The sequence below is a fragment of the Hanamia caeni genome, from assembly GCF_003721595.1.
Lineage (GTDB): Bacteria > Bacteroidota > Bacteroidia > Chitinophagales > Chitinophagaceae > Ginsengibacter > Ginsengibacter caeni.
This window is the reverse complement of record NZ_RJJR01000002.1, coordinates 173,015-288,357: the sequence shown is the minus strand read 5'-3', so window position 1 is coordinate 288,357 and position 115,343 is coordinate 173,015. Positions and strand designations below refer to the sequence as shown.

Annotated in this window: 103 protein-coding genes (2 of these 103 running past the window's edge); 58 read left to right on the top strand and 45 right to left on the bottom strand. The window is 38.1% G+C overall.

What is annotated here, in order from left to right; genetic code table 11:
- From EFY79_RS04400 to EFY79_RS04385, 4 genes are all read left to right on the top strand, one after another.
- Positions 1–1,351 carry the 3' portion of a GH92 family glycosyl hydrolase gene (locus EFY79_RS04400; RefSeq protein WP_123119474.1) on the top strand. 998 nt of this gene lie to the left of the window's left edge, so the window shows 1,351 of its 2,349 coding nt (coding positions 999–2,349); its start codon lies off the left edge, out of view; it ends in the stop codon at positions 1,349–1,351.
- 428 nt (positions 1,352–1,779) lie between these two features.
- Positions 1,780–4,425 (top strand): DUF7133 domain-containing protein, encoded by a 2,646-nt coding sequence (locus EFY79_RS04395; protein ID WP_123119473.1) that lies wholly within the window; start codon positions 1,780–1,782, stop codon positions 4,423–4,425.
- Positions 4,426–4,621: 196 nt separating this feature from the next.
- Complete coding sequence (locus tag EFY79_RS04390; RefSeq protein WP_123119472.1) at positions 4,622–5,329, top strand: hypothetical protein; 708 nt, start codon at positions 4,622–4,624, stop codon at positions 5,327–5,329.
- Positions 5,330–5,378: 49 nt separating this feature from the next.
- Positions 5,379–6,665, top strand: coding sequence for a PQQ-dependent sugar dehydrogenase (locus tag EFY79_RS04385; protein WP_123119471.1), 1,287 nt, complete (start codon positions 5,379–5,381; stop codon positions 6,663–6,665).
- Between the two features lie 85 nt (positions 6,666–6,750).
- Here EFY79_RS04385 and EFY79_RS04380 read toward each other — a convergent pair whose 3' ends face one another.
- The 8 genes from EFY79_RS04380 to alaS form a co-directional block, all read right to left on the bottom strand.
- A complete protein-coding gene (locus EFY79_RS04380) occupies positions 6,751–7,848 on the bottom strand; it encodes an MBL fold metallo-hydrolase (protein ID WP_123119470.1) in 1,098 nt (365 codons plus the stop codon).
- A gap of 259 nt (positions 7,849–8,107) precedes the next feature.
- Positions 8,108–9,448, bottom strand: coding sequence for a Gfo/Idh/MocA family protein (locus tag EFY79_RS04370; RefSeq protein ID WP_123119468.1), 1,341 nt, complete (start codon positions 9,446–9,448; stop codon positions 8,108–8,110).
- Positions 9,449–9,498: 50 nt separating this feature from the next.
- Positions 9,499–10,470, bottom strand: a complete 972-nt coding sequence (locus EFY79_RS04365; protein ID WP_123119467.1) for a formylglycine-generating enzyme family protein — start codon at positions 10,468–10,470, stop codon at positions 9,499–9,501.
- Positions 10,471–10,527: 57 nt separating this feature from the next.
- Complete coding sequence (locus tag EFY79_RS04360) at positions 10,528–11,547, bottom strand: FAD:protein FMN transferase (protein WP_123119466.1); 1,020 nt, start codon at positions 11,545–11,547, stop codon at positions 10,528–10,530.
- Positions 11,548–11,624: 77 nt separating this feature from the next.
- Positions 11,625–12,554, bottom strand: a complete 930-nt coding sequence (locus EFY79_RS04355; RefSeq protein WP_123119465.1) for a hydroxypyruvate isomerase family protein — start codon at positions 12,552–12,554, stop codon at positions 11,625–11,627.
- A 564-nt stretch (positions 12,555–13,118) separates the two neighbouring features.
- The gene (locus tag EFY79_RS04350; RefSeq protein ID WP_123119464.1) at positions 13,119–13,964 is read right to left on the bottom strand and encodes an NAD(P)-dependent oxidoreductase; all 846 of its coding nucleotides are present in this window, start codon (positions 13,962–13,964) and stop codon (positions 13,119–13,121) included.
- Between the two features lie 98 nt (positions 13,965–14,062).
- Entirely contained in the window at positions 14,063–15,025 is a 963-nt protein-coding gene (locus EFY79_RS04345; RefSeq protein ID WP_123119463.1) for a PDZ domain-containing protein, read from the bottom strand.
- Between the two features lie 125 nt (positions 15,026–15,150).
- On the bottom strand, positions 15,151–17,784 hold the full coding sequence (gene alaS, locus EFY79_RS04340) for an alanine--tRNA ligase (RefSeq protein ID WP_199727433.1): 2,634 nt from the start codon (positions 17,782–17,784) through the stop codon (positions 15,151–15,153).
- Positions 17,785–17,943: 159 nt separating this feature from the next.
- Here alaS and EFY79_RS04335 point away from each other — a divergent pair, with 159 nt between their 5' ends.
- Together EFY79_RS04335 and EFY79_RS04330 are read left to right on the top strand one after the other, a co-directional pair.
- On the top strand, positions 17,944–18,426 hold the full coding sequence (locus EFY79_RS04335; RefSeq protein ID WP_123119461.1) for a MerR family transcriptional regulator: 483 nt from the start codon (positions 17,944–17,946) through the stop codon (positions 18,424–18,426).
- A gap of 97 nt (positions 18,427–18,523) precedes the next feature.
- Positions 18,524–19,561 carry a 2-oxoacid:ferredoxin oxidoreductase subunit beta gene (locus tag EFY79_RS04330; RefSeq protein ID WP_123119460.1) on the top strand — a complete coding sequence of 346 codons (1,038 nt, stop codon included), beginning with the start codon at positions 18,524–18,526 and terminating at the stop codon, positions 19,559–19,561.
- Between the two features lie 4 nt (positions 19,562–19,565).
- Here EFY79_RS04330 and EFY79_RS04325 read toward each other — a convergent pair whose 3' ends face one another.
- Positions 19,566–19,811 (bottom strand): hypothetical protein, encoded by a 246-nt coding sequence (locus tag EFY79_RS04325; protein WP_123119459.1) that lies wholly within the window; start codon positions 19,809–19,811, stop codon positions 19,566–19,568.
- 13 nt (positions 19,812–19,824) lie between these two features.
- The gene (locus EFY79_RS21865; protein ID WP_262683607.1) at positions 19,825–19,950 is read right to left on the bottom strand and encodes a hypothetical protein; all 126 of its coding nucleotides are present in this window, start codon (positions 19,948–19,950) and stop codon (positions 19,825–19,827) included.
- A 116-nt stretch (positions 19,951–20,066) separates the two neighbouring features.
- Between EFY79_RS21865 and EFY79_RS04320 the strand changes: the two genes are divergently transcribed.
- Positions 20,067–21,185 carry a glycosyltransferase gene (locus EFY79_RS04320; protein WP_158605146.1) on the top strand — a complete coding sequence of 373 codons (1,119 nt, stop codon included), beginning with the start codon at positions 20,067–20,069 and terminating at the stop codon, positions 21,183–21,185.
- 59 nt (positions 21,186–21,244) lie between these two features.
- On the opposite strand, the gene EFY79_RS04315 is transcribed toward EFY79_RS04320, so the two are convergent.
- From EFY79_RS04315 to EFY79_RS04305, 3 genes are read right to left on the bottom strand one after another with little or no spacing between them, the layout of a single operon-like run.
- The gene (locus EFY79_RS04315) at positions 21,245–21,958 is read right to left on the bottom strand and encodes a phosphatidylserine decarboxylase family protein (RefSeq protein ID WP_123119457.1); all 714 of its coding nucleotides are present in this window, start codon (positions 21,956–21,958) and stop codon (positions 21,245–21,247) included.
- Between the two features lie 50 nt (positions 21,959–22,008).
- Positions 22,009–22,689 (bottom strand): phosphatidate cytidylyltransferase, encoded by a 681-nt coding sequence (locus tag EFY79_RS04310; RefSeq protein WP_123119456.1) that lies wholly within the window; start codon positions 22,687–22,689, stop codon positions 22,009–22,011.
- 16 nt (positions 22,690–22,705) lie between these two features.
- A complete protein-coding gene (locus tag EFY79_RS04305; protein ID WP_123119455.1) occupies positions 22,706–23,662 on the bottom strand; it encodes a CPBP family intramembrane glutamic endopeptidase in 957 nt (318 codons plus the stop codon).
- A gap of 121 nt (positions 23,663–23,783) precedes the next feature.
- On the opposite strand from EFY79_RS04305, the gene dusB reads away from it, so the two are divergent.
- Positions 23,784–24,821 carry a tRNA dihydrouridine synthase DusB gene (dusB, locus tag EFY79_RS04300; protein WP_123119454.1) on the top strand — a complete coding sequence of 346 codons (1,038 nt, stop codon included), beginning with the start codon at positions 23,784–23,786 and terminating at the stop codon, positions 24,819–24,821.
- Between the two features lie 39 nt (positions 24,822–24,860).
- On the opposite strand, the gene EFY79_RS04295 is transcribed toward dusB, so the two are convergent.
- The 4 genes from EFY79_RS04295 to EFY79_RS04280 all read right to left on the bottom strand — a co-directional run bounded on the left by EFY79_RS04295 (position 24,861) and on the right by EFY79_RS04280 (position 30,246).
- Positions 24,861–25,427: a glutathione peroxidase gene (locus tag EFY79_RS04295; RefSeq protein ID WP_123119453.1), complete on the bottom strand. Its 567-nt coding sequence runs from the start codon at positions 25,425–25,427 to the stop codon at positions 24,861–24,863.
- 94 nt (positions 25,428–25,521) lie between these two features.
- The gene (locus tag EFY79_RS04290) at positions 25,522–27,651 is read right to left on the bottom strand and encodes a discoidin domain-containing protein (RefSeq protein ID WP_148041848.1); all 2,130 of its coding nucleotides are present in this window, start codon (positions 27,649–27,651) and stop codon (positions 25,522–25,524) included.
- Between the two features lie 26 nt (positions 27,652–27,677).
- Positions 27,678–28,256 (bottom strand): methyltransferase domain-containing protein, encoded by a 579-nt coding sequence (locus tag EFY79_RS04285; RefSeq protein ID WP_123119451.1) that lies wholly within the window; start codon positions 28,254–28,256, stop codon positions 27,678–27,680.
- A gap of 64 nt (positions 28,257–28,320) precedes the next feature.
- Positions 28,321–30,246, bottom strand: a complete 1,926-nt coding sequence (locus EFY79_RS04280; protein ID WP_123119450.1) for an ABC-F family ATP-binding cassette domain-containing protein — start codon at positions 30,244–30,246, stop codon at positions 28,321–28,323.
- Between the two features lie 197 nt (positions 30,247–30,443).
- Between EFY79_RS04280 and rfbB the strand changes: the two genes are divergently transcribed.
- The 6 genes from rfbB (at position 30,444) to EFY79_RS04250 (ending at position 37,276) form a co-directional block, all read left to right on the top strand.
- Positions 30,444–31,496, top strand: a complete 1,053-nt coding sequence (rfbB, locus tag EFY79_RS04275; RefSeq protein ID WP_123119449.1) for a dTDP-glucose 4,6-dehydratase — start codon at positions 30,444–30,446, stop codon at positions 31,494–31,496.
- A gap of 139 nt (positions 31,497–31,635) precedes the next feature.
- Entirely contained in the window at positions 31,636–32,004 is a 369-nt protein-coding gene (locus EFY79_RS04270) for a four helix bundle protein (RefSeq protein ID WP_123119448.1), read from the top strand.
- 28 nt (positions 32,005–32,032) lie between these two features.
- Positions 32,033–32,893, top strand: coding sequence for a glucose-1-phosphate thymidylyltransferase RfbA (gene rfbA, locus EFY79_RS04265; protein ID WP_123119447.1), 861 nt, complete (start codon positions 32,033–32,035; stop codon positions 32,891–32,893).
- A gap of 9 nt (positions 32,894–32,902) precedes the next feature.
- Positions 32,903–33,475 (top strand): acyltransferase, encoded by a 573-nt coding sequence (locus EFY79_RS04260; protein WP_123119446.1) that lies wholly within the window; start codon positions 32,903–32,905, stop codon positions 33,473–33,475.
- A 96-nt stretch (positions 33,476–33,571) separates the two neighbouring features.
- Positions 33,572–34,471, top strand: coding sequence for a Gfo/Idh/MocA family protein (locus EFY79_RS04255; RefSeq protein ID WP_123119445.1), 900 nt, complete (start codon positions 33,572–33,574; stop codon positions 34,469–34,471).
- A 360-nt stretch (positions 34,472–34,831) separates the two neighbouring features.
- Complete coding sequence (locus tag EFY79_RS04250; RefSeq protein ID WP_123119444.1) at positions 34,832–37,276, top strand: SLBB domain-containing protein; 2,445 nt, start codon at positions 34,832–34,834, stop codon at positions 37,274–37,276.
- Between the two features lie 116 nt (positions 37,277–37,392).
- On the opposite strand, the gene EFY79_RS04245 is transcribed toward EFY79_RS04250, so the two are convergent.
- Positions 37,393–38,403, bottom strand: coding sequence for a class I SAM-dependent methyltransferase (locus tag EFY79_RS04245; RefSeq protein ID WP_158605145.1), 1,011 nt, complete (start codon positions 38,401–38,403; stop codon positions 37,393–37,395).
- Positions 38,404–38,615: 212 nt separating this feature from the next.
- Here EFY79_RS04245 and EFY79_RS04240 point away from each other — a divergent pair, with 212 nt between their 5' ends.
- Positions 38,616–40,115, top strand: coding sequence for a lipopolysaccharide biosynthesis protein (locus tag EFY79_RS04240; protein ID WP_123119442.1), 1,500 nt, complete (start codon positions 38,616–38,618; stop codon positions 40,113–40,115).
- Between the two features lie 58 nt (positions 40,116–40,173).
- Here EFY79_RS04240 and EFY79_RS04235 read toward each other — a convergent pair whose 3' ends face one another.
- Positions 40,174–41,067, bottom strand: coding sequence for a class I SAM-dependent methyltransferase (locus tag EFY79_RS04235; protein WP_123119441.1), 894 nt, complete (start codon positions 41,065–41,067; stop codon positions 40,174–40,176).
- A gap of 151 nt (positions 41,068–41,218) precedes the next feature.
- Between EFY79_RS04235 and EFY79_RS04230 the strand changes: the two genes are divergently transcribed.
- Together EFY79_RS04230 and EFY79_RS04225 are read left to right on the top strand one after the other, a co-directional pair.
- Complete coding sequence (locus EFY79_RS04230; RefSeq protein ID WP_123119440.1) at positions 41,219–42,256, top strand: Wzz/FepE/Etk N-terminal domain-containing protein; 1,038 nt, start codon at positions 41,219–41,221, stop codon at positions 42,254–42,256.
- 76 nt (positions 42,257–42,332) lie between these two features.
- Positions 42,333–43,406 (top strand): EpsG family protein, encoded by a 1,074-nt coding sequence (locus EFY79_RS04225; RefSeq protein ID WP_158605144.1) that lies wholly within the window; start codon positions 42,333–42,335, stop codon positions 43,404–43,406.
- 30 nt (positions 43,407–43,436) lie between these two features.
- On the opposite strand, the gene EFY79_RS04220 is transcribed toward EFY79_RS04225, so the two are convergent.
- The 4 genes from EFY79_RS04220 to EFY79_RS04205 form a co-directional block, all read right to left on the bottom strand.
- Positions 43,437–44,297, bottom strand: coding sequence for a glycosyltransferase family 2 protein (locus tag EFY79_RS04220; protein ID WP_123119438.1), 861 nt, complete (start codon positions 44,295–44,297; stop codon positions 43,437–43,439).
- Positions 44,298–44,307: 10 nt separating this feature from the next.
- Positions 44,308–45,030 (bottom strand): hypothetical protein, encoded by a 723-nt coding sequence (locus EFY79_RS04215; RefSeq protein WP_123119437.1) that lies wholly within the window; start codon positions 45,028–45,030, stop codon positions 44,308–44,310.
- 102 nt (positions 45,031–45,132) lie between these two features.
- The gene (locus tag EFY79_RS04210; RefSeq protein WP_123119436.1) at positions 45,133–46,554 is read right to left on the bottom strand and encodes a hypothetical protein; all 1,422 of its coding nucleotides are present in this window, start codon (positions 46,552–46,554) and stop codon (positions 45,133–45,135) included.
- A gap of 6 nt (positions 46,555–46,560) precedes the next feature.
- Entirely contained in the window at positions 46,561–47,607 is a 1,047-nt protein-coding gene (locus tag EFY79_RS04205; RefSeq protein ID WP_123119435.1) for a glycosyltransferase family protein, read from the bottom strand.
- 258 nt (positions 47,608–47,865) lie between these two features.
- On the opposite strand from EFY79_RS04205, the gene EFY79_RS04200 reads away from it, so the two are divergent.
- The 13 genes from EFY79_RS04200 to EFY79_RS04140 all read left to right on the top strand — a co-directional run bounded on the left by EFY79_RS04200 (position 47,866) and on the right by EFY79_RS04140 (position 62,193).
- On the top strand, positions 47,866–49,128 hold the full coding sequence (locus EFY79_RS04200; RefSeq protein WP_123119434.1) for a lipopolysaccharide biosynthesis protein: 1,263 nt from the start codon (positions 47,866–47,868) through the stop codon (positions 49,126–49,128).
- Between the two features lie 70 nt (positions 49,129–49,198).
- Entirely contained in the window at positions 49,199–50,269 is a 1,071-nt protein-coding gene (locus EFY79_RS04195; protein ID WP_123119433.1) for a glycosyltransferase, read from the top strand.
- A 14-nt stretch (positions 50,270–50,283) separates the two neighbouring features.
- Positions 50,284–51,531, top strand: a complete 1,248-nt coding sequence (locus tag EFY79_RS04190) for a glycosyltransferase (RefSeq protein ID WP_123119432.1) — start codon at positions 50,284–50,286, stop codon at positions 51,529–51,531.
- A gap of 220 nt (positions 51,532–51,751) precedes the next feature.
- Positions 51,752–52,546 carry a class I SAM-dependent methyltransferase gene (locus EFY79_RS04185; protein ID WP_123119431.1) on the top strand — a complete coding sequence of 265 codons (795 nt, stop codon included), beginning with the start codon at positions 51,752–51,754 and terminating at the stop codon, positions 52,544–52,546.
- A gap of 43 nt (positions 52,547–52,589) precedes the next feature.
- Positions 52,590–53,558: a polysaccharide deacetylase family protein gene (locus EFY79_RS04180; protein WP_123119430.1), complete on the top strand. Its 969-nt coding sequence runs from the start codon at positions 52,590–52,592 to the stop codon at positions 53,556–53,558.
- A 72-nt stretch (positions 53,559–53,630) separates the two neighbouring features.
- Positions 53,631–54,788, top strand: coding sequence for a UDP-galactopyranose mutase (gene glf, locus EFY79_RS04175; RefSeq protein ID WP_123119429.1), 1,158 nt, complete (start codon positions 53,631–53,633; stop codon positions 54,786–54,788).
- 81 nt (positions 54,789–54,869) lie between these two features.
- Positions 54,870–55,865 (top strand): glycosyltransferase family 2 protein, encoded by a 996-nt coding sequence (locus EFY79_RS04170; protein WP_123119428.1) that lies wholly within the window; start codon positions 54,870–54,872, stop codon positions 55,863–55,865.
- A 9-nt stretch (positions 55,866–55,874) separates the two neighbouring features.
- A complete protein-coding gene (locus EFY79_RS04165; protein WP_123119427.1) occupies positions 55,875–57,251 on the top strand; it encodes a hypothetical protein in 1,377 nt (458 codons plus the stop codon).
- 125 nt (positions 57,252–57,376) lie between these two features.
- A complete protein-coding gene (gene asnB / locus EFY79_RS04160; RefSeq protein ID WP_123119426.1) occupies positions 57,377–59,221 on the top strand; it encodes an asparagine synthase (glutamine-hydrolyzing) in 1,845 nt (614 codons plus the stop codon).
- Entirely contained in the window at positions 59,211–60,386 is a 1,176-nt protein-coding gene (locus EFY79_RS04155; RefSeq protein ID WP_158605143.1) for a glycosyltransferase family 4 protein, read from the top strand. Before asnB ends, EFY79_RS04155 begins: the two co-directional genes overlap by 11 nt.
- An 81-nt stretch (positions 60,387–60,467) precedes the next feature.
- Positions 60,468–61,019 (top strand): RNA polymerase sigma factor, encoded by a 552-nt coding sequence (locus EFY79_RS04150; RefSeq protein ID WP_123119424.1) that lies wholly within the window; start codon positions 60,468–60,470, stop codon positions 61,017–61,019.
- Positions 61,020–61,053: 34 nt separating this feature from the next.
- The gene (locus tag EFY79_RS04145) at positions 61,054–61,812 is read left to right on the top strand and encodes a hypothetical protein (protein WP_123119423.1); all 759 of its coding nucleotides are present in this window, start codon (positions 61,054–61,056) and stop codon (positions 61,810–61,812) included.
- A 12-nt stretch (positions 61,813–61,824) separates the two neighbouring features.
- Positions 61,825–62,193, top strand: coding sequence for a hypothetical protein (locus tag EFY79_RS04140; RefSeq protein WP_148041847.1), 369 nt, complete (start codon positions 61,825–61,827; stop codon positions 62,191–62,193).
- 127 nt (positions 62,194–62,320) lie between these two features.
- On the opposite strand, the gene EFY79_RS04135 is transcribed toward EFY79_RS04140, so the two are convergent.
- The 6 genes from EFY79_RS04135 to EFY79_RS04110 form a co-directional block, all read right to left on the bottom strand.
- Positions 62,321–63,034, bottom strand: coding sequence for a LolA family protein (locus EFY79_RS04135; RefSeq protein ID WP_123119421.1), 714 nt, complete (start codon positions 63,032–63,034; stop codon positions 62,321–62,323).
- Between the two features lie 83 nt (positions 63,035–63,117).
- A complete protein-coding gene (locus EFY79_RS04130; RefSeq protein WP_123119420.1) occupies positions 63,118–63,537 on the bottom strand; it encodes an HXXEE domain-containing protein in 420 nt (139 codons plus the stop codon).
- A 274-nt stretch (positions 63,538–63,811) separates the two neighbouring features.
- Positions 63,812–64,363 carry a DNA-3-methyladenine glycosylase I gene (locus EFY79_RS04125; RefSeq protein ID WP_233577916.1) on the bottom strand — a complete coding sequence of 184 codons (552 nt, stop codon included), beginning with the start codon at positions 64,361–64,363 and terminating at the stop codon, positions 63,812–63,814.
- Positions 64,364–64,764: 401 nt separating this feature from the next.
- On the bottom strand, positions 64,765–65,925 hold the full coding sequence (locus tag EFY79_RS04120) for a parallel beta-helix domain-containing protein (RefSeq protein WP_123119419.1): 1,161 nt from the start codon (positions 65,923–65,925) through the stop codon (positions 64,765–64,767).
- Positions 65,926–66,165: 240 nt separating this feature from the next.
- Positions 66,166–66,615, bottom strand: coding sequence for a hypothetical protein (locus EFY79_RS04115; protein WP_123119418.1), 450 nt, complete (start codon positions 66,613–66,615; stop codon positions 66,166–66,168).
- A 79-nt stretch (positions 66,616–66,694) separates the two neighbouring features.
- On the bottom strand, positions 66,695–67,183 hold the full coding sequence (locus EFY79_RS04110; RefSeq protein ID WP_123119417.1) for a hypothetical protein: 489 nt from the start codon (positions 67,181–67,183) through the stop codon (positions 66,695–66,697).
- A gap of 275 nt (positions 67,184–67,458) precedes the next feature.
- Between EFY79_RS04110 and EFY79_RS04105 the strand changes: the two genes are divergently transcribed.
- The 9 genes from EFY79_RS04105 (at position 67,459) to EFY79_RS04070 (ending at position 77,101) form a co-directional block, all read left to right on the top strand.
- Entirely contained in the window at positions 67,459–68,298 is an 840-nt protein-coding gene (locus tag EFY79_RS04105) for a helix-turn-helix domain-containing protein (protein ID WP_123119416.1), read from the top strand.
- Between the two features lie 175 nt (positions 68,299–68,473).
- The gene (locus EFY79_RS04100; protein ID WP_123119415.1) at positions 68,474–69,205 is read left to right on the top strand and encodes an esterase family protein; all 732 of its coding nucleotides are present in this window, start codon (positions 68,474–68,476) and stop codon (positions 69,203–69,205) included.
- 112 nt (positions 69,206–69,317) lie between these two features.
- A complete protein-coding gene (polA, locus tag EFY79_RS04095) occupies positions 69,318–72,140 on the top strand; it encodes a DNA polymerase I (RefSeq protein WP_123119414.1) in 2,823 nt (940 codons plus the stop codon).
- Positions 72,141–72,171: 31 nt separating this feature from the next.
- Entirely contained in the window at positions 72,172–72,372 is a 201-nt protein-coding gene (locus EFY79_RS04090) for a DUF2683 family protein (protein WP_123119413.1), read from the top strand.
- Positions 72,363–72,626, top strand: a complete 264-nt coding sequence (locus EFY79_RS04085) for a Txe/YoeB family addiction module toxin (RefSeq protein WP_123119412.1) — start codon at positions 72,363–72,365, stop codon at positions 72,624–72,626. The genes EFY79_RS04090 and EFY79_RS04085 overlap by 10 nt, the downstream gene beginning before the upstream one ends.
- Positions 72,616–72,750, top strand: a complete 135-nt coding sequence (locus EFY79_RS21860; RefSeq protein WP_262683586.1) for a hypothetical protein — start codon at positions 72,616–72,618, stop codon at positions 72,748–72,750. Before EFY79_RS04085 ends, EFY79_RS21860 begins: the two co-directional genes overlap by 11 nt.
- A 280-nt stretch (positions 72,751–73,030) precedes the next feature.
- The gene (gene lptB / locus EFY79_RS04080) at positions 73,031–73,792 is read left to right on the top strand and encodes an LPS export ABC transporter ATP-binding protein (protein WP_199727432.1); all 762 of its coding nucleotides are present in this window, start codon (positions 73,031–73,033) and stop codon (positions 73,790–73,792) included.
- 177 nt (positions 73,793–73,969) lie between these two features.
- Positions 73,970–75,487, top strand: coding sequence for a GH3 auxin-responsive promoter family protein (locus EFY79_RS04075; protein ID WP_123119411.1), 1,518 nt, complete (start codon positions 73,970–73,972; stop codon positions 75,485–75,487).
- 102 nt (positions 75,488–75,589) lie between these two features.
- On the top strand, positions 75,590–77,101 hold the full coding sequence (locus EFY79_RS04070) for a S10 family peptidase (protein ID WP_199727431.1): 1,512 nt from the start codon (positions 75,590–75,592) through the stop codon (positions 77,099–77,101).
- Positions 77,102–77,386: 285 nt separating this feature from the next.
- On the opposite strand, the gene EFY79_RS04065 is transcribed toward EFY79_RS04070, so the two are convergent.
- From EFY79_RS04065 to EFY79_RS04040, 6 genes are all read right to left on the bottom strand, one after another.
- A complete protein-coding gene (locus EFY79_RS04065) occupies positions 77,387–78,124 on the bottom strand; it encodes an MBL fold metallo-hydrolase (protein WP_123119409.1) in 738 nt (245 codons plus the stop codon).
- A gap of 28 nt (positions 78,125–78,152) precedes the next feature.
- On the bottom strand, positions 78,153–79,499 hold the full coding sequence (rodA, locus tag EFY79_RS04060; RefSeq protein WP_123119408.1) for a rod shape-determining protein RodA: 1,347 nt from the start codon (positions 79,497–79,499) through the stop codon (positions 78,153–78,155).
- Between the two features lie 30 nt (positions 79,500–79,529).
- On the bottom strand, positions 79,530–81,644 hold the full coding sequence (gene mrdA / locus EFY79_RS04055; protein ID WP_262683583.1) for a penicillin-binding protein 2: 2,115 nt from the start codon (positions 81,642–81,644) through the stop codon (positions 79,530–79,532).
- 61 nt (positions 81,645–81,705) lie between these two features.
- The gene (mreD, locus tag EFY79_RS04050) at positions 81,706–82,239 is read right to left on the bottom strand and encodes a rod shape-determining protein MreD (protein ID WP_123119406.1); all 534 of its coding nucleotides are present in this window, start codon (positions 82,237–82,239) and stop codon (positions 81,706–81,708) included.
- Entirely contained in the window at positions 82,236–83,087 is an 852-nt protein-coding gene (gene mreC, locus EFY79_RS04045; protein WP_123119405.1) for a rod shape-determining protein MreC, read from the bottom strand. The genes mreD and mreC overlap by 4 nt, the downstream gene beginning before the upstream one ends.
- Before the next feature lie 109 nt (positions 83,088–83,196).
- Positions 83,197–84,222, bottom strand: coding sequence for a rod shape-determining protein (locus EFY79_RS04040; protein WP_123119404.1), 1,026 nt, complete (start codon positions 84,220–84,222; stop codon positions 83,197–83,199).
- Between the two features lie 336 nt (positions 84,223–84,558).
- On the opposite strand from EFY79_RS04040, the gene EFY79_RS04035 reads away from it, so the two are divergent.
- From EFY79_RS04035 to EFY79_RS04025, 3 genes are read left to right on the top strand one after another with little or no spacing between them, the layout of a single operon-like run.
- On the top strand, positions 84,559–84,753 hold the full coding sequence (locus EFY79_RS04035; protein ID WP_148041846.1) for a hypothetical protein: 195 nt from the start codon (positions 84,559–84,561) through the stop codon (positions 84,751–84,753).
- Positions 84,738–85,031 (top strand): type II toxin-antitoxin system RelE/ParE family toxin, encoded by a 294-nt coding sequence (locus EFY79_RS04030; protein ID WP_123119402.1) that lies wholly within the window; start codon positions 84,738–84,740, stop codon positions 85,029–85,031. The genes EFY79_RS04035 and EFY79_RS04030 overlap by 16 nt, the downstream gene beginning before the upstream one ends.
- Before the next feature lie 24 nt (positions 85,032–85,055).
- Positions 85,056–86,333: a M16 family metallopeptidase gene (locus EFY79_RS04025; protein WP_123119401.1), complete on the top strand. Its 1,278-nt coding sequence runs from the start codon at positions 85,056–85,058 to the stop codon at positions 86,331–86,333.
- Positions 86,334–86,436: 103 nt separating this feature from the next.
- Here EFY79_RS04025 and EFY79_RS04020 read toward each other — a convergent pair whose 3' ends face one another.
- Positions 86,437–87,327, bottom strand: a complete 891-nt coding sequence (locus tag EFY79_RS04020; protein WP_123119400.1) for a LamG domain-containing protein — start codon at positions 87,325–87,327, stop codon at positions 86,437–86,439.
- A gap of 124 nt (positions 87,328–87,451) precedes the next feature.
- A complete protein-coding gene (locus EFY79_RS04015; protein WP_123119399.1) occupies positions 87,452–88,108 on the bottom strand; it encodes a class I SAM-dependent methyltransferase in 657 nt (218 codons plus the stop codon).
- 142 nt (positions 88,109–88,250) lie between these two features.
- Here EFY79_RS04015 and EFY79_RS04010 point away from each other — a divergent pair, with 142 nt between their 5' ends.
- The 6 genes from EFY79_RS04010 to EFY79_RS03985 all read left to right on the top strand — a co-directional run bounded on the left by EFY79_RS04010 (position 88,251) and on the right by EFY79_RS03985 (position 96,456).
- Positions 88,251–90,272 carry an alpha-ketoacid dehydrogenase subunit alpha/beta gene (locus tag EFY79_RS04010; protein WP_123119398.1) on the top strand — a complete coding sequence of 674 codons (2,022 nt, stop codon included), beginning with the start codon at positions 88,251–88,253 and terminating at the stop codon, positions 90,270–90,272.
- Positions 90,272–90,847: a zeta toxin family protein gene (locus EFY79_RS04005; protein ID WP_123119397.1), complete on the top strand. Its 576-nt coding sequence runs from the start codon at positions 90,272–90,274 to the stop codon at positions 90,845–90,847. The genes EFY79_RS04010 and EFY79_RS04005 overlap by 1 nt, the downstream gene beginning before the upstream one ends.
- Positions 90,832–90,993, top strand: coding sequence for a hypothetical protein (locus EFY79_RS04000; protein WP_158605142.1), 162 nt, complete (start codon positions 90,832–90,834; stop codon positions 90,991–90,993). The genes EFY79_RS04005 and EFY79_RS04000 overlap by 16 nt, the downstream gene beginning before the upstream one ends.
- A gap of 208 nt (positions 90,994–91,201) precedes the next feature.
- Positions 91,202–93,181 (top strand): M1 family metallopeptidase, encoded by a 1,980-nt coding sequence (locus EFY79_RS03995; RefSeq protein WP_123119395.1) that lies wholly within the window; start codon positions 91,202–91,204, stop codon positions 93,179–93,181.
- Positions 93,182–93,318: 137 nt separating this feature from the next.
- Positions 93,319–95,673, top strand: coding sequence for a TonB-dependent siderophore receptor (locus tag EFY79_RS03990; RefSeq protein WP_123119394.1), 2,355 nt, complete (start codon positions 93,319–93,321; stop codon positions 95,671–95,673).
- Positions 95,674–95,790: 117 nt separating this feature from the next.
- Entirely contained in the window at positions 95,791–96,456 is a 666-nt protein-coding gene (locus EFY79_RS03985; protein ID WP_123119393.1) for a coiled-coil domain-containing protein, read from the top strand.
- Between the two features lie 85 nt (positions 96,457–96,541).
- Here EFY79_RS03985 and EFY79_RS03980 read toward each other — a convergent pair whose 3' ends face one another.
- On the bottom strand, positions 96,542–97,870 hold the full coding sequence (locus tag EFY79_RS03980) for an MATE family efflux transporter (protein WP_123119392.1): 1,329 nt from the start codon (positions 97,868–97,870) through the stop codon (positions 96,542–96,544).
- 144 nt (positions 97,871–98,014) lie between these two features.
- Between EFY79_RS03980 and EFY79_RS03975 the strand changes: the two genes are divergently transcribed.
- The 5 genes from EFY79_RS03975 to EFY79_RS03955 all read left to right on the top strand — a co-directional run bounded on the left by EFY79_RS03975 (position 98,015) and on the right by EFY79_RS03955 (position 101,419).
- Positions 98,015–98,542 (top strand): RidA family protein, encoded by a 528-nt coding sequence (locus EFY79_RS03975; RefSeq protein WP_123119391.1) that lies wholly within the window; start codon positions 98,015–98,017, stop codon positions 98,540–98,542.
- Positions 98,535–99,653, top strand: a complete 1,119-nt coding sequence (locus EFY79_RS03970; RefSeq protein ID WP_123119390.1) for a D-TA family PLP-dependent enzyme — start codon at positions 98,535–98,537, stop codon at positions 99,651–99,653. Before EFY79_RS03975 ends, EFY79_RS03970 begins: the two co-directional genes overlap by 8 nt.
- A 65-nt stretch (positions 99,654–99,718) precedes the next feature.
- Positions 99,719–99,970 (top strand): type II toxin-antitoxin system ParD family antitoxin, encoded by a 252-nt coding sequence (locus EFY79_RS03965; protein ID WP_123119389.1) that lies wholly within the window; start codon positions 99,719–99,721, stop codon positions 99,968–99,970.
- Positions 99,967–100,266, top strand: a complete 300-nt coding sequence (locus EFY79_RS03960; protein ID WP_123119388.1) for a type II toxin-antitoxin system RelE/ParE family toxin — start codon at positions 99,967–99,969, stop codon at positions 100,264–100,266. Before EFY79_RS03965 ends, EFY79_RS03960 begins: the two co-directional genes overlap by 4 nt.
- A 79-nt stretch (positions 100,267–100,345) precedes the next feature.
- A complete protein-coding gene (locus EFY79_RS03955; RefSeq protein WP_123119387.1) occupies positions 100,346–101,419 on the top strand; it encodes a dipeptidase in 1,074 nt (357 codons plus the stop codon).
- A 21-nt stretch (positions 101,420–101,440) separates the two neighbouring features.
- On the opposite strand, the gene EFY79_RS03950 is transcribed toward EFY79_RS03955, so the two are convergent.
- Together EFY79_RS03950 and EFY79_RS03945 are read right to left on the bottom strand one after the other, a co-directional pair.
- Positions 101,441–102,943, bottom strand: a complete 1,503-nt coding sequence (locus EFY79_RS03950; protein ID WP_123119386.1) for a gluconokinase — start codon at positions 102,941–102,943, stop codon at positions 101,441–101,443.
- Positions 102,944–103,170: 227 nt separating this feature from the next.
- Positions 103,171–105,018, bottom strand: a complete 1,848-nt coding sequence (locus EFY79_RS03945; RefSeq protein ID WP_123119385.1) for an amidophosphoribosyltransferase — start codon at positions 105,016–105,018, stop codon at positions 103,171–103,173.
- Positions 105,019–105,254: 236 nt separating this feature from the next.
- On the opposite strand from EFY79_RS03945, the gene EFY79_RS03940 reads away from it, so the two are divergent.
- The 4 genes from EFY79_RS03940 to EFY79_RS03925 all read left to right on the top strand — a co-directional run bounded on the left by EFY79_RS03940 (position 105,255) and on the right by EFY79_RS03925 (position 109,556).
- The gene (locus EFY79_RS03940; protein WP_123119384.1) at positions 105,255–105,461 is read left to right on the top strand and encodes a hypothetical protein; all 207 of its coding nucleotides are present in this window, start codon (positions 105,255–105,257) and stop codon (positions 105,459–105,461) included.
- A gap of 209 nt (positions 105,462–105,670) precedes the next feature.
- Positions 105,671–107,233 (top strand): lysine--tRNA ligase, encoded by a 1,563-nt coding sequence (gene lysS, locus EFY79_RS03935; RefSeq protein ID WP_123119383.1) that lies wholly within the window; start codon positions 105,671–105,673, stop codon positions 107,231–107,233.
- A 59-nt stretch (positions 107,234–107,292) separates the two neighbouring features.
- On the top strand, positions 107,293–108,231 hold the full coding sequence (locus EFY79_RS03930; RefSeq protein ID WP_123119382.1) for a ComEA family DNA-binding protein: 939 nt from the start codon (positions 107,293–107,295) through the stop codon (positions 108,229–108,231).
- Between the two features lie 185 nt (positions 108,232–108,416).
- Entirely contained in the window at positions 108,417–109,556 is a 1,140-nt protein-coding gene (locus EFY79_RS03925; protein WP_123119381.1) for an acyl-CoA dehydrogenase family protein, read from the top strand.
- A 22-nt stretch (positions 109,557–109,578) separates the two neighbouring features.
- On the opposite strand, the gene EFY79_RS03920 is transcribed toward EFY79_RS03925, so the two are convergent.
- On the bottom strand, positions 109,579–109,881 hold the full coding sequence (locus EFY79_RS03920) for a hypothetical protein (RefSeq protein WP_123119380.1): 303 nt from the start codon (positions 109,879–109,881) through the stop codon (positions 109,579–109,581).
- A 173-nt stretch (positions 109,882–110,054) separates the two neighbouring features.
- On the opposite strand from EFY79_RS03920, the gene EFY79_RS03915 reads away from it, so the two are divergent.
- Positions 110,055–111,008: a DUF3078 domain-containing protein gene (locus EFY79_RS03915; RefSeq protein WP_233577915.1), complete on the top strand. Its 954-nt coding sequence runs from the start codon at positions 110,055–110,057 to the stop codon at positions 111,006–111,008.
- 125 nt (positions 111,009–111,133) lie between these two features.
- Here EFY79_RS03915 and atpA read toward each other — a convergent pair whose 3' ends face one another.
- The 4 genes from atpA to tal form a co-directional block, all read right to left on the bottom strand.
- Entirely contained in the window at positions 111,134–112,711 is a 1,578-nt protein-coding gene (gene atpA, locus EFY79_RS03910) for a F0F1 ATP synthase subunit alpha (protein WP_123119379.1), read from the bottom strand.
- Positions 112,712–112,853: 142 nt separating this feature from the next.
- On the bottom strand, positions 112,854–113,195 hold the full coding sequence (locus tag EFY79_RS03905; protein WP_123119378.1) for a DUF488 domain-containing protein: 342 nt from the start codon (positions 113,193–113,195) through the stop codon (positions 112,854–112,856).
- Positions 113,196–113,605: 410 nt separating this feature from the next.
- The gene (locus EFY79_RS03900; protein ID WP_123119377.1) at positions 113,606–114,595 is read right to left on the bottom strand and encodes a type I glyceraldehyde-3-phosphate dehydrogenase; all 990 of its coding nucleotides are present in this window, start codon (positions 114,593–114,595) and stop codon (positions 113,606–113,608) included.
- A 34-nt stretch (positions 114,596–114,629) separates the two neighbouring features.
- A protein-coding gene (gene tal / locus EFY79_RS03895; RefSeq protein ID WP_123119376.1) for a transaldolase crosses the window boundary here: on the bottom strand, positions 114,630–115,343 show its 3' portion. 381 nt of this gene lie beyond the right edge of the window; only the last 714 of its 1,095 coding nucleotides appear in the window; its start codon lies off the right edge, out of view — the gene reads right to left on this strand; the stop codon is at positions 114,630–114,632.

Genomic DNA, 115,343 nt, shown 5'->3' with positions numbered 1-115,343 from the left:
AATAGCCAGTGATGTAAATGGCGATTATCCAAAGCATGACGGCACAATCGGCCATCTGCCCCACAACAGTAAAGGCGGCGTTGAATATGAGGTGTACAATACAGACGCTATCTGGGGCGCCTTTTGGAACCTTACTCAGCTCTGGGCTTTGGCTTACCCGCAACATTATACCAATTATGTACAAACGCAGTTGGAAATTTATAAAGAACGTGGATGGTTTGGCGATGGAATTGCTAACAGCAATTTTGCATCAGGCGTGGGTACTAATTTTGTCGGTCTTGCGATTGCTGCAGCGTTTAATGCAGGAATCCGCAATTATGATATCCCACTGGCGTACGAAGCCATCAAAAAAAATGAAATAGGTTATAAGCAGCGGCCGGTAGGATCGGGAAAGTTAGACGTAAAAGCTTTTCTCAATAAAGGATATTCACCCACATTGGAAGAGGATATTACAGATAGCACGGGCTCCCAATTTGGAGCTTCCCATACGCTGGAATACAGTTTCAGCATGTTTGCAGCCGCACAAATGGCAAAATCTTTAGGGAATAATGATGACTATAAAAAGTTTATTCGTTACTCAAACGGGTGGCAACTGATTTTTGATTCATCTCAAAAATTAATTCATCCAAGGAATACGAATGGCGCCTTCATTGATAAATTTGATCCCTATCAGCCCTGGCGCGGTTTCCAGGAAGGAAATGCAATTCAATATACTTTTTATGTTCCCCAAAATCCGGCAGGCCTCATTAATAAAATCGGAAAGGAGGAATTTAATAGCCGTCTGAATGAAATATTTGAAGCATCACAAAAGAGTGGCTTTGGCGGTGGAAAAGAAATAGATGCTTTTTCAGGAATAAAAGCGGTGTACAACCATGGAAACCAGCCGTGCCTACATATTAGCTGGCTGTTTAATTTTTCCGGTAAACCCTGGCTCACCCAAAAATGGACCCGCGCCATTTGCAATGAATTTTATGGGACTGAACCTATTCATGGATATGGCTATGGACAGGATGAAGACCAGGGACAATTGGGTTCATGGTATGTAATGTCATCGCTTGGCCTTTTTGATGTAAAGGGGTTTACGGACAGGAGGCCCATTATCGAACTGGGAAGTCCGCTTTTCAACCAGGCCTTGATTCAGTTAGGAAATGGAAGGAAATTGATTATAGAAACAAAAAACAATTCCACAGAAAATTTATATGTACGCTCTGCAGAATGGAACGGCAAGCCTCTGCAAAACTGCTGGATGTACAGGGATGAGCTAATGAAAGGTGGCAAATTGATATTTGTCATGGGTAAAAACCCCAATAAGCAATGGGGAAGCAAAGTGCCTCCGCCTTCTGATCAGTAAAGACCACGTAGAAGAAAGCACACTTTATGCTATCATTTCATAATATTTTTCGCATGAAAATTTTTTTATCTTTCATTTATTTTTCTTGCGACGCTCGTTTTTGTTCATGCAGGCGCATAAAACATTGTTCCGTTTGGTCTCTTCTTCTTCCGGAATTACATTTAAAATCGTAGAAACGGACGGACTAATGCAAAAGGTAAGATAAGGATATTGAATTTTTAAATTACATCATCTGACGGGAACGGTCTTAATTTTCACCAAAATAAAAACTATCAATATTTATTCATTTACCGGCAAACCATCACGACGTTCATACTTATTACAATCAATTGCACCATATTCACGCGTGCCCTGTAATCAAAATTTTAAGAAACAATCCCAAAGCCCCGAGATAATTCTTAAATTGTCGCCATTAATTAAATTATCATATGAAAAAAATTATCTCTGTTCTTTTTACCGCTTTTTTGATTGCCGGTTGCGCTGATAACCAACCCCCCTGTGAACCGCAACCCCGAAATCCCGCGCTTGCTTCCATTGATTCCATGTCTGCCAAACTTAACTGGCCCGCTGATCTAAACATTATGGGCTTCTCCGGGCCAGATCTTACTCCCAGCCCTGCGTGCCTTGCCGTTGCAGCTTCAGGCGAAGTGTATGTAGGAGTTGATATGATAGGTTCGCTGGGTAAAAAGCCAGGCCAGGGAAGAATCGTAAAGCTGGTAGATTGCAACAATGATGGAATTATCGACAGGCATACTGAATATGCGGTAGTGGATGACCCGCGCGGCATAATTTCGATTGGCGATAAATTATATGTGCTACATACTGTTTTTACTGATACCACAGCCACAGGAATGGCACTTGACGTATATGAAGATAAAAACAACGACGGCCTTGCTGATGGCAAGCCTAAAAGAATAGTAGATCACATGAGCAACCCTACTTACCTGGCCAGCCGCGGCACCGATCATGCTACCAACGGCATCCGGCTGGGGATAGATGGATGGATATATATTGCTGTTGGCGATTTTGGCTTTCATAATGCGGAAGGAAGAGACGGCAAAAAAATAACCATGCTGGGCGGTGGTATTGTGCGTGTAAGGCCGGATGGCACTGAAATGGAAATATATACTCATGGAACCAGGAATCTTTATGATGTAGCCATTGATCCTTACATGAATATTTTTACTCGCGATAATACCAATGATGGCGGCGGCTGGAACATTCGTTTTAGCCACATGATTCAGACTGGCGAATATGGTTATCCTGTTTTGTTTAAACATTTTACGGAAGAAATTATTCCCGCGCTCGTAGATCTTGGCGGCGGATCGGGCACTGGCGCGTTGTTTATGGATGATGCGTCATGGCCGGCGAAATACAATCATGTTCCGATGATGGCTGATTGGGGAAGAAATGAATTATACATCCATCGCCTTACGCCCGATAATGGCTCGTACACGCAGCAACAGGAAGATTTTATTCATCTTCCTCAAATAACCGATGTGGATGTGGATGCTTCCGGCCGGATGTATCTTTCTGCCTGGGATGGCGCCGGCTATTCAGGTGATTCTACCAAAGGCTTTACCGTAAGGGTAGTTCCCAAAGAGTGGACTTATAAACCATATCCTGATCTTAAAAAAGCTTCTGTAAGCGAATTAATTTCACTAATGAAATCAGGAAGTAATGTAGGCAGAATGTATGCGCAACAGGAATTATTAACCAGGGGCAATGATGCGAAGGAAGCGGTCCTGAAATTAGCCATGGATAAAGGTGCGCCTGTGTATGCGCGGGTTGCAGGCATGTATGGCTATGCGCAAATGGCGGGTGAGGATGCCGTGCAAAACCTGGTTAAGCTTTCGAAAGAAGAAAATATGAAAGCATATGCGTTACGCGCCCTCACTGATAGGAAAGGTTTTCTAAAAAATGTTCCTATTGAACCCTTTCTTGAAGGCCTGAAAGACACTTCAAAAAGTGTTGAATTTGCCTCCATCATCAGTCTCGGTAGATTGGGAAGGCCTGAAGCGGCACAGGCATTACTTACAATTCCTGTTCCGCCATCTTTCGTAGCGCCGGAAAGAGGAACGGAAGGACCACATGCTACGCCTAATTCAGCAATTATTCCGCCGCATCTTGCGGTGAGAGCCCTGGTAGCTTTGCATGCCGTGGATGCCTGTGTGGCAGCCATCGGTACAGAAAATAATACGCTGGCGCTGTGGGCACTTCAATACATGCATGATCCAAAAGCCGTTTCAGGGCTAATGGCTGCTTATAGGAATAGCCAGGAAGAAGAATTAAAAAGTAAAATTCTCGCAACGCTTGGCCGGCTTTATAATGAAGAAGCTCCGTACGACGGAACCTGGTGGTGGAGCACCCGGCCGGATTCACATGGGCCATATTACAAGCCCGTTACCTGGGCGGGGTCTGATAGCATAAAGAATTTTTTAATGGACGTTTGGAAAAAATCCAATCCGGCTCAAAAAGAATTTTTTGCTGATCTCAATGGGAAACTGCGGATGGGCATCACACAATTTGGTGGTAACATGGAAGAAGTAGTGGCAAAAGAGGAAGCTCCAAAAGTGGACCTGAACAAAATCCGGAATAAAAAAGGTCAGATTGGCGAATCGTCTATTGAAGATATTATGCTTGCGATGGATCATATCAAAGGCAACCCGGCAAATGGCAGAAAATTGTTTATACAACAGGGTTGCAACACCTGCCATGCACTTGATAAGGGCGAAGTAATGAAAGGCCCTTTCATGGGGCAGATCGGTTCTATTATGACACGCAAACAAATTGCTGAATCTATCCTTAAGCCTAATGCTTCCATTTCGCAGGGTTTTTCAACCGTGCAGGTAGAAACCAAAGACGGTAAAAAAGTGCTGGGGTTTGTCACTGACGAGTCAGCCGGTAAGTTTACACTTCGCGATATTACGGGTGCGGTGCACCACATCGACGTCAAAAATATTAAAGAGAGGAAGGAATTAAAATATTCCATGATGCCCACAGGAATGGCGAATGCATTATCATATGAAGATTTTGCTTCCCTGATTACTTTTTTATCACAGCAAAAGAAATAAAGTGTTTGAAAAAAATGAAAAGATTTGTTTTCCACAGCAATCATCTCTTTTTAAAGAAAAAATAAAAATCGCGGGTATTTGTCAGTTTACCCGGAAGGGTTTACAACATAAAGATACATAGCACGCTTCTGTAGAGACAAGGCATGCCTTGTCTCTACCCAATCGGGCACAGAAATTTTCACTAACTTGAATCCCCATGAAAATAATAACACTTTGTGTTTGCATGCTTCTGACGCAATGGGCCCGCGCGCAGGATTCAACTATTTTCATAGCTGCCGATCAGTATGTTTCCGAAGTGGCAACTCCTGAAAGAATCTATCACTATCCAAATTTTATAGCGGGTAAAATTTTTTTTAGAAACAACACCGTTTCGGATGCCCGTCTCAACTACAATTACCTGAACGGGGAAATTGAATTTATCTCGCCCAATAATGATACTCTTGCCATTTCCAAAAAACAAATGTTAGATATTGAGAGGGTAGTAATTGACACCAGCACATTTTTTTATAACGATGGCTACCTGGAACTGGTGGCGCAAAGCGCGGTTGGAAGGTTGCTGAAAAAGGAAATATATGTAGTGTTCAAACGGGAAAAAATAGGTGGCTATGACCAGCCATCGTCTACTTCAGCGATTGAATCCTACAGCAGCTTCAAAGAAAGCTATGGCACACGGCAATTCGATTTAAAAGTAAGGGAAAACATTACGCTGGTATTAAGAACTAATTATTTTTTTGGCGACCAATATCATGCAGTACTGCCCGCTAACAAAAAGAATCTTTACAAAGTTTTTCGCTCCAAAAAGGATTTCATTGATTCTTATTTGGCAGCTAATAATGTTGATTTTAGGAAGCCCGGCGACATAAAAAAATTATTTACTTTTCTGTCGAAAGAAGGAAGCCATTAAAAAAATTTTTCCTTTATTTTTACCGACTTTAACCATCACATCTAAATTAATGAACACTAAAAAGCGTATAGGCGCTCTTGCCTTAATCCTCGTTGCCTGCTTAATGGCGTGCAATGCCAATAACAATGATAAAAAAGAAACTGAAACAAAGGCCGCCGTTTCCGGGCGCCATGCAGATTTGAAACTGCCCGATGGCTTTTCAGCAACCATTGTTGCCGATTCATTAGGACCTTTAAGGCATTTGGTGATTGCTACTAACGGTGATGTGTATGCGAATTTCAGCGCTTTGCAGGAAGGAAGCGGAATTGTGATGCTGCATGATACCAACGGGGACGGCAATCTTGATAAAATAAAGCGTTTTGCCAGCTATCCCGGCACCGGGATTACCATCAAAAATGGTTATTTGTATTCATCTTCAAATAGCGGAGTATTTAGATATAAGCTGGATGAAAAAGGAAACCTGTTATCTCCCGAACAGGGCGAGGAAATTGTTTATGGGCTGGTAGATAGGAAGAGAGATAACTCAAAATCTATTGCCATTGACGACCAAAATAATTTATATGTATCTGTGGGCTCTTACAGCGATGCATGCAGGGAAGAAAATTCCGGCAAAGGAATTCCTGGCTGCCCTCTTTTGGATTCTGTGGGCGGAATATGGCAATTTAAAGCGGATAAGCTTCACCAAACTTATGGCGATGGAGTTCATTATGCGAAAGGGATAAAAAATGCAGTAGGCCTTGCCTGGAATACTGTCACAAATTCTTTATTTGCTACTCAACATGGGCGTGGTCAATTTGATGACAAGTTTCCTCAATATTTTACGGCAAAGCAAAGCCAGGAATTACCTTCAGAAAATTTGTATGAATTGCATGCCGGTGATGATGCTGGCTGGCCATTTATCTATTACGATCCTTTTCAGAAAAAATCAGTGCTGGCGCCAGAATATGGAGGCGATGGCAAAAAAGCAGCTTCGGTAAAATATCTTGACCCTGTAGTGGCCTTTCCAGCCCATTTCGCCCCTGACGATTTATTATTTTATACAGGCGATATGTTTCCTTCAAAATATAAGAACGGCGCGTTCATTGCTTTTCATGGCCAATCGCCGAGCCTTAAGCAAGGCTATCTTGTAGCCTTTGTTCCATTTAAGGATGGCAAGCCTTCCGGCAATTGGGAAGTTTTTGCAGATAATTTCGCTGGTGTGGATTTGAAAAATCCTTCAGGCCCTATTGAACACAGGCCCACTGGTTTGGCGCAAGGCCCTGACGGAGCATTGTATGTTTCAGACGATTTAAAGGGAACCATCTTCAGGATTTCTTATGCCAATGCAAAAAATTGATGCCCGGCACGATTATTACAGCTCAATTTTTCACATGAGATTTTATTATTCTATTAGCTGTCTCTAATTGTGTTAGTACTTTAACTTATTTTATTGTTTGCCACCATTTAAGAAATACCTGGCTGTCGTCTTTAAGATTAAGCGCTTCACCAATTCTTGGAGTGGCAACATTTATGTTCATTTTTTTATTGAGCTCTGTAATCCTTATCAACGGCTCATCCCACGGATGAACCGATAGGGCAAACTTTGAATTGTGAACCGGTAATAATCTTTTTGCCTGCAAATCTATTGCTGCCTGCAACGTTTCTTCCGGCTGCATGTGAATAAATTTCCAGTTTGGATTGTACTGGCCATTTTCCAAAATTGCAAGGTCAAATGGGCCAAATGTTTTTCCGATTTGCCGGAAATGTGTATCATAGCCGCTATCGCCGCCTATAAATATCTTGTAGGTTGGCGTTTTTAATATAAAGGATGTCCAGGAGGATCTGTTCCTGGCAAATTTTCTTCCTGAAAAATGTCTTGCCGTTACCGAGTTTATCACAAAGCCGTTACCAAAATCTATTTGCTCATTCCAGTCTGCCTCATAAATTTTATTTTTATCAAACCCCCAAAATTCCAGGAGTTCTCCTACACCAAGCGCGCACACGATCCTTTTAATTTTTGGTTTCAACTTCACTATTGTTTTATAATCCAGGTGATCCCAATGATCGTGAGAAAGAAACAGGATATCAATTTCAGGGATATCATCCGCAGTATAAATATCTGCACCTTTAAATGCTTTAATATTGAAAGAAAAAGGAGATGCAGAACCACTAAAAACGGGGTCAACCAATATTTTCATTTTATCGGTTTGCAAAAAGTAAGAGGAATGGCCAAACCATACTAAAACATCTTCCCGGGGATCTAAATGCAACAGGTCTGTTTTTACAGAAGGAATAACGCCAGATGGTATTAATCCTGGTTTTTTATCAAATAAAAATTGTTTTAGTACAGTAAACATCCCGCCCTTAGCGGTCATCATAGGCGTACTATGCACATTTTCAAAATGACCGTTTTTATAATTGGGAGATTGTTGAATTCTTTTCAATCGTTCTCCTGAAGGCGACTTTCCAAATTTGGGGGAATTTAAAAAAGTAGCAATGGCGATTATTAATAGCGCTGAAATAATCAGAAACAGGATCATGAGAAAATTGGTTGCAATTTATTTTAGGAAAAAAATCCTTTGCAAAAATAAACCATCTTACCGTGTGGTTAAATGTCCGCAACTAAGTGAAAGGGAAGGAAAAATTGAGATAATTATTCAAAAAAAAAGCTGCTTCAAAAACAAACCATTTTTTGAAGCAGCCCTATTAAGGAGAAATTTTTTTTAATTGCAATAATTTTCGTGTATGCATTCCTGTTAGCAAAATAAAAAAAGCAACTATTTCTCCGTTTACTGTTTTTTAAGCTTCTGAGAAATATTTTGTAACACCCGGCACAGCTACAGGATAAAGTCCATTGGCATCCGGCAGAATAGGCGGCGTTGCGTCAAAGGCATATTTTTCAGGCATGATATTAATGCCAGAATTGATGGCTTTGTCCCAATCAATCACCTGGCCTGAATAGGTAGACATGCGGCCAAGCAAAGATGTCATAGTGCTTTTAGCGGCGCGCTCTGCATCCCAGAATTTAAATTCCCCTTTGGCAACAGCAGCAAACAATTCATCATGCTCTGCCTGGTAAGGCTGGTTTTCCAGTTTTTTATCAAATTGATAAATGGTTTTCCCTTTATTATCTGTGATGCGGGCTTCATCGCAATAAACTTTTCCTTTCGTACCAATCAGTAATTCGTCTACCTTGCTCATTGTGCCTTTTATGTGGCGGCACTGGCTGTTCAGGATGGCGCCGTTTCCATAATGAAACTCTACATAGTGATGGTCGAATATTTCTCCGTAATCTTTTCCTTTGCGCACTTCGCGGCCGCCCATCCCCTGTGCCTGTACGGGATAGGCTTCCAACGCCCAGTTTATTACATCAATATTGTGAATGTGCTGCTCGGTAATGTGGTCGCCGCAAAGCCAGTTGAAATAATACCAGTTGCGCATTTGGTATTCCATTTCGGTCCATCCCGGTTGCCTTGGATGCACCCAAACGCCATCATTATCCCACCATGCCTGCGCTGCTACGATTTCCCCGATTGCTCCATCGTGTACCCGCTTCATTAATTCGCGATAAGAAGTCTGATACCTTCTTTGCAATCCTACCACTACATTCAGTTTTTTCTGTTTTGCAATTTGAGCGGCTGCCAACACCCGCTGAATGCCTGCCGGATCAGTGGCTACAGGTTTTTCCATAAAAATCTGCTTGCCTTGTTTTACCGCTTCTTCAAAATGAATAGGGCGAAAGCCGGGAGGCGTTGCGAGAATAACTACATCAGCTAAGGCAATGGCATCTTTATAAGCATCAAAGCCAATAAATTTATGTTCTTCTTTCACATTGACACGTGCTTTTGTTTCGGCCATTTCTTCAAGAATATGCTGATAGCTTGTGTCCAGCCGATCCCTGAATGCATCAGCCATTGCCACGAGCTGCACATTTTGTTTGGTACTCAGCGCCTGCACCGTAGCGCCCGTCCCGCGGCCACCACAGCCAATTAATGCAATCTTAATTACATCGTTCGCCCCGGAAAAAAAGTTTGCTTTTGTGAGCATAGGAGCGGCCAGTAAACCGCCCGCCAGCAGTGAAGAATTTTTGACGAAGTTGCGGCGGCTTTGCAGATTCGTTTTAGGATTGTCGAGTTTCATGCTATTGTATTTTGTTTTGAATAATTATTTTTAAAATTGATTTGCTGCGTTTAGTTGAGCCCGAGCACTTGTGTAAAAAATTCATTTATTTCATTCGGTGACGGTTGTTGCAAGGGCCTCACAATCCTAAATCCAACAAAAGGAGCATCTGCTATCCACCATTTGCTTTTCGGAATTTGAGGATCGCGCGCATTCCATTTTCTGCTGGAAGCAAGTCTCGCCGCGCTTCGCAGGTTAGAAGCTTCATCGCGAAAATGGCCGCCTTTCAGGGTGATGGGATATTTGGTTTCAGGTTTCATCAATGGATTTTCAGTACTATTTTTTATTTTTTCAAAATAATTTTCATCATACTGATCTAATGTCCATTCAGCAATGTTTCCATACATATCATACAATCCCCAGCTATTGGGTTTCAGCTTTTTGATTTGATGATATTTATTGTCGCTGTTGGCCGCATACCATGCATAGTTTTTTAGCTCATTTTCATTATCGCCAAATGAGTAAGCCTTTTCAGAACCGGCGCGGCAACCGTATTCCCACTCGGCTTCGGTAGGCAGGCGATAAAATATCCCGGTTTTATTATACAGCCACTTGCAATACATTAAAGCTCCATATTGGCTCATGCTGTTTGCCGGAAATCCGCCGGATTTTCCCATACCTAATGTGAAATCAACATAGGGCGGGCTAGGGCGGGTTACGCCATCGGGCAATGGTCCTGTATCACGGCCTTCATCCAGAAACAAAACAAATTCATCATAGGTTACTTCATGTTCCTCCATCCAGAAAGCATTTAATTTCACTTCTGTAGCAGACCCTTCGTCTGCGCGATGTCCTTTTTCATTTTCAGGACTTCCCATCCGGAAAGTGCCGGCGGGAATGGCAATCATTTTAAACGAAACATCAGTGCCCGGAATATTTTGTGTGTAAGAGGTAAAATCTTTGCTTGTATCGTTTTGAGCGAAGCCCTCCAAACAAAAAATCGTAAAAACAAAAATTAAAAACGCAGTAAATTTTCCAATCATTTTAAGCCAGATGTTTTGCTGATGAAGATAATAAATTAAACACAGAGACAATTGATTTTAATTTTCAAAATAAGATTCAAAATTGGGAGTGCTTTTCCGGATCAATTTTCCATTTTGTACTTCTGAAATCAACAGGGCAGCGCCTGGAATTTTTTTTATTAGACTGAAAGATTTTTTTTCAGACAACACGCTGCAGGCAGTAGCAAGCCAGTCAGAAATTGTCGCGTCTTTTGCTATTACGGTCACATTGCGTTGACGCGTCATTCCGATGCCTGTTTTGGGATTGATGATGTGGGAATATCTTTTCCCATTGATATCGAGGTGCTGGTAAATATCACCCGAAGTAGCCACAGATGTGTTTTTCAACAATAATAAACGAGGCAACAAAGCTTCTTTTTCTTCGGGAATAGTGATACCTATCCGCCAGCCCTGCCGCCCCGGCGGCGCTTCACCAATTGCAATTTTTCCGCCTGCATTTACCATCGCCGATCTAAATCCTTTCGATTGAATTACACTCAACGCGGCCTGGGCCACGTAGCCTTTTCCTAATCCACCAAGGTCTAATAACATTCCTTTTTTTTCTAACCAGACAGCCCTTTCTTTATCATTCAAATGAATAAACAGGTGTCCCACTTTTTGCATCGCAACTTTAAGAGAATCGGGGTTAGGCAAACGTTTTTCTTTTCGAGCCTTACGCCACAATTTCACTACCGGCCCCATGCTGATATCATAAGCTCCATTGCTCAGCCTTGCCGCTTCGATGGAATATTTTAAAATATCAAATAAAGCTTCGGATACAGGTACAAAGCGGTTTTGGCCGCTGTTTGCATTCAGGCGGTTTAGTTCGCTGCTGTCAATATAATCGCTAAATATTTCATTAAGCGAATCGGCGCAATGAAATGCAAGAGACGCTGCCTGTGCCGCCTTAGCCGAATCATTTGCATAGATGGAAATGGTAAATGGCGAGCCCATTGCCGGCTTTTCAAACACAAATTTTTGTTGCCCAAAAGCATCTTGAATAAAAAAAGAGCCGCCGATAAAAAATAATGCGAAAAATATTCTTGTTGAATAGATCATTCCGTTAGGTACAGCCGAAATTTTAAAATAAAATCCGGGATATTTATTTGTTTACTGTAAAATATAAAACCCAGGCATTACATAAAATTATCAGAATCCCTGTAAGCCTTTATCAGCGCCATTTCACCTTCCTTTCCCGGAAGTGAGTTTCCATGTTCCATCCCGAGAATGCCCTTGTATCCTTTATTATAAAGATGTTTAAAGATGTTCTTATAATTAATTTCTCCGGTAGTGGGTTCTTTTCTTCCGGGATTGTCGCCAATCTGGAAATAACCAATTTCACCATACGCATGGTCAATATGGTTGATAAGGTCGCCCTCATTGCGCTGCATGTGATAAATATCATACAAGATTTTGCAGGAAGGGCTGTTCACTGCTTTGCAGATTTCGTACGTCTGATCTGAAGTGCGAAGAAACAGGTTAGGAGTGTCGCTAAGCGCTTCAAGTACCATCACTATATTATTGGGCTCCAGTATTTCAGCGCCACGGCGTAAAGCTTCAATCACATTCCCGGTTTGGATGCCAATCGGCAGTCTTCTCTCAAAATCACCGGGCACGACTGTTGTGAGCTTTCCGTTAATTCTTTTCGAAACCTCAACTGCCTGCCGGCAGCCTTTTAAAAAAATATCGACATATTCTTGTTTTCCGGCAGCGAGTGTATTGGCGCCATTACCCCCTTTATCAAGTACAAATACACCCATGCTCATTCCCAGTTTAGCGAGCGTGTCCCCGATTTTTTCTTGCTGTGCAACCGGCCTTCCACTCATGCCATTGTCTTCAATAGACCGAAAACCCATATCATAAGCATATTTTATCTGGTCAATAAAATCATTGCCACCATTGTTTTTAAACATGCCATCATGGATGGCGTAGTTCATATTAAATGGCTTGTCCGCGGCGGCGGCATTGGTTTTTTCATTCTTTATTCCGGAAGCGGTAGCGAGGCCGGCGGTAAAAACTGAAGCGCCTGCGAGCGCTGCCTGTTGCATAAAATTTCTTCTTTTCATTCGTAGTTGTTTAGCCGAACAATTTAAGAAAAACTTTTTGAAAAGAAGGTAATAGGTAGTTCAAAATAAATAAACTCAGGCAGTTAAAATAAAGAATCACCAACGCTTACGCATGGGCCTATAACTTAGGGTAATGCCAGATACGAGATTAAAACTGGAAAGCAATTCCGGTGACAGCAAAATAAAAATTGAGGGAATTTATTTGTTTACTGGAAAACGTTCTCCTTAATCCCAATGTAACGGTTTCGCATACACGAAAAAAAATCTTTAGAGGTGACTGCTAAGCCCCGAAAGCATCAGGGCCAATAGATATTGGCACACGCCAAATTTTTACTGCTCATTCATACCGCGAATTGCAGGCAAACTATTTTTATAAGTCAGCTCCATTGCCGCCAACCTGGTAATTCTCTCCGTTTCATAAAGCAAAATGAATGACTGGTATTTCACCGAAATAAAAATCAGACTTATTTATGGGTTTACTGAATGCAAGAGATAACTAATGGTAGACTGTAAACGAAAATATTTAATTCTTTATTGATTACATTTTTTATTAGAAAATATTTTCTATTTTTCTTTCCCTATGATTGTCCAGTCTTCTTTTCCATGGCCTTTTTCTATCCACTCATCCATCAGCCCAGCCACGCCAGGGATTACACTCAAAGTAATGCCTCTTTTTTTTGCTTCTTTCAAAAATAGGCCGGCATCTTTCCTGGCCATTTCCAATCTCCATGAAGGATCGCTGAAATCATCCCCGGCCATTCGTTGCATTCTTGAAGGCAGGGAGCCCCCCGGATTCCATTCTGTGAACAACTGCATAAGGTCCTGTTTGCTGATGCCTACGGAATCTGAGAAGGCAATTGTATCCGCCAACGCGCCATTAAAGCCGATAAGAAATAAATTGCCTGTGAGCTTCATGGCTGCAGCGCGGCCAACTTCTTCACCAAAGTTCAAAAGCTTGCCGGTGATAGCCGATAATTGCGGATTGAGTTTGTTTATCAAATCCTGATTACCCGAAACCAGCATATATCCTGTGCTTTCAAGCGCGTTTTTGGGCCCCATAAATACGGGGGCATGCTGAAATTGAAACCCTTTTGATGCCCAGTATTTGGTACGCTCCTGTGCGCCTTCAATTGAAGTGGTGGTATGGTCAATTATTATTGCGCCTGGCGTAAGGCCTGGTTCTGCTTTTGATAAAGCGTCGTCAACCGTGGCATCATCCTTTAATGCTATGTGAATAACATCCGCGCCCTTCACTGCCTCAGCAATATCCTCAAATGCTTTGGCCCCGTATTGTTCAAGATCCTTTGCTTTTGAAAATGTACGGTTCCATACCTGCACCTGGTCGCCTTTTTTTATCATGGCCCTGACAAAACCGGCCCCTAATAATCCTATTCCTAAAAATGCTTTCATGTTATTGTTGTTTTTTGTAAAGGTACACAACCATCAAAAAACCATTGCGGATTAAATTAATGGAGACGTTGTTCATGCCAGACAATCATTTGCTGCTATCAGATATTTGTTGTCTTCAACGGACGGTGCACTTTTATATCAAATTTCATTTCCTTTTGATTACGCAACGCTTTCACTTTGTAATCAGTTTTATTTTCTGAATTCCGGATTTCTGATTGTATTTTATCTACATCATTTATTTTTTCCCCATTCATCTCTGTGATAATATCACCTTCTTTCAAACCTGCTTTTTCTGCCGGTGAACCAGGAAGAACTTTTTGAATTTTTACACCATTGCTATCCTGTGTGTCCTGTATTTGAAGGCCAAGCCGGGGTCGATCATTATTAAAATTAAAATCAAAATTTCCACGTGGCATTGGAAGTACCTTATATCGAAAATTGTTTCCGTTTTGCAATTTGTTTAATAAATCTTCATTCAATCCGTTAAAACTTTGGACGTTAGCCGGTGTTTTTCCCAATTCAAGTTTGACTGACATTTTTTTATTGTCGCGCAAATATTGAATGGTGACTTCATCTCCTGGCTTATGACTTTCAATCGAATTTTTCAAATCAGCCGGGGATGAGATTATATCATCATTTATTTGGGTGATAATATCGCCCTTTTCCAGGCCGGCTTTTTTTGCGCTACTATTATCGAGCACATTATTGATAATGGCGCCTTTATCTGTTTTGGCCGAGATCACACCGAGGAATGCGCCTTCTGCGTTATCCTGAAACATAAAATTTTGAGACATGCCCGGAAAGAAACGATCATCTTCGCCACCCATAAAATTCCGCTTAAAAACTTTTACGTCGCCTTTATAATCAGCCATGGGCTTACCATTTATCGTTATTACATTGCTGTCTATTTCTATAACGGTTTTTCCTGAATCCAAAGGACTTCTGCTGATGACAATTTGTTCCTGGTTTCTATCTTCCTGTAGATTCTTTTGGGAATAACCACTGAAGGCAGTCAATGAAAAGGCCAGCGCAAATAGGGCCGGGATAAATTTTGTTTTCATTTCTTTATGTTTTAAATATTAAAATATTGGGATTCACAAATTAAAACGGCAGAAATAAAAACCAATAATTTTTGGCGATTAATAGATTAACGTTAACATAAAATTGAAATGCAATCAGTGGAAAATCAGAGCAGGCTTTTTACATTTTGTATTACTGCTTCTAACCCTGAAGCGTCTTGTCCGCCTGCTGTAGCCATAGTTTTTTGGCCTCCTCCTCCGCCCTTTATCAATGGCGCTACCTTTTCTTTAATTATTTTGACTGCGTCAGTATTTTTAAGAGAAATGAATTTTTCATCCACAGCTATCACTACATTTGGCTTGCCCTCAATGTCAGCACAAAGAAGAATCAAATAATTTTCCTGGTTCTCTTTTACAAGTGAAGCCAATTTTTTTAGTGCGGCGGCATTGGAAACGAGAACCACCTGGCCTATAAAATGAACGCCGTTTATCAAAACAGAATTTGCCTTTATTTGTTTGTTTACTGTCTCAAGTATCTGTAACTCCATTTGGTCTACCTGCTTTTTTAAGCCCTCTCTTTCAGTCAACAAATTTTCAAGTGCAGCAATCGTGTCCTTTGGATTTTTTAATTGCTCTTTAAGTGATTTTAATTCGTTTAATTCCTTATTGATAACGTCTTCGGCAGCTTTGCCACTTACTGCTTCAATTCTTCGCAAACCAGCTCCAACAGCGGTTTCATTGATAATTTTAAAATAACCTAATTCGCCTGTATTGCCCACATGCGTACCACCACACAGTTCTATTGAAAAGTTTGGATCCATCATTACCACACGAACCAAATCTCCATATTTTTCGCCGAAAAGAGCCATGGCACCTGTTTTCAGGGCCTCTTCCTTGGGCATCTGCTGAATCACCACAGGAATACTTTTCCTTATTTTTTTATTTACAATTGATTCAACTTTTTCAATTTCTTCATTTGTCATTTTACTGAAATGAGAAAAATCAAACCTCAAATAATCTTCATTCACCAAACTTCCTTTTTGCTGCACATGCGTTCCCAACACTTTTCTTAATGCCGCATGCATCAAATGCGTAGCACTGTGATGAACAGCAGTTTTATTTCTTTTTTCTACATCAATTTTTGCAACAACACCTGAAGAAATATCACGCGGAAGCTTTTCGGTAAAATGTAAAATCAATTCATTTTCTTTTTTGGTATTAATGACGGGTATTGACTCCTGATCAAAAATCAATTGGCCGGTATCGCCCACCTGGCCGCCGCTTTCTGCATAAAAGGGAGTGGTGTCCAGCACAATTTGATAAACTTCTTTCCCCTTTGATTTTATTTTCCTGTATTTTAAAATTTTGCTTTGCGTTTCAAATTTTTCATATCCGACAAAACCATCTCCTTCATTTTTATTTACAGCGATCCAATCTTCTGTGTCAACAACAGATGCTGCACGGCTTCGATTTTTTTGCTGCTGCATTTCTTTTTCAAAACCAGTTTCATCAACAGCCAAATTATTTTCTGCGGCAATTAACCGGGTAAGATCAATCGGGAAACCATACGTGTCATATAATTCAAAAGCAGTTTTCCCGTCAATATTTTTTTCTTCCTGTAAAAGCAATTCCAATCTTTTTAATCCTGCATCCAGGGTTCTCAGAAAACTATTTTCTTCTTCATGAATCACTTTGGCAACAAAATCCTTTTGCTCATTCAGATTCGGAAAAACATTTTTGAATTGTTCTGCAATCAGAGGAACGAGTTTAAAAAGCAACGGTTCTCTTACATCGAGATAAGAAAAATAATATCGCACAGCTCTCCGCAAAATTCTTCTTATAACATAGCCAGCGCCTATGTTTGAGGGCAATTGCCCGTCAGCAATTGGAAATGCTATCGCACGAATATGATCAGCTATTACACGAAAACTAATTGCTTCTTTCGAATCAGAATAATCATATTTTTTCCCTGAAATTTTCTCTATTGCTTCAATTGTTCCTGAAAAAATATCAGTATCATAATTGCTTTTTTTATTTTGAAGAACCCTCACCAATCTTTCAAACCCCATTCCGGTATCAACATGTTTTGCGGGCAACAATTCCAATGAACCATCTTTTTTCCGGTTATATTGAATGAATACGATATTCCAGATTTCAATTACCTGAGGATTGTCTTTGTTAATCAAATCTTTTCCGGCAATTAATTTTTTTTCTTCGGCGCTGCGGCAGTCCACATGAATTTCCGTAGATGGCCCACATGGGCCGGTATCGCCCATTTCCCAAAAATTATCTTTTTTATTTCCAAAAATAATCCGGTCTTCATCAATATTTTTTTTCCAGAAATTGAGAGATTCCTCATCGCGCGGCAATCCTTCCTTTTCATCGCCTTCAAATACAGAAACGTATAAATCTGCTTCCGGTATTTTATAAACTCCGGTGAGTAACTCCCATGCAAAATCAATTGCCTTTTCTTTAAAATAAGGCGGCGGTTCTTTAGTTGCGTTTCCGAAGCTCCAGTTGCCCAACATTTCGAACATGGTATGATGATAGGTGTCAACGCCTACTTCTTCCAAATCATTATGTTTTCCACTTACGCGCAGGCACTTTTGAGTATCTGCTACCCGCGAGTAAGGCGCCGGTGAGTTTCCCAAAAAGTATTCTTTAAACTGGTTCATTCCTGCATTGGTAAACAGTAATGTAGGATCATTTTTAATTACAATTGGTGCGGACGCAACAATTTGATGTTCTTTGCTTTTAAAAAAATCAAGGAAATGCTGTCTTATTTCTCCACTGCTCATCATAAAGGGTGCGAATTTTTTAAGATCGGTTTGGCTTTTAAGAAAGTATATTTGTTATAGAAAATGTTAAACGCAGCAAAGGTATTTGGTTTAAACCCATTTACAAACTGTAAAGACCTGGCGAAAAATCTGTTTTAATCTTTTAATCCGAAAATTCTGAATATGCCACTTACGCAAATTAGCTTTTCATTTGACAGGGAAGAAAAATATCAGAATCCAACAAAGGAAGCAGTAAAGCAACAAATAAAGCCAAAATCAAAGCGCGGCAGAAAAAGTCTTAAAGAATACAATGCCGAACCGGACGTTGTAAAAGTGCCTGAAGATGAAATACTTTTTCAAAAACAATATTATTCAATAGGAGATGTGGCTGACATGTTTCACGAAAACACTTCCCTGATCAGATACTGGGACAAGGAATTTGCCATTCTAAAGCCGAAAAAAAATAAAAAAGGCGACCGGTTTTTCAGGCCGGAGGATGTCAAGAATCTTAAAATGATTTATCATTTGCTTCGTGAAAGAAAATATACAATTGAAGGAGCAAAGGAATTTATCAAGAACAATAAGGCTGCGGGTGAGAAACATGAGCTTATTGAATCGTTGGAAAAAGTAAAGATGTTTCTGTTGGAATTGAAAAATAACCTGTGATGGGCTGCTTTGAAGTGCATAAAATTTTCCCTATTTCACAAATACATTAACTTTCAGATGCTGTGTATATGCTAACTTTGTTATTTAATAAAAAAAAATGACTGAAATTGCGATCGCTTCCCAAAAACTAACTGCAAAAGATTTTGCTACAGACCAGGAAGTGCGTTGGTGCCCCGGTTGTGGCGATTATTCAATACTCGCGCAGGTTCAAAGAGTGTTTCCGACTTTAGGAATCCCAAAGGAAAATTTTGTAATTATTTCAGGGATTGGATGCAGCAGCCGGTTTCCATATTATATGAATACCTATGGAATGCACAGCATTCATGGCCGGGCTACTGCAATTGCCAGCGGCCTGAAAGCGACCCGTCCTGAACTGAGCATTTGGATTGTAACCGGCGACGGAGATTCACTGAGCATAGGAGGAAACCATACAATTCATTTGCTGCGGCGGAATTTTGACGTGAATATATTGCTTTTTAATAATGAAATTTATGGTCTCACCAAAGGGCAGTATTCCCCGACCAGTGAACAAAAGAAAGTTACCAAAAGCTCCCCTCTCGGAAGCATCGACCATCCGTTTAACCCTGCAGCGCTCGCTTTGGGCGCTGATGCTACATTTGTGGCAAGAACTATGGACAGGGATCCCAAACATTTGCAGGAAATGCTGTTAAGGTCAGCACGTCACAAAGGAGCGTCTTTTCTCGAAATATATCAGAATTGTAACATTTTCAATGATGGAACTTTTGAAATATTTACAGATAAAAAATCTAAACCGGAAGAAACTATTTTCCTTGAACAGGGCCAACCCTTGGTTTTTGGAACGGATAAAAATAAAGGAATCCGCATGGACGGCTTACAGCCACAAGTTGTTGATTTAACACAAGATGTAAGTGTAAATGACCTGTGGATTCATGATGAAAAAGATTTTTATAAAGGGCAGATTTTAACGAGGATTTTTGAAGACGCTAAAAATCCGGAACACCATTTTCCCAGGCCGTTTGGTGTATTTTATGAAACTGAGAGGCCCTGTTATGAAGATATTATGGCTAATCAAATTGATGAAGCCAAAGCAAAGGCCACCGCTGACCTTGACCGCCTGTTAAGAGGAAAGGAAGTATGGGTGATAAAAGAATAAACCTTTAATTTTTGTTAAACAAAAACACGAAAGGTTTTAAGATCTTATTGCTCAATGTTTCGCGTACAATCTTTTTGTTCGAAGAAATTTTATACTTGTTTACGTTAACCACTTCGTAAACGGATACAAGGTTTTCGACCTTTTCAGCATAGAATAAAAGCTCGTGAAGTAGCTCGACTTCCTGCTCAATTGATTGGGGGTTAGATTTTTCTTTGAACAATACCAATAGATCCCTGTTGAATTTGTCCATTTTTGATTGGTTTTTAATAGCCTACCATGCCGCTATTATGTGGACATCCACATTTGCTTTTGCGGGAAGCGCTGCAGCTCATCACAATCACAGACAGGATTACCAATAATATTACCAAGGTTTGGGTTACGTTTTTCATTTAATATCCGAATATTTGTAAAAACTGAAAAATCACTAATCCGTCAGAATAAGCGAATTCTCAATAATTGATAATACCAAATTAAACTATTTTCACCAATAAATATTGTAAATTTTTTGAAGAAAAGTGAAAATTTATATAATCCGCACCAAAGGCCCCGGGTAATTGTAGCGCCGTTGGATTGGGGACTGGGGCATACAACCCGCTGTATTCCAATTATTAGAGAACTTATCTTTTTAAACTGTGAAGTTTTTATTGTGGCCGATAAAGCGTCGTTTTTACTTTTAAAAAAAGAATTTCCATTTGTACAATTTTTGCAATTCAAAGGCTATGAAATCACCTACAGCCAGAGAAAAAGATTTTTTAGTTTAAAATTGTTTTTTCAAATACCAGCCGTTTTTTATAAAGTATTAATTGAAAAGCGATGGCTGACGAAAGTCATAAAGCAGTATTCAATCGATGCCGTTATTTCGGATAATCGTTTTGGGATGTACAGCAATAAAGTACCCTCTTTTTATATTACCCACCAGCTTTTTATTAAAACAGGAAGTCGTTTTTCAGAGAAAATTGGGCAAAAAATTCATTATTACTTTATAAAAAAATATTCCGCTTGCTGGGTTCCGGACCGGGAAAATGACGGGCTGGCCGGCAAACTTTCCCATCCAAAAATATTACCTCCTAAAACGAAATACATTGGGCCATTATCCCGGTTTAAACCCATAGCCCATTCGGATTATATTTATGATTTGCTGGTTATACTTTCGGGGCCGGAGCCGCAAAGAACGATTTTTGAAGATCTTTTATTTCGTCAAATAGTAAACCTCAAGGGAAAAATCATGTTTGTCAGAGGTTTGCCGGCTGCAACAGAAAAGCCAGCCAATTTTAATCGGGTAACTATTGAAAATCATATTCCTTCAGATGAATTAAACCAGCTGCTAGCCGAATCCAGGCTGGTTGTATGCCGAAGTGGCTACACATCCGTGATGGATTTATCAGTCTTGCAGAAGAAAGCCATTTTAGTACCCACGCCAGGCCAAACCGAACAGGAATACCTGGCTGAATACCTTTTGGAAAAGCAATATTTCTACACAGAAAGCCAGAAAAATTTTTCAATTGTGGATGCTATAACAAAAGCGACTTCATTTCCCTTTAAGAAACCCGTTTTGCAAATGGATGAATATAGAAAAATACTTGCCGAATTGGTAGCCTCTTTGCGGGCAAAAATGCCAAAATAAAATATTGAATTATTTCCTGTCCGACTGATTCGGTCAGGCGGGGCTGGCTTACTTTCTTTTTAAACCGATACAGAATCGTTTCCGCCAGTATTTGGCTCGTCAACGGGAACAAGTGTATCAATGGTTGCCAGCACAGTAATGCCGCCTTTCACTTTTTGATTGAGAGCCACATTCAACTCCGTTCCCACGGGCAACAAAACATCCACGCGGCTTCCAAACTTTATGAATCCCATTTCATTTCCCTGAGAAACGTATTCGCCCACTTTAAGGTAATTTACAATCCGTTTGGCCATCGCACCGGCAATTTGCTTTACTAATATAACCGCGCTGTCACTTTTAATTACCACTGAATGGCGTTCATTTTCAGTGGATGACTTTGGATTCCACGCCACTAAATATTTGCCCTTGTGATATTGGCTGTATTCTATCTTCCCCGACATGGGAATCCGGTTTATATGCACATTGGCCGGGCTCATAAAAATAGATACCTGCAATCTTTTATCCTTAAAATATTCAGGCTCCATTGTTTCTTCAATCACTACCACCTTGCCATCTGCCGGGCAAATAACCTGGTGATGGGCAACAATAAAATTTCTTTTGGGTGACCTGAAAAATGAGATAATAAAAAGTAGTGCAATAAGACTAATTCCAAACACCACCCATGACAAAAAAGGGTTTTGAGCGCTAAAAAAATAAAAGAAAATAATATTAATTGCCCCAAAAATCAAAACTGTAATAGCAATAGTGCGGTATCCTTCTTTATGAATATTCATTAGCCATGTTTGAAATACAAAGATAAAAATTGAACAGCAGACTATTCCGTTTAATTCACTATAAATATTGCATAATATACGAAGACAAAGGGAATAGCCACCAGCATCGAATCAAACCGGTCTAAAAATCCGCCATGGCCCGGCATTAGCGAACCGCTATCTTTAACATTTGCCATTCTTTTCAGTTTGCTTTCAAGCAAATCACCCAACGTTCCAAAAATGGCGCAAAACAAGCTGATTACAATCCAATCTCCCACTGTATAAAAGGAAGTAAAGTAACCAATTAATGAGATTACAAACACACAAAGGATAATGCCTCCATAGGTTCCTTCTTTTGTTTTTTTAGGAGAAATGGAAGACAAGGGTGTTTTGCCAATGAGCGAGCCTACAATATATGCCATCGTGTCGTTTATCCAAATTGAAAAAACAATACCACACGGGATGGCTTTTAAAAAATTATCGCTAACCGCTGAAGGATTATTTACTCTCATCCAAATCATCAATACGATTGGGAGAGTGATATAAAGCAATCCCAAGACGCTTTTCAGCTTATAATTGGCCGCATCAATTTTCTTAAGTAATCTTATAAATTCCACCCAGCATCCAAAATGGACAATCGTAAATAATATTATAAAACTCCATTTATTCCAAAGCAATCCGGCAAGCATTACCAGCGCAAAAATGATTGCTGTAAGTGCGCGCGTCCGGAATGTTTTAATATCAAAGGCCATCTGGTAATTATAAAAGTTAAGCTATCCAATTATGAAAATCATCAGGGTCTTCTTCAGGTATCCTGTATTTTTGCTGTTCGGCCAACGAAAATTCACGGAATTTCTGAAAGGAAAAAATTAGCAAAATCAAAGCGATTACGCCGGCCCAAATAGGAAAATTTTCTTCGATATCTTTTGATTGTGCAGCAGGCCCTGATGTCATTGTTACGATATAAAGCACCGTAACCTGCACACCATTATACAGGAAATGAAAAAGTATGCTTAGCCAAAGGCTGCCACTGTAGTAAAATACGAGCCCGAGGAATATGCCAAGAGCAAACCGCACAAAGAAACCATAATAAGAAATGTGAACAGCGCTGAAAATAATGGAAGTTAAAATGATAGCAATCCATGGGCCTTTGAACCACCTGGTTAAAATATTTTGAATTCCACCCCTGAAACAAACTTCTTCAAAGATGGCTGGCAAAAGCGCAATAATTACCATTGAAATCAAATATCTGGGAAAGGAATTAATATTAATCAGGGCTTTTTCTTCGGTCATACGCTCTGCTTCTTTGGCCTTGAAATAAACTTCCCAGCTATGCGGAATGGGAATCAGCTTTGTTATTTCTGCCAATGCGCCGGATAAGGGAAAGGTGAGGATGAGAATAGCGATGACCATCAATACCTGCCTGTAATTAAACCTTGTATTGAAGCCCATAAATCTTACAGGATCGCGATAGGATATTAAGGCAAAAAGATAAACAGGAAGAAAAAACATCATGAAGGTAGAAACAGCCTGCATCCACATGATAGCGTTGTAATATTTTGGATTGAAAATATCCGTCGACAATGTACCTACTTCTCTTCCTGTCATCGCTAACCAAATCACGACAGAAATTATTGAACCTAAGACAACACCGCCTCCGATCAATCCCAATAAAATTCCCAATTGGGTTGAATAGCTAAATTTTCCCGAATTTCTGTTCATCATTTTTAATGAAAGTATTTAAGTGCGTAAATTTACAGCCGAATTTTTTTTAAACAGATTTAAATGAGCGCTTTATGATAAACGGAAATAAAGCCTAATTTATATTTAAAACCAATTATCTAAATTGATTAAAATAGGTAACATCCAGCTTCCCGATTTCCCTTTGTTGCTCGCGCCCATGGAAGATGTAAGCGACCCGCCGTTTCGCGCGGTTTGCAAAGATAACGGAGCGCACCTGATGTACACGGAATTTATCAGCAGCGAAGGATTAATTCGCGACGCTATCAAAAGCAAAAAGAAATTAGACATTTTTGATTACGAAAAACCGGTTGGCGTCCAGATTTTTGGTGGCGATGAGGATAGCCTTGCACTTGCGGCGAAAATCGTTGATGCTACCAATCCGGATATTTTGGATATAAATTATGGTTGCCCGGTGAAGAAAGTAGCGATGCGCGGAGCAGGAGCCGGCGTTTTAAAAGATTTGCCTTTAATGATTCGCTTAACCGATGCCGTCGTTAAGAGCACAACTTTGCCGGTAACTGTAAAAACAAGATTGGGCTGGGATGAAGACACCAAAAATATTGAAGAGGTGGCGGAAAGATTGCAGGACGTAGGTATACAGGCGTTGGCAATTCATGGGCGCACACGTGTACAAATGTATAAAGGAAGTGCCAACTGGGAATTGATTGCGAAGGTGAAAGAAAATCCGAGAATTAGAATTCCTGTTTTTGGCAATGGAGATATTGATTCTCCTCAAAAAGCAGTGGAATATAAAAATAAATACGGCGTTGACGGCATTATGATTGGGCGCGCAGCCATCGGTTATCCATGGATTTTTAATGAAATTTCACATTACGTAAAAACCGGTGAAATTCTTCCTGCGCCTACCGTTGAAGAAAGGGTGGCGGTTTGTAAAAAACATTTGATAAAATCTTTTGAATGGAAAGGCCCTGTGGTGGGAATTAACGAAATGCGCCGCCATTATACCAATTACCTGAAAGGATTGCCTAATATAAAAGAGTATCGTGGAAAGTTGGTAACGTTGAAAGAAGTAGATGAAATTTTAGAGGTTTTAGATGATATCGTAATCCATTATTCGGGTTACGAATTTGAGAAAACGCCGATAGAATTGATTAATTATCATGAAAAATGTCCCGTTTAAAACCACAAGGTTCCCGACAATCGCAATGAGAAGCGAAATCTATAGGTTTATATCCATCGGTGAAACAGAAGACGAAAATACTTTTTGCAAATTTCCATTTTCATCTACCAGGTATTTATAAAAATTCCATTCAGGCTCAATATCATTCCAACCATTTTTATTTTTGTCCGAAAGCCATTGATAAACGGGTTGTTTTTCTTTTCCTGTCACATCATCTTTCTTAAACAAAGGAAAAGTTACTCCATAATTTATCTTGCAAAAATTACTGATTTCATCATCGCTTCCAGGTTCCTGCTTGCCAAAATTATTTGCCGGAAAACCAAGAATAACAAGATTTTCAGCCTGTTCGTATAATTTTTGCAGCTCTTCATATTGAGGCGTATAGCCACAAAGAGAAGCGAGGTTTACAATCAACACTTTTTGATTTTTAAATTTTTCAAAAGAAATTTCTTCGCCGTTGTTTAGAGTAGCTTTCAGGGAATAAAAATCCTGCGGAGGTTGAACATTGTCTTTATTTTCATAAATATTAATTCCCATACCTGTCAATTTTGAAAGTTTCATTTGTAATGGATAGAGTGAAGTTATAATTTTTCGTTTCAGGCTCATTGTTTAAAGATTAGTGAAGGCTTCAATAGTAAAGCAACCCGCCTGACCGAATCAGTCGGGCAGGAAATACACCGATTTTTTATCTCCCTTTCCTTTAATTAACCACGGTTAAAGAAAAAGGCGGTAATGTGATTGATGAAGTTCCATTAATTTTTTTAATAACCGGCGGCATTGATTTGGACGGATGGCCATACAGGCCATTGGCTTTCCACCTATATTGTTCCTTACTATATTGAATTAGCTTTGTTGGATTCCACCCAACAGATTTACTTAAATCCGAATTTTGAATTTTTATACTTATTGAAAAAGTTTTGTGGGGATTTTTATTGATAAGCATTACAGACCAATTACCAAGTGAAGAACGAAGCGCGTAAGCTGAAACGATTGATTGACCTTTTTTATTTTTGATATTACATTCCGTTGGAAAAATTTCTAAAACCGAATCCATTGGCTGTGCCCAAAAATGGGTTATCATTCTGGTTCCATAAAAAGCAGCGGTTTTGTAATTTATTTTACCGGAATCATTCAATCCCAAAAGCATATTGTTTCCGTATCCGCAATTAAATGATTGTTGCAGAAACGCTGGTTCGTAGCCATATAAAAAGCTTTTTTTTCCTCCCGTCTCCATAAATTTTCCAAGAATATCTGCATACATCAGAGCACCCTGAATTTCAACTTCAGGTTTGCCTTCGTAGGCAGAATAACCATATTCTGTTACATACATTGGCGTTTTCTCCGGTAAAACATTTTGAATATTCTTCATGGCTGTTGAAAGCATTGATGGAGCCGCAATTAGCTGTGGAGCTGATGGTGCGCAAAGGTCATCAAACGGATACCACTCAAAAGAAAAAAAGCTAAAAAGATTTATTCTGTTATGGCTTTTTAAATAATTTAAGAAAAGCGCGGTCCACTTCGCTTCTGTAAAAGTGGTGCTGTCTTCGGGTTCTGGTGAAAGAGAAGCAAAACAAGGGCCGCCCATTTGAATCGTACTATCTACACTCCTTAATTTCTTTCCTAATTGAAAATACAAAGCGCCGTAATCCGTTGGCGCAACTAATTGCCCCTCGGGCTCTTCGCCCATTTCCAATTCATTTACCGGGTACTTTTTTCTTTTCAAATATTTTAAAAGAGCCATCATATTTTCCGGCGTGCCATACAGCAAAGCCATTGGCATTAAAGCCGGTTCATTCGCAGTTAAACCGTCATTAAAAAAACGATCTATCCCCGGCTGTTCTACATTTGGGTCAATATCTTTTGAAGTATGCCATGAATCTGTTGAAGAAACATGGATTACACTTTGCCCGTGATTGGAAGAATGACGGACATAATCATGAAATATTCCTTTGGAATCTTCAAAGCCAACTTCAATTTCTTTGATGGCAAAACCCAATTTATCACGAATGTCTTTGGAAATCTGGCTGGAAGTATAGGAGCTATTGGAAAAAGAAATTCTTATAAATTGAACCGGCAAAGGTTTTCCAGAAATCTTTTTAACTGAATTTATTTGGTCACTGCCGAAAGTATCGTTAGGAAATGAATGCCAGATGTTGGGTTCAAAAGGATCAAAATATTGAGGATCATTTCCTTTGGCATAATTTACTGTATAACTTAACGCATAAGGGTTCCCCCATTTTATTTTCAACGCATTTATACGATATTTTTTTCCCAGGTTAATAATCACCCATTGTGGATGAAGCTTATTTGATTCATGAGTAAAAGTAGAATCCAGGTAAGGGTTGCTTTTCCAAAAAGTAGCGGTATCTCCATCATCAATTTTCGAATAGCCATCATCGTTAGCCTGGTCGTGTGTATTGCCTCTTCTCGGCAAACGAAATCCGTTGGAAAGGATGATTGGCTCATCAGAAATAGAATCTGAAATCCAGTAACCTTGTTGATGAATGCTATCACTCCATTTTCCCTTCGGATTCCAGTGCCAAACTTCGCCGGCAAGTTCAGTGCGGAGGCGATAACTTACGGGTTTTATCCCTGCAGATTTCATGACAGCAATATTTGCGGGAGTAAGCATTTTATCGATGTCTCCTTTGAAATGCCCATCGATTGCGCCGCCTATAAATTGCGAAGGAATAAAAGTATTTACGGGATGCGCCGGTGAATAAAGAATTTGAACTATTCCCTTGTTTACTGATTGTGAAAATATCCGGCCATTAAAAAGTGCAAATAAAAAAAATAAAAGTATTTTAATGAAATAACTTCCGGTTTTCATTTTGTGATTTTTATTGCCGGTTAAGGCTACACTTTTATCCAAAATTTTAAAAAATCATTGTAATCAGTTTTCACCACTTCATATCCCCGGGGGATTTCGCTTCCAAAACTGTGATAGGTGACAAGACGGGTGCCAGCTTGCTTTTTATCCAATTGCTTATATAAATACCGGTTGTAAAAATTATACAAATCTTCAGAATATCTTATGGAATAATCAATCTTTTGGGTACCAGGAACATTTTCATAAAAGGAATTGTAAAAATAAAAATTATCAAACTTTCTAAAATCAATATTGCAAATATTGTCGCAGATAAATGAAACATTATTTAACTCAAGTTCTCTGGCAAGATCGTCTGATATATCCACCAGGCTTTGCCTTTGTTCAACGCCATAAAAATTAGTAAGCGGATATTCGTGCGCAGCCACCAGGCAAAATTTTCCTGCGCCACTTCCAATATCCAGCACTTTTACCTCCGGCGAAGTTGCTAAAAATGCAGCCGCTTTTTTCGCAACTTCAATGCGTGTCCAATGTTTTTCTGCTGCGTCCTGTATGGGTTTGGGATAGTGTGAATTAAAATTAAGATCGGAAGCGAACCAGTTCTTCATTTTTATTAACTACTTATTTACCTAAAATAAAAATCGATTCTTTTTGTTTGTTTACTATAAAAAACTATAATGCTGCTCTTTCACTCAATTCAAGCCAACGCATTTCTTTCTTATCTATCATTACAATTATCTCATTGATTCTTTCTGAAGTTTCCTGAAGCTTTTTAAATTCCTGCGATCCGTTGCTTAATTTCACTTCCATCAATTTTTTTTCTTTCTCCAAATCAGCAATTTCTTTTTCTAATTTTTCAAACTCCGTTTTTTCTTTGTAAGAAAGCTTTTGTGTTTCGTTTTGTTCTTCCTTCTGCTTCACACTATCATCCGCGGGCATTTTAGTTTCTGCTTTTTGCTTTGAGCCTTCACCGTTCTGCTTTTTGTTTTCATTGTTTTCTTCCAATTGTTTCCAAAGCCTGTATTGCGAATAATTTCCGGGAAAATCCCTGATAACACCATTTCCTTCAAAAGCAAAAAGATGATCGACGAGACGATCCATAAAATACCGGTCGTGACTTACAATTAAAATACAGCCCGGAAAATCCTGTAAAAATTCTTCCAAGGTTCTTAAGGTTTGCAAATCCAGGTCATTTGTTGGTTCATCAAGCACCAAAAAATTAGGATTTTTAAAAAGAATACTCAGTAAATGCAAACGCCTTTTTTCACCACCACTTAATTTGCTTAATGGCGTAAATTGTTGCTGCGCCGTGAAGCCGAATTTCTCCATGAATTGCGAAGCGCTGATCTTGCTTCCATCAGCTAATGGAAAAAATTCAGCAAAATCTTTTACATATTCTATCGCTCTTTTATCTTCTTTATACTGCAAACCTTCCTGTGCGAAATTGCCAAAAACAATGGTTTCGCCATGATTTATTTTTCCGCTATCCGGAGGAACAATATCCAGCGCCACTTTTAAAAAAGTAGATTTCCCCGTCCCATTTTTTCCGACAATTCCGACCCTTTCTCCTTTTTTAAAAGTATAATCAAACCCTTTCATGATCACTTTGTCGCCATAAGATTTATGCACTTTTTTCATCTCCAGCACCTTCCCACCCATGCGCGTCATTTTCACCTGCAACGAAACTTCGACTACTTCCTTTTTCTGGCTCACGCGTTCTTCTACTTCTGCAAAAGCGTCCTGGCGGCTTTTTGATTTTGTCGTACGTGCCTTTGGCTGCTTGCGCATCCATTCCAATTCTTTCCGGAAAATATTTTTATCTTTTTGAAATTCACTTTGCTGAACTTCCTGCCGCATTGATTTTTGTTCTAAAAAATAATCGTAATCACCTTTATAAACATAAATTTTTTCATCGTCCAATTCTACAATTTCGTTACAAACTTCATCCAAAAAATAACGATCGTGCGTTACCAATAACAACGTGCTTTTATTGCTCGCCAAAAAGTTTTCCAACCATTCAATCATTTCTACATCCAAATGATTCGTAGGTTCATCAAGAATCAACATACACTTTCCTTCATGTAATTGCGCTTCTATCAAAGCCTGCGCAAGCGCTACCCTTTTTCGTTGTCCGCCACTCAGATTTTTCACCGGTTCATTCAGATGATGCAAATTTAATTTTCCCAAAATCTGTTTTAAATCACTTTCAAAAGTCCACGCGTTGGCCTCAGTAAGTTCTGTTATCAATTCGCTTATTCTGGTTTCATTTGGCACATCATCTTCCAAAAGCATTTCATATTCTTTCACCAGCTTCACCACCGGATTATCAAGATTTAAAACGTTATCCCAAATAGACAAATCATTTTCAAAAGCGGTTTCCTGTTGCAGCATTATCACTTTCACATCTTTATGAATCCAAACAGTTCCCGAATCGGGCGTATCCAGGCCGGCAATAATTCTTAAAAGCGTTGATTTACCACTTCCATTTCGGGCCACAAAAGCAATTTTGTCGCCTTCTTCAATATAAAAGCTGATGTCTTTAAAAAGTGTTCTAATCCCGAATGATTTTTTTAAATTTTCAATTGAAGCGTAATGCATAGCGGGCAAAGGTAAACCGGAAATTAGTTAATTGGTTGTTAGCTTAAATCGGTTGAATCCATTATTAGCTTTATTTTAGAAAAAATAGCAATCATCAATAAAAGTCGCTTTACTGCAATCTCATCCTGGCTCGTTCCGGTTTTCAATGCAGAAATTAATCAATATTTTTGCAAACCTTTAAAAATCGAAAATACTAAATGGAAAAAGTAATATTAATCACCGGTGGCGCAGGTTTTATCGGATCACATCTGACAAGATTATTTGTGAATAAATACCCGGATTATACAATTGTAAATCTTGATAAACTTACTTACGCAGGCAATCTTGAGAATCTGAAAGACATTGAAGATAAACCGAATTATACTTTTGTAAAAGGTGATATTCTCGATATGGAATTAGTAAAAAATATTTTTGAAAAATATCATTTCACCAACGTGCTTCATACTGCAGCTGAAAGCCACGTTGATCGCTCGATCACTGATCCTCTTGCGTTTGTAAAAACCAATGTTTTGGGCACAGCTTCATTGTTGCAGGTGGCAAAAGAAGCGTGGAAAGATAATTTTGAAGGAAAATTATTTTACCATATTTCTACAGATGAAGTGTATGGAAGCCTGGGCGAAGAAGGGTTTTTTACAGAAGAAACAGCGTATGATCCACGCAGCCCGTATTCCGCATCCAAGGCGTCTTCCGATCATTTTGTAAGAGCGTATTACCACACCTATAATTTCCCGGTAATCATTTCAAATTGTTCTAATAATTATGGCCCGTTTCATTTTCCTGAAAAATTAATTCCGCTTTCTATTCATAATATTATCAATAAAAAATCCATTCCGATTTATGGCAAAGGTGAAAATGTTCGCGATTGGTTATACGTGGAAGATCACGTGAGAGCGATTGATACGATTATGCATAACGGAAAAATTGGTGAAACGTATAATATCGGAGGCCATAATGAATGGAAAAATATTGACATCATTAAAGAATTGTGTAGGCAAATGGATGAAAAATTAGGAAGAGAAAAAGGTGAATCAGAAAAGCTGATCACTTTTGTGAAAGACAGGGCGGGCCACGACTTGCGCTATGCAATTGATGCTACAAAATTGAATAATGAATTAGGCTGGAAACCTTCTTTACAGTTTAAAGAAGGTTTGTCAAAAACTATTGACTGGTATTTGGATAATGAAGATTGGCTGAAAGGGGTAACCAGCGGAAATTATCAGAATTATTATGAAGAACAGTATGGGGAATAAGTTTAGAGTTTAGAGTTTAGAGTTTAGAGTTTAGGGTTTAGGGTTTAGTAGCAAATGCTGAATTCAAACATTTCCCTGATTTTTGTTACATTCATTCATTGGCGGTCTACTCAATTTATTCACTTAAACCTACAAAGTTTTGCATACTTATTCATTTGAGAAATTAGAAGTTTGGAAGCTTGCGAAAGATTTATCTGTTTTTTTATATAAAATAACTGCTAAATTTCCTGTGGAAGAAAGATTTGTTCTCGTATCACAAATACGTAGAGCAAGTGTTTCTATTGCGAGTAATATTGCGGAGGGAAGTAGCAGAATTAGTCAGAAAGATCAGGCATATTTTTATACCATTGCATTTTCAAGCACAATTGAAGTTTTAAATCAATTAATCATTTGTGAGGAACTTGAATTCATCAATCAAGATCAATTGGTGGAATGCAGATTAAAAGTAGAACATATTACCAGAGCCTTGAGCAAATTAAAACAGTCCATTCTAAATCCTAAACCCTAAACCCTAAACCCTAAACCCTAAACTATAAATGAAAGGAATTATTCTGGCAGGCGGCTCCGGCACACGGCTTTATCCAATCACAATGGGAATCAGCAAACAATTAATGCCGATTTATGATAAGCCGATGATTTATTATCCGCTATCAACTTTAATGTTGGCAGGAATAAAAGAGATTTTAATTATCACTACTCCCGAAGACCAGGCGCAATTTAAAAGATTATTGGGCGATGGAAGCCAGTGGGGATGCGAACTTCATTATGAGATACAGAAAAAACCAAATGGTCTAGCGCAGGCTTTTGTGATTGGCGAAAATTTTATTGGAAAAGATGCCGTGGCGTTGGTTTTGGGTGATAATATTTTTTATGGAAGCAGGTTTTCTCATTTGTTGCAACAATCTGCAAATCCTGATGGCGCGGTAATTTTTGCTTATCCTGTTGTTGATCCTGAAAGATATGGAGTGGTTGAGTTCGATAAACAAAATATCGCGATAAGTATTGAAGAAAAACCAAAAAATCCCCAATCAAATTATGCGGTTCCGGGCTTATATTTTTACGATAATTCGGTGGTAGAAATTGCAAAAAACATTGCGCCATCGCCCCGCGGTGAATATGAAATTACGGATGTAAACCGAAAATACTTAGAAGATAAAAAATTAAAAGTTGCCGTGCTTGACCGTGGTTTTGCCTGGCTTGACACCGGCACTTTTGAATCATTGCATGATGCTTCAGAATTTGTGAGAGTGATAGAAAAACGGCAGGGATTTAAAATCGGTTGCCTGGAAGAAATCGCATACCGCATGCATTTTATTGATAAAGGACAACTTCTTTCCCTGGCAAAAAAGTTTGAAAAAAGCGGCTACGGCGAATATCTAAAACATATTGAAAAATAAAACGAGATTATGAGTTATTACGTTCACCCCTCTTCAATTATAGATGACAATTGTGAAATCGGAGATGGCACAAAAATCTGGCATTTCAGTCATGTAATGAGCGGCGCAATAATTGGAAACAGCTGCAACCTGGGGCAAAATGTGGTTGTTTCTCCAAAAGTGGTTTTGGGAAATAATGTGCGTGTGCAAAATAACGTCAGTATTTATGAAGGCGTAATTTGTGAAGACGATGTTTTTCTGGGACCTAGCATGGTTTTGACCAATGTAATTAATCCACGAAGCGCAGTAAGCCGTAAAGATCAATACAAAAAAACCCTGATCAAAAAAGGAGCAAGCATTGGCGCCAATGCGACGATTGTTTGTGGAAATACGATTGGCGAGTTTGCGTTTATTGGTGCAGGTGCTGTTGTAACCAAAGATGTTCCTGCTTTTGCATTAATAGTAGGAAACCCCGGAAGACAAAAAGGCTGGATGAGCGAATTCGGTCATAAGCTTATTTTCAATTCAGAAAACATCGCGGTTTGCCCTGAAAGCCAACAGGAATACAGATTAGAAAATGGTGAAGTAAAAAGAATAAAATAATTTTTTGCAACTGCAGTAAATAAAAAATCCCGGATAAATGTTTATTTACTGTATGGATTTATTTCTAAATGATTTTTAAATGAGAGAAATTTAATAATGAAAAATTTTGCATTGGTAGGCGCTGCAGGTTATATAGCGCCACGTCATATGAAGGCGATAAAAGATACGAAAAATAACCTGATAGCTGCCCTGGATAAAAATGATTCTGTCGGAATTTTGGACAGTTATTTTCCTGAAGCTGATTTTTTTACAGAATTTGAACGCTTCGACAGGCATATTGAAAAACTAAAACGCAAGGGAATTAAAACAGATTTTGTGAGTGTGTGTAGCCCCAATTATTTGCATGACGCACACATACGTTTCGGTTTACGTGTAGGCGCCGACGTTATATGCGAAAAACCTGTTGTATTAAATCCGTGGAATATTGATGCCCTTGCAGAAATAGAAAAAGAAACGGGTAATAAGATATTTACTATTCTCCAGTTAAGATTACACCCGGCAATCGTTGTCTTGAAAGCGAAAATTGATTCACAAAAAGATGGCAAAATTCACGACGTAAATCTGGATTATATCACCAGCCGCGGTCATTGGTATTATGCAAGCTGGAAGGGCGATATTCAAAAGAGCGGTGGCATTGCGACGAATATTGGCGTTCATTTTTTTGACATGCTAATGTGGATTTTTGGGGATGTAAAAGAAAATATCGTAAACGAACATTCAAGAGACACAGCTTCGGGAATTTTAAAATTAGAAAAGGCTAATGTAAAATGGAGATTAAGCATCGATGCTAATAATCTGCCGGAAGAAATAAGGGCAGCGGGCAAACGCACTTACCGGACGCTTGATATTGATGGCGAATCTTTCGAATTCAGCGAGGGATTCACCGAACTTCATACCAAATCTTACCAAAATATTTTAGAAGGCAAAGGATTTCCGTTGATGGAAACAAGAAAGGCCATACAACTGGTGCACGACATCAGAAAGTTTAATAAATAAGTTGTCAGTTAGTAAAGCAACAATAAGCCGCGTTATTATTTTTGGAAATCGAAGGTTCCTTGCTGTTCGAAAAATAGTTTTCTTTGAATTTGATGGCATTTTAATTTGCCTGTCAGCGATATATATTCATTACTTGTTGCCCGTACTGAAATAAGAAAAAGAGCGCAACAATCAAGGTTTTTCGCATTTTTTTGTACATTACATGTGAAAATTAAACTAGTGTTCCTTTATTTAAAAAACACCGGCTAAATGTCCGATAACTAACCCCTTAGCTACAATATGGCAAATCAAAATAGTATTAACTTCGCTGCCAATTTTAAAATCCGTATCTACTGACCAGTAGCTATAAAAGATGAATCAATGAAAAAAGTCAGAACAACTGTCATTTTTATAATAATGCTTATTTGTGGACTTTCGTCTTTTGCCCAAAATGGTTTCCTGGATTTTAAAGATTTAAGCAATGTAAACATCGATAATTATAGCGACAAACAGATTCTGTCTCTCTATAACCAGGCGCAGGCCTCAGGCTTTTCCAATTCCGAATTGATAAGCAAGTTATCCGATAAGGGAATGCCGCCCTCTGAAATTGAAAAATTAAAGACAAGGCTGGAATCGATCGGCTTCAAAAAACAAAGCGATATTTCAAACCACACCTCTTCATCCTCAGAAGAAGTTGGCCACATGTATGATACCTCGGGTAAAGCGCCGCCTGTTGAACCTTTCCAGAATGATAATTCCATTTTTGGATCTGAACTTTTTACAAGCAATAGCCTTGTGTTCGAACCTAATTTAAGAATTCCGGCTCCTGCCGGCTATGTTTTAGGCCCGGATGATGAACTCATCATTTCTGTATATGGTTACAGCGAAAAAAAATATAATCTCACTATAAACGAATCAGGTGAAATATATATCCCGAATGTAGGGCCCGTGTATTTGAACGGTCTCAGTATTGAAGAAGCTTCTCAACAAATTAAAACAAAGCTGGCTTCCACCATTTACCGGGCTATCAATACCGGAAAGACAAAAGTGGCGGTAACGCTGGGAAAAATAAGGAGCATTCGCGTAACCGTGATCGGCCAGGCGAAAAAACCAGGCACCTACACAGTTTCCTCTTTAACCACGCTCTATAATATCCTCTATTTGTGCGGCGGGCCTACTTCTATGGGCAGCTATCGCGATATTGAAGTGATCCGGGGCAACCAGCTAAAAAGACGCGCTGACTTATACGATTTTTTGGTTGATGGAAATCAAAAGGATAATATCATCCTGCAGGAAGGAGATGTAATTCGGATACCTTATTATAAAAAAAGAGTTACCCTTTCAGGAAATGTAAAAAGAGAAGGCAAATTTGAATTGCTCGAAAACCAGACCTTCAATGATCTTTTAAGATACAGCGGCGGATTTACAGATAATGCGTATAAAGGAGCTGTAACTGTAATCAGGATTACAGATTCAGTAAAAAAAATAATCGATTTAAGTTCAGATGATTTCAAGGATTTTGTAATTAGCGGAAGCGATCAATATATTGTAAGGAAGCTGCAGGATGAATTTGCCAACCGCGTTTTTATTTCAGGATCTGTATTGCGGCCGGGGCCTTACCAATTAACGCCAGGGCTCACTATCGCGTCATTAATTCAAAAAGCAGGCGGATTTAAAAGAGATGCTTATATAAATAGAATTTCTATTTTCAGGTACCTGGAAAATAAAATGCCTACGATGGTTTCCGTAGACCTTAACAGCGATAAACAGAATAACGAAAATTTGCAATTGGTAAAAGACGATTCTGTTGCGGTACATTCCATATTTGAATTCCATGACAGCAACTATGTTACCATTGAAGGAAACGTCAGGAAACCATCAACCTTACCATGGCGCCAGAATCTTTCGCTCAGGGATGTATTGCTTGCTTCCGGAGGGATTGCAGAATCAGGAGATTCAACAAATATTGAGATAACAAGAAGGATCAAAAATGCCAATGTTGATATTATTAACCACAATGAAAGCGAAATCCTCAATATCAATCTCGAATCAAAAGATGAAAAAGCGGAAGACGTAACCCTTGAGCCTTACGATATCGTGATTGTAAAAACCCTTCCCGGATTTAGTACCCAGCGCACCGTACTTTTAACAGGCGAAGTAAAAAGCCCCGGCCGGTACGGTTTGCAAAAAAGCGGTGATAAAATTGATGATATCATTAAACGAGCAGGAGGTTTTAAAGCCTCGGCCGATAGTTCTTCCATTACTATTCGCAGAAGTATTCAATCTGATTTATCAACGGTGGAAAGGGAAAAACTTTTTCAACGAATTTTAAATATAAATCCCGACAGCATTTCATTGCATCCGCGGGTGCGGGAAGAGATATATAAATCGTATGATTTGATAAACGTCGATCTGACTAAGGCGCTGGCAGATCCGAAAAGTTCTGAAAATTTAATTCTGGAAGATGGCGATGTTTTGACAATCAGCAGAAACTCTAACCTGGTAAAAATTTCCGGGGAGGTTTACAACCCGACCATCATCCCGTATAAAGAAAATAAGAATTTAAAATATTATGTACAACAGGCAGGTAATTTTACTCCGTATGCAAGAAAAACGGGGGCGCTGGTAATATACCCGGATGGGAAAGCGGCTTCGGTAAAACATTTTCTTTTCTTCAAATCTTATCCTCATGTTACGCCCCGTTCTGAAATATTTGTACCACAAAAAAATAAAAGCAACAAATCAAGGCTGGGAATAGGGGAAATGGCGCTTATTGTTTCTGCCATGGGCATCTTATCGAATGTGATAATTAATATTACAAAATAAAGCATCCTGCGTTTATCAGATAAAATTGAATTAATAACGGTGTCCCCGATGGAAACAAGGTGCTGATTGGTTTCAACTTAAAACCGCAAATTTTTCAAGTTTTGAACGCCACACGTTTATCTGTTCTTTTTCAAGATTACACAGAGTACATTATTTCTGTTTATATTTTTTTTATGGGTTAAAAACTGTATAAAAAAAGGTTTAAAATATTTTTTAAAAGCAATTTTAAGCTTGCCTTTTGTCCCTTTCGCTTTTCTTAATGGTGCAGGTATTATTACTTTTCCATTGCGGTCAAGCACAGGCGCTCTATTCTTTATTTTATAAAACTGATTATAAAAAATAAAACGGGTAACATCAATATGCGTCTTATTAAAGTCTGAAAAATTAAAAAATGAAAGCGACAGATTTTTTTGTTTGGCTATCGATTTAAATGAAGTTTCGGAAAGCCATGTCAGATGGACAGGGGGTAATTCTGTTTCCCAAATTTCTTCAGAAGAAAAGGATGATTTATTGGGAGTGGTAATTATAAGCTGCCCATCATTTTTTATAAGTTTCAACAGGGCATCACAAAAACCTGCTGGGTCAGAGATATGTTCAATCACTTCAGTAAGAATGATTACATCAAATCTTCCTTCGTTATCGTTTCTAAATTCATAAATATCCCCGCAGATAAAATAATCACCGAATTTAATCTTAGCCTGCTCCACGGCATCGGAGGAGATATCTAAACCTACTATATTAAATCCTTCTTTTCTAATCGCATAAGTCAGATACCCAAGCCCTGCTCCGACTTCTAATATTCGTGCTTCTTTCCCGACATCCTTTTCCAAAATCTCTTTTATAGAAAAATAGACAGCTTCCTTATTAGCCAGATAATCCAGGGGATTTTTTTGGGAGGTGATTTCATTTGCATAAAGCGTATACCTACTATAGCCTGGAATAATATCAGCGTGAGAATAAATTTTGTCATAAATATTTTCATTTATAACATGCGGCCATGCAAAAGATGTATTACAAGAAGAGCAATGATAAATAGTAAACGTTTCTCCTTCCTGATACCCTTCAAGGTTTTCCAATTTTATGTTGGCAGGATGATTACAAATAATGCAATTAATTTCTTCCGGCATAAATTTTATTCTCTTCTGTACAATTTCAAACTTCTGTTGGTAACAGAAGTCGTGACTTTGAAATAGTAAAGATATGCGATGGTTATTTAAACCAGGAATCAGAATCAACTCAGGATTCATAGATTTTTCGGCAATTTGTCCAATAAACTTCCATTTGGTAGTTTTACCAATTTTCTAAAGCTTACTTATGATTACCAACAGAAAAATATAGAATGAAAAATAGCAAGCTTTTTAAAAATTCGTGGTTTTCTGTTTTTCAAACAATCGTGGTGGCGATAGTAGCCATATTGCTTTTTAAATTAATGGTAGTTCATCTGGGGCTGAAAATAACAGGCCTTTGGTCTTATTTATCATCACTTACTGCTATTACCGCATTTGGCAGTTCCGGCTTTGCGAATGCCTTACTGTTTTTTATTCCAAAATATCAATTCGCGCAGAATGATGCGAATGTAAAAACCCTTATTAATACCTCTTTTGTTGCCGTATTAAGTATAAGTATTGTTTTATGCATCTTGGCTTACAGCATTTTTATTTATATAATTCCCTTTACGGTAAATGCGGATATGGTAAGTATTGCCAACAGTTTATTGCCTTACATAGTGTTGTCATTTTTTTTTTCGTCGCTGGCTACTAACTATCTTTCTGTTTTGGATGGCCTGATGCTGATGGATGTTCGTTCAAAAATAAATATGGCCGGCGCGGTTATTTTTTTGTTGGCCGGATTTATTCTGCTGCTAAAAATTGGTATTATAGGCATTCCTATAGCACAGTTAATTCAAAACATTTTTTTATTGATTGCATCTTTTGTTGCTGTGAAAAAAAATATTCCCTCTTATAGATTCTCTGTCGAGTTTAACAAGCGCGTATTTAAAAGTATTTTCAAATATGGTTTCAGTTTTCAATTGCTGTCTGTTACCCAGATAAGTGACCCTTTTATGAAAGCCATGATCACCAAATATTCCGGAAGTGACATTACAGCCATTTTTGACTTTTGTGTAAAACTGCTAAGCGTATTCAGAAGCCTGATCATTTCTGCCAATCTGAGCATCGTACCCCAGATTAGCATTTTTAAAGCGCTTGGAAAAGTGAACAGGATCAAAACTTTTTATAAAGCCAATTTCAAACTGGTTTTATTATTCAGCCTGATTTTCTTCTTATCACCTTTGGTTTTATCTGACACCATTTCTCTTTTTTTTCTGAATAAAACAAGCAGTGATTTTAATTTTATATTATTTACGGTGGCAATAGGGCTATTGGTAAATGCACTGGCATTTCCGGCGCATTTCAGCAATTTGGGCACAGGTAATTTAAAATGGAATGTGATTAATAATTTTATTACAGCACTATTGATATTCATCCTGGCGCCTCTGATGGGCAAATACATCGGTGGGAAATATATAGCATTGAGTTGGTCAATCTCTGCAATTGTTGGCGCAATTGTTCTTATCGCCAGCTACAGTAAGCAAACAAATACTTCGATTTTTTATTTTTTTAATAAGAATATCTTTTTAATAATTGGGTCAATATTGTGTGCGGGTATTTTAAATAAGTATCTCAACGGATTGCCAATAATAAATAACTCTCCACTGACAATATTTTTTATTAATTTATTGGTGCTGGCGCTATTTATCTTTTACCCGCTTTATAAAAATGATACCCTTGGCAAAATAAAAGACAGATTAGTGGCCAGGTATTCGGCAAGGCGGCAGTGAACAAACAAATGATGCCAATTTTATTTTCGGGTTCCGGAAACTATCCAAACATCTAAAATCAGAATGAGTTATTTTTTCTAAGCACCAGCGTAATACCTGTTACGTATTTCAAAAAGAAAAAATAGAAAGAATTTTTTGAACTACACATATCGGTTGGACGATATATTTCCAGCGGAGATAACCCAAACAGAGAGCGCAACTTCTGTTTATAATACAAATAAGTAAAATCGAAAGAATTTTTAAGCCGGCATTTTTTTGCAGTTGCCGCAATTTGTCTTGCAGTCTGATAATTTACTTCAAATGCCATGTAATCAGCATGTCTCTTCGCAAATTCACGCACTGAGGATGTCAGTCCTGCTTTTTTATGCCGGCGATAAGTGCCAAAACCTAAATATATTCCCCATTTTATCCAATAGTAAGTTGTCGTCCAACTCTTAAATTTGTGAACAAAGGGAATTAGCAAATGCCCTTCATATATATAATGTTTCAATGGATAAAGATGGAAAGAATACCCATGATTCTTAATCGTTCTATGTATCTCTTTTAAAAAAAGTTCCTGATCAAAAACATGTTCCAGCACTTGATTTGAAAAAATAATGTCAAAAAAATCATCCTCAAAAGGCCAGTGGTCATGAGAGGAGATAAGTTTTAAATTGTTCTGCCATTCAACTTTTGCATCCACGGATTGGAGAAGCAAAATCATTTTTTCAAAATACCCGCTTTCCTGTATATGTGAATCATTTACGTCAAGTCCATAAAATTCAAAACTGATTCCGGGGTTTTTAAGCGGTAACTCCTTAATAAGTGTACTTAACAAAACCCCGGTGCCGCAGCCCACATCCAAAATCCTGATTACCTTTATTGCTTGCTGCCTATATTTATATTTGATAATTGTGTTAATAATAGCATATAAATGTAGATGCGTAATGCTTACAAAACGTCCTGATGCCATTAAAATATAGTTACTATTTTTAAGTGTAATAAAAGCGAATATATTGTAAAGTAATAAATAGAAGATACATTCAAATTTGATAGCGTTTAGATATAGGTTTTTATTTAACTTGCCTGGCAGATTGTATTTTTTTTAAACCCGAAAGAAATTTATGACAAGAGAGAATGAAAAAGAACTTCCCGTGCAGCATTCATTCCTTGTTTTTCTCAAGTCATTACTCAAAAGGTGGCCTTTATTCTGTATTATTGGTTTGGTGTTTGGCGTTGCAGGTTTTATTTACGCATGGATACAGGCGCCAAAATATGAGAGCAATCTTACTTTTGTATTAAACCAAGGTAATAACTCCGGAATTTCAGGTGCATTAAACCTCGCAGCTCAGTTTGGATTAAACATACATGACCAGGCAAATGATGTTTTTTCGGGGGACAATATTATCGAAGTAATAAAAAGCCGCCGGATGGTTGAGAGTGTGTTTTTAACTGTTGATACATTCAATTCTACTCCTTATACGTTAATAGAATTTTACAGGCAAAAAATGTTGAACCTGGATAAGAAAAAAATATCGGCGAGCCCTGTGCATTTTCCTGTTGGTGTTATGCGTGCTTCACTAAATTATGCGCAGGATAGTGTATTGTATGCCACCTTCACCGATTTTACAAAGTTTTCTCTTGAAGCTGACAAACCCGATAAGATGCTGAGCATTTTTTCTATCAGAGTTAAAACCAGCAATGAAAAATTTACAAAGGTATTTACCGATAGATTGATACATGCGGCTGATAGCTTCTACACGGAGATATGCAGTAAAAAAGAAAGAGAAACGCTTGACATATTGGAGCAACGGGTGGCTTCAATGAGAGGCGGCCTTTCTTCAAGCCTTAGTAGCAAAGCGGCATCGGAGGATGCCAATCTAAATCCGGCATTTGCAGAGTCACAGGTTCCTCTTCAGAAACAGCAAATAAATGCCCAGGTATATGGAAGCGCTTATAGTGAATTGTTTAAAAATCTTGAGCTGGCGCGTTTCCAATATTTAAACAAAATCCCTTTGATACAAATAATCGATCCGGCAAATTACCCAATGAAAAAGATAAAAGCCGGCAAACTGAAAACATCTTTGATGTTTGCGTTCACTGGTATATTTATTACTTTTTTAATCTTTTGGCTCATCAGGCTTTATAAGGACATAAGGTAACAAAATCAAATATTTTTAAATTGAATTTTCCAAAAACAATTTACAATTCATGTTTATTTATTGCTTAATATTCATTTTGTTAGCAATAATCGCTGTAGAATATGAATTTAAAAAAGTAAAAAATATCGATTTTATATTAGCAGTTATTGGAATTTTTCTAATCTTATTTGCCGGGTTCAGAGGTATCTATGTTTCGAGGGATTATTTACCTTATCTTAATTCGTTCAATTATATTTTACATGATGACGGTTCTCAAAGAGCCACACTATTGCCACTTTTTGAGCCGGGGTTTGTATTTATAGTTAAAATATGCTATCACTTTTTTGCAGACAATGCCCCACTTGCTATTATGCTTTTTATTGCTGCTTTAAGCATTAGCCTTAAATTTTTTGTATTCCGTAAACTGGCTTTTAACCCGTTAATCGTACTGTTGTTATATTATAGCCATTATTTTCTTTTTCAGGAAATGACTCAGGTTCGGAACGGACTGGCGTGTTCATTTTTTTTTCTTGCTATTTATTATTATTTGAAAAATGAAAAAATTAAAGTCTTTATCTCGATCGTATTGGCAATTCTTTTCCATAACTCTGCTATATTTTATTTTCTATTGTTTTTTATCAGAAAAGACAAACTAAATGCCTGGCTATATGGAAGCGTTTTCCTTGGAGCTATCATCCTTGGATTGATTAAACTGCCTTTGCTTTCTTTTATACTGCCCCGCATTGATATCGCATTCATCTCTACAAAGCTCACTACCTATGCTGAAACTGCTGATTCGTCGCTGTACCAGGGAATCAGATTCTTTAATGTATTAAACACCGTTAACGTTATAATAACAGCCTACATTTTCTTCTACTGTGTAAAAAATAAAATGAAAGACACCAACCTGGTGCTCTTCTTAAAATGTAATATCATAAGTATTTTCGTTTACGGTTTACTGATAGACGTACCTTCAATGGCTGCAAGAGTTACAGAATTGTTTAATGCAGTGTTTCCGTTACTCTTTGCCTATTCCCTAAAAATGCCGCCATTTAAAAAATGGAATATCGTACTTCTTATAGGTATTGCATCTATTTACTTTTACATCAACCTCTTTTATGGCAAGTTGCTAAACCCTTATGAACTGATTAAGTTAAGCAGTCTGAAGTAAGAGGTTAACCTGTTAATCCTACATAATATTTCATACATATTTATATTTTTTCCGCATACCAAACAAGCCTAAAATAAAATCAATTGCAAGTAAAAAATAATAAAATCTGTTATGACTGAAAATAATTGAGTGAAAAATATTGGCTGTACCGGCCTTGAAGTTTTTTTTTGATATTAATACTACTCCTGTAAAAAAATAATACTTGGCAAGTCTTTTATCCGTGGGTAAGATTTTACACTGATTTATAAAATAGTCTTTTTTTTCCGAAAAAAAATTATAATCAATCGTGCGGTTACTTATACCATTATTGCCAAAAATCGAAACAGGAATATCAATAAACATTTTCCGCAAAGATTGGTCTTCAAAAATTTTAAGATTCAGATCATAATCTGCTAAAATTTTATATCGCTGATTAAATTCCTTAAATTTTTCAAAAACAGACTTATTATAAAACATTGCCTGGTGTGGACTATTAAATTCGATCAACTTCTGGTAATCAGTTTGCCGGCCAAGTTGCCTTCGTTTATTTATAATATGCACTTTGCCATAAATGAGATCCATATCTGTAAAAGACGACGAATTGAAAATATTTGATAATATGCCCGGACAAAGTTTATCATCGGCCCCTAAAAAAAGGAGCCACGTCCCTGTTGCTGCAGCAATCCCTTTATTCATTGCATCGTAAATTCCTTTATCCGGCTCGCTAATCCAAAAATGAATATGTGCCTCAAAGGTTTTGATCAAATCTACGGTTCCATCAGTGCTTCCTCCATCTACAATAATAAGTTCGATATTATTGTAATTCTGTAGAATAACACTTTCTATAGCTTCATTTAATACAGTAACGGAATTAAGTACAGGAATAATAATTGAAATTTTGCCTGCGGCCATTTTGCAACTTTTATCGAATCATTATATAATATCGTATAAAATATTTTAATCTCCGAAGTAGAAAATAAAAAAAAGATATGTTGTAGGCTTTGCCGGTGGTCCCGGAGACTGCTTTGATTTTAGGATAATATCTGAAAATATAAAAATTGATGTTTTCACTTATTCCAAGCAAAACTGCTTTAGCAAGCGCATGTTCAAAATAAATTCCCTTAGTATCATTGAGAATAGAGGTGTAGTTGAAAAGAAAATTTTTTGCAAAAAATGGTTTGAAACCGAAAATGCCGGATTGGGAAGATTTAAAATTATTGGTAAGGTCGGCTATTAGTTCTGCATCCGGGTGATTTTTATAAAAATTGATAAACTTATTAAAATTCAAAATTTTATACCGGCCTGTTATTTTAAAAACAAAATGATCTTGATTAATAAATGAGGAATTAAGAATACCATATTCAATGCAACACATTTCGCCAAGCCCCTTGCCCATCTTTGCATCATAATTATTCCCGTCAAAACAAAGAACCTCAAGGCGTTTATTTTCGATGTCACTTTTAAAATGCGAGGAAATATCCTCATTTGAATTTTCTACAAAGACGATGGGATACTCATAATTATCAAGATAATAACGCAGGGTACTGATATAGTCCTCTCTCCTTTTTTGCGGATCATTTAATAGGGTAAACGCTTTATTATAAGTATTAATGGTTCCTGTTAAAAGTAGTAAGATATTGATCATGATTTAAAAAGAATCCTTAGGCACAATACAAATAATTCAATTATTTTAAAAAGCAAAATAACAATAAATACACTTAGCGTATCGGTTTTTAAATGACCATTATTATTTCAATATGTAAATAGCTGAAGATTCCATTTCGTCCTGGTACTTATTTATAATAATAAGACTTCCCTTTGAAAAATCTGGTACGCTGATCTCTACATTTAAACCGGAGGGTTTAATTTGATTTTGCAGATTATTATCGATATAGATAAATGTGGATAAAGGCAGTCTCTTCCTGAAATCAAGAATAATTTTTTTCGACTTTTGATTCCATACGTAGTTAAAAGCCGGCTCATTAGTTATTTCTGTTGTATCTATATAATAGCCACTTTGGCTGTTAACATTGTTGAAACTGGTCTCCCTTAAAAATGAAAACGCAGAATTAGTCTCTAACCTTGCTATCCTGTTCGTCGCTAAATCTTTACCTTCCTGAAACGTGGCTAAAAGCGTATCATTCATAGTATTGTTCCACCAATTATTGCGTTCGGAATAAAACCACATATATTGATCGCTGGATGCTATAGCATATTTTAGATTTTCAGCAAGCCACTTCCACTTGATATTTCTTTTCAGATCGTTTCCAATGGGTGTATTTGTGGCCATTAATCCATCGTAATAAACGGGTTGAGCGATTTGAATATTTTTTGCCTCCTTTTTTGATTTTTCAGAATGTAATAGTTCCAGCATGGTATTTCTTAAGAGATATTTCCCCTCTAAAAATTGGGAAGGTTTTGTATTCCAATAGGCATATTCATCGCCATCTGTTATTATTACATTTTTATTCTTCCCTTCAAGTATGCCTTCAAAAAATGATATAAGAAGGGCATGCCGCGTTTTATATATCGGTGTATATTTTTTTTCATGGGCAATAAGGCTTGCTATCCACAGTGAAATAAAGGTAAATGAGTTACTTCGTTTTTGCAAAGAAGTAATAAATTGTTTCCCTCTTTGTTTCACCTGATTCTGTACTTGTTGAAAGCTTTTTCCGGGATATTGATCCGCAGAAAATGTCCATGGGTTAAATAATGGATTTTCATAATAATATTCGGGGTCAAAAAGTATTCCTTTAATATTTTTCATTTGCATCACCCGCGACAAATGGACCATATTATTAGAAATATTTTCCCAGGCTTTATCATTAAACCAGTTTCCGCCGGTTTTACTAAATCCTCTTAGTATAATAAAATTGTTCGTATACTTTCCCCATTTAAGAGTTTGTAACTTATTAAATTCAAAATAGCAATCGCTTTTTAACGAGTCATCAAACGCCTCCATAATCTTTCTTTGAAAAGAAAAACAAATTCCGTCAAATGGTGTGTTTTGCATTGAATCTAACCGGGCGCTCAGGTAAGTAACATCGGGATAATCCCACCCAAATTCAATTAATTTTACTTTTTGTGAGAAGGTTTTAAAAAAAACAGCGGTCAACAGAAAAATAAGGATTGCAATTTTTTTAAATAAAGTTATAAACGCTGAAATCATAATTTCTCAGGACAATTTTTTGAAAATATTTTTCCATGTCATATCAATGATTTCGTTTGAAAAATTTTTACTGGCGTACGCTAAATTTTTCATCGCAATTCTCTTTCTTTCTTCTTCAGTCAAATTCTTAATCATATTCAATTTAGAGACCCATTCATCAATATTCGAACAATAAAAATAAGAATCTGCATTATTCATTAGTTCACTATAAGCTGGAGTGTTTGAAACTACTGTCGGAATGCCCGAAAACCAGAAGGAAATCAATTTATTGGCTGGTTTATACCACGCCAGTTTATTTTTGGGGCTTATCGGAATAATTCCGCAATCGCAATAACTGAATATTTCCCTGTTTCTTTCAATATCCCACTTATGAAAAGTCGTTTCAATAGGCAGTTTTTTCAGCATTTTTTCTACATCTCTATGAATTAGATTTCCAAACAAAGGATACTTTTCTGTGGTAATAATATGAAGTTCACAAAAAGAATTGATTTCCTGAAGCATTTCCTTAAAGAACAAAAATTGAGACAAAATAACACCCTGTCCTTCCCACAATAATTTCATTTTCCCGTTAATAGAATATTCTGTTTTGGCAAGTTTGTATTCATTCTGAAGATAATCACGGCTCAATAAAACGTTGGTATTCCATTTTTCTACATTCTTTTTTAGCTCATTACTTGAACAGATTACCAGGTCAGCATTTTTTATCCATTGAATAATCAGATTTTTATAATTAACATATAGTGAGACTTCTTTTCTTAATAAAAATTTGCCGGTTCCTTTGAATAATGTGTCAAACTTATCTGACGGAAAAATGAGGCTGTCCACCATTTCAAAAATAAATTTTGTTTTCGGGTGGTTTTTTTTATATAACAGCCATTTAGAAAGATTCGAAGTGGCAGTTACCAAGATAATATCATAATTCCTTTCGAACTGAGCAATTTCAAATTTAATGTCGTACCGTTTTGCAAAAAATGGGAAACGTCTTCTATCGCCGGGTTGGGAGAGATCTGGAAGATAGGGAACATATCCGATTTTCAAGTCCTTAATACTCATGTTATCTATTCACAGTTGGATAATGATGTGTTCAAATATAATAATGAAAGAATCAGCTTTACAAAATTTTTCGCAGGAATGAATTTCCAAAAAGACGATCAATAAAATATTCTATATAATCACAATCTGCGATTGAAAAGATCGTTTAGGTAATAAATTAATGATTTAAAGGTTATCCATTTTTTGGTTTCGTAAAAAGTGACATAAAAAAATATTTGAAACCAACTCTACTATGGTATTCTTAGCGGGCAGATAAAAATGATTGAATTGCTTTACCAACTTAAATCCAAATTCTATACAAACGCTTTCCGGCAGGTAAGCATTTATACTATTGCCGGTACTCTCACAAAAATAATTTCTTTCGCCGCCCTTCCTTTTTTTGTAAATACTCTCCCGGAGGGAGACATAGGAATATTAAACATCTTCAACAGTACCATCGTTTTTCTTACGCCAATTATCTCTATGGGCGCGTTGTATACCATTTCTGTTGATTATTTCAAGCTTTCCAAACCGGATTACGCAAGCGTTTTTTCAACAAGTCTTCTCATTCCTCTAATTGTAAGTTTATTGCTGATCCCCTTGTTCTTTGTTTTTCGTGAATCATTGTCACGCACATTTAGTTTTCAGGAACAGTTTATCTGGCTTATTCCGGTTTGCCTGGTTCTGAATTTTTGCTTTGAAGCATTCATCATATTGCTGAGGATACAAAATAAAGCCAGGGTTTTTGCTGCAATAACCTTATTGAAAATAATTATCGAAATATCATTGGCAGTCCTTTTAATATTTTTTGCTTATGTAAGCTGGTATAGCAGGGCTTTAGGTTATTTCATTTCAATCCTTGTAATAGGGATTCTCTTTTTTTCCTACATACAAAAGAATGGCTTTCTGGTAAAAAGAATAAACCTAAAAACATTCAAAAAGGAATTGGTTTTTGGCCTGTCAGGGCTATTACTCCAGACTGCAATATTTTTTATTAATTCCTCCGACAAGTTTTTTGTAATGGCCCATTTTGGAAAAACACAAGCCGGCTTTTATTCAATTGCAGGCACTTTTGCTGCCATTCAATATATTGTTTCTGCCTCGTTAATGAATTATCTGCAGCCTGTGTTGTTTACTAAATTTTCTGAAAAAAAAATGTATGAAAGCATTAAGAGTATTTATGCCAAATATATAATAATCATGCTGGCTACCACGGCAGCCTTATTTTCGTTTTCTTCACTTATTTATCATTACCTGCTAAAGCCTTCGTATAAAGAATATATTCACTATTTCTATTTGCTTTGCATAAGTTCTTTAATATGGTCTGTCAGCAATATTTTTCTGCAGCGCATTATTTTTAATAAGCAAAAGCGCATTATTTTCCGGCTTTCGGTTTTATGTATCCTTTTTGCCTTCACTATAAATTACTGTACATCACAATTTATGACAATCAACTGCCTTTGTGCGGGGCAAATAGTAACCAATGCATTTGTGCTTTGCGTTATTTTATATTTTAATAAAAAACTCAATTGTTTTGTTTGATGCATAAAACGCTCAACAAGTGGCTTTTTAATACACAAACAAATATGGATAATCTATTAGGTATCTGATAATGAAACGAAAAACCATTATTCATTTTATTGTAAGCCTCGAACGTGGGGGTGCGGAAACCATGCTGGTCCAGGTATTAAAGCAACTAAAGGAATTCAATAATATTGTGGTAACACTAAATGACCGGAACCATTTTAAAGAAGATCTTGAATGCGATGAATATATCTGTCTTCATAGGCCGGCTTTTCGACAATTGCCGATATCTATTTTAAAATTTCATTCACTTATAAGTAAATACAAACCAGATGTAGTGCATTCCCATTTAGCCTTACCTAATTTTATTGCACGACTGGCTACTCCCCGGAATATTCCACTCATCAATACGATTCACACTTCAGTCTCCAGGGCAGAAGATTATAAAAAGCTTTCCATTCGGTTGTTAGAAAAATTCACCTATCATTATAGAAGGCCAACCATCATCTCAGTGTCTAATATTGCCAGGGACGATTATTTTAGTTTGCTCAAAATAAATCCTGCCAAACAATACGTGTTGCACACATTTGTAAACGAAAGAAGGTTTCAGTTTCCCGATAAAACGACAAATTCTTCTTGTCTTAAAATAATTTCTGTCGGCGCCTTAAGAAAGGGCAAAAATTATCTTTACCTGGTTGAGGCATTTAAAAAATTAACAGAACAAAAAATTGAATTACATATCTATGGTGCCGGGCCACACCAGAATTTGTTACAGCAGGCAATCAACCGCGCAGGCGTTAACATTAAATTAAAAGGTCAGGTAGAAAATATTAATGAAATATTACCCTATTATGATCTTTTCGTAATGCCTTCTTTGTTTGAAGGATTTTCTTTAAGCGTGCTTGAAGCGATGGCGGCTAAATTGCCATTGCTATTAAGCAATATTCCCTCATTCAAAGAGCAATGTGAAGACACTGCAGTTTATTTCAATTTGAATAATACAAATGATTTCTGCGAAAAACTAAAAAATATGCTTAAAGACAAAGAATTGCTGGTAAAAAAAGGCGAGCAGGCTTATCAGAGAGCAGTAAATAATTTTACGCTCAGGCATCATTTAGAGAAATTATTTTCTGTTTACAATAACGTTTTACAAACTTAAATAGAGCGATTGTAATGCCCAAGGTCCTATTTATATCTTACGACGGAATGACCGATCCGCTTGGCCAAAGCCAGGTGATTCCTTATTTAACAGGACTTTCAAAGCTTGGCTATGATTTTACGATTTTGAGTTGCGAAAAATCCGAGAATTATTTATTGCAAAAAAAAGAGATAAAAAACCTTTTGCGTTCCTTCGGAATAAGATGGGCGCCAATTGCCTATCACAAAAAGCCTCCGGTTTTTTCCACGATATATGATATTATTCAATTGTATAAAAAAGCAAAAAAGCTGCATTCACAATCCGCATTTGATATGGTACATACCCGGCCTGGCATTCCTGCTTTGGTTGGTTTAAAAATGAAAACCAGGTTTGGTATAAAATTCCTGAATGATATAAGAGAGTTTTATGCCGATAGTAGGGCTGACGGCCATATTTGGAATTTAGAAAACTTTTTCTATAAAAAAATTTATAGGTTTTTCAAACAGCAGGAAAGCGCAGCGGTAACAAAAAGCGATGGAATAGTTTGTCTGACTTATGCTGCTGAAAAAATAATTAAGTCCTGGCCTGAATATAAATTGAGTATTCCTTTACAGGTAATTCCCTGTAGTGTAGATTTGAATTTGTTTAATCCTTTTCATTTTGATGAGGAATTTAAAAAACGCCTGCGAGCGGATTTACATATTAAAGAGAATGAATTTATCGTAAGTTATTTGGGCTCTGTTGGAAGCTGGTATCTTATTGATGAAATGATACGCTTTTTTAAAATCATCAGCGACCATAATAAGAATGCAAAATTTTTATTTATTTCTCCGAATGCGAAGGCTCAGATATTGCGGTTAGCGGACAAGTTCAACCTGGATGAAAAGAAAATTATTGTAAAGGAAGCTACAAGAAAAGAAGTTCCGGCATTATTATCATTAAGCAAATTTGCTGTTTTTTTCATCAAGCCCTGTTATTCGAAACAGTCCTCTTCCCCTACAAAACATGGAGAAATTATGGCGATGGGAATTCCTGTAATTACGAATCAGGGAGTGGGCGATGTGGAAGAAATTGTAACTAAATATGATTCAGGAGTAGTTTTAAAAGAATTAAATGATAATGAATTTCATAAAGCCGCGGCTTTTATATCCAGCGAATCATTTTCTGATACAAATTGTATCAGGCACGCAGCAAAAGAATTTTATGACCTCAAATCGGCCACTGAAAAATATAAAACGATTTATGATAAAATTTGCACATCCAGTTCTAATCAAATTGAATAATCATTCTGTTGCCTGGCACTAGTAAAGCAATTAATTTAGAAAATTTGTATTCCTTCAAAAATCAATATAGCCGTTAAAGCAAGTCATTGATTTAATAACTATTTTGATTATTTCCTTTTACCGGAAGCGTAATTGTTTATTTTGTTATCTGATAATATTACAATTTGTAAATTTGTATGTAAGCCAGTGAAAGGCAGCTTAATTTATTAGAATATATCAAATGAACTCAGCCGACATTACCCAACTAGCTATCAGGCGCCATGACATTGATGCTTCACATTTTCAACACGCCTATTCTGAAAAAGAAAATGTATTAGGCAAAAGAGAATTGGCATTTCTTAGAGGCAGGAAACTGGTATTAGATGAATTGGCTTTAGTACTTAACGATCTTCCCAGAGGAAGCAGGATACTTGATGTAGGCTGTGGTACGGCTCATCTGACTCACTGGATAAAAGAAAAAGGATTTGATGTTTGTGGTATTGAACCTTCTACAGAAATGTTTAATTATGCCAGGCAAAATTTTCCGGAAATAGAAATTAAACAAGCCATTTCTTCCAACATTCCATACAAGGATGGTTCTTTTGATCTTATCGTAGCCTTTGAAGTATTAAGATATCTCGATAAACAAGAAAACATAAAAAGTTTTGCTGAATTCCGCAGGGTATTGAAACCCGGCGGAAAATTTTTTGTGACCCAGGTAAATCTTTTCAGCACCGACTTGTACTTTATCTTCCACAATCTGAAATCTGTTATTTGCAAAATAACCCACAATACGCATCATCATTGCAATTTCACAACATCGGGCCAACAGAAAAAGCAAATAAAAAAAGCGGGGTTTTCACAAGTGCAAACCGTTGGCAGATTTCTCGGCTCGTCCAGAATATTTTATAAATTCGGAAGAAAGCCCGGAAATATTTATCAGTCATTAATTAAAAACTTTTCAAAAAATCAGAGAGTCAAAAATTCATTCCGGAAAAATCTTACAGGGCATTTAATAGTCATTGCAACAAAATAAGCACCTTAGCTAAAATGGCACAAAATTTATATAATCATACTTAATGGGAAAGGGGAAATTTGTAATCTCTCTCGATTTTGAAATCTATTGGGGAATAAGAGATGTAATAAGTTTGAATGATTACAAAAAAAATCTTTTGGGCATAAGAGAAGCAATGCCTTTTCTCTTACACCTGTTTAAACAATATAATATCAATGCAACTTTCGCCACAGTAGGCTTTTTATTTTTTCAAGATAAAAAAGAGCTCTGTAAAAATTTGCCACAGGAAAAACCCCATTATTTTAATTCCAATTTATCCCCCTACTACCATGTTCAATCAATTGGGAAAAATGAAAAAGAAGATCCTTTTCATTTTGGAACCAGCACAATTGACCAGGTAATTGCAGCAGGGCAAGAGATAGGGTCTCATAGTTTTTCTCACTTCTATTGCCTCGAAAAAGGCGCATCGTTACAAGCTTTTAAAGAAGATCTTTCAGCCGCAATTCAAATAGCTTCGAAAAAGAAAATTGAATTAAAAAGTTTTGTATTTCCGCGTAACCAATACAATGAGGACTACATAAATATTTGTAAAGAAATGGGATTTACTTCCTTTAGAGGAAATGAAAAGTCATGGCTTTTTTCTTCTGAAACCCGTGGTCCATTTATGAATTTTCGCCGGCCCTTCAGGTTGCTTGACTCGTATATTAATCTAAGCGGGCATAATTGCTATTCATTTGATTACATGAAGAGATCCCCAATTTTAAACATATCATCAAGCCGGTTTTTGCGGCCGTTTTCCAAACGTCTTAAAGCTATTGAAAAACTGAGGCTAAAAAGGATCACTGATAGTATGAGCTTTGCGGCAAAAAAAGGATTGGTTTATCATTTATGGTGGCATCCTCACAATTTCGGAATCAATCAGTCTGAAAACTTTTCTTTTCTTGAAAATATATTAAAGCATTATAAAAAATTAAATACAGAATTTGATTTTGAAAGCGTGAGTATGCAGCAGTTGGCAAATGAAATAATATAATTTTCCTTTGGCAAACACCGGCAATATTCCTGCTTCAACATCGTTTATAATAAAAAATAATGAAGCCGCTGTATGCCTTCAAAATTTCTTATTGTCGGTTCCGGATTTTCTGGTGCTGTCTTAGCTCATGAGCTTGCAAAAAAGCTGGATTGCCAGATTGATATCTGGGAAGAAAGAAATCATATTGCGGGGAATTGCCACACATCCCGCGATGAGGAAACCGGCATCATGGTTCATAGATATGGACCACATATTTTCAATACAGATAATAAAAAAATCTGGGATTATGTAAATACTTTTTGTGAGTTCAGGCCGTATGTGCATAGAGTGAAGGGCGTGTACAATGGCAATGTTTATTCGTTGCCGGTAAATCTGTTTACCTTAATTCAATTTTATAAAACTACACTTACTCCACACAGCGCTAAAGAATTTCTGAATCGCATTGCCGATAAAACAATTACTGAGCCTGCCAATTTTGAAGAGCAGGCGCTGGCTTTTATCGGCGAAAAATTGTACACTGCTTTTTTTAAAGGTTATACCAAAAAGCAATGGGGGTGCGATCCTAAAGACCTTCCTGCTACAATCCTGAAAAGAATTCCCGTACGTTTTAATTATGATGACAACTACCATACAAATTTATATACAGGTATTCCCGTGGAAGGTTATTCTTGTCTCATCGGAAAAATGTTGGAACATCCAAACATTCATATTCATCTTTCCCAAAAATTATTGGCCGGTGCCGATGTAACCGGCTATAACCATATTTTTTACACAGGCCCTATAGATGGATTTTTTAACTATGAAATGGGAAGGCTGGGTTACCGAACCGTTACATTTGAATCTTCAGTACACGATGGCGATTACCAGGGAACCGCGCAAATGAATTTTTGTGATGAAGAAATTCCATATACCCGCATAACTGAGCATAAATTTTTTACTCCGTGGGAAACGTTCGATAAAACCATAATCTTTAAGGAGTACAGCAAAGAAACCACAGCCGACGACATTCCTTATTATCCCAAAAGATTAAAAGAAGATAAATTCTTACTCAAGAAATACCGCCACAAAGCCGAATCTCTCTCTCATGTTTCTTTTCTTGGCCGTCTTGCCACCTACCGATACATGGATATGCACGAAGTAATCAGGGAAGCGATTGAATTTTCGGATGCTTTTATAACCGCGTATCATACAGGTTCGACGCTTCCGATATTCCCCAATGTGGAATACTGAGGAAAGTGATATGCAATAATAACATGATTTTAACCGTTTTAAGAGGCGTTGCTATTAATGTAACCCGCAAAACAAATTCTTATGGAAACGGTGATCGCAGTAGTTGTTACCTTTAATCGTCAAAAATTATTAGCCGAATGCCTGAATGCACTGAAAAATCAAACCCGCATCATTGATAAAATACTGGTGATTAACAATGGCAGCACCGATTCAACTGAAAACTGGCTTGGAGCTCAGCGGGGCATTGAATATTTTACCCAGGAAAACATTGGTTCCGGCGGAGGCTTCAACACCGGAATCCGTATGGCTTTTGAAAAAAAGTACGATTGGATTTGGCTTATGGATGATGATGGTTTTCCGAAGGAAGATGCATTGGAAAATCTGCTGGAAAATAGTGATGATAAGATGTGCCTGAGAAATTGCGCCGTTATTAACAAGGAGGATAAGAACAGTTTTGTATGGAAAACCGGGAACTGTAGCGGGCTTGATACAGTAAACGAAGAAATAATTCACAATTATGCGCACCCTTTCAATGGAACTTTACTTCATAAAGACATTATTAAAAAAGTGGGGCTGCCCAAAAAAGAGCTTTTTATTTGGGGCGATGAAACAGAGTATTACCATCGCATCATTACCAAATACAAAATCCCTTTTTATACAAAAACAAACAGCATCCATTATCATCCGGCAAGCGCGTATTCCTATAAAAAAGATTGGGATTTTTATACAAACTGGAAAATATTTTATTATGTGCGAAACAGGTTTCATATTTTAAAAACCCGGTATAGCGGTAAACCACTTATTGCTTTTTTCAGCTACATTTTTTTTCTGGTTTCTTTTTCAGGGCTCATTCTTCTTTTTCAAAAAAGTAATAAACTGCGGAAGATTAATTTTATGCTTTGGCCCATAAAAGATGCGTTTAGTAATAATTGCGAAGCCACACCCGCAGTGATATTACAAAGATTATCCGAAAAAAAGAAACATCACTTTTTTCACAACTTTCAACTGCCTTACCGGAGACCTAAAGTTGCTTTATATCATTCAGGAAGCGGATTGCATGAATTTAAAAAAGCATAAAACTTCTACATGAATTTTGCCGATTTTATATTGCTTCCTGTTTATATTTTTATTCTTTATCTTTTTTTTCGGTCTAAAAGAAAAAAATACGCCGATCCGTTATTACAAAAATATCATAGACAGGGATTCTGGATTAAAATAATTGCGAGCATTTTATTCATTCTTTATTATTCCTACCTAACATTAGGCGACACTACTGTTTTGTTTCATTGCGAAGGGAATAATCTTTACCATCTTATTCTGAAAGACCCTTCTAACTTCAAATACATTTTTAAACCGGGAAAAGAATTTGATTTGTCACTGGTAAATAATCCCTTCAACAAAGGATATTTCAGGGATGAATCAAATTATATGATTATCCGGCTCGATACCATTTTCTCATTTTTTTGTTTTGGAAGTTTTGCCGTAATCAGTTTATTTTTTGCAGCGCTCGCCTTTTCAGGATTGTGGAAATTGTATTTATTCTTCTATGAACAGCTTCCAAGGCTGCACAAACAATTTGCTATTTCAATTTTATATTTTCCTACGCTGGCGTTTTGGAGCGCTGGTTTATTAAAAGATTCTCTGTGCATCGCGGCTCTGGGGTGGCTTACTTATGGCCTTTATAATTTGCTTTATAAAAAGAAATCCGTGTTTAAGAACGTACTCATCATTTTTATTTCAGCTTATTTTCTCACCATTATCAAAGTATACATTTTGTTGGCCTATGTTCCTTTTTTCATTTTGTTTATTATTCTTAAAAATCTTCAGCACATTAAATTCAAGCTGTTCCGGTACCTTGTAGCTCCACTCTTAATCGGGCTCAGCATGTATGCATTTACGCAAACGCTTACTGCCTACAATGATGATCTTGGCGCTTACGCGGTAGAAGATTTAACCTCCAGCATTTCTAATCTAAATAGAGTAATTGAAAGCCGGACGGGCCGCGAAGATGCGGCTTCCAACTTTAGTTTAGGCTCTGAATTTGACGGGTCATTCAGAGGTTTGATAAAAATTGCTCCCGTTGCAGTAAGCACTACTTTCTTCCGGCCCTTTATTTGGGAAGCACATAAAATTTCGCAGCTAATGGCCGCACTGGAAAGCCTTTTGCTTATGTTTTTCACCTTGTATATCCTTTTAAAAGCCGGCCTGCTCAGGTTTATCAAATGGATCTTTAAAGATCCGCTTCTGATGTATTGTTTTCTTTTCTCTGTGATTTTTGGACTATTTGTGGGCGCCAGCACATTGAATTTCGGAACCCTGGTTCGTTATAAAATTCCGTGCCTTCCATTTTTTTCAATTTCTTTGTTTTTGATTTTTGAAAAGGTAAAAGAAAGAGCCGCCATTAAACAATCAACAAAAGAAAAACAGTCACATGCAGGTTTACTGCAACCTTCGGTGGCATAAGCAAGCAAGTCGATAGTAAACCCACAAAAAAACCAGTTTTTTTCGCGTGGAAATTTATTTGTTGCCATACAGGAATTAATATCAATATTTAAAATTATTTTGCTACACAAACCAATTCTCTTAAAATGTGTGGAATTGCCGGAGCTATTAATATTTCGTTTTCTTATCCGGAAGCAATCAGAACTATGGGCCATAGAGGGCCTGATGAGCAAAACAGTTACCGCGATAAGAACATTGATCTGTTTCATTTACGGCTTTCCATACTTGATATTTCATGTGGCAAACAGCCCATGCACCTGGGCGAAAAGTATACGATTATTTTCAACGGAGAAATTTATAACCACCAGGAATTAAGAGCAAAATTTAATCTCAACCCAAAAACCGCTTCCGATACCGAAACACTTCTTCTTTTGTATGAACGCTTTGGAACAGGCTTTTTAGATTCCATTGACGGAATGTTTGCGTTTGTGATTTACGATAAAATAAAAAATCAGCTTTTCATTGCCCGTGACCGCGCCGGCAAAAAACCTTTCTATTATTTCTTTGATCATAAAAAATTTGCTTTTGCCAGCGAGTTGAATTGTCTGAAAACAATGACGCGGCTTGAAATAGAGCCTTCTCATTTTTATCAATACCTCAGGCTTGGAAGTTTTTACGGACGGCATACACCTTACAAAAATGTAACGGAGCTAAGAGCAGGCAGCTTTTTAATAGTGGATTGTAAAACACTTTCAATAAAAGAAACACGGTGGTGGAATATTAATAAATTTTATCAAACCACTTCCACGGATACTATTGACGAATGCATTGAAAAGACCGATCAGATGCTTCACGTAGCCATAAAAAGACGATTGGAATCAAGCGACCTTGAAGTAGGCAGTTTTTTAAGTGGCGGGATAGACAGCGGCCTGGTGGTTGCTATCGCAAAGCAATACCAGCCCAACTTAAAAACTTTCACCATTTCTTTCGAGGGAGAATATGATGAAGCGCCTCTTGCTGCTTTGGTGGCCAAAAAATATTACACAAAACATACAGAAATTAAATTGTCATTCGACAACTTAAAAAATGATATTGAAAAAATTTTATCTAATTATGGCGAGCCTTTTTATGATAGCTCAATAATTCCAAGCTATTATGTGAGCCGGGAAGCGAAAAAATATGTAACGGTAATTTTAAATGGCGATGGCGCTGACGAATTGTTTGGCGGCTATAGGCGCTATGTGCCTTTCAGTAAATATGATTTTTTTAAAAGTAATCGATTGGTCAAAACCTCCGCGTCGCTTTTAAGAAAAATAATGCCTTTGGCCCATAATAAAAAATCAGTTTATAATTATTTATACAGGCTGGCTTCATTAGCCTCAAGTTCCGATTTGGAAATATACTTTTCTGCGGGCTCAGATATTTTTGAAGGTTTTCAGCATCAGCTTAAAAACGTGGATGAGAGCTATCTTCAGCCGTTGAAAAATGATTTTGAAAAAATTTTACAAACCAGGTTATCCGGCCTTAGAAAAATTATGAACCTTGATTTTGACACCGTTTTGCCGGATGATTTTTTAGTAAAAATGGACATTGCTACCATGTCCAATTCGCAGGAAGGAAGAAGTCCTTTCCTCTGCAGGGAATTATTGGAATATATTCCCACCATTAATGATCGCTTTAAAATAAATGGAAAAACTACCAAATATATGCTCAGGCAACTGGCAGGTAAATACCTTCCGGAGCAATTGATAAATCAGCCCAAACGTGGCTTTGAGATTCCCTTAAAAAAGTGGGTCGATAATGAGCTAAAAGAAATCGTGTTCGATTATCTTGCCGGAAAGAATAATTTTTATAACAACTTTGTTAAGGGTAATTTTGTTACTGATCTTCTGGAGAAAAAAATTAGAATCGCTGATGAAAAAAGAGCAAAAATATTATGGACTCTTTTTTCAATGGAGGTTTGGTCCAAAAAAGTTTACCATGAATCGTGATTACCAGAATAAAAAAATTGCTGTTATTGAGAATAGTCTTTTTTCTACTTACACGATGAGGGATAGCCTGATGAAAACGCTGTTGCAGCAGGGCCATGAGGTAACGGTATTAACCCATACAAATAGCTTTGTTTCCCATGTGGAAAAAACAGGATTAAAAGTGATAAATATTGGTTCGGGAAATCTGAATCCCTTTAAAATTTTTCGTTATAGCCTGAACCTTTTCCTGGCGTTGAAAAAAATAAAACCTGATGTTTGCCTTACATTCAGTATCAGGCCAGCCATTTTTGGCAACTTTATCACGCGGTACCTCAAGATTCCGACTATTACAAATATTACCGGTGTTGGGCCTTTGTTTACGAGTAAAAATCCTGCTTACCGCATAGCCCGTTCGCTTTACGGATTTGCCTTATTAAAAACCCAAAAAGTCTTTTTCCAGAATTTTGATGATATGGACCTTTTTATCAAAAATAAATTCGTAAAAAAAGAAATCGCTAAAAGAATCCCTGGTTCCGGCGTAGATTATAACAAATTTAGTCCCGTGGAAAATGCAGTGGGAGCACATTCAGGCTTTGTTTTTCTTTTCATCGGCAGGCTCATTAAGGACAAAGGCATTTTTGAATTTGTAGAAGCTGCCCGCACTATCAAAAAAAAATATCCTCAAGTTTCGTTTCATGTTATTGGCCCTTTTTGGCACCAGAATTTAAAATCAAACACTATCTCCAAATCTGACTTACAGGGTTGGATAATGGAAGGAGTTATTGAATATGAAGGCGAGAAAAAAGACATACGAAAATATATAGGAAAGGCGGATTGTATTGTTCTGCCGTCCTACCGCGAAGGCACTTCAAATATTTTACTTGAAGCGGCAAGTATGGAAAAGCCCATCGTCACTACAAATACTACAGGATGCAAGGAAACAGTTGATGATAAGATAACTGGTTTCTTATGCAATGTAAAAGATAGCCACGATTTGGCGCTTAAGATGGAAAGGATGATTTTGCTGAGTCCCGAAGAGCGAATTGAAATGGGCAAAAAAGGCCGGCAAAAAATGATAAAAGAATTTGACAAAGAAATAGTGATTAAAAATTATCTTGATGCCTTGCAGGAAATTTTTAAGGGTGAGCAATTTATATTTTCAGCGCAATTGCAAACAATGAGCTAAAAAACCGCTGAGCTTAAACATTTCATTCTAATAGAAGTCTTACAAACAGTTTGTTTATTTTTGTTGCAGACGTAAACATTTATGACCCAAGTCCAAAATGACCAGGAACTTTTGGCGCTTTTTAAAGAACCAGCGACCAAAGAACAGGCCTTTACAGGTATTATTAAAAAATACCAGGAGAAATTGTATTGGCATATCAGAAGGATGGTAATCAGCCATGATGACGCTGATGATGTGCTTCAGAATATGTTTATCAAAGTATGGAAAGGTCTTGATAATTTCCGGGAAGATAGCCAGCTTTATACCTGGTTGTATAGAATAGCCACTAATGAATCGCTTACTTTTTTAGCGAAGGAAAAAAAGAGAAATTCCATTTCTATCAGCGATGATGATAATGGCTTAAGCAATAAGCTCAAAAGTGACAATCATTTTGATGCCAATAAGCTGGAATGGAAACTGCAGTTGGCGATACAATCGCTTCCTGAAAAACAACGTCTTGTATTTAATTTAAGATATTATGATGAAATGCCTTATGAAGAGATGAGCCATGTGTTGGAAACCAGCGAAGGAGCCTTGAAAGCAAGCTATCACCATGCTGCAAAAAAAATTGAAAATTATATTTTAAATAATTAAACTAAGTAAATAAAAAATAGTCTGAAGAACGGAAATGAAAAAATCAGAAGAAATATCAGTTGAATTAATGAACATAAGCCCCACTCTTTCCCAAATAGAGAAGGTAAATGTTTTTGCAGTTCCGGAAGGATATTTCGACGGGCTGGAAGAAAAAATAGCTACGACGGTTTTTCTTCAACAGGAAAAAAAAGAGCCTTTTCAGAAAGTGCCCGATGGCTATTTTGATTCTTTAAGCAGTAGAATTCTTTCAAAAATAAAGGAAGAGGAAGAAAGCGCTGAAGCAGAGATTAAAGCGATTTCACCCGCATTGCATTACCTGAAAGAGGAGCACGTTTTTGACCTACCTGACGGCTATTTTGATAGCCTGAGTGATAGAATTTTGGGCAGGATTAAAAACGAAAATGGCAAAGTAGTGGTTCTGAATTCTGCCAGAAAATGGTGGAAATATTCAGCCGCGGCAGTTATTGCAGGGATCATTACTATTTTCTCTTTTCAGTTTATTGATTTTAAAAGCGGGGATAACAAAACAAATTCCATCGCATCAACAGAGATGCCGGCTTATATGCAGTTAGCGTCCCATTACAAAACAACTAAAGAAATAAACCAGGGCATCGAATCTTTATCTGACGATGAAATAGCCAGGTACCTTGAAAAAAACACAAGCCTTTTAGACGACGAAGACCTTATAAAAAATATTGACACGAAGGAACTTCCCACACCGGATGATTACCTGATAGATGATAATGCTTTAAGTAATTATCTTCAAAAGATTAACGTAGAAAGCAAGAATTAAAATAACCGAGCGATGAAAAAATTTTTACTTATTGTCATAGCAATGTGCGCAGCCATTTCTTTTGCAAAAGCCCAAAATGGACGCGAAAAGATCCAGGCCCTGAAAGTGGCTTTCATTACGCAGAAACTCCATTTAACGCCATCTGAAGCCGAAAAATTCTGGCCGGTATATAACCAGTATGATAACGAAATCACTCAGCTGCGGGCTACCAAACGAGATGGTGATGTTCTTGAGAATGAAGAAAAGCTTTTGGATATCCGCAAAAAATATAAGCCTTCTTTTGAAAAAATTCTGGGTCCCGAAAGATTAAATGACCTTTATAATGCTGAAAGGGATTTTAGAAAAGTATTGATTCAACGGCTTAAGGAAAAAGGGAGATAAGCGAATCGCAAAATAAAATTTGTTGTTATTTATAGGTTTACTGGTTTTTGTTGCATAAAAAAAATGGCGAAGACAAGATAATCTTCGCCATTTTTAGAAACAATTATTTTAATAAGAATTCAGCTTTTTACTTGGGCATCTCAAAAATAGAAGGATCTACAGCCTTGTTTTCTTCTATTTTAGTCACAGTATTTTTAAAATTGAATTGGCCCATATCCATTCCGGAGCTGTAGGCCATCATTATTCCAAAATCAGTTTTTTTATAATCTGAATAGCTGATAGTCATATTTGCTGGTTGCCCTTGCATTTCAACAGGTCTCACCTCCTGTATAATATAATTGGTAGACGGATCAATATAAAAAGTGCTCACTGCGCTATCTTTATTAGTATATTTTATTTTGTAAGCATTTATGTCTCCAACTTTTTCCTGGCCTTGAAGTTCCACTCTAGCTCCCCGCTCTGCATAATTAAATAAAGGATCAGGAAGATAGATTGCGTCTTCACTTAATTTATATTGTTCATCAGACATTGCAGTTGCCGATGTGGAACCCGCAAATGGATTGATACTCCATCCGCTTTTATCTGTGGCTACTTGTATAATTTGCTGACCATTAAAATCCATTACACTTTTGGAACCTTTCCCATTTAGAATAGTGGCCTTGGAAGAAGCTTCGTTACCCATTATTTCTGTAGTGCTTTCTACATAAACAGAATTTAAATTTGAAAGTTTTTCTTTGCCTCCTATAGCCTCTATGTGCTTCGCGATAATATCATCTGCAGTTTGGGCATTGGAAGCAAAAAATAATAAAAGAGCTGTGAGGGAGAAAAGGAATTTTTTCATTTTTCTTTAATTTGAAACTAAAGATATTAAAGTTTAATATTATTTCTATAAAATTTCAAAGGACTAATTTTTTACTGCTATAGTTACCTTCTATCCGCCGGCAATAAATTGCGTTGGTTAAAAATATATGTGGCGTTTTTATCTTTGAACCAGTCAATCATTTTTAAAACCGCTATTATATTTAACCCTATGCCAACTGGAATACCGATAAGATAGTCAGTTATAGAAATTAAATTTTTTGAATAAACGACATAAAAGAAAAAGCAAACGCACGGAGCTAAAAAAATCCAAATCGTTATCATTCCTGCATTATAAAATGTCTTTACTTTTATATTAAAAACAAAAGTGTGAACAATGAAATTTCCTAACGAAACCATAATTACTGCAATGCCCAGCCAGATTGTTTTTTCGCCAAACAAGGCAGCCATGAAATAAAACAACCAGCCAACTACTATGTTTACAATTAAAGCATTATTGGTATTTAAAGGATAACGGTCGGACACATGTCACTTTTAAACATCACTTTGTTCATCATTCCAGGGAAAGTGCCGGACACTCGGTATTCTTCCAGTTGATGAAAAAATAAGGAAACCAATTCAGATACATCAGTAGCTCGTAGCCGGTAAAAGTTTTAAAATTAATCCAAATGAAAATTAAAACGATCAGGGATAAAAATCCCCCCGAGATCGTACCAGTGATTTCTTAAGAAATTCATTTGATTTATTATAAATAATTTAAAATAAAAATCTTTACTAAAACTTCGTTTACTGGTGGCCGTTATAGTACAAATGAGGGTTTCATTTTCAATACTTTTTTAAAAACCGGGCAGCTTGTAATATGTGCGCCCTGTAAATATCCGGTGCTCATCAAAAATTCATTCACAATTTCGCCACCGGTAAATCTGAAAGTGTTTTTAAAAATCTTTACCCATTCTTCTTTCGTCTTCGGATGATGATGTTCAATCCATTTTTTGAAAGAACCATATTCTTTTTGCAATTGCAAAACGGTTTTTGCATTTTCAATAGCTGCATTTATTTTAAGCCGGTTACGGATGATGCCTGCATCATTCATCAGTCTTTCAAAATCTTTTTCTTTGAAAGAAGCAATCTTTTGTATGTTCCAGTTTTTATATGCCTTGCGAAAGTTTTCCTGCTTGTTTAAAATAGTGGTCCAGCTCAATCCTGCCTGGTTGATTTCGAGGATTAGTCTTCCGAATAGCTCATTATCATCTTCTATCGGAAAGCCGTAAAATTGATCATGATAAATTCGGTGAACATTGTTTTCATCCATTATCATCACCGCTTCACAATAAGAATTCGGTTTATCCATTCGCTTAAAAAAGTTGCTGAAATTAATTAAAATTTAAACACTTGAATTTATTTTTAAATATTCACATATTAACAGTAAATGAACAAATAGGGATGAATTTTATTTTGCCTTTTAAAGATAGTGCTACCGGCCATGACTTGTTTGAGGATAACCAGAGGTTCCCCCCAAATAAGAAATTTTGACTGGTTACCTTAAATCATTTTCCTTCATGTATTTTTTAAGTGAACAAGAGGGCCTGCAATTTGGAATCCGGTAGAGAATGTTACACACCACTTAGAAGTTGTGCCCCTGTAATCAGAGAAAATGAAATCGCACCTGATAATAAAATAAGCCTTTTTATAATAACCAGCTTTGCGAAAATACCCTTTGCTATATTCGATTTTCTGATAAAACCAATTTGATCAATCGCAAGTCGGTAAAGAAGAAGGGTACGATGTGGTATAGGTATTATTTTTCCAGCAATTATTCGTGCCAGAGCCATCCCATAAGAGATCTACTCCTGGTAACGGAAGCCCCGCTGGCGGTGCACTACCGTTTTGGGCCAAAATATTGTTGGTAACTTTTGTACCGTCCGGATTGGGTTCAATATCCGCGAAAGCTTCCGGTGGAATGCCTCCCAATCCACCTAAAATAACTGTACTTACAGTAGCAATACCAGTAAAATTATTATTGCTGACCTTATTGTTTTTTATTTCTACACGGTCAACTCCTACTACCAGGATTCCCGAGCCACTCGGTACCAAAGCTTCAAAACCTCCTTCAGGATCAGCAAAATTGACATGATTATTACCTTCAATTATATTTTCGGTTATAGAAATGTCTGAAGAGGTTTTAACTGTAAGTCCTGGTAATAAAACAACCAGAATTCCTGATACATTATCATAGGAATGATTTTTTATAGCTGCCACGTTGGTACAATTTTCTATTTCCAACCCATTTACATTTCGAAACGCAACGTTATACTGAAGTACTAAATTGCTGGATTGTCCCACATAAATTCCTGTATCATCGTGGCCTGTAGCTGAGCAATACTCTATGATTCCATTATTACAAAATAATGGGAACAAGCCATATTCACCATTGTCAACCGTTTCTACATGTGATAATAAAAAATTATCAGCCCGAATCATGAACACACCATTTTCTTCAAAATTTTCAATTGTAACATTTTTCAAAACAAATCCGTCTCCATTGTCGCGAACAGTAATTCCGTTTTCTTCATCTCCCGGATTTTGAATAATTACTTTTTCCGACGGATCGCATATCAATCCAATTAACTGAATTGCCGGCTTATTTACCAGGACGGCTTCTTTATAAATACCAGCTTCAATATTAATAATATCGCCTGGCGCTGCAGCGTCAACTGCTGCCTGTATGGAGCCTCCGCGATGAACCACGATGCCTGCGTTTTTATTTTTTCCATTGATACCATCATTACATAGAGATGAGGAATTTTTTTTACAACTGGTAAATACTGTTGCAATTGTGAACGCAAACACAATTAAACCGACCACATTTTTAGATAAAAATTCAGGCCGCCCGAACCGAAGTAAATGTTTCATTTGTAACCTCCTTTTTAAATTATTAGTGAATGTTTAAACAGTTTTGATGAGTGCATTGAGAAGGTTAGCTTAAAAGAATTCCTGTAAATCTTAGGCTCGTATGATAAACCAATTCCGTGGCCGCCCACCTGCAATTTTGCCAGGCTTATTAAGTGCCTGCCTCTTTTAAGCCTGCCCGTAAAAGCTGACGAACCTTAAAATAGAAATGCCGGCAGACTGCGCGTTTTTATAAATTATTCATTATAGTTTCAAACTAATGCCTACAGAATAAGCATTTCCTTTTTTCAACCGACGTAAAAAGGTTTGCCAATCATTCTGAACAAAAAGCTTCGCTTTCTTTTTATTTTTGCCTGATGCGATGAAAAAAGGAACGCTTGTAACCATCGCCGCTGCTCCTCCCAGGACCATTCCTCCACCAGTCAGGCTGCCCCGTGGAAAAATATCAAATGGCTCATCAGGGTCAGCATTTTTAACAGCATTTGTTCCAATGATAGCGCCTGCAATGGCAACTCCTGCGCCTGCACCCAGTAGTATCCATGCCGCTGTTTTTTGGTTATGTGATGTTTTAAGTAAAAGGTGGCCCATTTTGTGTTGCGCACTTATAGGTGAATCAGGCTTATCAATTTGTGCGTTAACTTTAAAAATATTACTAAAAAAAATCAACAATAAGATTGATAATATCTTTTTCATGGCTTACTATTTTAGCTTTATAATAAACTAATGGTTGAGATCTTTAATTTTTTGTTATTTCTATTAACATTTGTAATCCTTAAAAATAAAATTCAAACCGAAGCGCAGGCCAAAGATTCAGTGACTTCAAAAGAATAATGGATGAAGTTTCACTTTCCGGTAAATAAAATACACCTGCGTCAATGGTAATACCGTTTTTAATATTTCTAAACGGAATGTCTTTTCCCACAGTTAAATTCAACGTGAATCGCTGAGGAGATTCTGCAGCAGGAAAGAACGTACTTCCCTGCCGGAAGAACCATGTTTTCTGATTTATTCTTGCATCATTTTTTCCTAAATACAGCCGGTGTTCCAGGCTTATCGCAGTCCAGATCATTCCCAATGTTGAAGCCGCTCCTGCATTCAATCCCAACTGGCTGACGTTGGCAATCCTATAGGTTATTCCTGCATGTATAAGTTCGGGCCCTGAAATGCCGGCAACGATTCTTAATTTAGGAGGAATATCTGTCTGTGCAGCAAGATTTAAACTAAACACAAATAACATAACAATCGCCGTTACAAATTTCATAATGCTTAAAATTTATGAGGCTATTGAATAATTAAAGGAGGAACCGTTTTGTCTTGTTAAGAATAGTAAAATTAAAATGGATCATTTCTTTGTGATTGTAAAAAGGCGACAATTTTCTGACAATAATTATTTTTTCAGGCCCCCGAGTTTGCTTGAAATAAAAATCAGATGAAATAAAAACGACATTATTAATAAATTACATATATATTTATATCGATTTTCAAATCCCCTGATGATACCACTTTGAAATAGCCACCAGAATTTAATATTTTCAAATGGTTTCAACTTTTCAGATAAAGCCTGCGGCTATATTACAACCTTTTATAAGCTCTTATTCTTTAAGACAATTTAATACCGGAGCATTGGTAATGCCACAACCCATGCATGCAGTTCATGAATATTACATGACCTTTTTTCTGAAGGATAAATTTGGAGAATTGAGAGATAATTCCGGAAATTTTCAGCGCAGAGCGTCTAACTCGCTTTGTACCCTTTTTACGGAACCGCAAGGCTGCGTTTATTATAAAGGAGATTATGTTATATTCTGTGTACAGTTTAAATCCAACGGCATATTTGCAATTTTGGGCATTCCTCAAAAAATATTAATAAATGCCATTTTCCCGCTTGGTGATATTTTGGGAGATGAAGATAACCTCTTACTTACTGAACAACTTCAATTCTCTGCAAATATATTTGAAATGGCCAGGTGCATGAATTCGTATCTCATCAAAATGCTTTTGAGTCAAAAGCACAAAGTTTACACAGATATTATTGCCGGTATTTCCGATATTATTCTCCATAATAAAGGTGTTATATCCGTGGATGCGCTTGCGCTTTATGGCTGCATGAGCAGGCGCAATTTTGAAAGAAGGTTTATAGATGAAGTAGGCATATCTCCCAAATTGTATGCACGCATAACCAGGTTTTACAATGCACTTGAAAACAAAATGCTGCATCCGGACAAGAACTGGACAGATATTGTATATGAAAATGGTTATTATGACCAGTCACACTTTATAAAAGAGGTAAAACTTTTTTCTTCCAAAAGCCCGGACGAGCTTTTTAAATATACTCCCCCGCCAACAGAAAATTTTACACAAAAGGTAGAGTACTAAATCAGTAGCAGCCCCGATGAGGCCCGGTACATTTCAGTTACTGCTAAAAAACTGGCATGGCATTTTTTTATATTTCTTAATTTCATTTTAATTAAATAAAGCAAGAACAGTTGGAAAAAATCCCAAACCAATAGAATTCTGCAATTAGAAAAAACAAATAAAATAAAACCATTTAATGAAAAGAGAGCTCACTTCATGGTACAGCCCTTCCGTAAACAGGGAAATGCCCATCGCTACTTATGGTGATTATGGTTTTGCGCTTTTGTTAATCCCTACGGCTGCGGCTGATTACCTGGAATATGAACGGTTTCAAATGATAGATTCTATTGCGCCGTTCATCGAATCAGGGAAAGTAAAAGTGTTTTCTATCAATAGCATGAACAATGAAAGCTGGATGCATCCTACGATGTGGGGCGCGCATAAAGCCATTCGCCATAATGAATTCAATCACTATGTTTTCAATGAAGTAATTCCTTTTATCAAAAACAGCACTTCGGCGGAAACACCCATAATCACCTTTGGCGCAAGCTTTGGCGCGCTTCACAGTATGAATTTATTTTTGAAAAGGCCAGATTTAATCCATGGCGTAATTGCCATGAGCGGTGTTTATGATTTACACGAATACACAAAAGGTTATGATGACGAGCAGGTGTATTTCAATTCGCCGATGAATTATATGCCTAACCTTACGGATAGCTGGTATTTGGATAATATCCGCAAAAGTAATCACATCCATATTTTATCAGGAAGCGGCGAATTTGAGGATCCCGGCGCTGCGGGCAGGTTTGCCAAAGTATTATACGACAAAGGAATAAATTATGAACTGGATATCTGGGGGAATGATATGCGGCACGATTGGCCCACATGGCGCGACATGCTTCCCTATTATCTTGATTCTAGATTCTGATTGGCAGTAAATAAACAAATACTTCGCGTTTTTGTTTTGCAAAAAAAGCAAAACATTTCCTATATAATCTTCAACTTTATTTTCCATTCTTACTATTTCGTAAATTTACCCGATGGAAAAAAAGTTGTTTCTTCTTGATGCGATGGCGCTTATTTACCGTGCGTATTATGCTTTAATCAGAAATCCAATCATTACTACTAAAGGGAAAAATACCAATGCCCAGTTTGGCTTTACCAATACTTTATATGACCTGATTAGCAAAGAAAATCCAACTCATCTTGCCGTAGCTTTTGATACCATTGCGCCCACAGAAAGGCATTCCGATTTTGCGGCATATAAAGCCCAAAGGCAGGAAGCACCTGAAGATTTGCTAACAGCTATTCCGGATATTAAAAAGATAATTGAGGGATTTAATTTGCCCTGCATTGAATGCGATGGATATGAGGCAGATGATATCATTGGCGGCCTGGCCCAAGAGGCAGAAAAAGACGGCTACCAGGTATTTATGGTAACTCCTGATAAAGATTTCGGCCAGTTGGTAACTGAAAATATCAAAATTTATAAACCCGGCTACCAGGGCGGAAAGGTAGAAATAATGGGCGAAAAAGAAGTTTGTGAAAAGTGGGGGATAAAAAATGTAAAACAGGTAATTGATATTTTAGGATTAATGGGAGATGCCAGTGATAATATTCCTGGTATCGCAGGCGTAGGCGAAAAAACGGCTTCCAAATTACTTGCCCAATATGGCAGCCTCGAAAACGTAATTGCCGATGCGGAAAATATAAAAGGAGCGCTGGGACAAAAGATTGTTGCCGGAAAAGAAATGGCGATTTTAAGTAAAAAACTCGCCACTATTATCACAGAGGTGCCCTGCAAGTTTGATGAAGAGAATTTTAAAGTAAAACCTCACGATTTTGAAGCGCTAAAAGCCATTTTTGCTGAACTGGAATTTAAAACATTGGGTAAAAGAATTTTGGGTGAAGAATACAATGTTTTTGTGGTAGAAAAAACGGTTGTTCAAACTGATTTATTTGGAAACGCCAATGACATTCCTATCCCTTCAAAGAAGGAAGAAGAAAAACAGGAAATCGAAGAAAAGACCGGACTTGCTGCGGGAAAAAATATCAAAAACACACCACACAATTATATACTGGTTGAAAGTAAAGAAGACATTCAATCATTGATAGAAAAGTTATCTGCTCAAAAAGAAATTTCTTTCGATACTGAAACTACACACATTGATCCTAATGAAGCAGAACTGGTGGGGCTAAGCTTTTCATTCAAAAAAGGAGAAGGTTATTATATACCCTGCCCGCCCGACCAGCAAAAAACCCTGGAAATTGTAAGCCTGTTTTCTGAACTGTTTGCTGACGAATCGAAAATATGGGTGGGTCAAAATATTAAGTATGATTTAGTGGTTTTGAAATGGTACGGCATTCATGTAAAAGGAAAATTATTTGATACCATGCTTGCCCACTATGTGATAGAAAGTGAAGGCAGAAGAAATATGGATTTGCTCAGCGCCCAATACCTGGATTATGTTCCCATTTCGATAACTGAGCTAATCGGCAAAAAGGGAAAAGGACAAGGAAATATGCGGGATGTAGCGATTGAAGAGGCTAAGGAATATGCAGTGGAAGATGCTGATATCACCTTGCAATTAAAAAACGTTTTTGCACCAATGCTGAAGACAAAAGAGGTTGAAAGGGTCTTTGAAGAAGTAGAGTCGCCTTTGATAAACGTGCTGCTGGATATGGAATATGAAGGTGTGAACGTGGATACTGATTTTCTGAAACTTTATTCAAAGGAGTTGGAAACCGATGCGAAAAAATCAGAGGAAAGTGTGTATGAACAAGCTGGCATAAGATTCAACCTTGCCTCTCCAAAGCAACTGGGAGAAGTATTGTTTGAAAAAATGCGGATTGATTCAAAAACAAAAAAAACCAAGGGGGGCCAGCATGCTACCGGCGAAGATGTATTATTAAAGCTTGCCAAGGAAAATCCAATAGTTGAAGATGTGTTGAATTTCAGGGAACTGACGAAACTGAAATCAACTTACGTTGATGCCCTGCCTCAGTTAATCAACAGGAAAACGTCGCGGGTGCATACCTGTTATGGACAGGCAATCGCTGTAACAGGAAGGCTCAGCAGCAATAATCCCAATTTGCAAAACATTCCTATCCGCACAGAGAGAGGCCGCGAAATAAGAAAGGCATTTATTCCGAGGAATAGCGATTATGTTATTATATCTGCGGATTATTCGCAGATAGAACTACGCATTGTGGCTGCCATAAGCGGCGACCCGGCTATGTCTGAAGCTTTCAGGCAGGAAAAGGATATCCATACAGCCACAGCCGCCAAAGTTTTTAATGTGGATGAAAATGATGTGACTAAAGAAATGCGTTACAAAGCCAAAAGCGTAAATTTTGGAATCATCTACGGACAAAGTGCTTTTGGCCTGGCTGAAAATATAAACGTGAGCCGAACCGAAGCCAAAGAAATCATAGAGGCTTATAAAAAAGAATTTGCCCATATTCAAAAGTATATGGACGAAATGAAACTTTTTTGTAAGACTAACGGTTATGTGCAAACGTTAATGGGAAGAAAACGGTGGCTAAAAGATATTAATTCCGGAAACTGGACGGTGCGTGGCTATGCAGAAAGAAATGCCATCAATTCTCCCATACAAGGAACTGCGGCGGATATGATAAAGCTTGCCATGATTGATATTCATCGTAAGTTTCAAAAATATAATTTTAAATCGAAGATGATTTTGCAGGTACATGATGAATTGGTATTTGATGCGCTCAGATCGGAAGTGGAGGACATAAAACCCATCATTTTAGACTCTATGAAAAATGCATTGAAGCTGCCTAATGAAGTGCCGGTAGAAGCAGAATTAGGTGTTGGAGAAAATTGGCTGGAAGCGCATTGAGGGATTTTATTCTTAGATTTACCTTAAAAAAATGGAGACAATTTTAATACATACAGAATCCAAAGAACAAATAAAAGTTTTTGAACAAATGGCAAAAGCTTTAAAAGTTCCATTTGAAATCAAACAAGGAAGCCCATATAAGCCTGAATTTGTGGAAATGGTACGTCAAGCCGATAAAGATTTTAAAAAAGGGAAAGGTAAAAAAGTCAAACTGGACGACATATGGAAATAGTTTTCCTTGGAAAGGCTTCAAACGATTTAAAGGCATGGAAAAAATCTGGAAATTTATCTGTACTCAAACGCATTCGAAAATTAATTGAAGACATTCAGAGAAGTCCTTTTGAAGGCATTGGTAAACCTGAACCCTTAAAATTTGAGTTATCTGGTAAATGGTCAAGACGCATAACGGAGGAAGACCGAATAGTTTATCAGATTCTGGATGGCGTATTAAAAGTTTATTCTTTAAAAGGTCATTATGAAAAATAATATGGCCTTACAACAATGGTTTTTAATTGAAAATGAAGCCGCATATGCAAAGGCAGCGGCACGGTATGAGCTATTAGAGAATCAGCCAGAGGAACTTCAGAACATAAAGAAAAAATGCTTTTAGCATTGCTTATGAATAAATATCAGGAAACCAGGTGCCCATTTCTGACATTGATCCTGTAGAAATCATTACAATAAGAATGGAAGAGTTTGGATAAAGCCAGCTGATATTGCGAGAGAATACGGAGATAAAGGAACTATAAGTAAAGTGCTTAATTACAAACAACCATTGTCGCTTAAAATGATCAGGTTGTTTAATAGAGTTTTAAGGATTCTAACGGATCTTTTGACTAAAGGATATAATCTTTCTTAATTTTTGTCACGCCTTTTTAAATAAGAAATTTTTGAACCAGACAATTTTTGCAAAGGACCTTACTAAAAGATACGGTAAACGTACGGTAAATAACAAAGTTTCGTTCCACGTGAGCCAGGGAGAAATTGTAGGTTTGCTTGGCCCTAATGGTGCAGGTAAAACCACTTCATTTTACCAGGTGGTGGGATTGGTAAAGTCAGATGAAGGAAATGTTTTTTTAAATGACCTGGATATTACCAAACTTCCCATGTTCAAAAGAGCCAAGCTGGGCCTGGGTTATTTGCCCCAGGAATCAAGCGTTTTCAGAAAACTAACTGTGGAAGACAATATTGCTGCTGTGCTTGAAATGACCAGGCTTTCAAAACACGAACAAAAGGAAAAACTGGAAACACTTCTTTCGGAATTTAATCTGGACCATGTCCGTAAGAGCAACGGGGATGTATTGAGCGGTGGAGAAAGGCGACGCACGGAAATTGCCCGCGCGCTTGCGGTGGATCCCAAATTTATTTTGCTGGATGAACCTTTTGCGGGCATAGATCCTATTGCCGTAGAAGATATTCAATCAATCGTAACCAGGCTCCGCTATAAAAATATTGGTATACTAATTACCGATCACAATGTAAATGAAACGCTCTCTATCTGCGACAGGGCCTATCTTCTGATTGAAGGCAAAATTTTTGTGGAAGGAACCGCAGAGGAATTGGCAAAGAATGAACAGGTACGCAAACTTTACCTCGGAAGAAATTTTGAGCTAAAAAGAAAAGATTATTTACATTCAGATGTGTTTAAATGAGTGATTAGTGGTTGGTAGTTGGTAGTTTGTGGTTGATGATTGATTACTGATTATTGATTATTATATTAAATTACATACTCAACCAATAAACCATGAACTAATAAACGAATTAACCAACAAACGAATTAACGAATTAACCAACAAACGAATTAACGAATTAACCAATAAGCCCATCAATTGAAAATCCTTAGTCCTGTCATATCGCAATTGGCCAGGATGCGCCTTCGGGGTGTGGAAAATTGGATTGCACATCCTATATCAGCTCAGCGCAACGTATTACAACATTTGGTAACACAAGCCCAATACACGGAGATAGGAAGAAAATATAATTTTTCAAGATTGTTTACAATTAAGGATTTTAAAAACACAATTCCTATTCATGAATACAACGACCTCAAGCCCTACATCAGCAGGATGATGGCAGGAGAACAAAATATTCTTTGGAATACGCCGATTAACTGGTTTGCAAAAAGCAGTGGCACCACTTCAGATAAAAGTAAATTTATTCCTATCAGTGATGAAAGTTTAAAAGATACTCACTTCAAAGGGTCAAAAGATGTGCTTACCAATTATTATAAAAATTTCCCTGACAGCGATTTACTCACGGGCAAAAGCCTCGTAGTGGGCGGCAGCCACCAGGTTTCCAATCTATTTGAAGACATTCAGTATGGCGATCTAAGCGCAGTGCTTATGCAGAACACACCCTTTTGGGGACAATGGATTCGCACGCCCGAACTAAAAATCGCTTTGCTGGATGAATGGGAAAGTAAGATTGAACAACTTGCCATCAATACCGTTCATGAAAACGTAACTTCAATAGCAGGCGTTCCTACATGGACAATTATTTTAATAAAACGCATACTTGAAATTTCGGGAAAGAAAACGCTGAAGGAAGTGTGGCCGAACCTGGAGTTGTACATGCATGGTGGAGTTTCGTTTATCCCTTACCGTGAGCAGATTAACAAATTAATCGGTGGGCCTGTTAATTATCTGGAAATGTACAATGCCAGTGAAGGTTTTTTCGCCGCTCAGAATATGCCCGATGATGAAGGATTGCTGCTTTATACAGACCATGGAATTTTTTATGAATTTCTGCCCGTGGATGAATATGGAAAACCGGGCGCAAGTACCATTGGATTGAAAAGAGTAGAGTTACATAAAAATTATGCCCCAGTCATTACCACAAATGGAGGCCTGTGGCGATACCTCATTGGCGATACAATCCAATTTACCAGCCTCAAACCATTTAAAATAAAAGTGTCGGGAAGACTGAAGCATTTTATGAATGCTTTTGGAGAAGAGGTAATTGTTGAAAATGCTGATAATGCGATTGCGGCAGCTTCTGCAAAAACAAATTCACTGGTGAAAGATTATTCAGCGGCGCCGGTGTTTTTTACTGAGCAAAATAACGGAGCGCACGAATGGCTAATTGAATTCGAAAACCAGCCGGCGGATTTGAATCGCTTTACGATTGAATTGGACGAAGCTTTAAAATCGCTTAACAGCGACTATGAAGCGAAGCGCTACAAAAATATAGCCTTGCGCCTGCCTGTTGTTCATTCTTTGGAAAAAAACACCTTTGATAAATGGCTGAAAAGTAAACAAAAACTGGGAGGCCAGCATAAAGTGCCCCGTCTCAGCAATGACAGGAAAATGATTGAAGAAATTTTAGCAATGCAATCCGGCGGAAAATAAAAATACTGCTTATTTATTATTCTACTGTCATCATTAGATTGATTAAGAATATAACCTTACAACTTGCTGCTCAATAAATAGAAAACTTAAAAAATGAAACACATGAAGACTTTTATTACTTTTTTTTTGATGATTGTTTTTTGCACAAATGGATCGGCCCAGAAGAAAACAGCTAAGGATGAGCAAAGCAGCGAAAAAAATCCAATGGTGATTGTGGATTCGTCCGTTACCATAAAAAATTCTATTACCATAAAGGGACAAGCAGTTCCTTATACCGCCAAATCAGGCACTTTGCCTATATGGGATGAAAATGGCAAGCCCATCGCTTCTGTTTTTTATACCTATTATGAAAGATCGGATGTAAAAGACCGCAGTACAAGGCCGCTGGTGATTTCGTTCAATGGCGGCCCGGGCACGCCTTCAGTATGGATGGAAATTGGCTATACCGGCCCAAGAATATTAAATGTAGATGATGAGGGTTTTCCGGTAGAACCGTATGGCCTTCATGATAATGCGAATTCTATTTTAGATGTAGCCGATATTGTTTATGTGGATCCGGTAAATACGGGCTATTCAAGGAAAGTAAGTGAAGATGTGCAGGGGTCAAAATTTTTTGGCGTAAATGAAGATATCAAATACCTCGCTGAATGGATCAGGACTTTTGTAACACGCAATAACCGCTGGGCTTCTCCTAAATTTTTAATTGGCGAAAGCTATGGCACCACAAGAGTTTCGGGGCTTGCACTTGCACTGGCTGACCAGGAATGGATGTATCTTGATGGAGTAATTTTAGTGTCGCCTACAGATTTGGGAATTAAGCGCGATGGTCCCGTGGGCGAAGCTTTGCGTCTTCCTTATTTTGCCGCTACTGCATGGTATCATAAAATGCTTCCTGCTGATTTACAAAACAAAGATTTGACTGATATGCTGCCGGAAGTGGAAAATTTTACAATGAACGAGCTAATCCCTGCGCTGGCGAAAGGAAGCGCTTTATCTGATTCAGAAAAACAAATAATTGCAGGCAAAATGGCGCGATATTCCGGCCTGAGCGAGAAAGTGATTCTTCAACACAACCTGGTAATTCCGTATGGATTTTTTTGGAAAGAGTTACTGCGCGATAAAGGATTCACTATCGGAAGATTAGATTCCAGATACCGCGGAATTGACAGGCAGGATGCCGGTGTATCTCCCGATTACAATGCCGAACTAACGGCATGGTTACACGCTTTTACGCCTGCCATGAATATCTATCTGAGAGATGAATTAAATTATAAAACTGATCTTAAATACAATATGTTTGGCTCTGTTTGGCCATGGGATGATAAGAACAACAACACCGGCGAGAACCTTCGGCAGGCAATGGCGCAAAATCCTTTTCTTCATTTACTGGTTCAATCCGGCTATTATGATGGCGCCTGCGATTATTTTAATGCGAAATACAGTTTGTGGCAACTGGATCCGGGTGGCAAACTAAAAGATCGTATTAGTTGGAAAGGCTTTCGTAGCGGGCACATGATATATATGCGGAAGGCCGACCAGGCGCCAGCAAATGAACAAATAAGAGATTTTATTATTCAATCAATTCCTAAAAAAGGGGAAGGTGCAAAATTTTAAAATAAAATTCAGCAATTTCAAATAAAGTTTTTTCGCACAAACCCAAACTAAAAGTGTGAATAGCGGGTTAAAAGAATGAAATAGCTTAATTTACACGCTGATTTAGTAAATATTTATGGAAATTTGATCAATATTTTTAATTTTGGAAAAAAATTAAGCGTATTAGATAAAAAAATAATAAAAATTGGAGACGTGTGTTTTTCTCCTATTTTTGCAACGGTGTTTTTCATAGGTTAGCAACGGCCAGCCCTTTTTAGGGCAGGCCTTATTTTTTTAATCTATTATCTACTCGAAGGAAAATGTTGGCTGCGTAATATCATGATAGAACAGGAACGTCCATTTTTCTTCCTGCCCCTTTTGCCACCATTTCTGCCGTAATTCCATTGAAGCATTTCCATCAAAATCATATTTAGCCTTAAAACGGCTTTTCATTTGTTGCAACTGCGGCGCTACATCGCCGCCATACAAAATAATGGAACCGGCATCATTGATTTTAAATGCCTGGTGATAAGGCGTATGAGCGCCGGTAGCCATATGGGAAATATATTCATCTATCATTCCGTCTCCTTCTATAAGGATTAATTTTTCTCTTTTATCCAGCAAGGCAAAATCATTTACATGGTAAGAAGGCAAACCTTTTTCGAAGGCATATTCCCACTCATTTTTATTAATATAATAAGTAGCGTTTTCAAAACTTATAATTCTTTTATTGGGACGGGCAATTCCTCCTGTATGATCTTTATGAAGATGCGACATAAGAACTTTTGTAACATCATCTGAATTTATTCCGTTTTCAGCAAGATTCTTATGTATTTGCAACTGCCCATCCTGGTCAGCAAAACCCAGGCCGGTGTCTAAAAGTATGATGTCGTTCGAAGTAATTACTACAAAAGGTTGTATTTCTACGAGCAGGCTTCCTTTCTTGCGATCCTGCAGGTTATCTGTCTGCTTATCAAATGGAATAAATTTTTTTGTTTGATCAACCGTAAAAGCGCCTTCGCTCAGCGGAATTATTTTGGGCATATTGTAAAAATAAAATGTTTGAATTGTGCTATCTTAAAACCATTTGCCTGTCTGCGTCCAGCCTGATTAAGATAAAAATTAATATGGTAAAGGTAAGCAATGAAGATCCCCCATAGCTTAGCAGGGGTAATGTGATTCCTATTACAGGGGCAAGGCCAACCGTCATGCAAATATTGATAGAAACGTGAAAGAATATAATGGCAGCAACACTATACGCATACACTCTTGTAAATGTACTTCGCTGTCGTTCTGCAAGAAAAACTATGCGAAGCATAAAAGAAATATATAAAAGCACTACAAGGGCGCTTCCCCAAAATCCAAAGTTTTCGCCTACGGACGTAAAAATAAAATCCGTGTGCTGCTCAGGAACAAAATCTCCCTGGGTTTGCGTTCCTTTCAGGAATCCTTTTCCCCACAACCCTCCTGACCCGATTGCAATCTTCGATTGTTTTACATTATAATTTTCCTTTGCTTTTTCTGTTTTAGTTTCTTTTGCATGCCCATCCTTACTTAAAGAAGAGGTGGAATTGGATGGAACATAATCTACACCAAAGGTATTCATGATTCTTTCTACCTGGTATTGATGCAAAACGTGCTCAAAAATATAAGGAACCGCGAATCTCTGGATGCCTACACATAATACCCAAAGCCCGAGAATAACGCCCAGCACAACCTTGTCGCGTTTAATGGTTCTTCTCAAAAAATAAATAACAATTGCCGCGATAATGGTAAGTATAAGAGCAAGTAAATTTTTCTCCACTAAAATAGTTGCCACTACAAGTATTCCGAATGAAAACCCAACGATAAGATATATGGCGGGAAGCCCTTCGCGGTACATCGGTATGAAAAATGAAAAATACACTAATGCTAAACCGGTTTCATTTTGCAAGAGTGAGAATACAGCCGGCGTTAAAGCAATAGCTGCGGCGATTAGCTGAGATCGGGCATTTTGAAAATTTGTCTCCGGCCGTGATAAATATTTTGAGAGCGCCAGCGCCGTAAAAATCTTACAGGTTTCAACAGGCTGAAGATTAAAAAATCCCAATGGAATCCAGGAGCGTGAACCATTAATATCTTTTCCCAGTACAAATGTGGCCATCATCAAAACGATTCCGAAAGCGTAGCTTAAATTGGCAGTAGCAGTGAAAAATTTACTATCGGTAAGCAGGATGAACGTTGCAACGATTGCAGAGAGGCCAATAAACAGTACCTGGCGTGAATAATTTTTTTTCAACGCTATTAAATCTCCCCATAAATTTCCATTGCCATGATACTCAACAGAAAAAATACAAAGCACGCCGATAGCCACCAGGATGATATAAAGCCAAACGCTCAGCCAGTCAATTCCTTTAGATATTATAGCCTGGTCACGCATTAATTAAATGAAGTTGATATAGTAAACGAATTAATTTTCCTGTTTTTTATTTTGCTTATCGGGCAATATAGCATTTGGTTTATTATCAGAAAAGCCTTGCTTTTTTGCTGGCAGGGAATCCGTTTTTTTCTCATTCGGTTTTACTTTATTCAATTCCTCCATCGCATCTGTGCTGTCTACATCTTCCATACCAGTGGTATCTTTTATAGATTTAATATAGCTTTTAACCAGCATGGCGTTTTTGCTTTTTGCCCTTGCTATAGAATCTCTTTCGCGCATGGCATCTAACATTCGTTTCGGAATCAGGTTTAAGGCCGCTATCCGGTCAATCATCGCTTTTCTGTCGGGCTCAGTAATGGAATCTTTTAAATATTTTTCTATCATGAGGCTGGCTATAGGCGCAGACGAGTTGCTGCCAAATCCGGCATTTTCACATATAACGGCTATGGCTATCTTAGGATTGCTTCTTGGGGCAAAAGCAGCAAAAAAGGCATGGTCTCTTTGTTTTACGCCTTTATAATAATTTTCAACAGTCCCGGTTTTTCCGCAAACAACGATGCCGGGTACTTTAGCGGCGGCCCCTGTGCCTCTTTCCATTACCCCCTGCATGCCATCTGCTACGGCTTCAAAAACTGTATCCGGGATATCGAGCGGATGATGACGTAGTTTGAAGGAATCAAGCATCCGGTATTCATCGCCTCCATCAATTGAATCTATCATGTGTGGCGTAATAAACCATCCGCGGTTGGCAAGGTAAGCCATTTCGTTGGCCACTTGCAGTGGCGTAACATTTACCTCGCCCTGGCCAATGCTTACTGAGCGGAAAGTGCAAAAATTCCAATGCCCTTCACCGTACATCCTGTTGTAAGTTCTGGGTGTAGGGATTATGCCGCTTCTTTCAAATGGCATATCAATACCCAGGCGGTTTCCTAATCCGAATGCATACATGTATTTATCCCATACCCTCAATCCGCTGTCTGCCGATCCAAATTTTGGATTGCTAATACAGCGCTGCATCACATTGGCAAAATAAGTATTGCACGAAACGGTGATGGCTTCTTTCAGATTGAAATTGCCCGGGTCGAGGCAACCCATTGGCCTGCCGCAACCATAAAATGCACCGGTGCATAAAAAGCGTGTAGATGGCGTTATGACCCCTTCCTGCAAGCCCACCAATCCCTGCAATGTTTTAAATGTGGAGCCAGGTGAATAGGTGGCGCTAATAGCCCGGTTATACATAGGCAGCCGGGGATCGAGATATAACTGCGAAAAGTGCTTTCGCCGGTCTGCACCCGTTAGTAAATTCGGCTTGTAAGTAGGACTACTTACCATTGCGAGTACACCGCCTGTCTGTGGATCAATCGCTACTATGGCCCCTACTTTATTTTCCATAAGGTGTTCGCCAAGCATCTGCAATTCAATATCAAGCGCCATGTGCAAATTTTGACCCGGCACTGAAGCGGTATCGTACTTTCCGTTTTCCAGGCGGCTTGTAAGGCGATTCTTATTATCTCTTTTCCAATATTCTATTCCCCGACGGCCCATTAACACTCTTTCATAACTTCTTTCAAGCCCTGTCCACCCGGCATAATCGCCACTTTGATAGCCTTCGCCTTCATGGCGTTTAAGAAAATTAGAATCCACTTCAGACAAATATCCAAGAATATTTCCGGCAGCATCATACGTATAATCCCTTACAGGCCTTTCCTGTAAATAAAATGCCGGCACAAATTTGTAAAGGCTTTCATTTATGCGCGCTATTTTTTCTTCTGAAAGAGAAGTTTCAAAAACGGATGGCCTGTAGCTACGATTTCGGATAATTGCCGTTATAATTCTTTTTCTAAACTCCGCAGTGTCAATATTCAAAATTCTGCAAAGGCCGGCGGTATCCAAATGCATACTGTACAATTTGGACGGCGTTACCATCAAATCATAAATCACCGTATTTCTTAAAATCGCTTTCCCTTTCCTGTCAAACATGATTCCCCTGTTAGGATAAACCACCATCCTGAATCTGCCCTGTTCATTGGCCATTACCGAATACTTTTTATCGACTACCTGCAGGATAAAAAGCCGCAAAATAATGATCAGCCCTACAAAGAGGAACATGGCGATTATAATTTTTTTGCGGGATTGGTTAAACACAGTTTAAGCTCGATTTGAGGGTAACGATGAAGCGATTAAGCGGTTGCAAAAATAAACAGTTCTATATAGTATTTGTCCTAAATTTTTGTTTTCGCGGGAATAGCAACTCAATTAACAATATTAATAACAAACTTATTGCCGTAGAGATTAGAGATTTCAAAAAGAAATACAAATAACCGCCTGTTTGCAAGGCCTGCAAAAAGTAAAGGCACGTGTGATGAATGAAAGTCAGGATAGTAAGGTATGTCAAATAAGGAGTAAAACCCATACTTTGAACAGAAGGTTCGTTGTAATTGCTTTCAGCACCTTCCTGTGATATCAAAAGATTGATAAGAAAAGGCCGTATATAGGCAATCAATACACAGGCGGCAGCATGCATTCCATAAGTATTATTGAAACTATCTACAGCAAGGCCCAATGCAAAAGCCACCAGCATTTGCATTCTTCGGCCCATCTTAAAAGGAAGCCATAATATAAAAAGAAAATAAATATAGGGCGTAGCTATTTCATGCAATGGCGGCACTTTGTCAAGGATAAAAACCTGTACAAGTACAAAAAGACAAAAACGGATAATATTTTTTACTAAGTTGCTCATTTGTTTTTCACCTTATTCAATAATTCCTCAGGTTCTTTTTTTTGCAGATTGCTGATAATATACGCATATTGTAAATTTTCAAAATTGGCTGCGGGAATAATTCTTAAGGTGTAAGTGCTGCTGCTTTTGTCATTAATGATATCCTTTACATATCCGACGGGCAAACCACCGGGAAATTTGTCAGAAAAGCCACTGGTAACAACAGTATCGCCTGAATGGATTTTGGCAAATTTCGAAACGTCCTTCAGGTATAGAATTTCATGGCTTTTTCCGTCAAAACTTATTATACCGGTTTCACCTCCTTTTTTTAACCGCGCACTCAGGTTGCTTTGTTCGTGTAATAAGCTCATCACCACAGAATAATTATCACTCACGTCCACCACAGTTCCTACTACGGCATTGTTTACACCAATTACACCCATATCGGGTTTAATTCCCTGCAGGGCGCCGCGGTGAAGCATAATATAATTGTTAGGACGGTTTACTGAATTGCTTACTACCTTGGCCTGCATATACAAATACTTTCTTGCAATAGAAGTTGAGTCAAGCACCATTGTATCAATGGCGATTTTATTAACGGTATCGGGTATTTCAAAATCCTGGCGAAGCCTGTTGTATAGAGCCTCATTTGCCTTTACCAGCGAATCATTTGTTCTTTTAAGCTGAAAGTAATACTCAATACTGTTGTATTTTTTATTAATACTTCCTGTAATTTCACTGGCGGTTTTTGAATACACAGCATGGTGATAGCTATTATAGCTGAATAGCATATATATTGAAATACCCATCAGGAGCAGGAAGACAATGAATGTAAAATAAATACGGATAAAGAGAAAAATATTTCGCATGTTTTCATCCGGGCTGCATTTAAAAGCACAGCCATTTAGTTGAAGTGTAGGATAATTATTGCTGCAAATTTAATTATCATCTTTTGATACGCCCATGCAAATTTTAAAACTACCGCATCACAAAGGGATACCGGTCATAATGTTTTAGGGCAAGGCCTGTACCGCGTACCACGCTTTTTAGCGGATCGTCGGCGATGTGAACCGGTAATTTAATTTTGGCAGCCAGCCTTTTGTCGAGGCCGCGCAACAGGGCGCCGCCACCAGTTAAATAAAGTCCCCTCCTGTAAATGTCAGAAGCCAGTTCGGGAGGTGTGGTTTCCAGGGCTTTTAAAATTCCTTCTTCAATTTTGAAAATGGATTTATCCAGCGCTTCTGCAATTTCCTGGTAGCTCACCATTATTTGTTTAGGAATCCCGGTCACCAGGTCGCGACCGTTTACAGGCATATCATCGGGAGCATTATCTATATCTTTCATTGCAGCCCCGATCTGAATTTTAATCTGTTCGGCCGTACGTTCACCGATGAGTAAACTATGATATCGCCTTAGGGCTTCCATAATATCTGCGGTAAACTCATCGCCAGCCACCCTGATTGATTGGTCGCAAACGATTCCGGCAAGTGCAATTACCGTAATACCCGTAGTGCCGCCTCCAATGTCTATTATCATATTTCCTACCGGCTCTTCCACGTCGATTCCAATTCCCAAAGCAGCAGCCATAGGCTCGTGCAATAAATAAACTTCTTTAGCTCCGGCCTGCTCTGCGCTATCCCTGACCGCGCGTTTTTCTACTTCAGTAATGCTGCTGGGGATACAAATCATCATACGCCAGCTTGGGGGAAAAAGAGGTTTTTTCTGGTAAATCTTTTTTATCATCTCGCGGATCATAAGCTCTGCAGCATTAAAATCAGCGATAACTCCATCTTTTAAAGGGCGAACAGTACGGATACTTTCATGGGTTTTTTCGTGCATCATCAATGCCTTTTTGCCCACAGCCAAAATGTTTTTTGGATTGTTGCGATCCAATGCTACTATCGAAGGCTCGTTTACAACTACAACATCATTATGAATAATAAGGGTATTCGCAGTTCCTAAATCTATCGCAATCTCCTGTGTGAAAAAATTAAAAAGGCCCATCTTTTAATAAGGTATTGAATATTTATAATGCCTGCAAAGTTGTGGAAATAATTTGGAATTACAACCTAATACTATTGAAGCTTTATATGAACGTAATTAAAATTTGTAAATTGTTTTACTGTGAATTTATTATGTAATAATTGAGGCTGCTTTTCATGCTAACACAGTAAAGAAATAAAAACTCCTGTTTTTTGTTTTCGTGTTTTAGATACTCTTACATAATTTACCTGTTTTAATGGATGTATCCGGTGCATAAAAAAGAGTAAATTTGATGAAAGAATAATCTGATATCCGGAAATATTAAGATTGATTGTTTTTCAAATACAAAAATTAAATATGATGATTACGAAAGAAAAGATAATTGAAAGCATTAAGGCGATGCCCGAAGAAGAATTTGAGGATATAGATATATTACTGGAGCATATTGTATTGCTGGAAAAAATAGAAACAGGTTTAAAAGATATTGAAGATGGGAATACCCATACTAACGAAGAAATGAACCAAATAATTGAATCATGGTTCCAAAAATAGAATGGACAGAACAATCTAAGAATGATCTTTTAAAAATCAAAGAATATATAGCTTCCGATTCACTATTTCAGGCAAAAAGAACCATTCTGCTTATTTACAACTCAGTTCAAAGACTCAAATCTTACCCGGAAATTGGCAAGGCCACCTACACCTCAGATAAATATAAAGTAAGAAGAATATTGGTGAAAAACTATCGCGTAACCTATGTCTTTGATTCCGATGTAATTTTTTATTCTTTCCGTCCAGCATCAGGCCCGAGAATTAGGAACAGATTTTGACTTAACTTTTATTTAATTATTATAATGCTCAACAGAACCCTTACTCCCCCGATTAAAGATGCTATCGATTATACGTTAAAGTTACCAGCGTGTACGAAATTTCTATTGTCGAATGGCGCGCCGGTTTATTATATCAATGATGGCGCTGAAGAAGTGGCCATGATAGATTTTGTTTTCAATGCAGGAAATGTGTATGAACAAAAAACAACCGTGGCTGCAGCAACAAACTATTTGACCAAAAACGGCACAACAGAAAAAAATGCTTTTGAAATCACAGAATATTTCGAGTATTATGGGGCCTATCTTAACCGCCATTGCAATAACGAAACCGCCTCAATTACTTTGCATTGCCTTTCAAGGCATTTAAAAGAATTGCTGCCCGTAATAAGAGAGTTAATTACACGGTCAATTTTTCCTGAAAGCGAGCTTCAAATTTTTAAGCAGAACAGTATACAGCGGCTTTCAGTGAATCTTTTAAAATGTGATTTTGTAGCCGACAGGCTTATTGATAAATTGTTATATGGCGCTAACCATCCTTATGGCAAAGTGAGCGATGCCGAAGATATTGAAGCGGTTCAAAAAGATGAACTCGAAGAATTCTTCAAAAAGTATTACCTGAAATCACACTGCCGCATTTTTGCAGCAGGCAGATTACCAAAGGATTTTGAACAGCTCCTTGACGGCCAGTTCGGTGATTTATCACTGAATGAAGAGATGATAACACCATTGCATACACGAAAACCGGCCACTGAAAAAAAACATTTTGTGAGCAACGATAAAAACGGGGTGCAGGGAGCTATCCGGATCGGACGGCCCTTTCCTGAAAGAAAACACCCCGATTTTAAAAAAGCAGTTGTGCTTAATACTTTGTTTGGTGGTTATTTTGGATCGCGATTGATGGCCAATATCCGCGAGGAGAAAGGCTACACCTACGGGATTCATAGTTTTCTTCAAAACCATATTGCAGATACTTCATGGATTGTGAGCACCGAGGCAGGTGCAAAAGTTAGCGAAGCAGCGATTAAAGAAGTGTACAATGAAATGGAATTGCTGAGAAATGAGCCGGTAAACGATGAAGAGCTTTTGCTGGTAAAAAATTATATGATGGGCATCAACCTGGGATACCTGGATGGACCTTTCCAGGTAATTGCGAGATGGAAAAATCTGATTTTAAATGACCTTGATGAAAACTATTTTTACGAATCCATAGATACGATTAAGCATATTTCAAAGGAAGAGCTGCAGCAGCTTGCCAACAAATACCTGCAGGCAGATGATTTTTATGAATTGCTTGTGATATGAGGGGCATGGAAGGAAAAATGAATAGTTCAAAATTTTTTTCCAGTAAACGAACTTATTTTCCAAAAAATATTTTGCCTGATATCACACAGAGAAAATGAAATTGCTATTTTGACATTGCGCTCAATTGCTTCACTGCTCCTTCACATAAAGCTTTGTTGTAGATTCTGACTTCATCAATTGCGCCATTCCACCAATAAGGATATTGAGTGCTCTCTGCCCTTCCGATAAAAAGATCGTTTGAGTTAGGTGTAAATAAAGCAGTACCATTTACTGTACTTTTTAATTCACCATTTACATAAAACTTTGAAACATTGCCATCATAAGTATAAACAAATGTGAACCATATGTTGGGTTTTATATAATTGTTTTCATCGCTGGCGCTGGCAGTATGGCCATAATCGCCGTAGAAGCCAGTTGCAATTTCTTTTGAAGTGTCGAGGGTGGCATAACAATCAGAGGAGAAATATTGTACTCTAAGGCTATAAACACCCTGGTTTTGGTCTACAGTTCCCTTTTGGAAAATTTGATTAGCGTGGCAGGTTCCTCTGTAAAAATCGTTTAGTCTAACAATACCCATTAAAGTAATACTGCCGTTGGGATTCAGGCTGGAACTATTTGCCACTTTCATATAACTGCTGCTGCCGTTAAATAAATAAGCATTATTTGACCTTCCAAATCTGTCTGTAGTTTTTATAGCGTTATTAAAAATGATGTTATTTTTATTTCCGCTGCTATCATTCAGATTTCCGTTATTAAAGTTATAGTACGCCACAAGACCGTCGCTTAAATTATAACATGCGCAATTAATGCTATCAATGACAGTCAGTGTGTCGGTTATTTTAATGGTATCCCTGGTGTTGAGAGTGATTGTATCTTTCAGATACAATGTATCTTTTTTGATGATCTCTTTTTGGCATGAACTCAAATGAGTTTGTAGAGAGAAAAAAATAGTCGCGCTTAAGAATGCGCCGATTACAGATTGCAAAATTCTCATAAGTAGTTATATGTTTCAATTATTTTTCGAAATCAAAAGTAAATATTTCGAATGGTTTACACAAGTGTCTTATAAAAAAACATAGTTATTTGTTTTGACATAGAATGGCCAATAATTAAATCCATTATTTTTTTTTAACCCATAGATATTCTGCAAAACCAAGAATATCCCAAAAAATATTTCCATTTAGTTCTTCGCCTTTCAAAGAAGAAGAAATAAATCTGAAAGGCATTGCCATCATATACCATGGGTTTCGCCGGGTTCCCATTTTAAGCACCTTGCAATTTTGTGAATCAAAAAGTGAGGCAAGTTCTTTCACCGAATAAAGACGCACATGCGTAGGGTCGTCATGAAAATTTAAAGAGCCCTTCATTGAGGGTAACGATTTACTTTTTACTCCCGGATATTCTATATATAAGTATCCGCCTTTTTTTAATTTCGGCAACAGCGCTTTGATGACTTCATCGCCGTTCCATAAATGTTCAATTACATGCACCATCCAAATACCGTCAAAATAATTTTCGGGGATTGATGAAAATTCAAGTTGCGTAAGATCTAATTCATAAAAGGATTTCATGAGTGAAAAATCTTCTTCACTATTGTTATAATCTTTCTCCATATCCACACCTGAATATTCACACCGGGGAAACACATTTTTTATTTTCGTGGCTGAATGATTTCCTGCCCCAATATCCAACAGGCGAAAGGGTTCGGTATCAAATGACTTTTTTAAAAAAATCATTTTATTATTAAAAGAAGATGCAAATGCTTTTAATTTCATAATGGATCAACGAGGTAAATTTAAATATCGTTTTTTAATTTCCGCCTTTCATAATTAAGATCGGTATATTTTAAAAGCCCTTAATCTCAATCTATTTACTAAAACGCAACGTGATTAATAATATAAAACGGAAATTTACATCATGCAATTCAACAGAAATAATTATTCAGATGAAATATTGACAGAACTTTTCAAAGCCCTCTTATTGCCGCGAATGATTGAGGAGAAAATGCTGTTGCTTCTGCGGCAGGGAAAGGTTTCTAAATGGTTCAGCGGTATCGGCCAGGAAGCGATTTCTGTGGGGGCTACAACGGCGCTTCAGCCTGATGAATGGATAATGCCCCTTCACCGCAATCTTGGCGTATTTACTTCCAGGAAAATCCCTTTGGCAGATTTAATAAAACAATGGCAGGGCTCCGTCCATGGGTTTTCAAAAGGAAGGGAGAGAAGCTTTCATTTTGGTTCCAAAGATTATTTTATCTGTGGAATGATTTCTCATCTCGGCCCTCAGCTTTCTGTGGCCGATGGTGTAGCTCTTGCTTATAAATTAAAGCATGAAAAAAAAGTTTGCCTTGCGTTTATGGGCGAAGGAGGTACCAGTGAAGGCGAATTTCATGAAGCACTGAATGTGGCTTCAGTTTGGGATTTGCCGGTAATTTTTATAATTGAAAATAACGGCTATGCATTGAGCACACCGGTTAGTGAGCAATATCGTTGTGCTAAACTGGTGGACAGGGCCCAGGGTTATGGCATGGAAGGCGTACAAATTGACGGTAATAATATTCTGGCCGTTTATGATACAGTTAAAGGTGTGAGGGATTATTGCATCAATCACCAGCGGCCTTATCTGATAGAATGTATGACTTTTCGCATGCGGGGCCACGAGGAGGCGAGTGGTACAAAATATATTCCGAGAGAATTATTTGAAAAATGGCTCGAAAGAGATCCCATTAAAAATTACGAACGTTATCTGACTGAAGAAAAGATTTTGACTAATGAGCAGGTTGATCAGATAAAAAATGAAATACACGATTATATCAACAACAATCCACTTGAAGGATTTGGCGGTAAATCTCATCATGCTCATTCTATAAGCGAGTCAAACGAAGCGGAAGATATTTATGCGAAAAAAATAATTTCCTTTGAAGAAACCAAACAAGCTTTCCTCGATCAAAGACAAAATTTTCCGGAAGAACAAAATCGTGGCAACCGCTTTATTGACGCTATTAGAGAAGGGTTGCGCCAATCAATGATCGCTCATCCCGGGCTGATTTTGATGGGGCAGGATATTGCAGAATATGGCGGCGCGTTTAAAGTTACAGAAGGATTTTTGCAGGAATTTGGAAAAGAACGTGTACGCAATACGCCATTATGCGAAAGCGCTATTATCGGGGCGTCTCTCGGACTTTCTTTGGAAGGGTATAAAAGTGTGATAGAAATGCAATTCGCCGATTTTGTTTCTGTGGGCTTTAATCAAATTATAAATAATCTTGCCAAAATTCATTACCGGTGGGGCCAAAATGCAGATGTGGTTATCCGGATGCCTACAGGCGCGGGCGTGGGCGCGGGGCCATTTCACAGCCAGAGCAACGAAGCATGGTTTGTACATACGCCCGGTTTAAAAGTAGTGTACCCTTCTTCGCCGGGAGATGCCAAAGGGCTGCTGATTGCTGCGATTAATGACCCTAATCCTGTTCTTTTTTTTGAACACAAAGCATTGTACAGGAGCCTCAGTGCCGATTTCAGCGAAGATTATTTTGAGATAGAAATCGGGAAGGCAAAACAAATTCGTGTGGGCACTGACGTTAGTATCATCACTTATGGCATGGGCGTTATTTGGGCAACTGAATATGCGGATACGCATTCTGAAATCTCAATAGATATTCTCGACCTGAGAACCTTGCTGCCATTGGATTATAAAGCGATACGAAATTCGGTAAACAACACCGGAAAAGTTTTGGTGCTGCATGAAGACACGCTGACCGGCGGCATTGGCGGAGAAATTGCGGCCTGGATTGCACAAAATTGTTTTGAATTTTTAGATGCACCGGTGATGCGCTGCGCATCGCTTGATACGCCCGTTCCTTTCAACGCAGATTTAGAGAAAAACTTTCTGGCAAAATCGCGATTGGATGAGATGATGCAGAAATTAATTCATTATTAATGCCGACACTTTACATTTTAGCAGGACCTAATGGAGCGGGGAAAACAACCGCTTCCAAAATTTTACTACCGGAAATTTTTCATTGTGATTTTTTTCTGAATGCAGATGAAATTGCAGTACAATTAAATCCTTCAAACGTTGAAGCAGTCGCAATGCAGGCAGGAAGAATCATGCTTCAACAGATTGAATCGAATATCTCTTTAAGGCAAACGTTTTGTATTGAAACAACGCTGGCAACGAAAAGTTATTTGAATCTTATCAAAAGAGCGCAACTTATAAATTACGAAGTGGTTTTGTTGTTCTTTTATTTGCCATCGGCAGAGATGGCAAAGGAAAGAGTAGCATTGCGTGTCAGCGAAGGTGGGCACAATATTCCAACAGAAATTGTTGAAAGAAGATATAACATGGGTTTACAAAATTTAAAAAAGCTTATTACGGTTGTTGACCGTTGGTATATTTTCAATAACTCAAAATCGCCTGCTGAAAAGGTTGCAGAGGGTGAATTTAATAAGCAAATTAAAATTATTAACTTTGAAATATGGGAAAGGTTAAAAATAATTTGGAATTTTCTTTAATAGCTCAAAAAGAATCCAGGGCTATTGAAAAGGGACTCAGAAAAGTGTCTCAAAAACTAATTGAAGAAGAAAAAGCCCGCAACGGCTATCTCGTAATCTCTGATAAAAAGGGTAACATTAAAAAAGTGCCTGCAAAAGATTTATAAATAAAAGATCCCTACCTACATCCAAACTTTCCAGTAAAGACATAAATAATCAAATTTTGTTTTTTTTTATTTTCCTGCATATTTTGCTGTGGTTTTTTTCTTCACTTTAGCATAGCACCCATCCCATCACTCCAATCTTATTTATTTTGCAATAATTAATCTTCAATTTTATCTTTACCCGCTATTTTCATTGTTTAAAAAATAAAAGATGCGTTTGAAAATTTTTTTTGTGCCTGCCATTTTTCTTTTATGCAATATAAATGCATCGGCACAAAAAAATCCTGTTTCCATTTATAATCCACAGGCATTATTTGCCCAAAATTTTTTTACTAAAAACGGCAATGAATTCCGCTCCGCAAACGGAGCCCCCGGCCCCAAATATTGGCAAAACCGCGCTGATTATAATCTTCAAGCCACCATAGACACAGTGGAAAATATTTTGTCTTGCAAGGAAACGATTACGTACACAAATAACAGCCCCGATGCTTTGTCTTCTCTCTGGCTGCAACTGGATCAAAATACATATAGGAAACAGGCACGCTCCAATTTTTATTCTAACCGCAGCAGTGGCGCTCACACGGATGGTTACCAATTTGAAACTATTTCTATTGAATCTGGCGGCAATACAATCAAGGCAAACTATATTATTAATGATACAAGATTGCAAATCAGATTGCCGAAGGATTTACCATCCAATGAAAAACTAAAAATTCACATCAGTTATAATTACTCTATTCCCGGCAGATTTGGTGGCCGCAATGATTTCTTTTCCACAAAAAATGGAAAAATTTATGAAATAGCGCAATGGTATCCGCGCATGTGCGTGTATGATGATTTGGAAGGATGGAGCACGTTGCCGTTTTTGGGCAGCGGTGAATTTTATTGCGAGTATGGTGATTTTGATTACACCGTTACCCTTCCTGCCGGAATGATTGTGGCCGGCAGCGGCGAATTGCAAAATGAAAAAGAAGTTCTTACGCCGGTCCAGATTGAAAGATTAAATGCCGCAAGAAAAAGTGATAAAACGCTAATGATTCGTACGGAAGAAGAAGTAAATAATACCGCCGGAAAAAAATTAAATCAGAAACCGGTAAGCTGGCATTTTAAAATGAACAACACGCGCGACGTGGCTTTTGGGGCTTCTGCCGCTTATATGTGGGATGCGGCAAGAGTCAATTTGCCCGAAGGCAAAAAGGCTTTGGCCATGTCGGTTTATCCAGTAGAAAGCGCGGGAGAAGATGCATGGGGAAGAGCTACAGAATATTTGAAAAAATCCATAGAATATTTTTCTGAGAAATGGTTCGTGTATCCATACCCGGTAGCCGTAAACGAAGCTGGAATTGCGGGAGGAATGGAATATCCAGGAATTGTTTTCGACGGCATCAATGACAAGGGTGAAGAATTGTATTGGGTAACGGCGCACGAGATTGGGCACAACTGGTTCCCGATGATTGTCGGCAGCGACGAGCGCCGCTATGCTTTTATGGATGAGGGTTTCAATACGTTTATAGATGTGTATGCTTCGGATAATTTCAATAACGGGGAATATGCGCCAAAGCGGGATGGTGAATATGCGCCCGGCAAGGGTAATCCCGCGGATGAAATAATTCCATGGCTGAAAGATTCTGCGGCGCCCACCATGATGGCGCGCGCTGATCAATTTGCGGAAAAATATCGGCATCCGATTGAATATTTTAAACCTGCGTTTGGCCTCGTTTTATTGCGCGAAGTAATTTTAGGTCATGACAGGTTTGATTATGCCTTTAAAAAATACATCGAACGCTGGGCTTACAAACATCCGTCGCCGGATGATTTTTTCAGGACAATGAATAATGAAGCGGGAGAAGATCTTTCATGGTTTTGGAAAGGATGGTTTTACAACAACTGGCAATTGGATTTGGCAGTGCAATCCGTTACTTATCCCCAACCGGAATCTAAAACGGACGTGGCGATAACGATTGTTAATTTGCAGAAAATGGCGATGCCCTGCATAGTGGAAATAGTTTTGAAAGAAGGCAGCAAACAGGATATTGAATTGCCGGTTGAAACCTGGTTGCAAAGCGATACTCATACACTTCGTTTGCAGTTGCCCAGAGAAGTGGCATCCGTCACCATTGACCCGCAACATGTGTTACCTGACAGCAACAGGAAAAATAACATTTGGGTATCTAACAATAACAATCCGTAAATCCTATCGCTTACTAAGTTTTATAATCACAAAATAAAAAAATCTGCTATTTGTCGTTTTACTGTTGTGGCTTTTGTTTAAAAGGTTTAAGCTATATTTTTGCCACTTGTGTAACCGAATAAAACCCAAACTAAAGGATGAGTTTGAAACATACCATTACTTTTTTACTGATAGTATTTCACCTATCAGCATTGTCTCAAAAACCTTCGGCTTCGGTATATGGAAAAATTTTGAACAGCAATGGCAAGCCCGCCCAATCAGTAACGGTGGCGCTTCAAAAATTAAATAAGTTCACTTACACTGATAATAGCGGATACTTTATTTTATCCGGGTTGCAGCCTGGGTTTGATTCTTTAATTATCTCTTCCACAGAATATCTTGCCTTAAAATTACCTGTTCAAATTCATGAAGGGAGTTCTCTTGATATGGGCATCATTTCTCTGCAGTTAAACGTGCCTGAACTTCAAACTGTAGAAATTAAAGGCCGCACCTTGCACTCCTACAAAAGCAATTATTCTTTTTTTGTAAATAAAACGCAAACGGCCGCTATTGACATCCCGCAATCTGTTTCATCTATCACTAAAGAATTGATTGCTGATAAAATGGCTTTCAATGTAAAAGATGTAATCAGCGGCGTGGCCGGCGTTAATCAATATTCAGGATATGATGAATACACCATCCGGGGCTTCAGGGCCGAAAATGCCAGGGATATCAATGGCTTGCGCGGATATAACACCACCTATACCAATTCGATACTGGTAAATATCGAAAGGGTGGAAATCATTAAAGGGCCTACTTCTACCTTATACGGAAATGGCGATCCCGGAGGCACCATTAATTTAGTGACTAAAAAACCACTGAGTCAAAAAGAATCTGAAATAAATATTTCGGGCGGCTCATGGAATCATTTCAGGATCACCGGCGATAATACCGGGCCCATCAACAAAAGCAAAACACTTCTTTATCGCATTAATGCCGGCTATGACGATTCAAAATCGTTTCGTGATATTTTTTATTCAAAGGCTTACCAGGTAGCTCCGTCATTATCTTTCATTCCAAACGACAGGCTTTCGCTCAATCTTGATTTTTCACTTTCGAACACTTATACGATTCTTGACAGGGGACAGCCTGGAATGCGGGATAGCGACCATCTTTTGGCCACGCCTGTAAAACTTACTGTAAGCCAACCCGGAGATTATTTGCATGAGACAGACCTCGCTACTATCGCCTCTTTTTCTTATAAAATAAATAATCGACTGAGCTATAACGTGGGCTACCTGAATTATATAACGCAGCAAAATGTGGCCGACCACGGCCTTCATGATTATATTACCAATGATTCAACCGGCCTCTATTTTACAAAATGGAAATACCATACAGTTACCAACACCATTTCCAATTATTTATCCTACCAGTTCAAAACAGCCGGGCTGAATCATCAGGTAGTGGCTGGTTATGATTACATACAGAGCAACATTAATTTGGATCAAAAGTATTATGAGCAGCCCCATGAGTTTGGAGAAGAAAGTGGCATAGTCGGTACTTTCAGTTTACTAAATCCTGGTTATATGAAACGGCCTGTAAATAACTACCGGGTTTCAGATTTTGATTCAGACGCAACAGAAGTTGATGGCGATGTGTATCACACACAAGGAATTTATTTGCAGAATGAAATCAGCTTTAACAGGTGGAAACTATTGATAGGCCTTCGCGAGGAATTTTACAAAGGCCGGGGCGAAGATGAAGACGATGAAATTAACCAGCAGGTTTTCCTTCCCCGGATAGGCCTTGTGTACGCAGTGAAAGAAAATTTGAGCGCCTATGCCACATATAACAAAGGCTTTGATCCATTTGAAGCCTCAGGCAGCACCCAGGAGTTTGATGAGCCCATTAAACCTCAGGTTAGCAAACTTTTTGAAACAGGCATGAAAGCTGATTTTTTCTCCGGCAAATTGGCTGCCTCTCTTTCAGTGTACCAGCTATCTGTTGAAAATGTTGCTGTAAATGCGAATGATATTGGCAATCCTGATCTTTTTGTGCAGGAAGGAAAAGTAAGATCCAGAGGCGTAGAATTAGAGGCAAATGGCAATATTACTCCATCTCTGAGCGCAAGTTTTGCGTATGCTTTCTGTGACGCAAAAATCATAGAAAGCAAAACTCCTTCGCAAATAGGACAGCGATTAGAAAATTCACCCCGCAACTCAGGAAGTGCTCATGTAAAATATGAATTCAAAAAAGGCGTGATAAAAGGCCTGGCAATTTCCGCGGGATATTTACTGGAAAGTAAAAAAACTACATTGGATCCTTCTGTGTCTTTACCGGGATACATAATTTTTAACGGAGGTGTACAATATACTTTTCAAAAATTTAGCCTGGCATTAAGGGTTGAAAACTTTTTCAATAAAACTTACTGGATGGCTGCCTATAATAATGTAAGTAAATGGCCGGGCGAGCCCAGAAATTTCATGGTCAGTTTGCGCTATAAATTCTAAAGGGGTATTTGACTTTTTTATCAGAAATTAAAGCATGGCTGCATTAAAAAAGTCATGCTTTTTTGCCTTATCTACAATTCAAAAAAAGAATAAGTTTGTAAAATAAAATAATTATATATGAAATACATTTTTACAATATTTGTTGCTTTACTGTCCTGTGCTTTTGCTTTTGCACAAGCGCCGATGCCCACTACCGCGGAATATAACGGCCAAAAATATCCGAGCTACATTATGCAATACAATCTTCCTCCGGATGAAACAAAAGATGTAATTGTGAATAAGTTAAAATCGGAAGGGTATAGCGCAAGTAAATCAAAAGGCTATTTGGTATATAGGAATACCCGGTTAAAAGATTTAAACGCTGATGAGCCGCAGGATGTTTTATTTAAAATTGAACGCAAAAGCCGCAAAGAAAAAGATAAAAGTATTGTGACAATGATAGCCACAAAAGCCGGGGCCATTCCGGAAGACAAGGTAAAAGGCGCTAAGTCCGTAGCGGCTATTGAGCCCTCTGCCAATAGCGTAGCTTTTATGAACAGTTTCCAGGGCAATATTAATTTATCTGCTTATAATCTTGCAATCACGAAACAACAGGATGAAGTGGATAAGGCGGAAAAAAAATTAAAAAGCCTGCAGCAAGATCAATCAAAAATGGAGAAGAAGATAAAAAGCCTGCAGGATGACCTGGCCAAAAATAAAAATGACCAGGAAAAGCAAACAGAGGAAATAGCGAAGCAGAAATCCATTCTCGATCAAAAACGAGCTGCAAAGCCCACTGAATAACATTGATGCTAAACAGGAAATTCACTTATTTGTTCATTCACTATTAGAAAATTTTTTCTAAACAGCTATCAGCCTGATTTTTATTTCAACGATTTTTTATTACCATCTTTTTAAACCGCAAAGTCAAAAACGTGGCCGAAAAGGTAAGGCCTGCTATAAAACCTGTCCAGATGCCGGCTGCGCCCATATTAAAATAAAAAGCCAGAAGACAGCCCACCGGGATGCCAATAGCCCAGTAAGCAATCGCAATAAAAAAAGTGGGCACCTTTACATCTTTTATTCCTCTCAATAATCCCGCGCTGATGGCCTGCGTGCTGTCAGAAATCTGGAACAAGGCTGCAAATACCAGCAAGTAAGAAGCCATTGAAATTACTGCAGCATCGTCATTAAAAAATAGCGGAAGCTGTTTTCTTAATACAATAAAAATCAACGCGCAAAATGTGCCATAAATCAACGCCATCACAAGTGTGCTTTTTCCGATAGATTGGATAAGTGGCCAGTCTTTTCTTCCAAACGAGTTGCTGGTGCGGATACTTCCGGCCTGCGAAAGGCCGATGGATACCATAAAGGTGAGTGAGGCGCAGCTTAGTGCTATTTGATGGGCGGCCTGTGGTATAGCACCTATGGTTCCTATCAAAATACCCGAAACTGCAAAGGCTCCGGCTTCCATAGAAATCTGTAAGCTGCTTGGCACCCCAATATGAAGCAATTCTTTAATGGTTTGCCATTTCAATTTCCATGCTATGCTTCTGATAGCAATATATTTTCTGAAGGTGGTATGGTGCAATACAATTACCGCCAGAAAAATAAAAATCAATACCCTGGTAATTAAGGTGGCCCATCCGGCACCGGTAAGTTCCAGCCGTGGCATACCCCAGTTTCCATAAATCAACAGCCAGTTCAAAAATACATTTAAAGGAAGTGCTGCGAGAGATAAGTTCATGGCGGTTCTGGTATGTTCCAAACCATCGGTAAATTGTTTGAGCGCCAGGAACAGCAACATCGGAATAACCGACCATCCCATTATTTGCAAATAGGGCAAAGCCAGTTGCGCCACTGCAGGGTCCTGGTCAAGGTGAAACAGAATATTGTGGCTGAGTTCAATTCCTAAAGAAATGGCAACCGCTGAAACAGCGCACAGCCAAAAACCATTGTACAGGTAATGGCTTACCAGCTTGCCATCCCTTCTGCCATGCGCCATTGAAACCATTTGCGAAACAGAAATGGTAATTCCTATTCCAAACACAAACGGGATATTAATTACGCTCATCACCAGCGCGGCTGCCGCAAGCTGCTTATAATTTACAGCACCTACCATTGCCGTATCGATAATGCCCAGCATCATCTGCGACACTTCTCCGAGGATGATAGGGCCCGCAAGCTTTAATGTTCTTTTTGCCTGGTGTGACGGCATTATTTTAAATTTTAAAAAAAGTTGGTGAAGGTAAGAAGATTTAATGCCGGAAGCAATAACGCCGTTGTTACAGGAAAACGGTTATAAGCCTTTCTGAAAAACATTACCTTTATTTATCTTTCATTTTAAAATCATAAAAAATCCATGTTGCAAACTCCTGAAGAAAATTTTTTAAAAACCGGAGAGAAGTTGCCCCCGGCCCCCAAGCCGGCCGGTGTTTACAAGCCAATGCTGCAGGTAGATAATTTAATTTATGTTTCGGGGCATGGGCCTGTTTTGGAAGAAGGTGTTTTGATAAAAGGCAAAGTAGGTTTTGATATAAACGCAGAAGCAGCAAAGGTGGCCGCGAAACAAACCGGGCTTACCATTTTATCTACCTTAAAATCTAATCTTGGGAGTTTAAATCGAATTAAGAGAGTGATCAAAGTTTTTGGAATGGTAAACTGTACTTTAAATTTTGAACAACATCCTTTTGTTATCAACGGTTGCAGCGAATTGTTTGCAGAAGTATGGGGACCGGAAAACGGTGTGGGTGCGAGGAGCGCTGTAGGCATGGGCTCGTTGCCTGGAAATATTTCCGTGGAAATAGAAGCCATTTTCGAACTTGCCGATGATACAGATGAAGTGGTAATTTCAAAATCCGTTACTGAAATTGAAATAGAAAATGCCTGACAAAAAATGGTATGTGCTTAATAATCCCGATGAAATCGATTCTCCTGCATTATTAATTTACAAAGAACGCGTTGCCAGTAACATCAGGACAATGGTTCAGATTGTTGGCGATCCCAAAAGGCTGGCGCCTCATGTGAAAACACATAAGATTGCAGAGATTGTAAAAATGCAATTGGATGCTGGCATTACCAAGTTTAAATGTGCTACAATCGCTGAAGCGGAAATGCTTTCAGAGGCCGGCGCCAAAAATATTTTGCTGGCTTATCAACTAAATTTCGCAAAGGCAAAGCGTTTTATTTCCCTCATAAAAAATTATCCGGAAATAGATTTTTCTTCGTTAGTGGACAACCTGGATTCTGCAAAAATGCTAAACGATTTATTTCAAAAGGAAAACCTCAAAGCCAATATATTTATTGACGTAAATGATGGTATGAATAGGACCGGCATTACAGCGGGTGAACAATTAATCGATTTGTTCAAAAAAATTCAGCAAATGCCGAATGTTATTTTTCATGGATTACATGTGTACGATGGCCATATCCGGGATGCAGATTTTGAAACAAGAAAGCAAAATTGCCAAAAGGAGTTTGAAAAATTAAATGCAGTAAAAGAGCAAATAAAGCAGGTTTCTAATTTGCCGGAGGTGAAAATTATTGCAGGAGGAACACCGACATTTACCGTTCACGCATTAAACAAAAATGTCGATTGCAGCCCCGGAACGTGTTTGTTGTGGGATTATGGATATGACCAGTTATTAGCTGAGCAACCATTCGAATTTGCAGCAGTTTTGTTCACAAGAATTATTTCAAAACCTGCACCGGGATTGATTACTACCGACCTTGGACATAAATCAGTAGCCGCAGAAAATCCAATTGACAAAAGAATTTTTTTTATGAACCTTAAAAATTACGAAGTCAAATCACAAAGCGAAGAACACCTCGTAATTAAAGTGAAAGATTGGGAAAACTGGAATGTAGGCGATGCATTGTACGGTGTTCCGTATCATATTTGTCCGACGGTGGCTTTGTATGATGAAGCTGTAATTGTGGAAAATGGAAATGTAATTGATAATTGGAATGTGGTGGCGAGGAGGAAGAGAATTACATTTTAGACACCGTCAAATTACAGCAGTTTTAAATAGTTGTAGTGTTTGGTATATTTGTAAAAAGTCTTTTTATGGCTAAAAACACATCAATATCTTTAGGCGATTATTTTGAGAAATATATAAATAAGCAGGTAAATTCCGGAAAATTTTCATCTGCCAGCGAAGTAATTAAAGCTGCACTAAGGCTATTCGAGTTTGAAGAAAGTAAAAAAGCACAATTAATAAAGGAATTGAAAAAGGGGGAAAGGTCTGGATTTGTTTCCGGATTTAACCGGGAAGATTTTTTGAATGAATTACACCAAAAACATTCAATTGAGAAATGAATTATAACATTAGTAAGGAAGCTTCGCTCGATTTGGAAGAGATTTGGCTTTATACTTTTGAACATTGGTTAATTGAACAGGCAGATAGATATTACAATCAATTGCTAAACGAAATCGAATACATTTCAAAAAACCCAAAATCGGGTAAGGATTACAGCAATATCAGAAAAGGATATCTTCGTACAAAAGTAAATTCACACTTGATTTTTTACCAGATAAATGAATCGGAAAAACTTGTTGAAATTATCAGAGTGCTGCATCAAAGCATGGATATTCAAAGCAAATTAGGTGAATAGATTTTTTTTAAACAATTTTAATTCTTACTATTTCTGTAACCAACCATCAAAAAAATGATGCGATAATAAACCACAGCTAATGCCCCCACTCATCTTTGATGCCCATCTCGACCTCAGCATGAATGCCATGGAATGGAACCGCGACCTGACGCGGTCATTACCGGAAATCCGTGAAAGGGAAAGGGGATTAACCGATAAGCCAGACCGTGAAAACGGAACGGTTTGCTTTCCGGAAATGCAAAAAGGAAATATTGGCATTTGTGTGGCAACGCAGATTTCACGATTCGTAAAACCAACTTCAAAACTACCCGGTTGGCATTCGCAGCAGCAGGCATGGGCGCAAACACAAGGGCAGCTTGCGTGGTATAAAACGATGGAAGATGCCGGCGAAATGTTGCAAATAACCGACGCTGAATCTTTGAAAAATCATGTTGAGAAGTGCTTGTCTAAAAATGAAGAAAAGTTGCCAATCGGATATATTCTTAGTCTCGAAGGCGCAGATTCGATTATCAACTTTCACTACCTTGAAAAAGCGTATCAAAGCGGCCTTCGCGCTATTGGCCCTGCGCATTATGGCCCCGGCATTTATGCTTACGGAACAGATTCCGAAGGTGGAATTGGAAATAAAGGAAGAGAATTATTAAAAGAAATGGAACGGCTAAATATCATTTTAGACGCCACGCATTTATGTGATCAAAGTTTTTGGGAAGCGCTGGATCATTTCAATGGCCACGTTTGGGCAAGCCACAATAATTGCCGTGCATTAGTTCCGCACAATCGCCAGTTTTCTGACGAACAAATAAAAGTTTTGATTGAGCGCGGGGCGGTTATTGGCGGCGCCTTTGATGCGTGGATGTTGAAACCTGGCTGGATAAGAGGAACATCCAAACCAGGGGCAGAAAACGTTTATATCTCAACCGTTATTGACCATATTGATCATATTTGTCAACTTGCCGGCAACTCTTTGCACTCAGGAATCGGAACTGATTTGGATGGCGCATTTGGAACTGAGCAATGCCCTGCTGATTTGAACAGCATTGCGGATTTGCAAAAAATTCCTTCAATACTGAAAGAACGTGGATATTCTGATGAAGATGTGGAAAATATCATGTGGAAAAACTGGGTTCGCTTTTTGGAAAAGGCGTGGGAGTAAAGCAAGTTTTATTGTAATTTTTTATTTTTCATTTATTCTGTGCATTGAATCTTTCAATGCCGGATATAGGGTTTTAAACACCGCATAATTTGCTTCATGCCTTTTGTGGTTCTTAAAATCCGGTTTTACGATTTGGCTAACCGCCGGCTTTAAGGAAGAATAGCTTTTAATCATTTTCATTGTTTTCATACTGAGCAATGCTGCGCCAACTGCTGATGAATCCTGTGTTTCGATGACATAAAGCTTTTTTCCCGTGATATCTGACAGGATTTGCATCCATACCTTGGAGCGGATTAATCCACCACTAACGATGAGCTTATCAATTTTTTGTGTTGACTTTTCTACTATTTGTACTACCTCGTTCATAGAGTAACAAATTCCTTCCAGCGTAGCACGTAAGAAATAATCCTGTGTATGCGATGGTTGTATTCCCATAAAAACACCGCTGGCCCTGCCATCCCAAACCGGTGCCCGTTCTCCATACAAATAGGGCAAGAACAACAAACCTTTGCTGCCTGCGTCAACGGCATCTATTCGTTTAAAAAGTTGGTCGTAATCTTCATCCGATGGTTTTTCTATTTTTAAAAAAGAACCCAATAACCATTGCACTATATTGCCCCCATTATTTACCGGCCCGCCGCAGATGAAGGTTTTATCATCCAGCAAATAATTGAAAGTCATTTCTGCATAATTATAAACCGGTTTCGGATTTGCAATTCTGACTGCACCGCTGGTGCCGATAGTCAGTGCCGCTGAACCTTTTTCCATAGCATAACTTCCCAGGTTGGCGAGGCAACCATCGCTTGCCCCGATGCAAAAAGAAGTTTCCGAAGAAATAGAAAGTGTATTTACAATTGAATCTTCCGCATTTTTCCTGATAAAATTTGTAGGTTTCGGGTCAGACAGGTGCGCTGTAGTTATTCCACATAATTTTAAAGAGGCCTTATTCCATCGCAATTTTTTTATGTCAAATAAACCGGTTGCCGAAGCGATGGAATAGTCTATCTCGTAAACCCCAAACAATCTAAACCAAATGTATTCTTTTATCGAAATAAATTTATATGTCTTTTTAAATATCGCAGGTTCGTTTTTTCGAAGCCATATGATTTTGCACAACGGAGTCATCGGGTGAATCGGCGTGCCTGTGGCTCTATAGATGCTTTTTGCCTCTTTTGATTTCCTGATTTGTTCTGCTATTTTTTCACTTCGTGTATCTGCCCAGGTTATCAGATTAGAAACCGGCCTGTTTTCTTCGTTTACTGCTATTAAACCATGCATGGCACTGCTGAAACTGATAGAAACCGGTGGATATTTTATCTTTTCAATTAATTGTACTACACAATTTTTAAACGCTTCCCATATCATTTCAGGGTCCTGTTCCGAATATCCGGGACTGAGGTTTTTGGAAGAATAGTATACCTGCGAATTTGCCACCATTGCTCCTGTTAGATTCATTCCAATTGCTTTGGTGCTTCCGGTGCCAATGTCTATTCCAATAAAATATTTTTCAGGCGTTCGATTCATTTGGAAAAAAATATCACCAAAATTATTCCATTATGAATAAAGAAAGGGCTTAATATTGGGGAATAGCCAAATGTAGAAAAATCGATTGTGAAAGTTTTCAAAAGGATGCTTATCTCATTTGCAAATTGCTACATAAAATCTTCCATTTCATGAAAACCTTTGGAATGAAGGTAAAATAGAACGTGTATGTGTTTTAAAAAAATAATACAATAATTCAATAATACTAATTAATATCCCCGTTCGTTTTTGCCTTCCATATAATTAAGAAAAGCTGTATTTACCACGCGGTTTCCGCCGGGCGTAGGGTAATTGCCCGTAAAATACCAATCGCCGGTGTTGGTTGGGCAACATTCATGTAAATCTTCTATCGTCTGGTAAATCACTTCTACAGGAATATCTATTTCAGGCGGTGTGATTAGCTCAGCAATTTTGTTATCAAGTTCGCTTAAGGTGAATGGCTTATAAACTTCGCGAACAATGTTTTGACTATTTAGTTGATTGGTTCGTTTTAATTCTTTACATTTTTCAAAAACACATTGCAGCATTGGCTCCATATTTCTCTCTTTAATGAGAGCTATAGCCGCTTTGAAAGCAACAAATTCGCCCAACTTGCTCATGTCAATTCCATAGCAATCAGGATATCTTATTTGAGGCGCTGAAGAAACTACAATTATCTTTTTAGGGTGAAGGCGGGCAAGCATCCTTATAATACTTTCGCGAAGTGTTGTGCCTCTTACAATAGAGTCATCAATTACCACTAAAGTATCAATGCCTTTCCTGACAGTGCCATAAGTGATGTCGTACACATGCTGCACCATCTCGTTGCGGCTGTTATCTTCTGTAATAAAAGTCCGGAGCTTTACATCTTTGATAGCAATTTTTTCCATCCTCACTTTCCGGTTAACCATCTCCGTTAGCTTCTCTGCATCATAATCTTTACCCCAGCTTAAAATTCTTTCTATTTTAATTTTATTCAGATAATCCTGCGCGCCTTTTATCATTCCATAAAAGGCGATTTCAGCCGTATTGGGAATAAAGGAAAAGATAGTATTCTTCAAATCATAATCCACAGCTTTCAACACCCTTTCACTCAGATGATGCCCCAATGCAATTCTTTCCCGATAAATTTTTTCATCGCTTCCCCTTGAGAAATAAATTCGTTCAAAACTGCAAGCCTTCCTTTCTTTCGGCTCAAGAATTTGCTCAATTGAATATTCACCATTAGGCTGGCTGATGAGTGCATTTCCAGGCATTAATTCTTTTACTTCATTTTCACCAACGTTAAAGGCTGTGCGGATGGCGGCTCTTTCGCTTGCAGCTACTATTACTTCATCATCTACATAGTAATAACACGGACGAATGCCATGTGCATCCCTTACAACAAACCCAATCCCTTCGCCGGTGAGTCCGCCGAAAGTGAAGCCGCCGTCAAAATACGGAACTGATTTTTTCAACACCGAAGCTATGTCCACATGTTCAGGAGAGGCCTCGTCAGCTTTTATTAAAAAATGCTGCACCAGGTCAATCATAGCAGCCAGGTCGCTACCCTTGTCTTCCTCTGCCCTGGGGCTATTTATGAGTGAAAAAAGTTCCTGTTTATTTATCAGGTTAAAATTTCCTGCCATCGCAATGTTGCGCGCCGGAATGGTATCTCTTTTAATATAAGGATGGCAATATTCTACGCCATTTTTTCCCTGGGTACCATAGCGTAGATGACCCAATAATAATTCACCTAAAAAGTCAATATGGCCCTTCATAAGCCCCGGGTGCTGCTCAATATCCGGATGGTATTTTTTAATTTCATTCACCTGGTTGCCAATCTGTGAAAAGAGATGGGCAATCGCCTGGTTTTCATTTGTTCGTATGCGGTTCAAAAAGGGATAACCTGGTTCAGTATTCAATTTCACAGAAGCAATTCCGGCGCCATCCTGGCCGCGATTGTGCTGTTTTTCCATTAACAGGTAGAGCTTGTTGAGGCCGTAAAGGACCGTTCCATAATTTTGCCGGAAATAGGAAAAAGGCTTTCGCAGCCGTATAAAAGCAAGGCCGCATTCGTGTTGTATTTCGTCGCTCATATTGGAAAAACGCAAAATTAAGACTTATCTACTTGCTGAGCTTACTAAATAATTATATTATTCTGTTATAGTTTATTCCTTGTGAAAAATTGATATGAAAGAAAAAACGGATTTAAAATACCAATGCATTTATAACCAGATGAAAAACAAAGTAAAAGGGAACCAACTTAAAATTATTTTTCTGTTACAATAAGTTTTTTTAATTTAATTTTATATTTTGTACCAAAAATCTAATCATGGCAAGACCCGTCCGCAACAATGAAATTGCTGGAAAGCTTAAAACCCTCAAAGAACAGTTAGTTGAGTACAAGGAGGAGTTAAAAACAGTTCATCCTACTTTTAAAATATCTAAAAATGGGAAGCGCTTAACTAATATTGAAGCCACCATTGCAAAATTAGAAAAAGAAATAGACACGCTTAAAAAGCGGAAAGACACGCTTTAGGACAATAATTCTGTCTAACAGAGCCAGTAATTTTTTAAAATGCATTTCTCCGGCGCGAGAGGTGCATTTTTATTTTGCTGTGTTGTAAATCAATTTCTGTTTTTCAATTGCCCAAATCATCTATTGTCTATCTCAGACCTTTCAATTAGTTTACCTTTGCAAAAAATTAATAATTGCCTTTTATAATAGGCAGCTTTTATCAGTGAAATATGAATACAGAAAATCTTTCTGAACAACAAATTATACGGAGAGAAAAATTAAAAGAACTTACAAAACTGGGAATCAATCCATTTCCGGCTGAATTATACCCCGTAAACACCACAGCCGCGTATATAAAGAACAATTTTAAAGGCGAAGAAAATCAACAGGAGTTTGCTGACGTTTGTGTAGCTGGCCGCATACTCGGTATCCGCGATATGGGAAAAGCTTCCTTTGCCGTGCTTCAGGATGGATCCGGCAAAATTCAATTGTATGTTCGCAGAGATGATGTTGCAAAAGGAGATGACAAAACTTTGTACAATGTTGTTTGGAAAAAACTGCTGGATATTGGCGACATCATCGGCGTAAAAGGATACGTTTTCATTACCAAAACCGGCGAAATTTCTATTCACGTTAATGAATTTACTATTTTATCTAAATCCCTGAGGCCGCTGCCAGTTGTAAAAGAAAAGGACGGTGAAACTTTTGATGAAGTCACCGACCCGGAATTCCGGTATCGCCAGCGGTATGCCGACCTGATAGTGAATCCCCATGTAAAAGAAATTTTTATTAAGCGAACAAAAATGGTGAATGCGATGCGTGCCTTTTTAAATGAAAAGGGCGCTCTTGAAGTGGATACCCCGGTTTTGCAGAGTATCCCCGGCGGCGCTGCTGCCAGGCCTTTTAAAACACATCACAACGCCCTGGATATCCCGTTTTATTTGAGGATTGCGAACGAATTGTACCTGAAAAGATTGATTGTTGGTGGTTTTGAATGGGTATACGAGTTTAGCCGTAATTTCAGAAATGAAGGAATGGACAGAACCCATAATCCTGAATTTACCATACTAGAATTTTATGTGGCCTACAAAGATTATCTGTGGATGATGGAAACGACTGAACAACTATTGGAAAATGCTGCTTTGACCGTAAACGGCTCCACTAAAGTAATGAGTGGCAATATTGAAATCGATTTGAAAGCGCCCTTCAAAAGGATTACCATGTACGATGCCATAAAAGAATACACTGGCGTTGATATCAGCAATAAAGATGAGGATGAAATCAGGCAGGTTTGCCGGCAGTTGGGCATACATGCAGATACAACCATGGGTAAGGGAAAACTGATTGATGAAATTTTTTCTGAAAAATGTGAGGCCCATTTTGTGCAGCCCACTTTTATCATTGATTATCCCGTAGAAATGAGCCCGCTTACTAAAAAACACCGAAGCAAGGCCGGGCTTGTAGAGCGTTTTGAGCTAATTATCAATGGAAAAGAAATTGCAAACGCTTATAGCGAGCTTAATGATCCCCTGGAACAAAAAGACCGTTTTGAAGAGCAGGCGCGACTAATGGAACGCGGAGATGATGAAGCGATGTATATTGACCAGGACTTTTTAAGAGCGCTTGAATATGGGATGCCCCCTACAAGTGGTATCGGTTTCGGCATTGACCGGCTTGTAATGTTGCTTACTAATCAGCCCTCTATACAGGATGTATTATTATTTCCGCAAATGCGTCCGGAAAAGATATTTGCAGAAGAAATTATGCACGAGCCAAAGGAAAATTCCAAATAAGTATTTCAAAAGTATTTCCCGGCATTGGTTTTTTTATTAATTTACAAAAAACTAACTGTATGTGGAAGCTACTTACAACCTACTTTAGCTTTACCAAAAAAGAACGCAGGGGAATCATCTTCGTTACCATTGCTGTAATATTGGTTGCTCTTGCGCCACAGTTCTTTTATCTTTTTGTGAAGGATGAAGCCGTAAATGCAAACCAGTTTTCAATGGAAATTGCTGCTTTGGAAGCAAAAGTATCTCAGAGAAAAAATTATCCAGGGAAAAGCTACGATAATCAAAATACCTTCAGGCGGCTTTATGCAAGTGAAACGGCTGTAGCCAAAGAGCGCTTTTATTTTGACCCAAATACTGCTTCTGAAAATGACTGGTTAAGGCTGGGCATTAAAAAGAAAACCGCGCAAACAATTCAAAAGTACTTGGCAAAAGGCGGCAGATTTTATAAACCTGCCGACCTTCAAAAGATATACGGGATGAGCGAAAAAGATGCGCAGGAATTAATGCCTTATATATCTATTGCGGCGATAAAAAAAGATTATCCAAGCCTGCAAGACAAGCCTGCTCAGTCACCAACCTATCCGAAAAAAAATTCCATTTTGCCGGTAGATATTAACATTGCCGATACTACAGCTTTTATTGCCCTGCCCGGAATTGGCAGCAAGCTTTCAAAAAGAATTGTAGGGTTTAGGGAAAAACTCGGTGGTTTTTATGCAATTGATCAAATAAGTGAAACTTATAACCTTCCTGATTCTACGTTTCAGAAAATCAAGCCTTACCTTGTCCTGAACAGTAAAGCAATAAAAAAGATTAATATTAATTCTGCCACGCTTGACCAAATGAAAGCTCATCCCTATATCAATTATTCAATCGCAAACTCAATTATTACCTACCGTCAGCAGCACGGTAACTATACTGACATACTCGAGCTGAAAAAGTTAATGCTGGTTTCTGATGAATTTTATTCCAGGGCTTCACCCTACCTTTCGGTCGAATAAACAGAGCACCGTTATTTTAGAATAATTTATCCGCCCACAGTAAAACGATAAATAAGCCTGTTTTTTCTTTTTTATATTAAACGATATTTAATGCAGCCTTTAAAAAGCACATTTGAAAAAAATATCGCAGCGCCCAGAATTATTTTATTCGTTCTACCTTGCAGCTTAGAAAAAGAGGTTTACCTATGGATTTTGCAATAAATGAATTGACTTTGCAGGTGGCAGAAACCGCAAAAAAATTTGCCGAGCAATATATAAGGCCGCATGTAATGGAGTGGGATGAAACGCAGGAATTCCCTGCTTATATTTTACGGGAATTAGGCACACTCGGCCTCATGGGCATTTTGGTCCCTGCGCGGTATGGCGGAAGCGGCCTCAGCTATTTTGAATACAGCGCAGCCATCCAGGAAATTGCGAAAGTTTGTGGTTCAATCGGCCTTTCTTATGCTGCGCACAATTCTCTGTGCACAGGCCACATATTATCTTTTGGAAATGAAGAACAAAAAAATAAATATCTGCCAAAACTTTGCTCTGCAGAATACATTGGAGCCTGGGGCTTAACTGAGCCTAACACGGGCAGCGATGCAGGCAATATGCGGTGCATTGCCCAAAAAGATGGGGAAGACTGGTTGATAAACGGGACCAAAAACTGGATAACACATGGCAAAAGCGGCGATGTGGCAGTTGTGATTTGCAGAACGGGAGAGCCTCATACGCGTGATAATTCTACCTCTTTTATCGTAGAACGAGGCACTAAAGGATTCAAAGGTGGAAAAAAGGAAAACAAGCTCGGAATGCGCGCCAGTGAAACCGCGGAAATGATTTTTGATAATTGCCGCATACCTGATTCTGCCAGGATGGGCGACGTGGGCGACGGTTTTAAGCAGGCAATGAAAGTGCTTGATGGCGGCAGGATTTCAATAGCTGCTTTGGGTTTGGGAATTGCAAAAGGCGCCTATCTGGCATCATTGCAATATTCAAAAGAGAGGCACCAGTTTGGAAAACCTATATCTGATTTCCAGGCTATCTCTTTCAAATTAGCAGATATGGCAACGGAAATAAAAGCCGCTGAGCTATTAATTGACCAGGCCTGCGACCTAAAAGCAAAACACCAAAACGTGACTAAGGAAGCAGCAATGGCTAAATATTACGCAAGCGAAATTGCCGTAAAAATTGCAACTGACGCCGTACAAATCTTTGGGGGATATGGTTACACAAAAGATTACCCGGTTGAAAAATTTTACCGGGATAGTAAATTATGTACTATCGGCGAGGGAACAAGTGAGATTCAAAAAATTGTAATTGCAAGGGAAGTGCTTAAATAACACAACCTGGTAGTTAAAAAAGTCATTGAAGATTCTTCTTCGCAAAATCTTCAATGTTTTCTTCGTTGGCGCCTGGTATAAATTCTGAAATTTTTTCTTTCAGGTCATTGTTATTATCGATTGGATCAGCAACGTTCGATTGTACATCTTCCGGCGAAGTTCCGGTTCCCGAAGGTGTGGTCCCGGATTGAAAAAGATTGTCTATAGCTCCGCCCACCATAGGAAATTTTTCTTTAAGGTAATCGGCAATAGTTCTTAATATTTTGCTGGATTCTTCTTCGGAGAGACCATGAGCGCTTTTTAGTTTTTGAATTAACTGGTCCATGATGTAATCGTTTTTATAAGGTTGTTCTAATTGTTACACAAAATAAACCATTTGTTTTGTTCCGTTAAAAAATTTTCAGGATTCTATTTTTTCAATGCGCCGGAAAAATAAAGCACTACAATAGCGATTCTCGTATTACTTTCGCAATTTTAAAAATCTGTAAATCCCCACTAATGAAACAAAGATTAATAAGATGGGCCTTTTTGCCTTTATCCATTTTGATATTAATGGCTGATACCAATGATTGCCAGGCGCAGGATGAATCAATTAAAGACCTGCAATCTCAATCTTCAAAAGGAATTAAAAAAGGAAAAATTGACAGCAGCAAAACATGGAATACCGGTGGCCAGTTCGATCTAAATCTCGCCCAGGGAAGCCAAAGCAACTGGGCAGCCGGTGGTGATGATTTTTCATTTTCAATTAATTCTTATTTCGGCCTTTATGCCTTTTATAAGAAGGAAAGATATAGTTGGGATAATACAATGGATCTGAATTATGGATTAGTAAATACCACCAGCCTTGGCACCCGTAAAAATGATGACCGGATAGATTTGCTTTCGAAAGTGGGCTATGAAATTGCTCCAAAATTAAGCTTGTCTGCCCTGCTTAATTTTCATTCCCAATTTTCACGCGGCTATGGCTACAATAGTAACGGTTCAAAAGAGCTGCTATCGGATTTTATGGCTCCGGGCTATCTGCTGTTAAGCGTTGGTTTGGATTATAAGCCTGTGTCCGGCCTTTCTATCTTTGTTTCACCCCTTACTTCACGATGGACTTTTGTACGAAACGACAGCCTTTCTGCGAAGGGCGCGTATGGCGTGGTTCCCGGAGAAAAAAGCAAGAATGAAATCGGCGCTTTTGTAAGCGTGAATTATTTAAAAGATATTACTAAAACTATCAGCTACAAGGGAAGACTTGATTTGTTTTCAAATTATGAACACAATCCTCAGAATGTGGATGTTTTGATGAATAATATGTTTACAGCTAAAGTCTCAAAAGTGCTGACTGCCAGCTTAGGCCTGGATTTAATTTATGACGACGATGTCAAATTATTTGGGCCAAACCACGATTCTCCGGGCCTGCAGCTAAAATCGTTAATTGCGGCTGGGTTAAGTGTGAGATTTTAAAGGTTATAGTAAACAAATAAATAAGCCTGTTTTTTATTTTACCTGATTAGTACGAGGCCAGAATTTTAAGCACAAAAAAAGGAAGAAAAAATCTTCCTTTTTTATAAAATTAAATCGCTTTGCTTTTATTCAAATTGTTTTGAAATACCCTTCGCCAATTCTATCATCTTCTTTACGCCTTCTTCAGGAAGGTTTCCTTTTTTAAATTCAGCCAATACTTCCGGCAATTTATTTTCCATTTCAAGCAGGAATTGTTCTTCAAAATCCTGTACCTTGGAAATAGCTACGTTGCTTATCAAGCCATTTGTACCGAGATAAATAATTGCTACCTGCTTTTCAACCGCATAGGGAGTAAACTGAGGCTGTTTTAATATTTCCACATTTCTGGCTCCCTTGTCCAATACAGATTTGGTAGCCGCATCCAGGTCGCCTCCAAATTTGGAAAAGGCTTCCATTTCGCGATAAAGGGCCTGGTCAAGCTTTAAAGTTCCTGCTACTTTTTTCATGGACTTAATCTGGGCGTTACCACCTACGCGGCTTACAGAAATGCCCACGTTAATCGCAGGGCGAATACCCGCATTAAACAGGTTGCCCTCAAGGAATATCTGCCCATCGGTAATAGAAATTACATTCGTCGGGATATAGGCGGAAACGTCGCCAGCCTGTGTTTCAATAATTGGCAACGCGGTCAATGATCCTCCACCTTTTACCAGGTGCCTGATATTTTCAGGAAGGTCATTCATCTTTTGCGCAATTTCATCTTTGGACACAATTTTTGCGGCTCTTTCCAGCAAGCGGCTGTGCAGATAAAACACATCGCCAGGGTAAGCTTCACGTCCCGGAGGTCTTTTCAATAAAAGCGAAACTTCACGATAGGCAACGGCCTGCTTACTTAAATCATCAAAAATGATTAGCGCGCTGCGGCCGGTGTCCCTGAAAAATTCCCCAATCGCTGCCCCCGCAAATGGAGCGTAAAACTGCAAAGGAGCCGGCTCAGAAGCTGAAGCAGCTACAATAGTAGTATATTCCATTGCGCCATTATCCTGCAGCACTTTCATCACGTTGGCAATCGTTGAGGCTTTTTGGCCAATTGCCACATAGATACAATAAACCGGCTTTCCGGCCTGGAAAAATTCTTTTTGATTAATTATGGTGTCAATGCAAATGGCGCTTTTACCTGTTTGACGGTCGCCGATTACCAATTCGCGTTGGCCGCGACCTATAGGAATCATTGCATCAATGGCTTTAATCCCGGTCTGAAGAGGTTGTTTTACCGGCTCACGGAAAATAACGCCCGGCGCTTTGCGCTCAAGTGGCATTTCAAACAACTCACCGGTGATTGGGCCTCTGCCGTCAATTGGCTCACCCAACGTATTAATAACCCTTCCTGCAAGACCATCGCCTACTTTAATGGAAGCGATTCTGCCTGTGCGTTTCACAGTATCTCCTTCTTTGATATTTCCACTTTCCCCCATGAGAACCACACCCACATTATCTTCTTCAAGGTTAAGCGCAATGGCTTTCACACCATTTTGAAATTCAACCAGTTCGCCTGAGCTTACATTATTCAATCCGTAAATACGGGCAATACCATCGCCCACCTGCAACACGGTGCCTATTTCTTCTAAATTTGCTTCTACATCCAGGTTGCTTAGTTGGCTTTTGAGAATCGCCGAAATTTCATCGGGTTTTATGTCAACCATATATTTATTTTTTTAAGGCTGCAAAGGTATGCAAAGCAAATTCAATTTCAAAAGTAAAAAACAGCAAAATTAGGCACCCATAACTGATTTTGGCATTCAGTTGTGAAGAAGAAAATCAAATGAAAATCAGGAACCATAATTATTAAGAAATGAAGTCTTTTATCACCTGCGCCTCATTATGTTCTTCATCTTTTGCTCCATACAAAAGAGTGACTTTCCCTTTTTTAATGTAATCCATTAACCTATCAAGTGCTTCTTTATTTTGTTTTAACTCGATGCGGTATTTTTTTTGAAATTCTTTCCACTTTTCGGGGTCGTGGCCAAACCATTTTCTCAATTCCGTAGATGGGGCAATTTCTTTTAACCACAGGTCCAATGCGGCTTTTTCTTTGGTAAAACCACGCGGCCAAAGCCGGTCTACCAATATACGGTATCCATCTTCTTTTGAATAGGGCTCGTAAATTCGTTTAAGTTGAATGTTCATATTTTCCTAATTGAAATATCGTAAAACTACGACAGAGGCCGTAAATTCAGTATTGCAAAAAATGGTCATTATTGCTCTTGTACAGCAATCGGTTGCATTTTATCTTTGCATTCAGAAGTTGATTGATGTTCAACAACATTAATCGAAAATCCAAATCCATTGAAAATACTTATTCCTCTAATCCGGGAAAAACCATGAATCCGATATCAGTCAACTTCTTTTTTCAAAATTCAGATCCTAAGAAAGATAATTATTCCAATGAAAACCGGCCTTAATCCAGCCAAACGTATCCTGAAAAACCAATAACCTTTAGAAATAAAGTATTAAAGCTTCCGCTCCAGAAAAGCGGAAGTTTTTGTTTATGCTAATGGCACGAGGCAGTAAAGCAAGTTATAATTCAATTTTTTATTTTATAGTTCCTTAATCTGCCTGATCATTTGATTGGTAAATCCCCATTCATTATCGTACCATGCCATCACTTTACATAAATCCCCATCCACCACGCGTGTCATTTCAGCATCCACTATAGAAGCAAATGAGCTCTGAATAATATCTGAAGAAACGAGTGGCGCGTCTGAAACGGATATTACTTCTTTATACCTGTCTGTGGCGGCTTCTTCTTTTAAAATGTTATTAATTTCCTCCACCGTGGTAGGCCGGTCTGCAACAAAAGTAATATCAGAAATAGAACCGACGACTACGGGCGTTCTCACGGCAACGCCATCAAACTTTCCCTGGTATTGAGGCAAAGCTTTTGTTGTGGCAATTGCCGCACCGGTGGTAGCAGGCACGAGGTTCATTGCGGCCGCGCGGCCCATTCTTAATTTCTTCTTTGAAGGGCCATCTACAATACCCTGCGAAGCGGTATAAGCATGCGTAGTATTTAAGATTGCTTTTTTGATTCCGATTCTTCTGCCAAGAATTTCGATTATGGGGCTTATGTTGTTGGTAGTGCAACTTGCGCATGAAAAAATGGCCACTTTACCATCTTCTGTATTGACTCCGTGAACAATTGTGGGCGTATCCACACTTTTAGTAGGGCCCGAGATCACCACGTGCCTTGCTCCGGCAAATAAATGCTTTTCTGCGTCTTCGCGATTGGTAAAAAGGCCTGTACTTTCAATAACTACATCTACTCCCAAATCTTTCCAGGGCAATTGAGAAGGATCTTTGACAGATAAATAGGAAATCGTTTTATCGCCGACTTTTAATTTATCTGCTTCAAAGCTTACTTCTTTATCATAGTGGCGGTACGCACTGTCATATTGCAACAAGTAGGAAGCATTTTCGAGCGTCATTAAATCATTTATCGCGATTACCTCCATATCCGGAGTGTCCATTATCACTTTAAGGGCGGCACGGCCTATCCGGCCAAACCCGTTAATTGCTATTTTTTTCATTGATTAAAAATTATCTATTTTATATATATCAGATTTAAGCGGTCTGTTTGGATTTTTTCGATTCGATCGCTTTTAATAAAGTTTCGTAAGATGTATTAAATTTCTGAATGCCTTCCTCTTCCAGTTTTTGAGTTACTTCATCAATATCAATGTCGTTTTCTTTTAATTTTTGAAGCACCATTTTTGAATGCATCAAATTATTTTCCAGGTGATCCTGCACTTTGCCGTGATCGCGGAAATCATCAATGGTTTCGAGCGGTAAGGTATTAATTGTGTTAGGGCCGATAAGCGCTTCCACATACTTTACATCACTGAATGAAGGGTCCTTAGTGCTGGTGCTGGCCCACAAAACTTTCTGTTTTTTGGCGCCCAGTTTTTCAAGCTTTTTAAATCTTTCTCCAAAAAAAACATCTTTATATTTTTCATAGGCAACTTTAGCAGAAGCAATAGCTACTTCGCCCACCAGATCATCTAATTTTTTTTGTTTCAAAACCGGGTCAAGCATTACATCAATCCTGCTGAGAAAGAAACTGGCTACGGATTCTATATGGTCGATTGACTGGTTGTTTTTCAGACGGTCTTCAAGGCCAGACAGGTAAGCCTCAGTTACTTCCAGATAGCGGGGAATGCCAAATAATAAAGTAATATTAATATTGATGCCTTCACTGATGCATTGCCGGATGGCAGCCAATCCTTCTTTGGTGCCCGGAATTTTTATCATCACATTTTTCCGGTCAACAGTTTTCCA

What these genes read in the sequence shown, in the direction of transcription:
- EFY79_RS03940 (WP_123119384.1), top strand. Translation starts at nt 105,255, where the DNA reads ATGGCAAGACCCGTCCGCAACAATGAAATTGCTGGAAAGCTTAAAACC.
- mreD (WP_123119406.1), bottom strand. Translation starts at nt 82,239, where the DNA reads ATGAGCAACTTAGTAAAAAATATTATCCGTTTTTGTCTTTTTGTACTT.
- EFY79_RS03945 (WP_123119385.1), bottom strand. Translation starts at nt 105,018, where the DNA reads ATGAGCGACGAAATACAACACGAATGCGGCCTTGCTTTTATACGGCTG.
- EFY79_RS04210 (WP_123119436.1), bottom strand. Translation starts at nt 46,554, where the DNA reads ATGATTTCAGCGTTTATAACTTTATTTAAAAAAATTGCAATCCTTATT.
- EFY79_RS04085 (WP_123119412.1), top strand. Translation starts at nt 72,363, where the DNA reads ATGGAAATAGTTTTCCTTGGAAAGGCTTCAAACGATTTAAAGGCATGG.
- EFY79_RS04335 (WP_123119461.1), top strand. Translation starts at nt 17,944, where the DNA reads ATGCCACTTACGCAAATTAGCTTTTCATTTGACAGGGAAGAAAAATAT.
- EFY79_RS04380 (WP_123119470.1), bottom strand. Translation starts at nt 7,848, where the DNA reads ATGATCCTGTTTCTGATTATTTCAGCGCTATTAATAATCGCCATTGCT.
- EFY79_RS04005 (WP_123119397.1), top strand. Translation starts at nt 90,272, where the DNA reads ATGCCGACACTTTACATTTTAGCAGGACCTAATGGAGCGGGGAAAACA.
- EFY79_RS04165 (WP_123119427.1), top strand. Translation starts at nt 55,875, where the DNA reads ATGAATTTTGCCGATTTTATATTGCTTCCTGTTTATATTTTTATTCTT.
- EFY79_RS04285 (WP_123119451.1), bottom strand. Translation starts at nt 28,256, where the DNA reads ATGAAGAACTGGTTCGCTTCCGATCTTAATTTTAATTCACACTATCCC.
- EFY79_RS03900 (WP_123119377.1), bottom strand. Translation starts at nt 114,595, where the DNA reads ATGAAAAAAATAGCAATTAACGGGTTTGGCCGGATAGGCCGTGCCGCC.
- EFY79_RS04230 (WP_123119440.1), top strand. Translation starts at nt 41,219, where the DNA reads ATGACAAGAGAGAATGAAAAAGAACTTCCCGTGCAGCATTCATTCCTT.
- EFY79_RS04020 (WP_123119400.1), bottom strand. Translation starts at nt 87,327, where the DNA reads ATGAGAATTTTGCAATCTGTAATCGGCGCATTCTTAAGCGCGACTATT.
- EFY79_RS04395 (WP_123119473.1), top strand. Translation starts at nt 1,780, where the DNA reads ATGAAAAAAATTATCTCTGTTCTTTTTACCGCTTTTTTGATTGCCGGT.
- EFY79_RS04385 (WP_123119471.1), top strand. Translation starts at nt 5,379, where the DNA reads ATGAACACTAAAAAGCGTATAGGCGCTCTTGCCTTAATCCTCGTTGCC.
- lysS (WP_123119383.1), top strand. Translation starts at nt 105,671, where the DNA reads ATGAATACAGAAAATCTTTCTGAACAACAAATTATACGGAGAGAAAAA.
- glf (WP_123119429.1), top strand. Translation starts at nt 53,631, where the DNA reads ATGCCTTCAAAATTTCTTATTGTCGGTTCCGGATTTTCTGGTGCTGTC.
- EFY79_RS04355 (WP_123119465.1), bottom strand. Translation starts at nt 12,554, where the DNA reads ATGAAAAGAAGAAATTTTATGCAACAGGCAGCGCTCGCAGGCGCTTCA.
- EFY79_RS03995 (WP_123119395.1), top strand. Translation starts at nt 91,202, where the DNA reads ATGCGTTTGAAAATTTTTTTTGTGCCTGCCATTTTTCTTTTATGCAAT.
- EFY79_RS04070 (WP_199727431.1), top strand. Translation starts at nt 75,590, where the DNA reads ATGAAGACTTTTATTACTTTTTTTTTGATGATTGTTTTTTGCACAAAT.
- EFY79_RS21860 (WP_262683586.1), top strand. Translation starts at nt 72,616, where the DNA reads ATGAAAAATAATATGGCCTTACAACAATGGTTTTTAATTGAAAATGAA.
- EFY79_RS04110 (WP_123119417.1), bottom strand. Translation starts at nt 67,183, where the DNA reads ATGAAATTTGTAACGGCGATTGTTATGTTATTTGTGTTTAGTTTAAAT.
- EFY79_RS04025 (WP_123119401.1), top strand. Translation starts at nt 85,056, where the DNA reads ATGCTCAACAGAACCCTTACTCCCCCGATTAAAGATGCTATCGATTAT.
- EFY79_RS04090 (WP_123119413.1), top strand. Translation starts at nt 72,172, where the DNA reads ATGGAGACAATTTTAATACATACAGAATCCAAAGAACAAATAAAAGTT.
- EFY79_RS03990 (WP_123119394.1), top strand. Translation starts at nt 93,319, where the DNA reads ATGAGTTTGAAACATACCATTACTTTTTTACTGATAGTATTTCACCTA.
- EFY79_RS04030 (WP_123119402.1), top strand. Translation starts at nt 84,738, where the DNA reads ATGGTTCCAAAAATAGAATGGACAGAACAATCTAAGAATGATCTTTTA.
- alaS (WP_199727433.1), bottom strand. Translation starts at nt 17,784, where the DNA reads ATGATGAGCAGTGGAGAAATAAGACAGCATTTCCTTGATTTTTTTAAA.
- EFY79_RS04240 (WP_123119442.1), top strand. Translation starts at nt 38,616, where the DNA reads ATGAAAAATAGCAAGCTTTTTAAAAATTCGTGGTTTTCTGTTTTTCAA.
- EFY79_RS04325 (WP_123119459.1), bottom strand. Translation starts at nt 19,811, where the DNA reads ATGGACAAATTCAACAGGGATCTATTGGTATTGTTCAAAGAAAAATCT.
- EFY79_RS04015 (WP_123119399.1), bottom strand. Translation starts at nt 88,108, where the DNA reads ATGAAATTAAAAGCATTTGCATCTTCTTTTAATAATAAAATGATTTTT.
- EFY79_RS04125 (WP_233577916.1), bottom strand. Translation starts at nt 64,363, where the DNA reads ATGGATAAACCGAATTCTTATTGTGAAGCGGTGATGATAATGGATGAA.
- EFY79_RS04200 (WP_123119434.1), top strand. Translation starts at nt 47,866, where the DNA reads ATGATTGAATTGCTTTACCAACTTAAATCCAAATTCTATACAAACGCT.
- EFY79_RS04255 (WP_123119445.1), top strand. Translation starts at nt 33,572, where the DNA reads ATGAAAAATTTTGCATTGGTAGGCGCTGCAGGTTATATAGCGCCACGT.
- EFY79_RS03960 (WP_123119388.1), top strand. Translation starts at nt 99,967, where the DNA reads ATGAATTATAACATTAGTAAGGAAGCTTCGCTCGATTTGGAAGAGATT.
- EFY79_RS04190 (WP_123119432.1), top strand. Translation starts at nt 50,284, where the DNA reads ATGCCCAAGGTCCTATTTATATCTTACGACGGAATGACCGATCCGCTT.
- EFY79_RS04100 (WP_123119415.1), top strand. Translation starts at nt 68,474, where the DNA reads ATGAAAAGAGAGCTCACTTCATGGTACAGCCCTTCCGTAAACAGGGAA.
- EFY79_RS03965 (WP_123119389.1), top strand. Translation starts at nt 99,719, where the DNA reads ATGGCTAAAAACACATCAATATCTTTAGGCGATTATTTTGAGAAATAT.
- EFY79_RS04185 (WP_123119431.1), top strand. Translation starts at nt 51,752, where the DNA reads ATGAACTCAGCCGACATTACCCAACTAGCTATCAGGCGCCATGACATT.
- EFY79_RS03915 (WP_233577915.1), top strand. Translation starts at nt 110,055, where the DNA reads ATGAAACAAAGATTAATAAGATGGGCCTTTTTGCCTTTATCCATTTTG.
- EFY79_RS04220 (WP_123119438.1), bottom strand. Translation starts at nt 44,297, where the DNA reads ATGGCCGCAGGCAAAATTTCAATTATTATTCCTGTACTTAATTCCGTT.
- polA (WP_123119414.1), top strand. Translation starts at nt 69,318, where the DNA reads ATGGAAAAAAAGTTGTTTCTTCTTGATGCGATGGCGCTTATTTACCGT.
- EFY79_RS04315 (WP_123119457.1), bottom strand. Translation starts at nt 21,958, where the DNA reads ATGAATATTCATAAAGAAGGATACCGCACTATTGCTATTACAGTTTTG.
- EFY79_RS04065 (WP_123119409.1), bottom strand. Translation starts at nt 78,124, where the DNA reads ATGCCCAAAATAATTCCGCTGAGCGAAGGCGCTTTTACGGTTGATCAA.
- EFY79_RS04180 (WP_123119430.1), top strand. Translation starts at nt 52,590, where the DNA reads ATGGGAAAGGGGAAATTTGTAATCTCTCTCGATTTTGAAATCTATTGG.
- EFY79_RS04155 (WP_158605143.1), top strand. Translation starts at nt 59,211, where the DNA reads ATGAATCGTGATTACCAGAATAAAAAAATTGCTGTTATTGAGAATAGT.
- EFY79_RS04390 (WP_123119472.1), top strand. Translation starts at nt 4,622, where the DNA reads ATGAAAATAATAACACTTTGTGTTTGCATGCTTCTGACGCAATGGGCC.
- EFY79_RS04245 (WP_158605145.1), bottom strand. Translation starts at nt 38,403, where the DNA reads ATGCCGGAAGAAATTAATTGCATTATTTGTAATCATCCTGCCAACATA.
- EFY79_RS04260 (WP_123119446.1), top strand. Translation starts at nt 32,903, where the DNA reads ATGAGTTATTACGTTCACCCCTCTTCAATTATAGATGACAATTGTGAA.
- EFY79_RS04360 (WP_123119466.1), bottom strand. Translation starts at nt 11,547, where the DNA reads ATGATCTATTCAACAAGAATATTTTTCGCATTATTTTTTATCGGCGGC.
- rodA (WP_123119408.1), bottom strand. Translation starts at nt 79,499, where the DNA reads ATGCGTGACCAGGCTATAATATCTAAAGGAATTGACTGGCTGAGCGTT.
- EFY79_RS04195 (WP_123119433.1), top strand. Translation starts at nt 49,199, where the DNA reads ATGAAACGAAAAACCATTATTCATTTTATTGTAAGCCTCGAACGTGGG.
- EFY79_RS04115 (WP_123119418.1), bottom strand. Translation starts at nt 66,615, where the DNA reads ATGAAAAAGATATTATCAATCTTATTGTTGATTTTTTTTAGTAATATT.
- EFY79_RS04035 (WP_148041846.1), top strand. Translation starts at nt 84,559, where the DNA reads ATGATGATTACGAAAGAAAAGATAATTGAAAGCATTAAGGCGATGCCC.
- EFY79_RS04280 (WP_123119450.1), bottom strand. Translation starts at nt 30,246, where the DNA reads ATGCATTACGCTTCAATTGAAAATTTAAAAAAATCATTCGGGATTAGA.
- EFY79_RS04145 (WP_123119423.1), top strand. Translation starts at nt 61,054, where the DNA reads ATGAAAAAATCAGAAGAAATATCAGTTGAATTAATGAACATAAGCCCC.
- EFY79_RS04010 (WP_123119398.1), top strand. Translation starts at nt 88,251, where the DNA reads ATGCAATTCAACAGAAATAATTATTCAGATGAAATATTGACAGAACTT.
- EFY79_RS04330 (WP_123119460.1), top strand. Translation starts at nt 18,524, where the DNA reads ATGACTGAAATTGCGATCGCTTCCCAAAAACTAACTGCAAAAGATTTT.
- rfbA (WP_123119447.1), top strand. Translation starts at nt 32,033, where the DNA reads ATGAAAGGAATTATTCTGGCAGGCGGCTCCGGCACACGGCTTTATCCA.
- EFY79_RS04370 (WP_123119468.1), bottom strand. Translation starts at nt 9,448, where the DNA reads ATGAAACTCGACAATCCTAAAACGAATCTGCAAAGCCGCCGCAACTTC.
- EFY79_RS04135 (WP_123119421.1), bottom strand. Translation starts at nt 63,034, where the DNA reads ATGAAAAAATTCCTTTTCTCCCTCACAGCTCTTTTATTATTTTTTGCT.
- EFY79_RS04205 (WP_123119435.1), bottom strand. Translation starts at nt 47,607, where the DNA reads ATGAGTATTAAGGACTTGAAAATCGGATATGTTCCCTATCTTCCAGAT.
- EFY79_RS04290 (WP_148041848.1), bottom strand. Translation starts at nt 27,651, where the DNA reads ATGAAAACCGGAAGTTATTTCATTAAAATACTTTTATTTTTTTTATTT.
- EFY79_RS03930 (WP_123119382.1), top strand. Translation starts at nt 107,293, where the DNA reads ATGTGGAAGCTACTTACAACCTACTTTAGCTTTACCAAAAAAGAACGC.
- EFY79_RS03985 (WP_123119393.1), top strand. Translation starts at nt 95,791, where the DNA reads ATGAAATACATTTTTACAATATTTGTTGCTTTACTGTCCTGTGCTTTT.
- EFY79_RS04235 (WP_123119441.1), bottom strand. Translation starts at nt 41,067, where the DNA reads ATGGCATCAGGACGTTTTGTAAGCATTACGCATCTACATTTATATGCT.
- EFY79_RS03970 (WP_123119390.1), top strand. Translation starts at nt 98,535, where the DNA reads ATGCCTGACAAAAAATGGTATGTGCTTAATAATCCCGATGAAATCGAT.
- asnB (WP_123119426.1), top strand. Translation starts at nt 57,377, where the DNA reads ATGTGTGGAATTGCCGGAGCTATTAATATTTCGTTTTCTTATCCGGAA.
- EFY79_RS03905 (WP_123119378.1), bottom strand. Translation starts at nt 113,195, where the DNA reads ATGAACATTCAACTTAAACGAATTTACGAGCCCTATTCAAAAGAAGAT.
- EFY79_RS04345 (WP_123119463.1), bottom strand. Translation starts at nt 15,025, where the DNA reads ATGAAAACAAAATTTATCCCGGCCCTATTTGCGCTGGCCTTTTCATTG.
- EFY79_RS03920 (WP_123119380.1), bottom strand. Translation starts at nt 109,881, where the DNA reads ATGGACCAGTTAATTCAAAAACTAAAAAGCGCTCATGGTCTCTCCGAA.
- EFY79_RS04250 (WP_123119444.1), top strand. Translation starts at nt 34,832, where the DNA reads ATGAAAAAAGTCAGAACAACTGTCATTTTTATAATAATGCTTATTTGT.
- atpA (WP_123119379.1), bottom strand. Translation starts at nt 112,711, where the DNA reads ATGGTTGACATAAAACCCGATGAAATTTCGGCGATTCTCAAAAGCCAA.
- EFY79_RS04105 (WP_123119416.1), top strand. Translation starts at nt 67,459, where the DNA reads ATGGTTTCAACTTTTCAGATAAAGCCTGCGGCTATATTACAACCTTTT.
- EFY79_RS04305 (WP_123119455.1), bottom strand. Translation starts at nt 23,662, where the DNA reads ATGATGAACAGAAATTCGGGAAAATTTAGCTATTCAACCCAATTGGGA.
- EFY79_RS03980 (WP_123119392.1), bottom strand. Translation starts at nt 97,870, where the DNA reads ATGCCGTCACACCAGGCAAAAAGAACATTAAAGCTTGCGGGCCCTATC.
- EFY79_RS03975 (WP_123119391.1), top strand. Translation starts at nt 98,015, where the DNA reads ATGTTGCAAACTCCTGAAGAAAATTTTTTAAAAACCGGAGAGAAGTTG.
- EFY79_RS04310 (WP_123119456.1), bottom strand. Translation starts at nt 22,689, where the DNA reads ATGGCCTTTGATATTAAAACATTCCGGACGCGCGCACTTACAGCAATC.
- EFY79_RS04350 (WP_123119464.1), bottom strand. Translation starts at nt 13,964, where the DNA reads ATGAAAGCATTTTTAGGAATAGGATTATTAGGGGCCGGTTTTGTCAGG.
- EFY79_RS04040 (WP_123119404.1), bottom strand. Translation starts at nt 84,222, where the DNA reads ATGGGCCTTTTTAATTTTTTCACACAGGAGATTGCGATAGATTTAGGA.
- EFY79_RS21865 (WP_262683607.1), bottom strand. Translation starts at nt 19,950, where the DNA reads ATGAAAAACGTAACCCAAACCTTGGTAATATTATTGGTAATCCTGTCT.
- rfbB (WP_123119449.1), top strand. Translation starts at nt 30,444, where the DNA reads ATGGAAAAAGTAATATTAATCACCGGTGGCGCAGGTTTTATCGGATCA.
- EFY79_RS03955 (WP_123119387.1), top strand. Translation starts at nt 100,346, where the DNA reads ATGCCCCCACTCATCTTTGATGCCCATCTCGACCTCAGCATGAATGCC.
- EFY79_RS03950 (WP_123119386.1), bottom strand. Translation starts at nt 102,943, where the DNA reads ATGAATCGAACGCCTGAAAAATATTTTATTGGAATAGACATTGGCACC.
- EFY79_RS03925 (WP_123119381.1), top strand. Translation starts at nt 108,417, where the DNA reads ATGGATTTTGCAATAAATGAATTGACTTTGCAGGTGGCAGAAACCGCA.
- EFY79_RS04215 (WP_123119437.1), bottom strand. Translation starts at nt 45,030, where the DNA reads ATGATCAATATCTTACTACTTTTAACAGGAACCATTAATACTTATAAT.
- EFY79_RS04295 (WP_123119453.1), bottom strand. Translation starts at nt 25,427, where the DNA reads ATGAGCCTGAAACGAAAAATTATAACTTCACTCTATCCATTACAAATG.
- EFY79_RS04170 (WP_123119428.1), top strand. Translation starts at nt 54,870, where the DNA reads ATGGAAACGGTGATCGCAGTAGTTGTTACCTTTAATCGTCAAAAATTA.
- mreC (WP_123119405.1), bottom strand. Translation starts at nt 83,087, where the DNA reads ATGCGAAATATTTTTCTCTTTATCCGTATTTATTTTACATTCATTGTC.
- EFY79_RS04150 (WP_123119424.1), top strand. Translation starts at nt 60,468, where the DNA reads ATGACCCAAGTCCAAAATGACCAGGAACTTTTGGCGCTTTTTAAAGAA.
- EFY79_RS04365 (WP_123119467.1), bottom strand. Translation starts at nt 10,470, where the DNA reads ATGATTGGAAAATTTACTGCGTTTTTAATTTTTGTTTTTACGATTTTT.
- EFY79_RS04140 (WP_148041847.1), top strand. Translation starts at nt 61,825, where the DNA reads ATGAAAAAATTTTTACTTATTGTCATAGCAATGTGCGCAGCCATTTCT.
- EFY79_RS04120 (WP_123119419.1), bottom strand. Translation starts at nt 65,925, where the DNA reads ATGAAACATTTACTTCGGTTCGGGCGGCCTGAATTTTTATCTAAAAAT.